Annotated in this window: 122 protein-coding genes and 1 tRNA gene (1 of these 123 cut by a window edge); 71 read left to right on the forward strand and 52 right to left on the reverse strand. The window is 34.8% G+C overall.

The window, feature by feature from the left end; all coding sequences use genetic code 11:
• On the reverse strand, positions 1-251 hold the 5' portion of the coding sequence (locus C6990_RS05505; RefSeq protein WP_182129253.1) for a helix-turn-helix domain-containing protein. The gene continues 94 nt to the left of window position 1, outside the view; 251 of the gene's 345 nt are visible here — the first part of the coding sequence; it begins with the start codon at positions 249-251; its stop codon lies beyond the left edge, outside the window.
• 1 nt (position 252) lies between these two features.
• Entirely contained in the window at positions 253-393 is a 141-nt protein-coding gene (locus C6990_RS05510) for a hypothetical protein (protein ID WP_182129255.1), read from the reverse strand.
• Positions 394-604: 211 nt separating this feature from the next.
• Here C6990_RS05510 and C6990_RS05515 point away from each other — a divergent pair, with 211 nt between their 5' ends.
• From C6990_RS05515 to C6990_RS05535, 5 genes are read left to right on the forward strand one after another with little or no spacing between them, the layout of a single operon-like run.
• The gene (locus tag C6990_RS05515; RefSeq protein ID WP_182129257.1) at positions 605-1,231 is read left to right on the forward strand and encodes a hypothetical protein; all 627 of its coding nucleotides are present in this window, start codon (positions 605-607) and stop codon (positions 1,229-1,231) included.
• Between the two features lie 52 nt (positions 1,232-1,283).
• The gene (locus C6990_RS05520; protein ID WP_182129259.1) at positions 1,284-1,472 is read left to right on the forward strand and encodes a hypothetical protein; all 189 of its coding nucleotides are present in this window, start codon (positions 1,284-1,286) and stop codon (positions 1,470-1,472) included.
• A gap of 45 nt (positions 1,473-1,517) precedes the next feature.
• Positions 1,518-1,931, forward strand: coding sequence for a hypothetical protein (locus C6990_RS05525; RefSeq protein WP_182129262.1), 414 nt, complete (start codon positions 1,518-1,520; stop codon positions 1,929-1,931).
• Positions 1,932-1,976: 45 nt separating this feature from the next.
• Positions 1,977-2,828 carry an HAD family hydrolase gene (locus C6990_RS05530; RefSeq protein WP_182129264.1) on the forward strand — a complete coding sequence of 284 codons (852 nt, stop codon included), beginning with the start codon at positions 1,977-1,979 and terminating at the stop codon, positions 2,826-2,828.
• The gene (locus C6990_RS05535) at positions 2,825-3,112 is read left to right on the forward strand and encodes a hypothetical protein (protein ID WP_182129266.1); all 288 of its coding nucleotides are present in this window, start codon (positions 2,825-2,827) and stop codon (positions 3,110-3,112) included. Before C6990_RS05530 ends, C6990_RS05535 begins: the two co-directional genes overlap by 4 nt.
• A gap of 2 nt (positions 3,113-3,114) precedes the next feature.
• Here C6990_RS05535 and C6990_RS05540 read toward each other — a convergent pair whose 3' ends face one another.
• Genes C6990_RS05540 through C6990_RS05550 form a run of 3 tightly spaced genes read right to left on the reverse strand, consistent with a single transcriptional unit; the run spans position 3,115 to position 8,072 of the window.
• A complete protein-coding gene (locus C6990_RS05540; protein WP_182129268.1) occupies positions 3,115-4,491 on the reverse strand; it encodes an ATP-binding protein in 1,377 nt (458 codons plus the stop codon).
• Between the two features lie 39 nt (positions 4,492-4,530).
• Positions 4,531-6,957 (reverse strand): AAA family ATPase, encoded by a 2,427-nt coding sequence (locus tag C6990_RS05545; protein WP_182129270.1) that lies wholly within the window; start codon positions 6,955-6,957, stop codon positions 4,531-4,533.
• The gene (locus C6990_RS05550) at positions 6,954-8,072 is read right to left on the reverse strand and encodes a metallophosphoesterase family protein (RefSeq protein ID WP_182129272.1); all 1,119 of its coding nucleotides are present in this window, start codon (positions 8,070-8,072) and stop codon (positions 6,954-6,956) included. Before C6990_RS05550 ends, C6990_RS05545 begins: the two co-directional genes overlap by 4 nt.
• 94 nt (positions 8,073-8,166) lie before the next feature.
• Between C6990_RS05550 and C6990_RS05555 the strand changes: the two genes are divergently transcribed.
• The 3 genes from C6990_RS05555 (at position 8,167) to C6990_RS05565 (ending at position 15,620) form a co-directional block, all read left to right on the forward strand.
• Positions 8,167-11,244, forward strand: coding sequence for an ATP-dependent helicase (locus C6990_RS05555; protein ID WP_182129274.1), 3,078 nt, complete (start codon positions 8,167-8,169; stop codon positions 11,242-11,244).
• Between the two features lie 73 nt (positions 11,245-11,317).
• A complete protein-coding gene (locus C6990_RS05560; protein WP_182129276.1) occupies positions 11,318-14,662 on the forward strand; it encodes an Eco57I restriction-modification methylase domain-containing protein in 3,345 nt (1,114 codons plus the stop codon).
• Positions 14,663-14,813: 151 nt separating this feature from the next.
• Positions 14,814-15,620, forward strand: coding sequence for a hypothetical protein (locus tag C6990_RS05565; RefSeq protein ID WP_182129278.1), 807 nt, complete (start codon positions 14,814-14,816; stop codon positions 15,618-15,620).
• Here C6990_RS05565 and C6990_RS05570 read toward each other — a convergent pair.
• The gene (locus C6990_RS05570; protein WP_182129280.1) at positions 15,617-16,534 is read right to left on the reverse strand and encodes a hypothetical protein; all 918 of its coding nucleotides are present in this window, start codon (positions 16,532-16,534) and stop codon (positions 15,617-15,619) included. The genes C6990_RS05565 and C6990_RS05570 overlap by 4 nt on opposite strands.
• 78 nt (positions 16,535-16,612) lie before the next feature.
• Between C6990_RS05570 and C6990_RS05575 the strand changes: the two genes are divergently transcribed.
• Both C6990_RS05575 and C6990_RS05580 read left to right on the forward strand, forming a co-directional pair.
• Positions 16,613-16,810 (forward strand): type II toxin-antitoxin system HicB family antitoxin, encoded by a 198-nt coding sequence (locus tag C6990_RS05575; protein ID WP_182129282.1) that lies wholly within the window; start codon positions 16,613-16,615, stop codon positions 16,808-16,810.
• Positions 16,807-17,022: a type II toxin-antitoxin system HicA family toxin gene (locus C6990_RS05580; RefSeq protein ID WP_182129284.1), complete on the forward strand. Its 216-nt coding sequence runs from the start codon at positions 16,807-16,809 to the stop codon at positions 17,020-17,022. The genes C6990_RS05575 and C6990_RS05580 overlap by 4 nt, the downstream gene beginning before the upstream one ends.
• A gap of 23 nt (positions 17,023-17,045) precedes the next feature.
• Here C6990_RS05580 and C6990_RS05585 read toward each other — a convergent pair whose 3' ends face one another.
• From C6990_RS05585 to C6990_RS05615, 8 genes are all read right to left on the reverse strand, one after another.
• On the reverse strand, positions 17,046-20,459 hold the full coding sequence (locus C6990_RS05585; RefSeq protein WP_182129286.1) for a hypothetical protein: 3,414 nt from the start codon (positions 20,457-20,459) through the stop codon (positions 17,046-17,048).
• 42 nt (positions 20,460-20,501) lie between these two features.
• Positions 20,502-20,741, reverse strand: a complete 240-nt coding sequence (locus C6990_RS05590; protein ID WP_182129288.1) for a hypothetical protein — start codon at positions 20,739-20,741, stop codon at positions 20,502-20,504.
• An 88-nt stretch (positions 20,742-20,829) separates the two neighbouring features.
• Positions 20,830-21,033: a hypothetical protein gene (locus C6990_RS05595; protein WP_182129290.1), complete on the reverse strand. Its 204-nt coding sequence runs from the start codon at positions 21,031-21,033 to the stop codon at positions 20,830-20,832.
• Between the two features lie 102 nt (positions 21,034-21,135).
• Positions 21,136-21,579, reverse strand: a complete 444-nt coding sequence (locus C6990_RS05600; RefSeq protein WP_182129292.1) for a hypothetical protein — start codon at positions 21,577-21,579, stop codon at positions 21,136-21,138.
• A gap of 69 nt (positions 21,580-21,648) precedes the next feature.
• Positions 21,649-22,080 (reverse strand): hypothetical protein, encoded by a 432-nt coding sequence (locus C6990_RS05605; protein ID WP_182129294.1) that lies wholly within the window; start codon positions 22,078-22,080, stop codon positions 21,649-21,651.
• A gap of 60 nt (positions 22,081-22,140) precedes the next feature.
• The gene (locus C6990_RS05610) at positions 22,141-23,994 is read right to left on the reverse strand and encodes an ATP-binding protein (RefSeq protein ID WP_182129296.1); all 1,854 of its coding nucleotides are present in this window, start codon (positions 23,992-23,994) and stop codon (positions 22,141-22,143) included.
• Between the two features lie 281 nt (positions 23,995-24,275).
• Positions 24,276-24,401: a hypothetical protein gene (locus C6990_RS11010; protein WP_255465254.1), complete on the reverse strand. Its 126-nt coding sequence runs from the start codon at positions 24,399-24,401 to the stop codon at positions 24,276-24,278.
• Positions 24,402-24,460: 59 nt separating this feature from the next.
• Positions 24,461-25,717 (reverse strand): site-specific integrase, encoded by a 1,257-nt coding sequence (locus tag C6990_RS05615; RefSeq protein ID WP_182129298.1) that lies wholly within the window; start codon positions 25,715-25,717, stop codon positions 24,461-24,463.
• 375 nt (positions 25,718-26,092) lie between these two features.
• Between C6990_RS05615 and C6990_RS05620 the strand changes: the two genes are divergently transcribed.
• From C6990_RS05620 to C6990_RS05630, 3 genes are all read left to right on the forward strand, one after another.
• On the forward strand, positions 26,093-27,073 hold the full coding sequence (locus C6990_RS05620; RefSeq protein ID WP_182129300.1) for a Cdc6/Cdc18 family protein: 981 nt from the start codon (positions 26,093-26,095) through the stop codon (positions 27,071-27,073).
• 42 nt (positions 27,074-27,115) lie between these two features.
• On the forward strand, positions 27,116-27,460 hold the full coding sequence (locus C6990_RS05625) for a hypothetical protein (RefSeq protein ID WP_182129302.1): 345 nt from the start codon (positions 27,116-27,118) through the stop codon (positions 27,458-27,460).
• A gap of 193 nt (positions 27,461-27,653) precedes the next feature.
• The gene (locus tag C6990_RS05630; protein WP_182129304.1) at positions 27,654-28,217 is read left to right on the forward strand and encodes a class I SAM-dependent methyltransferase; all 564 of its coding nucleotides are present in this window, start codon (positions 27,654-27,656) and stop codon (positions 28,215-28,217) included.
• Between the two features lie 23 nt (positions 28,218-28,240).
• Here C6990_RS05630 and C6990_RS05635 read toward each other — a convergent pair whose 3' ends face one another.
• Entirely contained in the window at positions 28,241-28,660 is a 420-nt protein-coding gene (locus C6990_RS05635) for a DUF1801 domain-containing protein (protein ID WP_182129306.1), read from the reverse strand.
• 136 nt (positions 28,661-28,796) lie between these two features.
• Here C6990_RS05635 and C6990_RS05640 point away from each other — a divergent pair, with 136 nt between their 5' ends.
• Positions 28,797-29,030, forward strand: coding sequence for a hypothetical protein (locus C6990_RS05640; protein ID WP_182129308.1), 234 nt, complete (start codon positions 28,797-28,799; stop codon positions 29,028-29,030).
• A 1-nt stretch (position 29,031) separates the two neighbouring features.
• Entirely contained in the window at positions 29,032-29,286 is a 255-nt protein-coding gene (locus C6990_RS05645) for a type II toxin-antitoxin system RelE family toxin (protein ID WP_182129310.1), read from the forward strand.
• Between the two features lie 140 nt (positions 29,287-29,426).
• Here the strand turns inward: C6990_RS05645 and C6990_RS05650 are convergent, their stop codons facing one another.
• Positions 29,427-30,398: a hypothetical protein gene (locus C6990_RS05650; RefSeq protein ID WP_182129312.1), complete on the reverse strand. Its 972-nt coding sequence runs from the start codon at positions 30,396-30,398 to the stop codon at positions 29,427-29,429.
• A gap of 176 nt (positions 30,399-30,574) precedes the next feature.
• On the opposite strand from C6990_RS05650, the gene C6990_RS05655 reads away from it, so the two are divergent.
• Positions 30,575-30,961, forward strand: coding sequence for a response regulator (locus C6990_RS05655; RefSeq protein ID WP_182129314.1), 387 nt, complete (start codon positions 30,575-30,577; stop codon positions 30,959-30,961).
• A 33-nt stretch (positions 30,962-30,994) separates the two neighbouring features.
• Here C6990_RS05655 and C6990_RS05660 read toward each other — a convergent pair whose 3' ends face one another.
• Positions 30,995-31,300 carry a hypothetical protein gene (locus C6990_RS05660; protein WP_182129316.1) on the reverse strand — a complete coding sequence of 102 codons (306 nt, stop codon included), beginning with the start codon at positions 31,298-31,300 and terminating at the stop codon, positions 30,995-30,997.
• A 242-nt stretch (positions 31,301-31,542) separates the two neighbouring features.
• On the opposite strand from C6990_RS05660, the gene C6990_RS11015 reads away from it, so the two are divergent.
• Together C6990_RS11015 and C6990_RS05665 are read left to right on the forward strand one after the other, a co-directional pair.
• Positions 31,543-31,674 (forward strand): hypothetical protein, encoded by a 132-nt coding sequence (locus C6990_RS11015; protein ID WP_255465256.1) that lies wholly within the window; start codon positions 31,543-31,545, stop codon positions 31,672-31,674.
• Positions 31,675-31,731: 57 nt separating this feature from the next.
• A complete protein-coding gene (locus C6990_RS05665) occupies positions 31,732-32,154 on the forward strand; it encodes a hypothetical protein (protein WP_182129318.1) in 423 nt (140 codons plus the stop codon).
• 2 nt (positions 32,155-32,156) lie between these two features.
• On the opposite strand, the gene C6990_RS05670 is transcribed toward C6990_RS05665, so the two are convergent.
• Positions 32,157-32,726 carry an NADPH-dependent FMN reductase gene (locus tag C6990_RS05670; protein ID WP_220463374.1) on the reverse strand — a complete coding sequence of 190 codons (570 nt, stop codon included), beginning with the start codon at positions 32,724-32,726 and terminating at the stop codon, positions 32,157-32,159.
• A 102-nt stretch (positions 32,727-32,828) separates the two neighbouring features.
• Here C6990_RS05670 and C6990_RS05675 point away from each other — a divergent pair, with 102 nt between their 5' ends.
• On the forward strand, positions 32,829-33,368 hold the full coding sequence (locus C6990_RS05675; protein ID WP_182129320.1) for an inorganic diphosphatase: 540 nt from the start codon (positions 32,829-32,831) through the stop codon (positions 33,366-33,368).
• Position 33,369: 1 nt separating this feature from the next.
• Entirely contained in the window at positions 33,370-33,624 is a 255-nt protein-coding gene (locus tag C6990_RS05680) for a UBP-type zinc finger domain-containing protein (protein WP_182129322.1), read from the forward strand.
• Between the two features lie 13 nt (positions 33,625-33,637).
• Here C6990_RS05680 and C6990_RS05685 read toward each other — a convergent pair whose 3' ends face one another.
• Entirely contained in the window at positions 33,638-33,835 is a 198-nt protein-coding gene (locus C6990_RS05685; RefSeq protein WP_182129324.1) for a hypothetical protein, read from the reverse strand.
• Positions 33,836-33,912: 77 nt separating this feature from the next.
• Here C6990_RS05685 and C6990_RS05690 point away from each other — a divergent pair, with 77 nt between their 5' ends.
• The gene (locus C6990_RS05690) at positions 33,913-35,685 is read left to right on the forward strand and encodes a M3 family oligoendopeptidase (RefSeq protein WP_182129326.1); all 1,773 of its coding nucleotides are present in this window, start codon (positions 33,913-33,915) and stop codon (positions 35,683-35,685) included.
• Between the two features lie 115 nt (positions 35,686-35,800).
• On the opposite strand, the gene C6990_RS05695 is transcribed toward C6990_RS05690, so the two are convergent.
• Positions 35,801-36,370 carry a hypothetical protein gene (locus tag C6990_RS05695; RefSeq protein WP_182129328.1) on the reverse strand — a complete coding sequence of 190 codons (570 nt, stop codon included), beginning with the start codon at positions 36,368-36,370 and terminating at the stop codon, positions 35,801-35,803.
• A 131-nt stretch (positions 36,371-36,501) separates the two neighbouring features.
• On the opposite strand from C6990_RS05695, the gene C6990_RS05700 reads away from it, so the two are divergent.
• On the forward strand, positions 36,502-37,659 hold the full coding sequence (locus C6990_RS05700; RefSeq protein WP_182129330.1) for a hypothetical protein: 1,158 nt from the start codon (positions 36,502-36,504) through the stop codon (positions 37,657-37,659).
• Here C6990_RS05700 and C6990_RS05705 read toward each other — a convergent pair whose 3' ends face one another.
• Positions 37,660-38,211, reverse strand: coding sequence for a pyruvoyl-dependent arginine decarboxylase (locus C6990_RS05705; protein ID WP_182129332.1), 552 nt, complete (start codon positions 38,209-38,211; stop codon positions 37,660-37,662). It lies immediately after the preceding gene.
• Between the two features lie 90 nt (positions 38,212-38,301).
• Positions 38,302-38,529 (reverse strand): hypothetical protein, encoded by a 228-nt coding sequence (locus tag C6990_RS05710; RefSeq protein ID WP_255465257.1) that lies wholly within the window; start codon positions 38,527-38,529, stop codon positions 38,302-38,304.
• A gap of 122 nt (positions 38,530-38,651) precedes the next feature.
• Here C6990_RS05710 and C6990_RS05715 point away from each other — a divergent pair.
• From C6990_RS05715 to C6990_RS05745, 7 genes are all read left to right on the forward strand, one after another.
• Positions 38,652-38,726 (forward strand) — tRNA-Thr (locus tag C6990_RS05715).
• Positions 38,727-38,794: 68 nt separating this feature from the next.
• Positions 38,795-39,601 carry a DsbA family protein gene (locus C6990_RS05720; RefSeq protein WP_182129334.1) on the forward strand — a complete coding sequence of 269 codons (807 nt, stop codon included), beginning with the start codon at positions 38,795-38,797 and terminating at the stop codon, positions 39,599-39,601.
• Between the two features lie 102 nt (positions 39,602-39,703).
• Positions 39,704-41,017, forward strand: a complete 1,314-nt coding sequence (locus C6990_RS05725) for a DEAD/DEAH box helicase (RefSeq protein ID WP_182129336.1) — start codon at positions 39,704-39,706, stop codon at positions 41,015-41,017.
• Between the two features lie 52 nt (positions 41,018-41,069).
• Positions 41,070-41,303, forward strand: a complete 234-nt coding sequence (locus tag C6990_RS05730) for an Lrp/AsnC ligand binding domain-containing protein (protein ID WP_182129338.1) — start codon at positions 41,070-41,072, stop codon at positions 41,301-41,303.
• Between the two features lie 33 nt (positions 41,304-41,336).
• A complete protein-coding gene (locus C6990_RS05735; protein WP_182129340.1) occupies positions 41,337-41,627 on the forward strand; it encodes a hypothetical protein in 291 nt (96 codons plus the stop codon).
• Entirely contained in the window at positions 41,624-42,313 is a 690-nt protein-coding gene (locus tag C6990_RS05740; protein ID WP_182129342.1) for a hypothetical protein, read from the forward strand. Before C6990_RS05735 ends, C6990_RS05740 begins: the two co-directional genes overlap by 4 nt.
• Positions 42,314-42,414: 101 nt before the next feature.
• Positions 42,415-42,762 carry a hypothetical protein gene (locus tag C6990_RS05745; protein ID WP_182129344.1) on the forward strand — a complete coding sequence of 116 codons (348 nt, stop codon included), beginning with the start codon at positions 42,415-42,417 and terminating at the stop codon, positions 42,760-42,762.
• Between the two features lie 95 nt (positions 42,763-42,857).
• Here C6990_RS05745 and C6990_RS05750 read toward each other — a convergent pair whose 3' ends face one another.
• Positions 42,858-43,115, reverse strand: a complete 258-nt coding sequence (locus C6990_RS05750; protein WP_182129346.1) for a hypothetical protein — start codon at positions 43,113-43,115, stop codon at positions 42,858-42,860.
• Between the two features lie 169 nt (positions 43,116-43,284).
• On the opposite strand from C6990_RS05750, the gene C6990_RS05755 reads away from it, so the two are divergent.
• Entirely contained in the window at positions 43,285-44,046 is a 762-nt protein-coding gene (locus C6990_RS05755) for an FxLYD domain-containing protein (RefSeq protein ID WP_182129348.1), read from the forward strand.
• On the opposite strand, the gene C6990_RS05760 is transcribed toward C6990_RS05755, so the two are convergent.
• The gene (locus tag C6990_RS05760; RefSeq protein ID WP_182129350.1) at positions 44,006-44,464 is read right to left on the reverse strand and encodes a hypothetical protein; all 459 of its coding nucleotides are present in this window, start codon (positions 44,462-44,464) and stop codon (positions 44,006-44,008) included. The two genes, C6990_RS05755 and C6990_RS05760, sit on opposite strands and share 41 nt — an antisense overlap.
• Before the next feature lie 298 nt (positions 44,465-44,762).
• On the opposite strand from C6990_RS05760, the gene C6990_RS05765 reads away from it, so the two are divergent.
• Both C6990_RS05765 and C6990_RS05770 read left to right on the forward strand, forming a co-directional pair.
• A complete protein-coding gene (locus C6990_RS05765; protein ID WP_182129352.1) occupies positions 44,763-45,101 on the forward strand; it encodes a hypothetical protein in 339 nt (112 codons plus the stop codon).
• Positions 45,102-45,440: 339 nt separating this feature from the next.
• Positions 45,441-45,761, forward strand: a complete 321-nt coding sequence (locus tag C6990_RS05770) for a hypothetical protein (protein ID WP_182129354.1) — start codon at positions 45,441-45,443, stop codon at positions 45,759-45,761.
• Here the strand turns inward: C6990_RS05770 and C6990_RS05775 are convergent.
• The gene (locus C6990_RS05775; RefSeq protein ID WP_182129356.1) at positions 45,758-47,785 is read right to left on the reverse strand and encodes a thioredoxin domain-containing protein; all 2,028 of its coding nucleotides are present in this window, start codon (positions 47,783-47,785) and stop codon (positions 45,758-45,760) included. The two genes, C6990_RS05770 and C6990_RS05775, sit on opposite strands and share 4 nt — an antisense overlap.
• Positions 47,786-47,829: 44 nt before the next feature.
• Positions 47,830-48,063, reverse strand: a complete 234-nt coding sequence (locus C6990_RS05780; RefSeq protein ID WP_182129358.1) for a hypothetical protein — start codon at positions 48,061-48,063, stop codon at positions 47,830-47,832.
• Positions 48,064-48,136: 73 nt separating this feature from the next.
• On the opposite strand from C6990_RS05780, the gene C6990_RS05785 reads away from it, so the two are divergent.
• Genes C6990_RS05785 through C6990_RS05795 form a run of 3 tightly spaced genes read left to right on the forward strand, consistent with a single transcriptional unit; the run spans position 48,137 to position 49,627 of the window.
• Positions 48,137-49,171: an alcohol dehydrogenase catalytic domain-containing protein gene (locus C6990_RS05785; protein WP_182129360.1), complete on the forward strand. Its 1,035-nt coding sequence runs from the start codon at positions 48,137-48,139 to the stop codon at positions 49,169-49,171.
• 36 nt (positions 49,172-49,207) lie between these two features.
• A complete protein-coding gene (locus tag C6990_RS05790; RefSeq protein ID WP_182129362.1) occupies positions 49,208-49,360 on the forward strand; it encodes a hypothetical protein in 153 nt (50 codons plus the stop codon).
• A gap of 33 nt (positions 49,361-49,393) precedes the next feature.
• Positions 49,394-49,627 carry a hypothetical protein gene (locus tag C6990_RS05795; RefSeq protein WP_182129364.1) on the forward strand — a complete coding sequence of 78 codons (234 nt, stop codon included), beginning with the start codon at positions 49,394-49,396 and terminating at the stop codon, positions 49,625-49,627.
• On the opposite strand, the gene C6990_RS05800 is transcribed toward C6990_RS05795, so the two are convergent.
• On the reverse strand, positions 49,617-50,117 hold the full coding sequence (locus tag C6990_RS05800; protein WP_182129366.1) for a hypothetical protein: 501 nt from the start codon (positions 50,115-50,117) through the stop codon (positions 49,617-49,619). The two genes, C6990_RS05795 and C6990_RS05800, sit on opposite strands and share 11 nt — an antisense overlap.
• 120 nt (positions 50,118-50,237) lie before the next feature.
• On the opposite strand from C6990_RS05800, the gene C6990_RS05805 reads away from it, so the two are divergent.
• Positions 50,238-50,492: a hypothetical protein gene (locus tag C6990_RS05805; protein WP_182129368.1), complete on the forward strand. Its 255-nt coding sequence runs from the start codon at positions 50,238-50,240 to the stop codon at positions 50,490-50,492.
• Between the two features lies 1 nt (position 50,493).
• Here the strand turns inward: C6990_RS05805 and C6990_RS05810 are convergent, their stop codons facing one another.
• Complete coding sequence (locus C6990_RS05810) at positions 50,494-51,024, reverse strand: hypothetical protein (RefSeq protein WP_255465260.1); 531 nt, start codon at positions 51,022-51,024, stop codon at positions 50,494-50,496.
• 259 nt (positions 51,025-51,283) lie between these two features.
• Between C6990_RS05810 and C6990_RS05815 the strand changes: the two genes are divergently transcribed.
• On the forward strand, positions 51,284-51,493 hold the full coding sequence (locus C6990_RS05815; RefSeq protein WP_182129372.1) for a hypothetical protein: 210 nt from the start codon (positions 51,284-51,286) through the stop codon (positions 51,491-51,493).
• Here the strand turns inward: C6990_RS05815 and C6990_RS05820 are convergent.
• From C6990_RS05820 to pth2, 4 genes are all read right to left on the reverse strand, one after another.
• Positions 51,490-51,720, reverse strand: a complete 231-nt coding sequence (locus tag C6990_RS05820) for an Lrp/AsnC ligand binding domain-containing protein (protein ID WP_182129374.1) — start codon at positions 51,718-51,720, stop codon at positions 51,490-51,492. The genes C6990_RS05815 and C6990_RS05820 overlap by 4 nt on opposite strands.
• A gap of 67 nt (positions 51,721-51,787) precedes the next feature.
• Positions 51,788-52,984, reverse strand: coding sequence for a tRNA pseudouridine(13) synthase TruD (truD, locus tag C6990_RS05825; protein ID WP_182129376.1), 1,197 nt, complete (start codon positions 52,982-52,984; stop codon positions 51,788-51,790).
• Positions 52,981-54,582, reverse strand: a complete 1,602-nt coding sequence (locus tag C6990_RS05830; protein WP_182129379.1) for a Vgb family protein — start codon at positions 54,580-54,582, stop codon at positions 52,981-52,983. Before C6990_RS05830 ends, truD begins: the two co-directional genes overlap by 4 nt.
• A 44-nt stretch (positions 54,583-54,626) precedes the next feature.
• A complete protein-coding gene (pth2, locus tag C6990_RS05835) occupies positions 54,627-54,980 on the reverse strand; it encodes a peptidyl-tRNA hydrolase Pth2 (RefSeq protein WP_182129381.1) in 354 nt (117 codons plus the stop codon).
• 66 nt (positions 54,981-55,046) lie between these two features.
• Here pth2 and C6990_RS05840 point away from each other — a divergent pair, with 66 nt between their 5' ends.
• From C6990_RS05840 to C6990_RS05860, 5 genes are read left to right on the forward strand one after another with little or no spacing between them, the layout of a single operon-like run.
• Positions 55,047-56,183: an NAD(P)/FAD-dependent oxidoreductase gene (locus tag C6990_RS05840; protein WP_182129383.1), complete on the forward strand. Its 1,137-nt coding sequence runs from the start codon at positions 55,047-55,049 to the stop codon at positions 56,181-56,183.
• A gap of 55 nt (positions 56,184-56,238) precedes the next feature.
• Positions 56,239-56,418, forward strand: coding sequence for a zinc finger domain-containing protein (locus tag C6990_RS05845; RefSeq protein WP_182129385.1), 180 nt, complete (start codon positions 56,239-56,241; stop codon positions 56,416-56,418).
• A 3-nt stretch (positions 56,419-56,421) separates the two neighbouring features.
• Positions 56,422-56,703, forward strand: a complete 282-nt coding sequence (locus C6990_RS05850; protein WP_182129387.1) for an elongation factor 1-beta — start codon at positions 56,422-56,424, stop codon at positions 56,701-56,703.
• 8 nt (positions 56,704-56,711) lie between these two features.
• Complete coding sequence (locus tag C6990_RS05855; RefSeq protein ID WP_182129389.1) at positions 56,712-58,880, forward strand: CDC48 family AAA ATPase; 2,169 nt, start codon at positions 56,712-56,714, stop codon at positions 58,878-58,880.
• Between the two features lie 2 nt (positions 58,881-58,882).
• The gene (locus C6990_RS05860) at positions 58,883-59,179 is read left to right on the forward strand and encodes a hypothetical protein (RefSeq protein ID WP_182129391.1); all 297 of its coding nucleotides are present in this window, start codon (positions 58,883-58,885) and stop codon (positions 59,177-59,179) included.
• Positions 59,180-59,182: 3 nt separating this feature from the next.
• On the opposite strand, the gene C6990_RS05865 is transcribed toward C6990_RS05860, so the two are convergent.
• Positions 59,183-60,070 carry a heme o synthase gene (locus tag C6990_RS05865; protein WP_182129393.1) on the reverse strand — a complete coding sequence of 296 codons (888 nt, stop codon included), beginning with the start codon at positions 60,068-60,070 and terminating at the stop codon, positions 59,183-59,185.
• A gap of 97 nt (positions 60,071-60,167) precedes the next feature.
• Here C6990_RS05865 and C6990_RS05870 point away from each other — a divergent pair, with 97 nt between their 5' ends.
• Together C6990_RS05870 and C6990_RS05875 are read left to right on the forward strand one after the other, a co-directional pair.
• Positions 60,168-61,259, forward strand: a complete 1,092-nt coding sequence (locus tag C6990_RS05870) for a cupredoxin domain-containing protein (RefSeq protein WP_182129395.1) — start codon at positions 60,168-60,170, stop codon at positions 61,257-61,259.
• A gap of 2 nt (positions 61,260-61,261) precedes the next feature.
• Entirely contained in the window at positions 61,262-61,648 is a 387-nt protein-coding gene (locus tag C6990_RS05875; RefSeq protein WP_182129397.1) for a M67 family metallopeptidase, read from the forward strand.
• Positions 61,649-61,650: 2 nt separating this feature from the next.
• Here C6990_RS05875 and C6990_RS05880 read toward each other — a convergent pair whose 3' ends face one another.
• On the reverse strand, positions 61,651-62,037 hold the full coding sequence (locus tag C6990_RS05880) for a cyclophilin-like fold protein (RefSeq protein WP_182129399.1): 387 nt from the start codon (positions 62,035-62,037) through the stop codon (positions 61,651-61,653).
• Positions 62,038-62,085: 48 nt separating this feature from the next.
• Between C6990_RS05880 and C6990_RS05885 the strand changes: the two genes are divergently transcribed.
• Together C6990_RS05885 and C6990_RS05890 are read left to right on the forward strand one after the other, a co-directional pair.
• Positions 62,086-62,343, forward strand: a complete 258-nt coding sequence (locus C6990_RS05885; RefSeq protein ID WP_109876710.1) for a DUF2024 family protein — start codon at positions 62,086-62,088, stop codon at positions 62,341-62,343.
• A 55-nt stretch (positions 62,344-62,398) separates the two neighbouring features.
• The gene (locus tag C6990_RS05890; RefSeq protein ID WP_182129401.1) at positions 62,399-62,581 is read left to right on the forward strand and encodes a hypothetical protein; all 183 of its coding nucleotides are present in this window, start codon (positions 62,399-62,401) and stop codon (positions 62,579-62,581) included.
• Here C6990_RS05890 and C6990_RS05895 read toward each other — a convergent pair.
• From C6990_RS05895 to C6990_RS05910, 4 genes are all read right to left on the reverse strand, one after another.
• The gene (locus C6990_RS05895) at positions 62,578-64,617 is read right to left on the reverse strand and encodes a sodium-translocating pyrophosphatase (protein ID WP_182129403.1); all 2,040 of its coding nucleotides are present in this window, start codon (positions 64,615-64,617) and stop codon (positions 62,578-62,580) included. The genes C6990_RS05890 and C6990_RS05895 overlap by 4 nt on opposite strands.
• Positions 64,618-64,653: 36 nt before the next feature.
• A complete protein-coding gene (locus C6990_RS05900; protein ID WP_182129405.1) occupies positions 64,654-65,031 on the reverse strand; it encodes a hypothetical protein in 378 nt (125 codons plus the stop codon).
• 153 nt (positions 65,032-65,184) lie between these two features.
• Positions 65,185-65,649: a GTP-dependent dephospho-CoA kinase family protein gene (locus C6990_RS05905; RefSeq protein ID WP_220463375.1), complete on the reverse strand. Its 465-nt coding sequence runs from the start codon at positions 65,647-65,649 to the stop codon at positions 65,185-65,187.
• Between the two features lie 41 nt (positions 65,650-65,690).
• Positions 65,691-66,803 carry an Mrp/NBP35 family ATP-binding protein gene (locus tag C6990_RS05910; protein WP_182129409.1) on the reverse strand — a complete coding sequence of 371 codons (1,113 nt, stop codon included), beginning with the start codon at positions 66,801-66,803 and terminating at the stop codon, positions 65,691-65,693.
• 122 nt (positions 66,804-66,925) lie between these two features.
• Between C6990_RS05910 and C6990_RS05915 the strand changes: the two genes are divergently transcribed.
• From C6990_RS05915 to nadC, 3 genes are read left to right on the forward strand one after another with little or no spacing between them, the layout of a single operon-like run.
• Positions 66,926-67,546, forward strand: coding sequence for a DNA-directed RNA polymerase (locus C6990_RS05915; RefSeq protein WP_255465265.1), 621 nt, complete (start codon positions 66,926-66,928; stop codon positions 67,544-67,546).
• 1 nt (position 67,547) lies between these two features.
• Positions 67,548-67,736 carry a transcription elongation factor subunit Spt4 gene (spt4, locus tag C6990_RS05920; protein WP_109876714.1) on the forward strand — a complete coding sequence of 63 codons (189 nt, stop codon included), beginning with the start codon at positions 67,548-67,550 and terminating at the stop codon, positions 67,734-67,736.
• 43 nt (positions 67,737-67,779) lie between these two features.
• Positions 67,780-68,598 carry a carboxylating nicotinate-nucleotide diphosphorylase gene (gene nadC, locus C6990_RS05925; protein WP_220463376.1) on the forward strand — a complete coding sequence of 273 codons (819 nt, stop codon included), beginning with the start codon at positions 67,780-67,782 and terminating at the stop codon, positions 68,596-68,598.
• On the opposite strand, the gene C6990_RS05930 is transcribed toward nadC, so the two are convergent.
• From C6990_RS05930 to C6990_RS05945, 4 genes are all read right to left on the reverse strand, one after another.
• Complete coding sequence (locus C6990_RS05930; protein ID WP_182129411.1) at positions 68,595-68,996, reverse strand: tetratricopeptide repeat protein; 402 nt, start codon at positions 68,994-68,996, stop codon at positions 68,595-68,597. The genes nadC and C6990_RS05930 overlap by 4 nt on opposite strands.
• 5 nt (positions 68,997-69,001) lie before the next feature.
• The gene (gene nadA, locus C6990_RS05935) at positions 69,002-69,958 is read right to left on the reverse strand and encodes a quinolinate synthase NadA (RefSeq protein ID WP_182129413.1); all 957 of its coding nucleotides are present in this window, start codon (positions 69,956-69,958) and stop codon (positions 69,002-69,004) included.
• 93 nt (positions 69,959-70,051) lie between these two features.
• Positions 70,052-70,870, reverse strand: a complete 819-nt coding sequence (locus C6990_RS05940) for an aspartate dehydrogenase (RefSeq protein ID WP_182129415.1) — start codon at positions 70,868-70,870, stop codon at positions 70,052-70,054.
• Positions 70,871-70,893: 23 nt separating this feature from the next.
• Positions 70,894-71,475, reverse strand: coding sequence for a PEFG-CTERM sorting domain-containing protein (locus tag C6990_RS05945; protein WP_255465268.1), 582 nt, complete (start codon positions 71,473-71,475; stop codon positions 70,894-70,896).
• A 122-nt stretch (positions 71,476-71,597) separates the two neighbouring features.
• On the opposite strand from C6990_RS05945, the gene C6990_RS05950 reads away from it, so the two are divergent.
• The 8 genes from C6990_RS05950 to C6990_RS05980 all read left to right on the forward strand — a co-directional run bounded on the left by C6990_RS05950 (position 71,598) and on the right by C6990_RS05980 (position 81,502).
• Positions 71,598-72,572, forward strand: a complete 975-nt coding sequence (locus C6990_RS05950; protein WP_182129417.1) for a hypothetical protein — start codon at positions 71,598-71,600, stop codon at positions 72,570-72,572.
• A gap of 202 nt (positions 72,573-72,774) precedes the next feature.
• A complete protein-coding gene (locus C6990_RS05955; RefSeq protein ID WP_182129419.1) occupies positions 72,775-73,218 on the forward strand; it encodes a helix-turn-helix domain-containing protein in 444 nt (147 codons plus the stop codon).
• Positions 73,215-74,354 carry a hypothetical protein gene (locus C6990_RS11020; protein WP_255465269.1) on the forward strand — a complete coding sequence of 380 codons (1,140 nt, stop codon included), beginning with the start codon at positions 73,215-73,217 and terminating at the stop codon, positions 74,352-74,354. The genes C6990_RS05955 and C6990_RS11020 overlap by 4 nt, the downstream gene beginning before the upstream one ends.
• A gap of 123 nt (positions 74,355-74,477) precedes the next feature.
• Entirely contained in the window at positions 74,478-74,990 is a 513-nt protein-coding gene (locus tag C6990_RS11025; RefSeq protein WP_255465270.1) for a hypothetical protein, read from the forward strand.
• A gap of 169 nt (positions 74,991-75,159) precedes the next feature.
• Positions 75,160-76,257: a DNA double-strand break repair nuclease NurA gene (locus C6990_RS05965; RefSeq protein WP_182129421.1), complete on the forward strand. Its 1,098-nt coding sequence runs from the start codon at positions 75,160-75,162 to the stop codon at positions 76,255-76,257.
• Positions 76,257-77,834: an ATP-binding protein gene (locus tag C6990_RS05970; RefSeq protein WP_182129423.1), complete on the forward strand. Its 1,578-nt coding sequence runs from the start codon at positions 76,257-76,259 to the stop codon at positions 77,832-77,834. Before C6990_RS05965 ends, C6990_RS05970 begins: the two co-directional genes overlap by 1 nt.
• A 1-nt stretch (position 77,835) precedes the next feature.
• Positions 77,836-79,092, forward strand: coding sequence for a metallophosphoesterase family protein (locus tag C6990_RS05975; RefSeq protein WP_182129425.1), 1,257 nt, complete (start codon positions 77,836-77,838; stop codon positions 79,090-79,092).
• The gene (locus C6990_RS05980) at positions 79,082-81,502 is read left to right on the forward strand and encodes an AAA family ATPase (protein ID WP_182129427.1); all 2,421 of its coding nucleotides are present in this window, start codon (positions 79,082-79,084) and stop codon (positions 81,500-81,502) included. The genes C6990_RS05975 and C6990_RS05980 overlap by 11 nt, the downstream gene beginning before the upstream one ends.
• Positions 81,503-82,084: 582 nt before the next feature.
• Here C6990_RS05980 and C6990_RS05990 read toward each other — a convergent pair.
• Positions 82,085-82,831: an HFX_2341 family transcriptional regulator domain-containing protein gene (locus tag C6990_RS05990; protein ID WP_182129429.1), complete on the reverse strand. Its 747-nt coding sequence runs from the start codon at positions 82,829-82,831 to the stop codon at positions 82,085-82,087.
• A gap of 63 nt (positions 82,832-82,894) precedes the next feature.
• Here C6990_RS05990 and C6990_RS11030 point away from each other — a divergent pair, with 63 nt between their 5' ends.
• The 8 genes from C6990_RS11030 (at position 82,895) to C6990_RS06025 (ending at position 86,230) form a co-directional block, all read left to right on the forward strand.
• Complete coding sequence (locus C6990_RS11030; RefSeq protein WP_255465271.1) at positions 82,895-83,017, forward strand: hypothetical protein; 123 nt, start codon at positions 82,895-82,897, stop codon at positions 83,015-83,017.
• 2 nt (positions 83,018-83,019) lie between these two features.
• A complete protein-coding gene (locus C6990_RS05995) occupies positions 83,020-83,184 on the forward strand; it encodes a hypothetical protein (protein WP_182129431.1) in 165 nt (54 codons plus the stop codon).
• Positions 83,181-83,393, forward strand: a complete 213-nt coding sequence (locus tag C6990_RS06000; protein WP_182129433.1) for a hypothetical protein — start codon at positions 83,181-83,183, stop codon at positions 83,391-83,393. The genes C6990_RS05995 and C6990_RS06000 overlap by 4 nt, the downstream gene beginning before the upstream one ends.
• Positions 83,390-83,785 carry a hypothetical protein gene (locus tag C6990_RS06005; protein ID WP_182129435.1) on the forward strand — a complete coding sequence of 132 codons (396 nt, stop codon included), beginning with the start codon at positions 83,390-83,392 and terminating at the stop codon, positions 83,783-83,785. The genes C6990_RS06000 and C6990_RS06005 overlap by 4 nt, the downstream gene beginning before the upstream one ends.
• Positions 83,785-84,078: a DUF7220 family protein gene (locus C6990_RS06010; protein WP_182129437.1), complete on the forward strand. Its 294-nt coding sequence runs from the start codon at positions 83,785-83,787 to the stop codon at positions 84,076-84,078. Before C6990_RS06005 ends, C6990_RS06010 begins: the two co-directional genes overlap by 1 nt.
• Complete coding sequence (locus C6990_RS06015; RefSeq protein ID WP_182129439.1) at positions 84,075-84,284, forward strand: hypothetical protein; 210 nt, start codon at positions 84,075-84,077, stop codon at positions 84,282-84,284. The genes C6990_RS06010 and C6990_RS06015 overlap by 4 nt, the downstream gene beginning before the upstream one ends.
• A gap of 321 nt (positions 84,285-84,605) precedes the next feature.
• Positions 84,606-85,562: a hypothetical protein gene (locus C6990_RS06020; RefSeq protein WP_182129441.1), complete on the forward strand. Its 957-nt coding sequence runs from the start codon at positions 84,606-84,608 to the stop codon at positions 85,560-85,562.
• An 80-nt stretch (positions 85,563-85,642) separates the two neighbouring features.
• Positions 85,643-86,230: a hypothetical protein gene (locus C6990_RS06025; RefSeq protein ID WP_182129443.1), complete on the forward strand. Its 588-nt coding sequence runs from the start codon at positions 85,643-85,645 to the stop codon at positions 86,228-86,230.
• Between the two features lie 182 nt (positions 86,231-86,412).
• Here C6990_RS06025 and C6990_RS06030 read toward each other — a convergent pair whose 3' ends face one another.
• From C6990_RS06030 to C6990_RS06040, 3 genes are read right to left on the reverse strand one after another with little or no spacing between them, the layout of a single operon-like run.
• Entirely contained in the window at positions 86,413-87,453 is a 1,041-nt protein-coding gene (locus tag C6990_RS06030; protein WP_182129445.1) for a plastocyanin/azurin family copper-binding protein, read from the reverse strand.
• A gap of 1 nt (position 87,454) precedes the next feature.
• Complete coding sequence (locus C6990_RS06035; RefSeq protein ID WP_182129448.1) at positions 87,455-87,943, reverse strand: HEAT repeat domain-containing protein; 489 nt, start codon at positions 87,941-87,943, stop codon at positions 87,455-87,457.
• Positions 87,944-87,991: 48 nt separating this feature from the next.
• A complete protein-coding gene (locus C6990_RS06040) occupies positions 87,992-88,447 on the reverse strand; it encodes a response regulator transcription factor (RefSeq protein ID WP_182129450.1) in 456 nt (151 codons plus the stop codon).
• Positions 88,448-88,627: 180 nt separating this feature from the next.
• Here C6990_RS06040 and C6990_RS06045 point away from each other — a divergent pair, with 180 nt between their 5' ends.
• The gene (locus C6990_RS06045) at positions 88,628-89,293 is read left to right on the forward strand and encodes a peroxiredoxin family protein (protein ID WP_182129452.1); all 666 of its coding nucleotides are present in this window, start codon (positions 88,628-88,630) and stop codon (positions 89,291-89,293) included.
• 88 nt (positions 89,294-89,381) lie between these two features.
• Here C6990_RS06045 and C6990_RS06050 read toward each other — a convergent pair whose 3' ends face one another.
• Genes C6990_RS06050 through C6990_RS06060 form a run of 3 tightly spaced genes read right to left on the reverse strand, consistent with a single transcriptional unit; the run spans position 89,382 to position 90,809 of the window.
• Positions 89,382-89,747, reverse strand: coding sequence for a DUF6659 family protein (locus tag C6990_RS06050; protein ID WP_182129454.1), 366 nt, complete (start codon positions 89,745-89,747; stop codon positions 89,382-89,384).
• Positions 89,748-89,800: 53 nt separating this feature from the next.
• A complete protein-coding gene (locus tag C6990_RS06055; protein WP_182129456.1) occupies positions 89,801-90,352 on the reverse strand; it encodes a hypothetical protein in 552 nt (183 codons plus the stop codon).
• A 1-nt stretch (position 90,353) separates the two neighbouring features.
• Entirely contained in the window at positions 90,354-90,809 is a 456-nt protein-coding gene (locus C6990_RS06060; RefSeq protein WP_048118902.1) for a 50S ribosomal protein L15e, read from the reverse strand.
• Between the two features lie 214 nt (positions 90,810-91,023).
• Between C6990_RS06060 and C6990_RS06065 the strand changes: the two genes are divergently transcribed.
• Entirely contained in the window at positions 91,024-91,683 is a 660-nt protein-coding gene (locus C6990_RS06065) for a hypothetical protein (protein WP_182129458.1), read from the forward strand.
• Positions 91,680-92,195 carry a thr operon leader peptide gene (locus C6990_RS06070; protein WP_182129460.1) on the forward strand — a complete coding sequence of 172 codons (516 nt, stop codon included), beginning with the start codon at positions 91,680-91,682 and terminating at the stop codon, positions 92,193-92,195. The genes C6990_RS06065 and C6990_RS06070 overlap by 4 nt, the downstream gene beginning before the upstream one ends.
• Here the strand turns inward: C6990_RS06070 and C6990_RS06075 are convergent.
• The 3 genes from C6990_RS06075 to C6990_RS06085 all read right to left on the reverse strand — a co-directional run bounded on the left by C6990_RS06075 (position 92,192) and on the right by C6990_RS06085 (position 95,567).
• Positions 92,192-93,043 carry a hypothetical protein gene (locus C6990_RS06075; protein ID WP_255465272.1) on the reverse strand — a complete coding sequence of 284 codons (852 nt, stop codon included), beginning with the start codon at positions 93,041-93,043 and terminating at the stop codon, positions 92,192-92,194. The two genes, C6990_RS06070 and C6990_RS06075, sit on opposite strands and share 4 nt — an antisense overlap.
• A gap of 128 nt (positions 93,044-93,171) precedes the next feature.
• Complete coding sequence (locus C6990_RS06080) at positions 93,172-94,104, reverse strand: D-2-hydroxyacid dehydrogenase (RefSeq protein ID WP_182129464.1); 933 nt, start codon at positions 94,102-94,104, stop codon at positions 93,172-93,174.
• Between the two features lie 68 nt (positions 94,105-94,172).
• Entirely contained in the window at positions 94,173-95,567 is a 1,395-nt protein-coding gene (locus C6990_RS06085) for a multicopper oxidase domain-containing protein (protein WP_182129491.1), read from the reverse strand.
• 128 nt (positions 95,568-95,695) lie between these two features.
• Here C6990_RS06085 and C6990_RS06090 point away from each other — a divergent pair, with 128 nt between their 5' ends.
• The 3 genes from C6990_RS06090 (at position 95,696) to C6990_RS06100 (ending at position 99,346) form a co-directional block, all read left to right on the forward strand.
• Positions 95,696-97,057, forward strand: a complete 1,362-nt coding sequence (locus tag C6990_RS06090; protein WP_182129466.1) for an aspartate ammonia-lyase — start codon at positions 95,696-95,698, stop codon at positions 97,055-97,057.
• Between the two features lie 3 nt (positions 97,058-97,060).
• Positions 97,061-98,329: a tRNA (N(6)-L-threonylcarbamoyladenosine(37)-C(2))-methylthiotransferase gene (locus tag C6990_RS06095; RefSeq protein ID WP_182129468.1), complete on the forward strand. Its 1,269-nt coding sequence runs from the start codon at positions 97,061-97,063 to the stop codon at positions 98,327-98,329.
• Positions 98,330-98,401: 72 nt separating this feature from the next.
• Positions 98,402-99,346, forward strand: coding sequence for an FtsZ/tubulin family protein (locus tag C6990_RS06100; RefSeq protein ID WP_182129470.1), 945 nt, complete (start codon positions 98,402-98,404; stop codon positions 99,344-99,346).
• The last annotated feature ends 158 nt before the right edge of the window (positions 99,347-99,504 follow it).

The following is a 99,504-nucleotide window of genomic DNA, read 5'->3' on the forward strand; positions in this document are numbered from 1 at the left end:
GTCAGATACTCGTTTGCAAATCTCAGGAAAGACTTTGCTCTGACTTCTCTTGGATTTCTCTGCGTCTGCTCTACGAGTCCTTTCATCTCCAAGGCGTCAAGCAGATAGTATATCTTGCTCTGAGGAACTCCTGCTTCTTTCCAGAGCATTCCTGCCTTGGTCTTGCCGTTGACCTGTAGCGTGAAATACACTCTAGACTCGTAGTCCCCCAGTCCGAATGTCTTGAGTTTCTTCAGTATCTCTTCTCTCATCTCACTCGCCTCCCGTTTGGGAGAGAGGATTTTCATCCTCTTTCGTTTCCCAGAGGGCTATCCTTCCGATAATCTTCCTCTTCTTAGGGTCTTTTTCTGAGGACTGTATCAGTCCAGTGTAGATTGGCTTGTTGCCGTTCATCTCAAATCACCTCGAGAGTTAACCTCGGGCCTGAGCCATGCCCTTTTCAGCGACGTTTTGACTTCCAGACTTCAGGAGCGGTTCAAGGAACGAAAAGGACAATGAGCGAAGGCGATAGAAAAATTGAAAAAGAAATCAAAAAATGGATAAACGAATCTGTTAAAGAATTACAGTAGTAACAATGACCGCAAACCAAAATGATGTAAACCGAATGGAACAGTTAGCCGCATGGTTAGAAGATAACAAGAACAAAATACCAAATTCAGAAATATTGATCCACAAGTTAAGAAAGGATCAGCAATTGGGGCATTTGGTTAACGCCGAATTTGTGAAACGGTTTCACGATAATGGAACTTACAAAGTAACCGATGTTGAATTGAGCACAGGGAATCACGACATAGACATCGAGTTGGACAACAAGATTAACGTACAGACATGGCACGGAGCAAGTGTTGCATCTCACAACATCAAAAGAGGAAAAGTGGGAAGGTTGGGCGGAGTTCCCGACGATTGGGACAAAAATGAATCAGTGCTAAAAAAGAAACTTGGTCAACTACCAAACGATAAACTAGGAGTATTACTTCTACTCCAGTCTCATACAGGGTTTACATTTCTTCCTGAATGGCACAGGGACATAATTCCAAAAAATAAATGCGTGATTTCGCTGCATGCAGAAAGTTGGGAGCCTTTTATAGCAGGTACGTTTCCCATAGCTGAGATTCACATCAACAAAGATTTTCAAAACATGAATGAGGCAAAGAAGATCATTTCCGCAATAGGGTACAATTACAAGGCAACATTTACTTTTGACAATGGACTCCAATGGACAACTAAATGATCATCCGTTGTTTCTTTAAATTTCTTAAATAGAAGTAGTTTTCATTTTTTTCATGGAAAAATGTAATCCCTGGTTTACTCTTACAAATATTGGAATCACGGCATTTACGGCTGCAGTAGAATACAAAACTGCCCCTACAATAGAAGAAGGAATACGGAAGATTGGTAAAAGAATAGAAGAAAACAAAACTATTGAGGCTATTGTAGAGTGCGCAGTTAACGATACAGAATGTGATTGTTAAATTGACTTTCTAAAAGTTAATCTTCTTGATCTCTTTTACATTATTATGACACAACCGCTTCTTTCAATATCTCTAAAATGCTATGAACCCAAAACTTACGGGAATAATGATTTAGAGCGGAAAAAAGAGCTTCGTGATTTAATTCTAAATAAAATTGAAAACATTTCCGATGTTCAACAGAAATGTCGTGGAAAAAAACTGTCATTTGAAGTATGCTTCAATTTGTATTCTGATTCAAGTGTAGAAGGGAGAAAAACAAAAGACCTCGATAACATGTTGAAAATATTTTGTGATGTGTTTCCTGAATTTATTGACAGAAACAAAACTGTGAAAGGATTAGGGTTGTTAGAAGATGACAGAGATGATTTGATTTTTGAAATAAATTGTGAAAAGAGGCTTGTTGGTTTTGAGTCTGAGGAAGGAATCGATTTTAGCATTTATGAATATCCAAAACTTTAGACTGTGAATCACTTAATATGATGTTAAACAATTATTATTTCTAGTATGCAAAATACAATTGCAATTATTTGTGATTGCGATGAAACTCTAGCTCCAGATACAACAAATTTCCTTTTAGAGCAAAACGGAGTAAAAGTCAAACCATTCTGGACGAAAATAACGAAGATGGTCTCACAAGGATGGGATCCTCCACAAGCATGGATGATTGAGATACTAAAGATGATCCAGTCCGGTCAGATAGAACAAGATACAAATGAGAAACTTACAAAGCTTGGAAAGAAAATAACTCCTTATGAAGGAGTGCCGGAGTTTATTCCTCAAATAAAGTCAATGGTCAAGAAGAACAAGGACTTTGACGAAGCAGGAGTCAATATTGAATTTTACATCATTTCATCAGGATTTGAAGATCTGATTAAGGGAAGTATACTGTCAAAACACTTTACAGATATTTTTGCTGGAACATTTAACGAAGATAGAAAAACAAAAAAAATTGACAGCATAAAATCAAGTGTAACTTTTACTGAGAAAACAAAGTTCCTTTATGCAATTAACAAGGGCATAACAGGAAAAGAATTGAGACGTTGTCCTTTTAGTGTGAATGATGCAATAAAACCAGAAGATAGACGTATTCCGTTTGAATACATGGTATATCTTGGAGATAGTCCTGGTGACATTCCATGCTTTTCTGCTGTGAAAGGATATGGTGGAGATTGTATTGGAATTACTGGAAAACATTCTGTCAACAAAGGATACCAGCTTGCACGTGGAAAACGAACCACAGTGGGTCCTTATTCTAGAAATTATAAAAAAGGAAGTGATTTGAGAAATGTTCTGGACACCATAGTTAAGAAAATTGGTTATGAAATTGTAGATAGAAAGAAAAGGCATCTTCCATGAACGCAACTTACAAAAAAGAAACATTACCTGATCCTGCATCTGAAGGAAACACATATGATAATTACACATTACAACGTGATGTAGAGTTTTGTTGTGATCCTCTCAAAGGATATTACAAAAAATCAAGCGGATGGAACTATGAACAAGGAAAATTTGTCATAGTTGATCAAATATCCTATGAGGGACAAACTGTCATTCCAATTGATTTTTGTCCTTTCTGTGGGCAAAAAATAGAGTATGAAGACATTGACAAACCCAAGAAAACACGAAAACGAAAAAAATAATTTTACACGGATTCAGCAGAAATTTTTCCAATGATGTTTGTCAATTCCGATTCAAATTCTCTTGAAACATCTCCTGCACCACTAATTGCATGGCTTGTTTCGTGAAGAAGAGTCCCTGCATAATCTTTCATTTTCTTTAGTTGTTCTCGTTTAATGACTATTCTTTTCTTGTCTGGTTCCCATAATCCAGATGCTTCCATGCCCGATTCTTCTCTTCTCATAGTCTCAGAAATTACAATTTCTTTGATCATCTTTGGTTGTCCTCCGATTAAACCGAAAATATCTTTAGTTTTATCAAAAATTTCTTTCTCTGAGGAATTCAGTTCTGAGGGTTTTACAAACTTGAATTCAAAACTCTCATTCCATTCTATATTGTATTGTCCTAAATCTCTCATGGTATTTCCTGACATGTCTTGTTCGCCTCGTATCTTTTGGCTAATTGTTTCAGGAACTACTACCACGGACAACCCATCATGTCTAGCATTGTCTATGGCCATTGTATCGTATTGCAATTGTTGAGGAGTAACAAAGACTACTGATGAGGTAGTGTTAAGAATTTTGCATGCGTGTACTGCAACATCAACATACTTCATCTCGTCATGTTCAGTTCCTTTTTGATATCCCTCAAGATCTTCCACAAGCAGTTTAGCGATTTTTTCATCATTGCTGGATAACAAGATAGACTTTACACGTTCTGTGTATGCGGTTCTTCCGACATGTGTTCTCTCACGATTAAGTGCTTTTCTCATTGCTCCGGTCAATGAAGTGATGTTATATGAGAACAGAAAATTTTCTTCTTCAGCAACTTTGATTCCATTAATGTAAATTCTTGATGTTGATTCTTTGTTCAAAATTTCTCCATACTGTGTTTTTTCTAGAACTTTTTCACCTGAAAATTTCAAGAAAAGGCTCTTTGCTTTTTCAATGTCATCTTTTGTGCATCCTTCTAAAATTACTTTGGTACCAATCATTTCTGGTTCTGACGGTGATGAAATAACTGCATGAAGCGTAACAACATCTTCAAAATCATGCTTTGATGATTTGTCAATTGTTATGTCTCCGTGTTTGGATTTGATGATAATGTTTACTTTGTGTCTATCAAAAGTTGCAAGTGCATCTTTTAATCCAACTCCAAACTTTCCAATTACTAGTTCTGGATGTGAAATCTTTTCTTCATTTTCATTCTGAGTTAGATGCTCGTATTTTATTCCACGACCATAATCCCTAATGACAAAACTGTTTTTTTCTTTTTTAATTTCAATTTCTTTTGTGTCAGTTAGAATTTGCTCGTCAATAGCATTTGCAATAATTTCTCTTATTGCATGATATACTTCCCAATCTTCAAGTACTTCTTCTATGTTTAAGTCAAATTTTCTCATAGCTGTAATTTCACTTTGAAGTTTTTATGCATTAAAAAATTATGTTGCTAATGGTGCAATTCCTTCCGTTTCAACTTTAACAGAGTTTTCAGAGTTTTCCTTAATTGTTAGAACGTATGGAAGCATTTCCTTTACATCTTCTACATGGGTAATGACTAAAATCTGTTTGAACTGGTTTGAGAGCTCAGATAGGGCTCTGAGGATGTTATTCTTTCGCTCTTCATCCTGACTGCCAAATACCTCATCAAGTGCTATGAAATTAGATTGCATGCCGCCAGATCTTTCTGCTAATTCTTGTGAAATTGCAATACGTAGGCATAGATTTGCAAGATCTTCTTCACCTCCTGAAAATCTGTCGGTAGTAAAGCTGTTTCCTTCATCCTCTATCTTTATGTCATAATCGTCGTCAAGTTCCATTGAAGGATACTTTCCTTTTGTTATTTCTCTAAAGAGTTCAGACGATCTTTGTGACAGAATAGGCCTTATTCTAGAAATCAAATCTAATCTGAAATCATTCATTATTTTTTCTAATTTGCTTCTCGAACCGATTTGTTTGTTTTCCTCATCTATTGTCTTTCTCTTTTCTTTTTCTTCGGATATCTCTTGTGTGATTTGCTTGAGTTGAAGATCCAAATTTGTTATTTCTCCTTTCAAGGTTATCCATTCTTCTCGTGTGTTTGTGTGATTTTGTTTTACATCATCTAGAGCCTGTTTAGACTTTTGGTATTCTGTTTCATCATAGTCTATGGAGTTTAGTTTTTTGGTTTGCTCTTTTTCTTTATGTTCAAGTTTGGAAATGGTATCATCTGAAGCCTTATGTCTTTTTGACAACATAGGAATTCTTTTTATGTCTGAAGATAGTTTTATGGCCTCTTCATTAAACTTTGAAAGTTTTGTGTGTTGTTTGTTTATTGATGTATGATGTTTTCGGTTATATTTCAAATCAGAGTACTTTTTCAACTTCTTTTCCAAATTTGTCTTTTCTTTGATTATTGTAGACAATGTTCTTTTTCCTTCACGTAGTTTGGTTTGTAGAGAAGTTCTTTCTGTTCTTTTATCTTCTGTGTCTTTAATTTCCTTCAACAGTTCTGAGATTTCCTTGGTAGTTGATTTGAGTTCTAACTCTAGTTTATTCTTCTTTTCTGAATCTGCATTAATTTTTTCATCAAGTTTCGATATTTCATCTGTAAAGTACTTGGACACGTGAGGAAAATGATCTTTTAATGGTCGTTTACATGTTGGGCATTCACTATTTTCTCCAAGATCTTGAATTTTGGAAAATTCTTCGTTCAATTCATTTTTTCGTACCTGATTTTCGTTGATTTTTGCCGATGTTCCGCTTATTGATTTGGTTAAAACCTCTTTTTCTTCTTCAAGTTTTGATTTTGCTTTCTCTTGTTTTTTGATGTCTTTGTCTATTCCTTTTAGTGATGCAAGGTTGTTCTCGATTTTCTTGTTAAGAGATTCTTGTTTTTTGATTTTAGATTCTGTTGCCAAATGTTGTTCTTGAAATGCCTCTTTTTCTTTGAATTTTCCATATATGGAATCAAGATTTGCCTTTTCTTTTTTCACAGATTCAAATTCCTTTACTTTAGGAGCTATTGTTCTAGTTCTTTTCTCAGAAAGTTTTGCATTTTTGAGATCCAGTTCTATTGTATCTTTTTCTTTAATCTTGGAATATTTTTTAGTTGTTATTTTTGCAAGTTCTTTGCTTACTTTGTTATAGTCACGGTATTTCTTTTCATGTGTAGAAAACTCTATCTTCTTTTTCTTGACTTCAGAAAATAATCTTTTGATTTCCTCTGCACGTTCTTTGATGGTCTCAGTTGTTTTTACTTTTTCTTCTTCAAGCTGTTGAGATTTATTTTCTAATTCATCAACATCTTTTAGATTCCCTTGGAGATAGTTTATCTTGTCTCTACTTCCTCGAATGTCGTTTCTTATCAGACCGATAGCATCATCAATTCTGTTGATTCGGAGCAGTCTCATTATTGTCTTCTTTCTATCTCCGGGTTGCATATTGGAAAGCGAGTCAAGTTCTTTTTGTTTTGCAAAAACAGAAGTGAAAAATGCTACATGATCCATGCCCGTTCTTTTTGCAACAAACTCTGAAACTTCGTTCATTCCTCTTACATGCGCCTCGTCATTTCCATTAACAAACACACTTGCATGGCCTGACGAATTTTTTCCTCGTAGTTCTCGAATAATTTGTACAGAATCTGGACCCATCATCATTTCAAGCGTGACGCTACAATCCTCACTTTCAGGAATTCCTGTTGTTTTTATCTGATCTTTTTTAGTTCTAGATGCACTGTTCCCGTATAGGCACCATCCTATAGCCTCAATCAAAGTCGATTTGCCTGAGCCATTCCTACCCACTATCCCAGTAAGCCCGGTAGGAAACTCAATGTCTTCGTCTCGGTATCTGCGGTAGTTTTTGAGGTGTATTCGTTTTAATAACATCATGCTTCCTCCTCTATCACATTGTTGAGGTATTCGTTACCGAGGGATTTGATTTCTTCAAGTTCTTTCTTCTCAAGTTCTATGTTTTTGAGATAGTTTTCAAACTCTTCGTTTATCGAACCAATTTGTGACGATACCATGTTGCTGCTATCATCAAACTTCCAGTTGTATACGGGCTCATAATGCAATGCATTGGACATAATTTGTCGAATCTTTTGCAAGTCCAAGGATGAATGAACATGTCTTGGAATGTTGTTGAAAAATACCTTGACTATCTTATCATTAATTTTTCCAGATACCATCTTTTCAAGTTCTGTTACAATTTCAGTTGCGCTGAGTTTTTCGCATTCTATTGGTTTGAAGATCAACATGTCACGTGCAGTGGTAGGAACATGTTTTACTGAAAAATCATCAAGAGTGACTTCTAAGAATCCTTTCTTGTCGTTGACTTCGTTGAAACTAATTCTTTCAGGAGAACCGCAATAGTATGCATTGTCTTTTATTTTCAAAAATCGATGGTAGTGTCCTAGTGCAATATAATCAAAGTCGCTTTTTAGTGCAGAAACGGGAATTGTTTGTTCTTTGAACTCTCCCCATGACGCTTCTTCCACACCTCGTATGGCAGCATGTGCCACCATGATGTTGTATTTGGAGGATTTGTCTGGTTTCAGTTTTTTGATTCCTTCTTGCAGGTCTTCGTCAGAATATGAGTGAGGAATCGCATGGATTGAACAGTCTCCGATCTTTAGTTTTTCGTACTTCCCTCCAAATACAGGATATATGTCTGGAAAGTATTGCAAAATTTTGAAGATGGTGTCTGTTGATTTTTGCCTTGGTGTAGAATGATTTCCTGCAATGATGACAGTAGGAATCTTTTCCTTTGATAGTCGCGATAGTTGTTCTAGTGCAATGGAGATTGCTCTGTTAGAAGGACGTATGCTGTCAAACAGGTCACCTGCATGGATTGCCAAATCCGGTTTTGCTTTGATGATATGATCAACAATTTCCTTGAAAACTTGGTAGACATCGTTTTCTCGCTTGTTTATGCCTGATTCAGAGTCAAATTTCCCATAGTCTGAATGTCCTAAGTGCGTGTCTGAAAAGTGTACTATCTTCATACCCTGCGATATTTTCTTTGGATTGGATGTAGATAAATGACAGGGTGTTGAGGGTGACTTTAAGAACTTCATCTTTCAAGAATTAAAGAGGCAAATGTCCCTAGAACTGAATTTTGAGCAAAAACAGGCAGTTCAGCACTCAGGAAGTCCACTCTTGGTCATTGCAGGGCCGGGCAGTGGAAAGACCAGGGTCATCATAGAGAGAGTAATGCATTTGGTTAGATCTGGAATAAAACCTTCAGACATCCTATGTCTGACATTCTCAGAAAAAGCAGCAGATGAGATGAAACACCGTCTTGAGAAACTGATTGACGTAACTGAGATGGAAATCAGTACGTTCCACTCTTTTGCTAAAGATGTCCTAGAAGACAATGTCTTAGATTCTGGAATAGGAATGTCATCGGGCATAATCAAAAGATCTGCTCAGCTGGTCTGGGGTCTGAAAAATATTGACAATTTCAAACTAGAGCACTTGGAGATTGGAAACAATGCAGTAGAAATTATAGAATCGGTCATTGATGGAATCAGTACTTTCAAAGACGAATTAATTTCACCTGAAGAACTACAAAAATACATTGACGCTAAATTGAAAAAAGATCTTGACGATGAAGAACGAGATTTTCTGTTGAAGTTATCTGACCTTTGTAAAATTTATTTCAAATATCAAGAGTTTCAGAGAAGCAAGACAGTAATTGATTTTGATGACATGGTGGTTCAGACAATAGAATTATTCAAGAGAAAAGCAAATGTCCTTTCAAAATATCAAAAAAAGTTCAAACATGTTCTAGTAGATGAATTCCAAGACAATAACTTTGCACAATTGGAACTGGTAAAACAGATTGCAAAGGATGGAAATGTCACAGTAGTAGGCGATGATGATCAAAGCATCTATAGATTTCAAGGAGCATATCTTACAAACTTCAAAGACTTTCAATCGTATTTTCCAGACACCACCGTTGTCGTACTCAACAGAAATTATCGCAGCCCCCAAAACATAGTCAACCTTGCAAGCCAGTCCCTCGATGGAGTTCCAGAAAGACATGCAAAGAAACTCAAATCAGAACACGAAGAAGGCCAGAAAGTAACTGTTGCTCAGTGCTCAAACGAATCATCAGAGGTAGAATTTGTTGTAAAAACCATAAAGGATCTCTTGGACAAACCCGTTGAAAGAAGAGACGGCACGTCTGATCCTCTTACCTATCGAGATTTCGTGGTGTTATCTAGGAGAAAAGCTGAAGGTAAAAAGTTTGCAAAGGCGCTCAAGGCTCACGGAATTCCGACTACTTTCATAGGCGAATCCAATATCTTCTCATCCCCAGTAGTAAGAGACCTGATGGCATTCTTAGTAATTGCCAACAAGCCTACCGTTTCAGGCATAGAAATCAATAGGCTCATGAAGAATCATGGAATCAACGAGATAAACATGGCAAGGATAAACCATGTTGCACGAAAGAAAGCCAGAGCAGACCCTACTGACATCGACTTTGTGTTTGACACCATCAAAGACTGCGATGAAGTTGATATTTCTCAAAAAGAAGAAGTCAAAGAACTTGCAGAACAGATCCAAAAAATAATCGAACTCGAGTCAGAAAAGACAATCAGCGAGATGGTCTACGATATCATCATGTCTGTTTCTGATCTTTACAAAAGATCAATCCAGTCGGACACCCCAGAGAATCGCAGAAACCAACTGATACTAAAGGAATTCTACAACATTGCAAACGAATACGAATCTCTTAATCCTCATGGAACGTTGGATGACTTCATCAACTATCTCAATTTGATGGGACAGTTTGACGTGGAACTAAAGGAAGGTTCAGGGTTTGACAACTCTGTTCAAGTAACCACAATTCATCAGAGCAAAGGACGAGAGTTTCCTGTTGTGTTTGTTGCAGACGTTGCACAAAACAAACTACCGCTAAGATATCAAGCAAAGAAGTTCTACGTTCCAAATGAATTATCAAAAGGAATGACACAGTCCGATGATGAGAAAGAACTGTACATCCAAGAGGAAAGAAGACTGTTCTATGTCGCAATGACCAGGGCCCAGAATTTACTGTATATCACATATGCAAAAAGATACGGGCAGAACGTCAGAGAAACAAAGCCATCTAGATTTCTTGACGAGTTAAAGTTTGAAGACAATCCTTTGATAAATCTTGTAAAGTATGACGGACAGAATGGAGAAGTATTACTTGAAGAAGAAAGGAGAGTTGAAAAGATAAAACAAGGCCTGCAAAGCAAAGCAGTCAGTTCACTCAATCAGATGCATCTAAAAAGTGCAGTTCAAAGAATCGTTGAACTTGCAAAAGTAAAACACTATGAAAAGAACGGAAGTTTTGAAGGATTCAGACCAGAAGATGTTCTAAGTTTTGATGGCGGTGAAGACAATCTAAAAGCAGATTTGGAAGGAAAGAAGATTTCATTGCTTGAAAAAGACAAATTCCGGCTAAGCGCATCAAAGATTAAGACATACAAAGACTGTCCTCTAAAGTTCAAATTCTCATATGTCATGGAGGCTCCAACCAAGGCAAGACCATACTTTGACTTGGGAACAGCAGTTCATGCAGTTGCAGAACATTTGACCAAACTACAGATGGAAGGAACAGAACCTACTGAAGAATTGGCATTTGAAATTTTGTCAAAGGAATGGAATGCCAGTTCGTTCCAGTCAGAAACTCAGGAAAACCAAGCAAAAGAAAAGGCAAAGACAATGATCAAGACATATCTGAAGTGGATTTCAGAAAACAAGAACACACCCATTGCAGTGGAGCAACCATTTAGAATCGAGATTGAAGGAGTTCCATTCAACGGGTTTATCGACAGAGTTGAAAAGACTCCCGATGGCAAGTTTGCAGTAATTGATTTCAAAACAGGAGGAGTCTATGAAAATAGCAGATCAATCAAGGCAGATCTTCAGATGAATGTCTATGCGTTGGGAGTTGAAAAGCAGTACGGAGAACTTCCTGTGAATACGTCGTTATTTTACCTGAAGCACGACAAGATAGTAGACAATCCAATAGAAGAACCTCAGGTAAGAGCAGTCCAGGAAGAAATTGGCAACACTGTCAAATCAATTTTGAACGAAGATTTTGAAGCGACCCCAAGCTACCAAGTATGCAGAAACTGTGAGTATTGGAGCATCTGCGACAAGAAGGAGAATGAGGAGTAATTATTTTCACTTGTTACTTTGGATTTTGTAAGAATCGTCACCTATATCTTCACACAAAAAGAGTTATGATAATATGACAACCGCAAACGATCTTTTCAACCCAAAGACGATCAGGCGTTTGTGTTCAGATGTAAAAATTTCTACCAAACAAAAAAAGGCTGCAAGTGAATGGCTGAAGCTGTTAGAAAGCGGACAGTTAGAAAAAGAAAAGCAGAATTATTTCAAATTCGGACTGATTGTTCTAAAAGATCTCCTTGGATATCCTGTCAAAGAAGATATGGGGTATGAGGAAGGCAATGTAGAATTTACGTTTTCAAATAATGAAGGCAAAAAGATAGTTTGTTTCGAAGCCAAGGGAACAAAAACAAAGGATCTGTTTGCGCCACAGTATAGAGACAAGAAGGAACACTCCACTCCTGTGAAACAGACATGGGATTACATGGGTATACTCAATCTTGATTACGGAATAGCCACAAACTACGAACAGTTTGTGCTTATAGACAAAGGCAAAGGAACATCAAAGTTTCATTCATTCCACTTCAAAGACATCAAGAAGGATGAAGAGAAATTAAGAGAATTCATTGCAATCTTTTCTAAAAGCAGTATCATAGACAACAAATTCGTCACCACTCTTTATGATCAGTCAGTTATAGAAGAAAAAGAGTTCACCAAACAGTTCTACAGATTATTCCATGAGACTCGCCTTATGTTGATTAAAGAATTTCAAAGTAATGGAGAGATTCAGAGAGACGAAGCAATCCATTATGCACAGTTGTTTTTGAATCGAATGGTGTTCATCTTCTTTGCAGAAGACACCGGAAAAGTTCCACAGAGACTAATTCGGGATCAGATATTGAAAGTACTAGACGCAGTTCCAGTGTCAGAGCATTCAAAATATGCATACGACACGATTTTTTCACTTTTTGAAAGTCTTGACAAGGGGTCGAACACGCCAGTACAAATTTTTGGTTTTAACGGAGGTCTGTTCCAAGACAAAATCCCTCCAAGATTTTATGTTAAAGATTTAACACCTTCTGGATTTTTCAAGAAAGAATATCAGAATTCGGAGTTAAAGAAGAAAGTAAAGTTAGACGAATTTGCGGAGAAGGTTATAAAAAAATATCAAAACAGAATCAATCCCATAATCACTAATTTACTTTACATGTCTTCATTTGATTTCAATACGGAGTTAAACGTAAACATCCTTGGGCATATTTTTGAACAGTCACTAACAGATCTTGAAGAATTACAGGAGACAAAAATCTCAAAACGAAAGATTGAGGGAATTTTTTATACTCCCGAATATGTCACAGACTTCATTTGCAGGAATGCAATTATTCGTCATTTGTCAAAGAATAATGCTTCCAACATAGAAGATTTGATAAAAGAGTATTCAGAAGATATCGGACAACTAGAAGAGAAATTCAAGGGAATCAAAATTCTTGATCCAGCATGTGGCTCTGGTGCATTCTTGTTAAAGGCCGTTGATATATTGTTAGAAATTCACAAACAAATTCAGACGTACAAAGAATTCAAAGGACAGTACAGTATTTCCATGAAAGGTAAGAAAGACAAGAAGATATCAGAGCAGTTTACACTTTCAAAATGGAATGAAGAAAGTGAGGCAAAAAAGATTATTGAAAGTAATATTTTTGGAGTAGATGTCAATCAAGAATCGACAGAGATCACTAAACTGAGTTTGTTCTTGAAAATAGCCACAGGTAACCGTAAATTAATTGATTTATCAAAAAACATTCGAGTCGGAAATAGCCTAATCGACGATAAAAAAGTAGATTCCAAGGCATTCGATTGGAAAAAAGAATTCAAGGAGATTTTTGATAAGGGTGGATTCGATATTGTGATTGGAAATCCTCCATATCTAAGAATACAGGGATTGCATGAAGGCCACGAACATACCACAAAATTTATCGAAAAAAACTTCCATTCCGCTACAGGGAGATATGATTTCTATGTTTTGTTCATAGAGAAAGGTTCAACATTATTGAAGAAAGATGGTTATCTAGGGTTCATTGTTCCTCATAAATTTACTGCAGCGCAGTTTGGTTCAGGAATTCGAGACTTCTTGAAAAAAAATAAGTTAATCGACACTTTCATCAGTTTTGGACACAATTTTGTTTTTGAAGATGTGACAACTTACACAGGCATACTAATCTTGAAGAATTCCATACATGACAAATTTTTCTTTAAAGAAATTGGCAAGTTATCATCAGGTTCGATTGAAAGTGAATTATCCCTAATTCATAGAAATGATTTTTCACAAATATCGTTTGATTCATTGTCTGAGAAACCTTGGAGTTTGCAATCCGATTCACATCAAGGCATTACCAAAAAAATCAATGAAGCAGGACCTCCGATTACAGAACATTTTGACAAAGTTCTTCAGGGAGTAATTACAGGAGATGATGAAATCTATTTCCTGTCTTTAACCAAAGACAAGGGAAAAACGGCAATGTTTCATTCTTTGAAAGCAAATTCAGAAGTAGAATTAGAAAAGGAATTGTTAAGACCAGTATTGGGAGGAGAGGACGTAAAACGATTCAAGGAGATAAAACCAAAGCAGTATGTAATTTATCCATATGTAGTAGAGTCTGGAAAGCAGAGGGTTTTGGAAGAATCAGAGTTGAAGAAGAAATATCCTTTGGTTTATGATTATTTGTTAAAATTTAAACCATATTTGATTGACCTGAGAAAGCGTTTCAAAACAAATCCCAAATTCTGGTACGGTTTACACAGATCACGTCAGTTAAGTTGGTTTGAACAAGAGAAAGTAATGACGCCTGAAATATCCCTTGGATGCAATATGACGCTAGATAACGAAGGACATGTACACAATACCCAAGTATACAGTTTCATACGCAATACAGAAAACAAAATCGATAACAAGTACTTTTTAGCGATTCTAAATTCAAAGATATCTTGGTTCTATTTGAAAGGCAGTGGAAATGTTTTACGTGGAGGATATCTTAGATTCAAATCAAAGTATCTCGAGCCATTCTGCATACCAGTTCCAGACAAAAAAGTAGAGAAAAAACTAGTTGATAAAATGACAGACAGGTTAGACAGACAGAAAAAGTTTGATGATAAATATTCTAAATTCATAAACTTAGTAAAAATTAATTTCAAGCTTGACAAGATTCCATCGTCGATTAACAAATTCTATCAAGACAGTTTTGAAGCCATGCTTACTTCGTTAGAAAGTGAAACAAGGGTAAAGATTGGCATAAAAGACAAGTCAGAACTGATGGATATTTTCGAGTCAGCTTCAAAAGATTTGTTAAAAATAAAATCAGAGATTTTTGAAATAGATGACGAAGTAAATGGGATTGTTTACAAACTTTACAATTTGGATGAAAGTGAAATCATGGAAGTAGAAAAAAACTATCCTGAAGTTAATTGAAATACATAATGTTCAGATATTTGAGAAAATGGGAAAGAATTTGAAGAAGCAATCCTAACTGAAATATACCATGTCAATGCAGTATTTTCAACTATCGCAGTCTCTAGACCTTATTTTACAGAAAGTCAACAACATCCACGGACTCCGTTTCTTGTATAATATAGCGAAAAAGGGAGCAAACAAGGATGAACAAGATGACCTTGAATTAATAGAGTCGGTCACAAAACCTTTCTTTGATCCTTATACTGAAAGCAGACAGTTGTTTACACAGTGGATGATTGACAGTGATATCTACATATCAGCCACCAATTTTGACAAGGATAACTTTCTCAAACGATTTGTAAAACAAAGAGACAAGGTTCAAACAGAATTTGATAAAATCAAACCGAATTCCAACAAACTGGCTGAAAAAGTAGGAGAATTAAAAATTCACTTAGATGCATTGGAAAGACACGGTACACGAAAAGCCGTCATCTCAAGCATTAAGCAAAAAAGTACCCCCCAACTAGAAGATACAATAATTCTTGAGAAAGGCAAAACAGTGGATATCCTAAAGCAAGTATCTGAAATTTTCAATGGATCCGCAAGATTTCTCAAAGTCATGGACAAGTGGGCAGGCGTAAAAATGCTAGATTATTTCGTGTCAGTTCCAGAAATTCCCATAAAAATCCTGACATCTAATCTTGAAAAGAAAAGTGAAATTGAATTTCAAGTGATGCTAAACAGAATAAACGAAACCCGTTCCAATAAAATCGAAGTGCGTGTATGTGATCCTAAAGAATTTCATGACAGATACATCATTAATGAAAAAGACTTGTGGATGATTGGTTCTTCGTTGAAAGATGTTGGATATAAGAACTGGACTACCATCACTAGGACAAATGACAATGAAAAGAGAGGAGACATCAACAACATATTCGATGATTTGTGGAAAAAATCATCGGTCTTTTCGTTTTAAGAATTCTTTCTAGGATCAATACCTATCTCAAGCATTCTTTGTATGATTTCATATGAAAATTTTTCAGCAGTTGTTTTTTCCAATAAGATATTCTTGTATGGATCACTGTCAAAACTCCAATTATTCACACATGACAAATGCTTGAAAAAACCCAAAAACAAAGCAGGGATTTTTAACTCGAAGTCCATAATATTTTCTAAATTGAGCAGTATTTTGTGATTTACAAAATCATATTCAACAATCATATCGCCATTTATTTCTGTGTCAATTTTTGCAGGAAAAATCCCATAGTATTCTGAAAGGAGGATGTTTGCATCATCATAATTTTCAAGCAACATCTCTGTAACATATTTTCTGATTATGTCATCAGAGGGAATCTTGTATCCTGTGTATTTGTTTGTCCTAGTACCATATGCTGCAAGTATAGGATTGTCTTGGTTGTCAAAATTTATTTTTCCTTTATAGATGGCAAGTTCTTGATCATGTCTTGAACCAGGTTTTATAATATCTTCAGATTTTTCTTTTATGATTTTGTATGCATCTTGGACAAATTCCTCCCATGTATCATAATCTTCAGGCAAAATCATTTCATCCCAAGCAAGAATAAGACAGTTGTTGTTATCTGCTATTTTTTGTCTAATTTTTTGGTGCCATGAGGAACCATTGAACTTTCCTTCATCTATAAAATCTTCCAGATCATCACGCACATACTTTGCAATGGCCTGTGCATTTTTCCTGTCAATCTTTTTTCTATCTCTTCTCCAAATTAGAATATAACAAGAGTGCGGTAGAGTAAACTTGAAGTCAATATATTCCCAAGTACCGCCGGAATTCAACTCGTCGGTTATGTGCATGTCATGAATGGTCCCATATTCATCCGCAAATGCTAAAACATATGCATCGTCCGTGTACATGTTTTATCAAATGGTCTCAGAATCAAATATTTTGCGAATAATGTCTAATCTTATATAGAAAATACAGTAACTTTCAGTATGGCAACAAAGTATAGTATTCATGTTAAAAAAGACGGCAAATTCTATGTCGGGTATTGTATTGAGATTCCACAGGCAAGAGGACAAGGCAATACCAGAGCAGAAGCAATTGCGGACACAAAAGAAGCCATAAAAATTTGCAAGTCATATTTATCGTCTAAAAGAAAATCCACCAAAGCTGTTACCGTAACGATTTGAGTCTTCCTGTTTTGGGGTGGCGCGAAGTTTTGGGTGCGCTGAAGAAAAAAGGATTTTATCCATCACGCCAAAGAGGCAGCCACATCATAGTTGAAAATGGTCAAGGTTTATGGTCCTCAGTCCCACGTAAAGATGAGCTTGGGAAAGGACTGCTCTTGGCAATAATAAATGATTGTGGTCTTACCAAAGAAGAGTTTTTGGAATTGCTATAGATACAATTTGATGTTTTGTTTTCCTAGTCTGACGAGCTTGAATACAATATGTTTGCAATGTCTATCATGCTGTCAAATACTGACTTACAAAATATGTTGATCTCTTTTTCAGAAATAGTAATTTTATTTTTGTTCAAGATAGAACTCACAATATCGATTAATTCTACTAGCGTTCCTTGGTCGTTGCTTTGATGTTTCATGTAGATGGTTTTTGCAAGTTCGGTATTCTCTGAAACATTGTAATGTCTTTTTAATTCTCTATCAAAGCCCCCATTATTTGAAATATTTTGAAATGCCTTTTCAGAAGAAATGATACTGATAACGGAATCTCCTACCAACGATACAATGTTTGTGTTTTTGTTAAACAGCATTGTAATGATGTCTTGTAATGCAACAGTAGGAGTCTTGTCTTCTTTTGACGATGCTGCAATCTTGATTCTATCTAATACTCCTAGTTGGGTCTTGACAAGTTCAGAAATTGTTTTAACAGGGTTTTCTCTACTTTCAGCACCACCTAACTCTAGATGTTTGAATGTTAAATCTGACGGAATTACACGAATCAAGTTGTATGTGAATTGCAAGTTTGTTTCACTAGGATTATCTTTTTCAAACTTTTTTTCTGCGTGTTTAAAGGCATTATGGAATAAAGTAGTAAAGTTCCCAAAATCTTTGATATTCATAGGGATGATGCCAATTCGAGTGGATGCTCCTGAGGTTTTATCTAGAATTAACATGTTCTTGTATCTATCATCATTATTGATTCTTGCTAGCTCTTCGCATGAATCTTTCATATAATCATCAATGATCGGCATTACTCTTCCGTCACTACGAGTAATCATGTAAGCAGAAATCATCTGAGATGTTAATGCATGCTCAATAAAGTCTACGCTGATTTGAGTAGTCATCACATTGGCCAAAGCCATCTGAGTCTTTTCAAGTAACTTACGGTACTTGTCATCTGTAGACATACTCTCAAGTTTTGAATCAATTTTGTCAAATCTAACTCCGGCTAGCTCTTTTGTGCTTCCAAAAAGCACACCCTTTTGCAATTCTGCAGTAAAGTCCACTAATCCGTTGAACTTGGTAATATCTCCCGAAAATACTTGCATACAAATTTTGCCAAGAGTTATTTTTTCATGTCCAAATTGTTTTTCAAATCCATGCCTTTCCATCCATGCATAGAGAGTCTTTACAGTCAACTCATGAACTGACGCTGCTTTACATGATTCTTCTCTTGCAACATCAAAGTACTGGGTAAAGAATAATACAAGTGATGAGAAAACAAGTGCATCCATTTCATTTTCAGTCATTGTTTTCCACTGTTGATTTGCTATGATGTGCTTTGATAACAAAAGCATTGACAAAAATCTTGATTTGTTGTTTTCATTTTGAAAAACTTCTATGATTTTCTCAACAGATACGTTTCCGGTGTTTTTTATTTCCTGTTCGTTTAGAAAGTCAACAAAGTTGTTCATGTCGGCTATGAGTCTTTTGTGAAATTCAAATGATGTCGATAGATCATCTAATAAGAAGTCATTTTTTGAATGCATCAGTTTGACAAGAAGGATTTTCTGATTTTCTGTAATGTTGTTAAAGACGGATAAAGGATCTTCTATCAAAATCTCTGCCAATCCCAAAGTTAAGTTATTATCAATGATTTTCTTGTACAGCGTCTTTCTCTCTGTTCTCAGTTGAATGTAATCATAGTAGAAAAGAAGAATGATTTCTTTTTTGATGCCGATTTTACTTGCAAGTCCTTCAGAAATATCTTCTTCTAAATTATCCCCACTAAACAGAATTTTATCAAAGTAATCCAGTCTGATTTTTTCTGGTATTGGATTATTTCGTGCCTCCAATGCAAACGCAATCAGATTTTTGATTCTGACATTTGATTGAATTTGTTCAACGATCTTGGATTCCATTGAAGATAAATTGAACTCTGACTGTTTTGAGATCACTTTACGACAGATATTTTTGAGATTTTCTGTGTCTTGATTTTCTAGATGAATTATTCTGTTGTCTACAAACATATCTGCAACAGAGGAAATCATGCTGTCTTGGGTTCTAGAGGTGCTCCAAATCCTGTTTGATGCCTGAGTTTCACCGATATAGTCAAGGTACACAAGCATAAGCAGCATCGGATTATCTATGGACAGTACCTCTGAAACCTTGTTGATCAGTTGTTTGCTCCAGTTATCATAAATTGCAGTGGATGGAAGGAATTGCATAATTTCGTCCTTCTTTTGATTGTTTATGCTAAATTTTACATCACGAAGAATCTGCAACACTAATTTTTTCTCCTTTTCCAAGTCAGTGTAAAATGCCTCATACAGTTTCAGGAATTCTTTAAGCGAGAATGGAGACATTCCAGAAACCATCTCTACAAACGCTCCTTTGTTTTCGTTTTTTGGTTCTATGTTGAACTTGTGCATCAGAATAAAAACTAGTTCATCGACCTTTTGATCTTGTTTCAGAAGGCTCCAAATGTCTTTCAAATTCGTTTCATTATTTGTATAATCATAATAGCATATTTTCAAAACAAGTTGAGAAACTTGCAAATGCTTGGAAAGTTTTGACGTTATGCCATCCAACCATTCAGATTCTGTCTGGCTTAAACTACTAAATTTCATCAGTCTCCTTTCAGATTCTTTGTCCAGTAAGCGGTACTCAGATAAGGCATTGCATAATGACAGAGCAAAGTATTCTTGATTGTGTTTGATGGATTTTCCCGAATAGTATTCCTTTAGTCCCGGGACATAGTCTTGTATCACTGCAATATTTTTTGCAAGTCTTTCTTTGATGTCTTGGAAATTTCTTTTGTTTGTAGACAGGTTTGATTCTATTTTGACATCGGATTCTGGAATTTCGCCTGTCTTTTCATGGAGTCGATTTAGATTGTCATTTTCGTTGTCCCTTGTTCTTATCAAATTCGAGTTAATCGAACTGTTAGTCTTTATGATCAGTATCAGCAGTCCTATGAAAGTAGCTATTCCAGGTATGAGTAATGGATCTATGGGGATTTTTTCGAGTTCAGGATTTATCTGTAGAACATCTAAAGAAATTACCGCATACAAGGCAAAGAACAATATTCCAAAAATTATCAAAATTGTGATTAATTTCCATTTGATTGATGAAGCGATTTTGTCTAATGCGTTGATTGTATCCTTAGTAGTTTTGACTGAAGAACGTATGAAATCGGATGCAGATTGTTTGAACAAATCAAATCGGTGATTGATTTTGTTTACGGATTCATTAATTTTGGATTCATTTTTTTCTACATCTTCAAAAAATTTCTCGCTATCTCTCTTGAACTGATCTTCGTTGTTACGGATTTTTTCTTCAGACTCGTCAAGTTCCTTTTCGCGTTTTCTTAGATCTTCTCCACGAACGTCACGTAATTCGTCTAATTTGTCGCTATTTTCTCTCTCGTTGACCATACTGCATTTAGAAATTAACGATTTAAATCACTATTCATACTATCATAGTTTTTTGTATCTTGTTCTACAAAATGCCTCAAAATCATCATATTTCTTGCATGCGTAGTTGTCCCATCTCTCCGAGAGTTCTGCGATGTTGTGTCTTTTCCAGTTCTCATATTCTGTCTTTTCAAGCTGCTTGAGCAGAGATTTGTCGTTTGCAATGTCTACTTTTGACATGACTATCCAGTTATCAGCGATATATCCGGCAAGAAATCCAAACGTGTCAATCTCGTAGAACATCACTTCCCCAAGCCTTGAATACGGATCGTAGTTTCGGGCCTCGCCAATTATCATTCCTTTCTCGTTTACCACATAGCCCTGAATTTTCTCATTTTTGATAAAAATCCCTCTTGTACTGTTTGATCATCTTTTGTGCATCAGAAAACGAGACAGGCTTCCAGTTTCTATCTTTGATTGCACCATTGTCAATTAGTTCCTCAACGCTGATGTATCCCCACTCTGCCATCTGGTCGTCATTTAGATTTGCATAGCCAAACGCAAGATTCTGCTTTACATCAAGTTCTGCAATCAACCAATAGAATCCTATTCTATCAATTGACCACTTTTCGTAAATCTTCTTTTTCTCAAATTCTATTCCATCAGTTTCATACAGTGCAGGAATTTTTTCTGAGATTCAATCACCTTGAGGAGTCTTTACTGATTCTCTTTTGGAATCAAAGTAAAATGCAGTCTGAAGGTATTCTACGCATTCTGAAAACATGCTAGTCAGAAATTCGTTTAGTTCGCCCTTGTGTTTTGATACATAATAGCCTCTGCAAAACTGGTCAAAATCAAGCAAATTACGTCTAATTCTTTCGTAATCGCTCTGAAGCATGCCACGGTTCTGATATCGCCAATTTTGATATTTGGCCTCAGCAAGAGACTTTCTAAGGGGATCCTCTTTTTCTATACGCTGCGCTTCAATTATTTTGCAGTCATCATCTAGAATCAAATCTCTGAATTCATCTCCATCTCCCAGATGATAGAGTTTCAAAAATCCTTTCCTTGAATGAGAGTCGTAGTTCTTTGCTTCTCCTATCACTTTGTTTTCAGAGTTTATGATATAGTTTTTTTCCATATCTATCTGAAAACTGGTTAGATTCAGGCACAAAATGCGTTATGGATGGATGATTTTCCGAAAAAACCATCAAGCAGTTATTGGATAGTATGTGATAACAAATGGAAGTACAAAACACACTATTGAAGCAATAAGCAGAACAACCTGCATCCAGTTCCAACCCATTCCTACGATATAATGCCACATGAAAAAGAACATCGCAGTTAGTCCAGATGCTAGTATCAGGAATTTGTATTCAAGAGAATCCACAAAGTCAATCAGTGTTTCAGAAAACATAATCCCTACTGCAGGAATCACAAAAACAGTTAGGAAGAACAGCAGTGTGGCAATCTTCCATGTAGCGACAAGAGGTCTGAGGTTTTTGTGTCCTTTCACTCTTTTGAATCGAAAGTGCCATCCGGCATTGTCACGGTATATCGACAACAGTATTGCAATCTCTTCAAGAAAGAACAGAAATGCACCTACAAGTGCTACGTTATAGATTGTTGATAGTTCCACCATGTTTTCTCAATAATTGTTTAAAGTGTTAGTTCTTAATTGCTTCCATTATCACTAATTGCATCAATTCATTCTGGTCTTTATTTTTTCAAAGAAGTCAGGAACGTTTTGTATTAGGAGAAACAAAACGTTAGAATACTTGTTTTCTTGTTTAAGAGATTCTAAGAGTTTCTTATCGTCTGAAGTTACAACAACTGCATCATATTTGGTTACATTTCGTGAAATGTTGTAATGTATGTCTGAAGTTCCAAGTTCAACTTCAACCACTGAATTAAATTTAGAAATCATAATGTCAGGACCGTCTTTGACGTTGTTTCTTATCTCCAGTCCAATGCCATCAATCTTCTTTGAAATCCAGTCGACATAGAACTGATGTCTTACACTTGGAATCTGTTTCGGTTTTTGATAGAGAATAATTGGTGCTCCTCTTCCAAGCTTTGCCTTTTGGATCTCAATCTTCTTTTTCTTCAACAGAGATTTGACCACTGAGGCATACTTCTTGTCGTCCCATCCAAGAGATTTTCTCCTTTGACGGACTGGCAAGAAAGGCTGTTTTTCCAGAAATTCCAAAAACTCATTCTCTTCGGGTCTAGGCAAATCGATTTTTTCAGGCACAAAATTCTCTGTTTCAGGCTCATGTGCACGTATTGGAAAGTCGTCAGAGATTATCAGAAATGGTTCGTGCCCGATTGTGCTTACTATGGCGTTCTTGTTTGGAAGTCTTACGAATTTGTCTGAAAGATATTCTGCCTCTATTGGGTCAACAAACCCGACAGACTCTGCAATAATTTTAATGTCTTCTTGATGCTGCAGTCGGAATGAAATCTTTGTTCCGGTATTTTTGAAGATGTCTCTTTCAATATTGCTTGGCGACTGCGTGATCAGAACTATTCCACATCCTCTCTTTCGCAATCTTGTTGCAAACTCTGTTGCAGGCCACGACTCTGTGACAATCATCTTGTGAAGAATTCTTGGAACTAACAGTTGTGCTTCGTCTGCAACAAATATGTTTGTCAGTTGTTCGGTTTGCTCTCTCTTCAACATTTTTCGCAGAAAGTAAATCGTGAATATGTTGTAAATCAGTCTTAGTTCAGAGTTGTATGCTACTAAAGAATCAAGTTCATGAAGGTCTATGACAACATTTTTCTGATCAATAGTTGTAAAGTCAGGATTTGATTTTGTGCATAGAAAGATTTCTTTTAGCGGGCTTCTAAGAAAAGGATCTAATCTTACCAGAAGTGCAGTCTTTGTCTTTTGCAGTGCAGTTAGCTTCTGTCTGTCATATGATTTGATGTTGTGAATTAGTTCTTCAATGCTGTTGCTTTCTTTGATTGTTTCCTGAAGGACAAAGTTCATCTGAGCTGAAAGGTCTGTGTATTCTTTTTCAATTCCTTTGAAGACAGTTTCTCGAAACAATTCTCTTATCAGTCCTGGGTCTTTCAGATCAAAAGGATTGATTCTCAGGTTTTTGCCAACTGCACAATACGTTGTTTCTTTTCTTAGATTTGGAATGATGTTTTTCCATTCTCCTTCCACATCTATGATCAAAGCCTTTGGTCCTGACTTTTCCACTTTCGATACAAGATTCATTGCAAACCTTGTCTTTCCAGAACCTGTCTGTCCGGATATCATCGTGTGCTTTGTCAGAATGTCGCTTGGAAGATTGAAGGGTAGTCCTTCAGAGGTTCTGCCCAGTTTCATGCCCCAATAGTCCAAAATAGGGCTGTTTTCGAGCCTGAATCTCACGATTTGGCACCTTGGACAGTATCTTTTTCCTCTCACAAAGTTTCCGCAAATACATTGCCAGTTCACTGCCACACCTCCCGACATATTTGACAGAGTTTGTAGAGATTCGGCTTTTGCTGTCTCATCACTACTTTTGTCTCGATGTGAAACATGCAGAATATCTGCTGGCATCTTTCACATACTCTTTTACAGTTGATGCAGGTCAAAGAAAGACATGTGTAGCACTCGCCGTTGATTTCGTTTCTTTTTGACAGAGATTTGCATATGCTGCATCTAACCAGATTTTCCATTGTTGATCACTACAAAACATTTTGGACAGACCAGAACATCATCAATCAACTGCAAACACATCTCGCAGCATTTGTTGTTGCATTTGTGACACACACCAAGAGTTTTGTAAGAATTAATCGAGTGTCCACATTTCAAAATTATTGATTCGAATTCTTCGTACATCACTCTTCCTCCATGTCGACAAACGCATTGCACAGATCACAAAGTGGAAAGTTCTCCCAAAAATGTATGCCGTATTTTTCATCGTCTCCACGATATTCTTTGCATCGAGTACAGAACCCTTTCATCTCTTTGTATTGCACATGAAGTAAAAACTAGATTGCGTCTGCAAAACTTTCCGAATATGTTAGACGTCTTCTATTTTTTGTAAAAGAAGATCAAACTGTTTCTGAGAATCTTTTTTGTTTGAGGCTGTCTTCGGATTACAAATCTCTGTTAGTGCGTTCTTCAACTTCTCCATTTTTTCGGAATCGGATGCGATTCCATACAACAGTTGGTCGAGTTTCTGCTTTTTTTGATCAAGAGCAACAGAATTTTTGACGTTAAGAAAAGCACCGCATCTATAGCAGAATTTAGAGACAGGAGAGTTTTGTATGCTGCACCTGAAACATTCGATTGATGTTATCTGTTGGATGTTCTCTTCTGGTTCTTTGACTCCGTTGAGTGTCCTGACTGCCTTGTCAATATGCCTTCCATATCTCTTCATGTATGTTCTTGGCATCTTTGAGCCGAACTGCCATCCCATAACCAAACACTGTTGAGGTTCATTGAGTTTGTCCAGAATCTCGTCGGCTTTTGTGTGTCTGAAGAGATACTTGAATACCCTCTTCTTGATTCCGGCCCTTGCTGCAATCTTCTTGATTAGTCGATATGACGCGTTGTAGTCTATCTGCTTGTTACGGTTGGAACGTCCAAAGCCTACCCATAATGGAGCGTCTGTTTCGTCTGACCTAGGATGGATGTTAAGCCAGGTGGTCAACGCAGGGACAGATGTGATAATTCTTACAAAATCTTCTCCTTTCTTTCCATGAACCCATAGTTTTGCCCCTGTTGAGTCAAATTCGATATCTCCAATGTGTAACGTCAGGACTTCTTCAGGCCTTCTTCCAGATTCAAAGAAAATCTCCAAAAGTGCCCTGTCTCGAGGATTTTGAGTGGCGTTAAGAAGTGCAATCTTTTCGTCATATGTCAGCAGGTTTTTTGGAAGTATAGGATGCTTGCTCTGCAGATTTTTCTTGTCTTTTATCCATCTAACTTCTGGAGGATATCCGTAATCGTCCCAGTCTTTGAAGGACTTCCAGAACTTCTTTATGATGATCTTGAAATCTCTTTTTGTCCAGTCCGACCAGTCCTTTCTTTCAAGGTCGGCGACAAACTTTATCAAGTCATCTTTTGTCACGTCTTCAAATGGTTTTCCTATATCTGTAGAAACTTGTCGCAATGTGTTAAGACATTTGCAGATTCTTGATTTTGAAACACCTTCTGCAACTCTGACATAGTAGTACTTGCGGAGAGTTTCCGAATTGTACTTGTCGTCTTTTATCTTTCTAAGTTCTGAATCTATCCTCTTGTCCAGTTGGTACAATTCTTCTGCTCTGCTCATTACATCAACCTGTTTTCTGTTTAATTGTAGATTGCATGTAGACAATCTTCCGAATTAAAACGCAGAGAAAATGCACGGTGCAGCCCTTGACCCGTTACAAAAGGCTGGGGAAGTGCCTATATTATCAGGTCAGTTGCTGAACTGATTGTTTCTCTGCATTTTTAATGATTTTCGGAAAGAGGATTGGATCCGTTACACCTGCACAACGTGCACCCCTACAACGAATACAATTCTCATTCAGAAAATCTCATGACAAAGACTTCTTTTCTAATAAAAAATAATTTTCTATGTTCCAACAGCTATTTTGCAAAAGCTGTTTTTTCGGAAAATGGTCCCATCACAATATTTAAGCTTGATAAAATTCGTTTAGCAAAAATGAAAAAGCAGATATTATTGGACAGGAGCGTATTTGAAGATACCTTCATCCCAGAGACGTTCGTTTCAAGAGAAAATCACATTAGAGAGATCATTCGGCATCTACAGCCTGTAAAGAATGGCGATTTTTCACAGTATCTGTATATTCACGGGCCACCAGGCGGAGGAAAAACTGCAATAATCAGGTCGATTCTCAAAGAAAACTTTCCAAAACAGCATGTCTATGTGAATTGTTTCAGAGACAGAACTGCCAACAAGATAATGGAGGAAGTGTTACTTCATTCCGGAATTATGTTCAGCGGAAGAGAATCAACAAGAGATATGATCAAGAAGTTTGAGAAATCTAAGAAGAGAATGTTGATTTGCCTTGATGAGGCAGATTATATCAAAGACACAGACATACTAGGGGTTTTTGTAAGAAATCTCTGTGGACTAATACTGATTTCTAACAATCATTCTTTTTCAAAAATAGATTCCAGATTAAGAAGTAGAATATTCTTTAATGAAGTAGAGTTCAACCCATATGAACCTGCAGACATCAATCAGATTCTGACTCATCGTATTTCCTATGGTTTACGTGACGGATGTATCAATGACAATCTTCTATCGGTACTATCAAAGTTCTCCAACGGAGATGCAAGAATTGGACTGCAGACTCTAAAGATAGCAGCAAATGAGGCTGAATCCAACAACTCGGAAACCATCACCATGGATGAAATAAAGTTGTCTGCCAAGAGAACCAGAAAATACAGACTGTCACTTGTTTTAGGTGAGCTCAACGAACACCAGTTGAAAATTCTAGACATCCTCAAAGAACACAACAATCTGAGATCGGGCGAGTTGATGAGGATCTACAGGCAGAGGACACAACACGACATTAACGACAGGACATATCGCAACTACATGATGCAACTTGTCGATTTTGCACTTGTAAAAGAAGGAGGCACCACAAAGGCAAGGACCTATGAGATTTTGTTGTAAGGACTAATGCATCTTTTTATCTAATCACATGTATAAGCAACCGTGGATTTTGACGGATTTCAGTTATTGATTGAAAGAGACTACAAGGAGTTTGCAGAGTTTGAAGAAAATTCAAAGAATATGTCATTAGAAGAACTGAAAGAAAATCACAATAATTGGCGCAATAAGATGAAAGACATTACTGAAAAATACGGATTTTCAAATGAAAGTGAAAAAGATCCTGACATTTCTCTGTTCATGGTCAAACTGACATATTTTTACTATCTTGCAATGTTCTGTTGGAAGTCTTTGCGGGCATATACTGAAAGACTTGCAGAAGAGCATCAAAAATTGAAGAAATCTAAGAGAAAAACAACTGCAAAGAAAAAAGCCAAGAAAAAAGAGTAGAGATATTGTAAGCGTCTCAATCGCTTCTGCCGTTATCTAAATTGTCAAAAAGGTATCCGACCCCACAGTGGTTGCGGATTCCATCCGGTCCATCCCCACTGTGGGTTCAGACCCCTTTTTGAAAAATAAGTAGAGATATTGTAAGCGTCCTAATTTTTTTACTAAATATAAAGAACAAACACCATTTATCAACATGGGATTTTTTGATACTGAGAAAGGGGTTAATGAATACATCAAGATGGCAGAAGGTTTTGATGGAACAGAACTGATCAAGATTTTACAAAAGTTTCTTCCTTTAAAATCTACAGTGCTAGAGCTTGGTATGGGGCCTGGGAAAGACTTGGATATTCTAAACGAATCTTACCTAGTTACGGGTTCCGATTATTCCCAGATTTTCATAGACAAATACAGAAGACAAAAACCCGATGCAGATTTGCTAAAACTTGATGCGATAACTATTCCAACAGATAGAACTTTTGACTGCATATATTCTAACAAGGTATTACATCACTTAACAAGAGAAGACTTGAAAAAATCCTTTCAGAGACAGAAAAAAGTCTTGAATCCAAATGGTATTGGATTTCATTCTTTTTGGAGAGGGGATGAAGATGAAAATTATGACGGATTATTATTTACAAAATATCAGATTGAAGAATTAAAGAAAGTGGCAGAGAATGATTTTGAGATTTTAGCCATAGAAATTTACACAGAAATGGAAAAAGATGATTCAATATATTTAATGGTAAAAAATAAATGATAGAAATACTGTAAGCGTTCCAATCATTTATTGAGATTATAAGTCAGTGCCAACAAAATACAGTGTTTTATTTTGTTTACAGGAATTTTCTCTTTTTCATTAAACACGATCGCTCTGTTTCCCTGATAGGTTAATTCTGGGTATATTTTTCTGAAAGTCTCTACCAAGTTGGTCTGACAGTGAAAGTACATTGCAAATTCTCCTTTGAATTTATGCTTGTTTATACGAATCATAGTGCCACTTTTTGATTCAGTTGTAAGATAACTTGGCTCGCCCCATCTTAGGGTCTCTTCTAGTTTACCAACTTCTTTTGTTTTTGATGCTACTTCAAAAATGAGTTCTCGAAGAGACAATAATTTGATTCTTATTTTTGATGGATAACTAGCAAACTTCTCAGTTATCTCTGGATTTGAAAATGTTTTCTGTATTTTCTTCTGACTCATGTTCTTGAATTACAATTGGTTTTTTGAATATTAGTAATTTACCATGATGACAAAAAATAAAGTTGGTAGGAGTTTGTAAGTACTCCAATAGCTTTGTTTTTATATTAGAATATACCATAGTATACTAGAGTATACCATGGAACAAAGCACAATCAAACTTTCTAAAAAGATAAAAAACGATCTCAAAAAACAGATGACCCATCCAGGCGAAACCTATGAAATGGTAATTGCAAGACTGCTAAAAAACTCACAGGAAGACGATGTGTTAAGCCCTGCAATCATCAAAAATATTGAAGAAGGAGTGGCAGACATCAAGGCAGGACGTGTGTATACATCTGAACAAGTCAAAAAGAGACTAGGCCTAAAATGATATGACATGGCAAGTCATATGGTCTGAAAAGTCTGTAAAGCAGCTAGAAAAACTAGACAAGAAAAATGCACAAAGGGTTTATGATGCAGTGTTAGATTGTACACAAGATCCGTTCAAAAGTGTGGCAAGACTTTCAAATTCGCCATTTTACAGACTTAGAGTAGGAAATTACAGAGTTATTTTGGATCTGCAGCAAAGTAAAATGATTATCTTTGTTATCGAAACAGATCACAGGGGAAGAATTTACAAAAAATAATGGTAGGAGTTTGTATACTCCAATAACTTTCTGCCGTCACTTCATTTTGTAAAATTGCCAAAAAGGTATCCGACCCCACTGTGGGCGCGGAGACCATCAGGTCCACTACATCACTCTATCAAATCATAGAAAATTTAAAATTACTTGACTTGAATTATTCCTTTTTCCACTAGATATTGAATGGAATTAACTAATTCAGTATCAGATGTAAGATCATTTGACCACCATCCAATATTTTGACGAACCCAATCTGGAACAGTATTCTCAGAATTACCAGAATTTCCAGACAAAATTGGAATCTCAATTATTTCCTCAGTAATCAAATATTCAATGCCATCAATAAATTCAAAATCTTCAATCAATCCATCAGACCACCATGATGCGACATTTTTGAAATATGACGGAATCTGAATTTTATTTAATTGAAAATCCACTTTGCCAAAATTTTCTTCATCATAAGATGCAATTATACTAAAACTCCCAGATTCCCAATTATCTGCAATTCTGATGTGAGCAGTAAAATCGCCGTTAGATTTTCCAGTGATTTTTACATCAGATGTTAAACCACTAGGATGAAGAATCTTTAATGTGATCAGTTCCCCTCTTTGATAATTTTTGATATTACCATTTACCTCAACTGTGGATTTCTCATTACCTGTAACGGTAATTTCCTCTTCATCAATCTCCAAACTTCCAATGCTGGACATGACTGGTATATTTTGCACAGAAACAGAAGTGATAGAAAAGGAGGCAGAACCAATTTCATTATTGAGATAAGTTGCTAATAGTGGATAATTTCCTACATCCCAATTAGAATCAAGCAGTATAGGAGTAGAAAAATTGCCTTCCTTATCTGCTTGAGTTTTTAGAATTATTGAAGTGTTATCAGGTTTTTTGATTTCAATGAGTATCACCTGACCTGAATTATAATCAACTACATTTCCAGAGATATTAAGAATTGTGGGAGCAGTTTCAGAGATAGAGATGGAATCTTGGTCAATATTTAGCGAACCAAACTCAGTTGAACTACCGGAAATGGCAGAAACTGATACAAAATTTGAACTGACAATAATCATTACTAGAATTGATGTAATAACTATGCCATAATTCAAGATCATGTCTCATAAGAAATATCATTCAATAATTAAAGAATTTCATGGGTAGGAAATCATTAGAGGTTGAAAACAGATTAAAGAAAAGTATTTTGATTATCAAAAATTTTATGCATGCGTAATTTGTCCATAATATTCAAACATGATCACATATTCTTGAAATCAATCATAATAGTATGAACATTCGTGTAATACTAATTGATGATTACCATGATGTAACTGGAGTAATTTCAGAATTTCTTGGTTTCAACTCAATTGATGTAATTGCTATTGGAAGGAATGGAAAAGAAGCAGCAGAATTATACAAAAAGCATTTACCAGATGTTGTCGTAATGGATTATTTGATGCCAAAGTTTAGTGGAATATATGGTCTAGAGAGGATCCGCAAGATAAATCCCCATGCCAAAGTTATCATGTTGACAGGAAGTACAGATGACAAATTAGATGAGAAATTAAAAAAAGCGGGAGCTTCTGAAATATTACCCAAACCATCTAGTATGAATATAATTATGGAAACAATAAAAAAAGTTTCAATGAAGAATTCTATTACAGTAAATAATTAAGGGGGAAATGAAAAAACTCTAAAATTAATTTATTTATCTTTCCAACCTAGAAATAAAATCAGATATGCTATTTTGATTTACTGATGTGCCAAAAATACTCTTTATTTTATTGAGAACTAAATCGTATGAATCCCCATAGATACTGATCAAAACAGACTTTAGGCTTTCAGGATGATCAAATATTTCATTTGTAGAAATGCTATATTCTTCTTTCAATTTTTTATTAATTATCTCAAGTGAGTCAATTTCAATTCCAAGCAAAACATGCTCAATTACAGTTGCTACTAATTCTCTATAGGTTTCATCCGCATTTAGATTTTTGACTTTATATTCATCCAAAAAAATCATTTCCAAAATTAAAGTCTAAATTAGAAAAAGGCACACTCATTTTTTAGCACATACATAATAAGTAATAAAAAAGACATCATCATGACATAATGCATTTTTTTGTTTTTAATAGAAATGCTGTGCATTTTAAGCACATGAAGTATAAATAAAAATTTGTAAATTTTTTGTAAAATTTACAGAAATCAAGGGATTCAAAGAGACTAGTTAAAATGGAACAGAATTAAATCGCCCCTATGAAAGCCAAGTTTAATGGTAAATGTGTAGAATGTGGTGAATCAATTAAGGTTGGAAAGGAAATACTGAAAAATTCAGATGACAAATGGGTTCACAAAGCATGCTCAGATTTAGAAGAAGAATTACCATAATTTACTAGAATAAATCAGTAAAAAATTTTTTAAATAGCTTTGAAAAAACATGATCAGATGAATTTAAAATTTAACGTATTTTTGATGGCATCAATTATTGCAGTTTTGTCTATCGGAGTCATTCCGACAGAGATTTCAGCACAACCCAATGAAGTTACGATCACTCCAATTAACGAGGAGATTAGTTTGGAGAAAACAGTAGCCACCATGTATGTACCAGAAGACAATACATTGCCTTGGGGGTTTGTAAAAGGTGCACCATCAGAATACGTTGAAAGATTTCCTGTAATAATTCAGTTTTACAGCGGCGAGGATCCTGTACATTTCGCTCAAGTAGATGTAAAAGGAGACGGTTCCTATGAATACAAATTCAGAGTTAGAAACTTGGATTCGACTACAGGAGAATTTGTAAATATTTTTGAAGGAGAATACACTGTAAAGATTTTCAAAGTAATTCCAAATTCCAACGACATAGTTTAAAATCAATAAGGTGTTCCAGTTTCTCTTTGTTTTGCAAAAGCTGAAACATACCACTCAAATTCATCTAAAAATTTAGTAATCCTTCTATCATAATTTTCATCCAATAATTTTCCATCATCATTAAACACTTCCTGCACTTTAGAGATTGGTAATTGTGAAGGAATCGCAGGCATTCCCATCTCTGCCAATATTTGCCGTAAATGATTTCCAGCCAAAACTCCTCCAAATGGACCTGCTGAATATGAAATAATAGCTGAAGGCTTGAAAAAATATTCTTCTAAAAAATAATCCAATGTATTTTTTAACGCAGATGACACGCTATGATTATATTCAGGAGTTATTGGAACATACCCTTCTGCATCCTGAATTATTTTTTGTAGTTTTTGCAATTTTACAGAGGGTGATTTCATCTCTTTGTACATTTTATCAAGTAATGGAAGTTCCAATTCCACAGGGTCAACCATAGAAACCTGATGGCCGCGATTTTGCAGTTTTTCAACTATCCATTGTGCAACTTTGATTCCTTGTCTTTCAGATCTAACAGAACCAACAATAACTACAATTTTTGCCAATAGGCACAAAATAAAAAAATACAATAAAAGATTTTTTCTAAATCCCACCTAGAATTAATTCACAGAATTCATATATTGATTGGATAGTTGAAGAGCTAGAAAATGAGCAAGAACTTTTGGCATGATATTGAATCAGGAAATGATATTCCTGAAATCATTAACGTGATTGTAGAGATCCCAAAGGGTTCAATGAACAAATATGAATATGACAAAAAACACAACATGATAAAATTAGACAGGGTACTATTCTCACCATTTCACTATCCAGGAGATTATGGACTGGTTCCTCAAACTTTATCTGATGATGGGGATCCACTTGATGCGCTCGTACTAGTTACAAACTCAACATATCCAGGAATTCTAATTGAGGCAAGGCCAATTGGATTACTGCAAATGAAAGATGATGGTAAATTAGATGACAAAATAATTTGTGTTGCAACAAATGATCCCAGATATTTACACACTACAGATATTGCCGATATCGAAGATCATTACCGTTCAGAAATTGCTCACTTTTTTCAAGTGTATAAAGACCTAGAAGGAAAAAAAGTAGAGATCTTAGGTTGGAAGTCTGCAAAAGAAGCAAAAATTGTAATTGTGGAATCAATAAAAAGATACAAAGACACTTTGAAAAAATATTAGAATGTCAAAAAAATGTGAACATTTCTCTGAAGAGAAACAAGTTTCTCCAAATACAAAAAGTTGTCAAGAGTGTGAAAAAGAACACCTACCAGTTGTTGCAATTAGAATGTGCTTGACATGTGGTCATGTTGGATGTTGTGATTCATCTATTGGAAAGCATGCAACCAAGCACTTTGAGGAAACAGGGCACCCAGTTATGAAAGCAATCCCCAATGACATATGGAAGTGGTGTTATATTCACAAAGAGTATTACTGATATTCTTTAGTATCTACTTCATTGTTCGTAGTTGCTTTTCAGTGTCACGAATAAAATCTTCATATTTCATAATTTGAGTTGTAATTCGAAATGCATTCATTTGATCCTCATTGGCTTTTGAGCCTAAGAGAGGTTTTCGTAGTGCCATAAGTCGCTGCTGTTCCTCAGTTGCTTTAAGAATATCATTTCTAAGATCATCCCTTGTTGCCATATATTGTATACGTGAATTTGAGATTTAAGAATTTCAATACATATTGATTTTTTAATAGTTAGAAAATGATATTTTTAATGACAGAATATCAGCTTGGAAAATGGGATCTGTCAGAATTAGCAAAAGATCCAAAAAGTCCAGCATTTCAAAAACAGATTCAGGAATTAGAAAAACAGTCTGAAAAATTTGAAAAAATTAAATCCAAACTAGATCCCAAAATGTCATCTGAAAAATTTATGAATATTTTACATCAGGTAGAAGAGATCTCAGAAAAAATGAGCAAGATTGGAGGATATGCATCTTTGTCATATTCTTCAGACACACAGTCTGATGAGGCAACATCACTAATGACCAAAATGTCAAAATTAGGTTCTGAGGTTTCAAACAAGATTCTATTTTTTGATTTATGGTGGAAAACTCAAGTCGATGATAAAAATGCAAAGAGACTAATGAAAAATGCAGGAGAAGTAACAGAGTACCTAGCCCATAAAAGATTATTTGCAAAATATGCACTTAGTGAACCTGAAGAGAAAATAATCAACACACTAGACGTTACTGGAATCTCTGCACTAGTAAAATTGTATGACAAAATAACAAATGCCTACGAGTACAAAATGAAGATAGGCAATAAAACAAAAAAGATGACAAGAGAGGAACTCACAAATTATGTTCGAAGTACTAATTCCAAAGTTCGTGAAACTGCTTACAAAACAATTCTTTCAAAATATTCCGAAAACAAGGGAGTAATTGGGGAAATATATCAAAACATTGTTCTTAATTGGAGAGATGAAGGAATTGAGATTAGAGGCTACAAATCCCCAATCTCAATGAGAAATATTGGAAATGATGTTGATGACAAAACTATAGAATCACTTCTTTTAGTATGTAGGAAAAATTCCTCAGTTTTTCAGAAATTCTTTGCTCAAAAAGCAAAGATGTTGAAAATGAAAAAATTGAGGAGGTATGATTTGTACGCACCAGCAGCAGCAAAAATCAAAGAAAAAAACTATTCATACAACGATTCAGTTAAACTAGTTTTTGAATCTCTAGGAAAATTCAGTTATACATTAGAAGAATTTGCAAGAAAGGTATTCAATGAAAATCATATTGATTCATCAGTAAGACAAGGAAAGAGAGACGGGGCATTTTGCAGCACATTAACTCCAAAAATTACACCCTATGTTCTAGTAAATTTTACAGGAAAATCAAGAGATGTGTTTACTTTAGCTCATGAATTAGGCCATGCTGTTCACAGTCAAGCTGCACAAGACAGATCAATTCTTGTTCAAGATGCACCATTGCCATTAGCAGAAACTGCATCAACATTTTCAGAATTGTTGCTGTATGATAATATATCCGATAAAATTTCAGACAACGAAAAAAAGATCATGTTATCTGAAAAAATAGATGATCTATATGCAACGATTCTTAGACAATCATTTTTTACGATTTTTGAAGTAGATGCCCACGAACAAATTGGGAAAGGAACTACAGTTGATGAAATTTCAAAGACATATCTTAAAAATCTCAGGGAGCAGTTTGGAAACTCAGTAAATCTTTCAGAAGACTTTGCAATAGAGTGGAGTTGCATTCCACATTTTTACCACACACCATTTTACTGCTATGCATATTCATTTGGAAATTTACTTGCATTATCACTATTTCAAAGATACAAGAAGGAAGGAAAAGACTTTGTCCCATCATATATCGAAATTCTTGCCGCAGGTGGCTCAAAGAAACCAGAAAAACTGCTATTAGAGCACGGATTCGACATAGGTTCTCCAAAGTTTTGGCAAGAGGGATTTGATTATGTCAGTAATCAAGTTAAAACATTATCATCATTGAATTAGATTTTTAAATTAATGGGGCTGACAGTCCAACGCATGGACTGTCAGCTTGTTCCCCGAACGGTTTGAATTCGATGTCATCCTACAAAAAATGGCAATCTGATTTAAACGTTTGAAATTATAGACCCAATTTTTTTGGCTTTATTTTCCTAATTGTACCAACAAGAATTCCAATGGTGAATCCCAACTGATACAGAAAGTACAAAAGAACTTCAAACGTACTCGGAGTAAGATCTGTGAGTCTGCTCAAACCTGTAAGTAAAAGTAAAAGAATACTGGAAAACAAGACAAATATTTTTGCTGCGCCGCCAAGATTTGTGAATTTTAAAAGAACAAAGGTCATCACAGTTACTGAGATTGCCAAGATAGTAAGAAAACCAGTATTCATCCCAAAAATCAAAAATAATGATGATGCAATCTCTCCAGTATTTCCTGCAGATAAATTAAAGAGATCAATTTTTTCAGGTGATGCAAATCTAGGAACACTCAAAATAGCATTTGCTAGAAATAAAAAAAACAATGTTACAGAAACTGTCTTTAGATGATTTTGGAGACGTGGGAATCTTACAAGAATAGACCGTCCCAAAATTATTCCTTGAATAAGACCAATTCCAAAAACTATCAGAACAGCAATTAGTTGTATTATGGGTTCATTGAAAGTATCAACAAGAAACGGAATAAGTGCCATTACCAGTAGATTATTCAAATGTAGAGAATATTATCTAATTGGTATGGATTTTTGTCAATATCACCCAATCACTTGATTAGAGTATTCCAAGTAGGAGTAAATTTTATAATTTCCTCAATGTTGGGAACACCATGCAAAAGTTAGTTTTTTTGTTTTTTTTAAGTGCAGTAATTGGTGTTTCGGTAAATTATTCATATTCACAAGAAATGAGTCTTGCAACCTTTCAAGAAACTGCTCAAGTAATTATTGACAAGAGCATATCACAAAATGTCACTGCCTCAATTACACTCCAAAGTACAAGCATTCAAGAGATCAAAATTCCAGCAGAATTAGAACAACGAATTAGAGAGAATGGAAATATTTCTGCAGTCACAGTAACCAACCAGAATCAGTGTGTATTAGGCGTAAGTGACGAGTCATGCATTTTGATTAATGTAAAGAGAAATCCAGAGGATAAGAATTTTCTTCAAATTCAAAATAGAACCATCCAGATTGCAGGACAGTTCATAGATGAGATAAATGAAGTGTTTGACACTAACGCCGAACTTCATTCTACCTTTATCCACAGTTCAGATGAAGCAAGTGTTGCCATGGAAACCTCAGGAGTAATTTCAGGCAGAGGAACTATTTCTGCAGTATACACAATGCCTATGGAAGATACAGATTCAATGTATGAAAAAATCTCTGCAATATTAATTCCTAAAATAATTAGGGATTCAGGAGGATTTTATGATGTTGCAAGAAATCTTTCACATCAAGAAAATTCAAAAATGACAGTCTCAATAATCCCAACTGAAAATAGATCACTGCTGCAATTAAGATTATCAGTGAATTATCCTCAAACAGCATCAGAAATCAATCAAGTTAGTCCACTAGAATTTTTGAAAACTAACGAGTTAAAAAGATCAGATTATTTTTCATCAGGGTTTTATCCTCTGAATTCAATAATTCAGATAGTGGTATTAGATTCTGAAGATACGAAAGTTTCAGATGTAAAAGGAAACATTACACCTTCACAAATCATAGGAGATGAAAGAATTCCAACTGATATTTCAGAAAAAGGATGGATATTCGATCCCCAGGAAGGACAAAGAATTCAAGGAAAATATATTTTCGGCAAGGATACAACAATTAGCAAACAAGAACTAGAATTTTCACTTGGTGGAGAGCAATTACAAAACAAACAAGCTGAAAAAATAGAATTTGATGAATCAATCGTAGTTGTAATTATCATAACTGTTGTTGCAATTGCGGCTGCAGTGTTTTATCTTAAAGGATATAAAAAATAATCATAGTAAAAGAACTGCTGCAGCAAATACAGTTGTCCATTTTCCATCTTTATCACCTTTTGTTGATTGAGTGATGTTTTTTGTATTGTATATTTTTCCTGAAATTGACCACTGTTGTCTTTTTTCATCCCAGTTTTTATCAACATCAAATGGAATTCCCAATGAAGAAGCTAGCATTTGTGCTGCAATGTCTTCAGCATAATCACCAGCTTGAGTCTCATTTTGTCCAAAAGATTCGTATTCTGAAAGGTAACCGTATCTACTATTGTCCTTGGGGATTGCAATACCTACAGAAGCTGCACACATCCTATGGGGCTCTCTAGTCTGATTTTTTGAATAAATTGTAAATAGTATTTGTCCAGGGCTAATTTGTTTGAGTCCTTCTTTTCTTGAAATCAATTTTGCTTTAGGTGGGAATATGCTTGATATCAATACAAGATTAGTTCCTGCAATTCCTGCATCCCTTAACGCATATTCAAAGCTGGTCAATCTATCTTCGTGTACACCTTTTCCTTTTGTAAGAAATAATTTTTTAGCAACTAAATCAAGCATTTCTGAATTCATCAAAGATAGTTATTATTTATACTTTAATTGAAAAAGAGAAATTCTAAAATCAAATCTGTAAAAACCAAAACTCTTTACCTAATCTCTTTTTTTCTTCTTCTTTCTTTTGTCAGGAGATTTTTGAACTTGTGTCAGAAAGATGAATGTAAAGAATGCCCCTAAACCTACATTGATGACACCCATAAAAGTAATCATCATAGTCATGGATGGAGGTGCAATACTTAATCCAATAATAATTCCCAAGACTCCTGTAGTAAAAAACATCATCATCAGAACCTTGACCCTTGTTGGCTCAATGTATCTCATATGTCGTATCAAAATACGACATTATTATAAACTGACGGTCAGGCAATGAGATCAAGATACAGTATGCTCTGGGAATTAATCTTGGTAACATTTTAAACCTGAAAAATTTCATTTTTCTATGTGCCAATGTAGCTCAGCCTGGTTAGAGCAGCTGATTTGTAATCAGCAGGTCGTGGGTTCGGATCCCGTCATTGGCTTTTTTAATATTCTACATTTCCAAATTTGGCAATACGAATAAGTATGCTAAATTTCGCCTTTAATCAAAATGAGTTCTGATGATTCTGAAGTTATTGGAAATGATAAAGAAAATAAAGTTATAAAAAAATCAACATTTAATGGATTGATAATTAGTTTAATTGTAATAGTTGGAATTGCAGCATTTTTTGCTGGATCTTATTCATCTGTATTCAACTCCAATCAAATTACAGAAGAAGATCTTGATGATGCAATTGCTAAATTAGAACTTAAAATACTGCAAAATCAATTACCCACAAAACAACCAACTCCCACAGTAAAAATTTCAGCAGATAATGATCCGATAATTGGAAATCCGGATGCACCAATTACTATAATTGAATTTTCAGATTTTCAGTGTCCATTTTGTGCCAGATTTCACATTCAAACACTACCATTAATTCTTGAAGAGTATATTGAACAAGGAAAAGTGAAATTAGTTTTCAGAGATTTTCCTATTCAAAGTATTCATCCCAATGCATTACCTGCATCAGTTGCAGCTGAATGTGCAAATGAACAAGGAAAATTCAGAGAAATGCACGATATGTTGTTTGATAATCAAAATCAATGGAATAAACTAGAAACTAATGATGTGCTTTCTTTGTTTAGTAATTATGCATCAAATATTCAATTAGATCAAGAAATCTTTGATTCATGTCTTACTAGTGGAAAGTATATCGAAGAAATTAGAAAAGATCTTGATGATGGTAGAGATTATGGAGTGTCAGGTACGCCTGGATTTTTTGTAGGTAATGAAAAGATAGGATTTGTAGAGCTTAAAGGAGCACAACCATTTGAAAGTTTTAAAAAAATTATTGATTCGCAGTTAGAGGCGTAAAAAATAACAAGCGTTTATTACACGTTTAGAGTCATTTCAATTATCGGAATAATGACGTCAAAGCAATGAGCTTTTCGTCATTGCTTAAGAGAAGAAAATAAAATGACAAAATTTACAGAATTAGGATTAAAAGATGAGATACTAAAGGGAATTGCTGATCTACATTTTGAAGAAGCATTTCCAATTCAAGAAGCTGTAATTCCCGTACTACTTTCAGGAAGAGATGTTGTTGGTCAGGCACATACAGGTTCTGGAAAAACTGCAGCATTTGCATTATCAATGCTACAAGAAATACAGCCAAAAAATGGCATTCAAGGGTTAATCATGGCACCTACAAGAGAACTTGCAATGCAGATTAGTGATGAAATTAAAAAATTTGGAAAATACACTGGAATCAAAGTAGCAACAGTATATGGAGGACAAGGTATGGGAATCCAATTAGATACTCTTCACAGAGGAGTAGAGATTGTTGTTGCAACTCCGGGCAGATTAATTGACCATCTTAAAAGAGGATCAATCGAACTCAGAGATGTTACCCATATTGTTCTTGATGAAGCTGATACAATGCTAGACATGGGATTTGTAGACGATATTTCATTTATTTTGGATTTAGCACCTGAGGATAGAGTTATGTCATTGTTTTCAGCAACAATGCCTACCGAAATTCTCAGATTATCTGAAGAATATCTTAACAATCCAAAACAATTCCTTTTAGATGCAGATGATCTCAGTGGAGAAGGAATTGATCAATCATATTTGGTAATTAAAGACAGAGACAAGTTCAAGTATCTAATTGATTTTATCAAAAAAACTAAAGGTCAATCAATTGTATTTTGCTCAACTAAATATAGAACTAGAGATGTTGCAAAATTCCTCCATCAAGAAAAATACAATGCAGTTGCAATTGAAGGAGATATGTCTCAGCATAGAAGAGAACAATCCATGGGTAAATTCAGAAGTGGAAAAGCAGATATTCTTGTTGCAACAGATGTGGCATCAAGAGGCATTGACGTTCCAAGAGTAGAACTAGTAGTAAATTATGATGTGCCAAATCAAGAAATGGCATATTTTCATAGAATTGGAAGAACTGCAAGAGCTGGAGCACTAGGTAAAGCAATCACATTTGTATCATATTCGTCAGTAGGAGATTGGAATCTCATTAAAAGACAAATCAAAGTTCCTCTCAGAGATCTGAATGAAGAAATGGGAATTCAAATATCTATTCCAGATCCTCTAAAAAGACAGACACCCTCAAGAAGGTATGGAGGCCAATCAAGATCTAATTATTCCAGAGGAGGTCGTTCCGGAGGTTATGGAAGGTCTGACAGGAGTAGAAACCCCAGAGATGACAGAGGCAAAAGAAAGAGGTACGGGGACGATAATAGAAATAGCTACGGCGGACGTAGTAGATGGTAATCACTGTAAAACTTAAAGACCTGAACTTCACTAATTATTACAAGGTATACTAATGCACAAAGGATTCATTTTACTGAATTGTGATCTGGGCGCTGAAGAATATATCGTAGATGAGTTAAAACACATGCAAGATGTCAATAATGCATATCTTACTTTTGGTGCATATGATGTAGTTGCAGAAGTGCAAACACAAAACCAAGATGAATTAGAAAAAGTGATTGCAGCAATTAGAAAATTATCAAGAGTTGTAAGCACTATGACGCTAAATGTTATTCAGCCCGAATAATAGTTATAGGAGTTATATCAGAATTGTTTCAAATTGCAAAAAATTGATTATGAAGCTCCAGTATGGGTTTTAAATTATAATAATCCAAAACCACTATTAGATCATGCCATCCATATGCTAGAAAGACATGGAGTTAAACGAGAAGATATGGAAATTACAGAAACTCCTAAAGCTAAAGTTGGTGCAATAGTAGTCGAGATTTGGCCATATGAATTAGTTATTGGAAGAGTAAGAACAACTAGAAATGATTCATTTATCAGTGGTACAGAATTTACGGTAGAATTAAAGTTAGATGACGATGGGAATTACATAGATTATCTTTGAAGAAAAAGAAAATACAGAATATCATAATTGGAATAATAGCAGTTCTAATAATTGGAGGTATTGCAGCATACAGTTATTCCATAGACCAAACCAAACAGAAAGGGCTCCAATTCGGAATAGAGCTTGAACAAATACAAGAAGATGTTAAAGAATTACAAACAAAATTTTATTCTGAAAAAACAAAATGGGAAGAAGGAGACATTACAAAAGAAGAATTGTTGGAATTTTATCAAAAACATTTGCAGGATTTTGAGGAAATAATTTCCAAATATGATGAATTGTCACCTCCAGAGATCTTCAAGGGTTCTGTGGATCTTTTGAAATTATCATCTCAGGCTCAACTAGTTAGTGATTCAGAGTTTATCAAATGGATTGAAACTGGTGATGAATCAGCTAAAATTCGTTCAGATACTCAAATTCAAGAATCATTAGAATATGAAATGTTGGGTTTGGTTGAATTTTATTCAGCTAAAACTGGGGTCAAAAACTATGATGAGCCAGAAAAGTTTGAAGCGCCACAAACGGGACTAACACAAAAAGTAATACAGATTTCTGAAAATATGAAAAATCAGTGTGATGAAGAATTTAGAAACGAGTTAGGGGAATTTGATTCAGAACAAACCGAAATTGAGTGGTTCAACTGTACAAATGAGGCAAAAAAATGGAAAATAGAGCATTTGCCGTAATAAAAAATAATTTCTACCACCCTACAATATTAAAATCATCGAAAAATTTCTTTTGAAAATATTTTAGTAAATTTTATCATCTAGAATGTTTTGGTAGTATTATGGAAATTGAAGTGGCTGTTGAAAAACTATTGAAGCTTAGTCCATCAGTTAGAGTAGTGACTGTATGCGATCTAAATGGAAAACTAGTTTATTCAGCACGTTCAAAGAAGGTAAGCATTTTGGTGTCAAAGAAACAAAGTTTGGCATCATTAAAGGCTGCAGCATATGATTGGAAGCAAAGAAAAAAACTTTTGAAGTCACTAGGGGCATGCAAATACGTTGTTGCAGAATATGACAAAGTAAAAAGAATAGTCATTCCTGCAGGAAAGAATCATATTTTGTATGTGACTACCACTGCTTCCTTAGATCATAACAAAGTTGTTCGAAAGGTACGCTCTTTCAAGTAACCTTTACAATTTTTATTTTTTCTATTTTTTAATTAGATATCAAATAATTTTCAAATTATTTACAGATGGTAAAAAATATTGATTGTGTTTTAGTGTCACTTTTTGAGTTGTCGTCTTCCGGTACCTCTTCCAGAACTAACCCACATACCTTTTGTGTCTGTAGATTTGGTATCTGCAATATCTCCAAATTTTATTTTTCCAGTACCTCTTCCAACAGTAACATACTTGTCTTTAGAGGCTTCTTTTCTTGCAGCTTGAATTTTTTTGAAATCTGAGCCGGACCATTTACTGGCATCGTCATCAACTTCAATAGTACCTGTTCCTCTACCAGATCGTACTTTAATTTTAGCCATATTTTCTAATTATTAGTACCCGATTCTCATTAATAAGATTTTTAAAAAGACCAATTTTTGAACAAAATTCTCTCCAAAGTTAATCCACCACAATTCTGAAAGCAAAAAAAGGAAAAAGCCAAACAAATCATAGATAAAACTTCTTTAAAGAATTCAAACAAACAAAGACATGAAACAAATTTTCATCATCATATTTCTATTTGTAGGAGTCATTCCATCAGTATTTGGAGAAGCATTTATTGAAAATGATCAGCAGTTTGTTGGAGATGATAAATCCCTCCACATTGTTGGGGAAATTACAAATAATCTAAAGGTCCCTCTTAGCCAAATCAACGTGATAATTACATTATTTGATGAAAATAAAAATCAAATTCTAGTAAAAGAGGTGAATTCTTTAGTAAATACAATCATGCCAGGGATGAAAGGACCATTTGAACTGGTATTGCCCAGTAATGAAGCAAAAGATACTGAATCATATTCATTGAATTTAGATTATGAATTAAGTCATCCAAAAAGTCAAGTGATAGACATTACTGAATCAGAATTATCAACAGATAACCACAATAACCTAATCATCACAGGTGTTGTCAAGAATAATGGCCACATTACAGCAAATACTGTGGCAATAATTGCAACTCTTTATGATATAGAAGGGAATGTAGCAGGAGTCTCAAGAATTCATCCAGAACCAGATTATTTAGGAGTAAACGACAATGCTTTCTTTTTGGTTACAATCCCAGATAAAATTCAAAATGAACAGATAAAAGAATACACATTGATTGCAGAATCAGAAGAGTATGCTGCAGTTCCAGAATTTCCCATAGGTACACTTGTTTTGCTTGCAGTTACACTGTCAGCATATATTGGTATTACAAGGTATTCAGGCAAAATCATAACAAATCTGATTTCTGCAGCAAATCTAAAGTTGTAAAGAGTTCGTCTAGTAACTGTTTTTTTTCAAGAGGAGTTGGTTTTGAGAATTTTACTTCAAAAGTTATTGTAAGCATGTCTTGATCTGTGTGGGAAATTCTAATGGAATGCTTTTCTCTATTAGTTTGAGATAAGAAATTCTTCCATTTTTGTAGATGCTCATTTACTCGTATCACATTTTGTTCTACTTTATAGATATCAGTATCCAAATCAGTATCAAATAGATTAAACTTTACTAAAGGAACCATCATGATACCACCCAAAATTTTATCATGGTTTTTTAGCATAGATGAAATAATTTCTTCTGAATTCTCTTTTGGGAAAATCTCTCCATAGTCGGGATCAAAATATCCTGCCACCATTTTTTTTGAATCACATATTCGAAAAAAGTCTTCATCAGATTCTAATTTCCACAACATCTAAAAAATAATTTATGAATAAATAAACGATTAATCAAAGGCAATAATTAGCACAAATTCTTAATTTTAGATATAGTATCTCAAGCCTTAAGTTCACAATCATTTCAGTAATATTATGAGTTTTAGAGCAAGTGTTTTTTCAAGAAAAGAATTAGCAATAATACTAGGAATATCTCTAATTATCTCATCAATTTTGTATATTGCTTATGTCACAGGCAGGTAATGAAAAGATAATTTTGGTAATAAGAAAAACCATTACCAAAGACAATTAAATAAACTAGAAAATAGAGAAAAAATCATGACAATTTCTAAAGAGAATAAAGAATTTATCGATAGTTTAATCGATTACTACATAAATGAATCAGAATCATACAGACAAATTGCTGAGAATTTTGTACCAGAAATAGGATCTGTCCCAGATACCGCATTTGGAATTATTACAGGATGTGTCTATTCAGGATTTTTACAGGCATATCAGAACCAACAACAATCACCAAGTTTGGAAGATATGAGGGAATTCAATCAAATTATTAAAGAGCGTGCACCACTAATCAAAAAATCTATTTTGGATCCTCATAGATTTGAAACCAATAAAAAAGATGTAGATGAAAATGAAGATTCTATATCAAAAGAATGATAATTTTAATGTGAAAGAGTGCCGGATTAGGCACTCTTTCATGACTCCTCTGTTAGAAAGGGTTGTTCCGCGTAGAGGGTATGGACACAGTTTTTTGGCTTATAATAACAAAAAATAGAATTTTTCTATTAAAACACTTACGTAGAAATCATCAGTGAAAAAATTAGAAAAAGGGAAATCAGTACAGTTTAATTCTGAATAAACAAAATAAAAATATGAATGTCGACGGTAGTAAAATCATTTTTGGGTTAGGTGTAAGTGCAGCTGTAGCAACTGCAGTGATTGCACTTTATTTCGCAATTCGGTAAAGATAAATCATCAAAAAAACTAAGCAAATCATTGTCAGCAACAAACGAATTCAAAATTACACAGATAGTAGATAATGGTCAGATGGTCCAATTGACACTGATAGAAAATGTTTCAACAGAGCCAGTATCACAAAAACAAATGATCATAGAAAATGTTTCAAAGAAGCTCGATGCTGAAACAAAAGAGCAAGTAATGCCATTACTTGAAGCTATCTTACAAGCACAGCCCACAGTGAATATAAAATCATATCAACAAACACAAATTACAATAGCTATGCCAAAATCAAGATATGACAACATGGGAAGACCTCAAGTTGGAAGCACAATTGATGTAAATTTAAAAAAAATCTAAAGATGTGATTTTATTTCATCCAGTGTACGCAATGGTAATGAGCAAGAAAAATCTTTGCAAACAAAAACAGTAGTTTTATCCTCAAAAGTTTTTCCAGCAAAAAATGGAAAATCAGATAAAAGTTTCAATTGAGTGGAATTTTGAATTGTTACAATAAACGAATTAGGCAGATAATCAGTTAGAATAGAATCACATAACTCTGAATTTTCTGTATTAACTATTGTTATTTCCAACGGTTTTTCCATATAATTAAAAATGGTATTGAGTAAATATCCAAATCCGAAAGGGTTTTCTGCGGCCAGCTGTGCCTGAGATTCCATTATTTTTGTAGAAATTTCAAGGAAATTCTGCTTTTGAGATAAATGGAATAATCTTAACATTACAAAAGCAGATACAGAATTGCCAGAAGGTAATGACAAATCATAATTACTCTTTGGTCGAATTATTAATTTTTCATGATCATCTGAAGTCATAAAGAAGCTGTTAGTGTTTGAATCCCAAAAATGAGCCACTAAATGATTACCCAATTTTAAAGCCAATTCAAGATATTTTTTTTCAGGCTCAATTTCAAATACACCCAATAATGCATTTACAAAATAGGAATAATCTTCTAGATATCCATCTATTTTGGCATCTCCATTTTTGTAAGTACGTAATAATTTACCATTTTCAAAAAGATTATTCTCTATAAAAGAAATACAAGTTTTTGCAGCATCAAGATATCTTATATCAGATGTAACACGATAGCCTTTAGCAAATGCGGTAATCATCAAAGAATTCCATGAAACCAAAATCTTATCATCTAAACCTGGAGGAATTCGTTTTGAGCGAACTTTTAATAATTTTTCAGAACATGAATCAATAATTTCTTGGGCCTTTTGTTCAGTAACTCCAAAATTAAATGCAACAGTTGAAAGATTAAGATTATTACACAGAATGTTATTGCCTTCCCAATTTCCACCATCAGTGACATCAAAGTACAGGCAAAATAGATCAGCATTGCTACCCAGAATTTCTTTTATTTCACTTTTCTTCCAAACATAATATTTTCCTTCAATACCTTCTGAATCTGCATCATATGCAGAATAAAATCCACCTTCAGGAGAAGTCATTTCACGTAATACAAAATCAAGTGTTTTTTTCATGACATCAAGATAAAAAGGATCTTTTGTAATTTGATATGCCTCAGCATAATTGACAGGAATCAGCGCATTATCGTAAAGCATTTTTTCAAAATGAGGGACAAGCCACTTTGCATCAGTAGAATACCTAGAAAAACCACCACCTATTTGATCAAAAATTCCACCATTTGCCATTTTCTTGAGGGTTTTAAGGGAAAATTCATTGAATTTGGACAGACCTGAAAGTTTTGCGTAGCGAAACAAGAATGAAATATTTGCTGCATTTGGAAACTTTGGTGCAGACCCAAATCCACCATATGTAGGATCACCAATTTGGAATAAATTCATTGCAGCTTCATCTAGAATTGGTCGTTCTAATTTTGTTGGAGCGGTAATGGTTTCTGTTTTTTGAAGCGCATCGAGGAACTTTTCAGTTGATTTTTCAATATCTTTTGGTTTTTCCTTCCATGCTTGAGCTAGTTGTCTGCAAATACTTCCAAAACCTTGCCGACCATAAGAATCCAAAACCGGAAAGTAAGTACCAACATAGAAGGGTTTTTGATCAGGAGTAAGAAAAATACTTAGAGGCCAACCGCCTTGACCAGTTGCAATCTGACAAACTTTTTGATAAATATCATCGATGTCAGGTCTTTCTTCTCTGTCAACCTTAATGTTTACAAAATTTTCATTCATGAATTGTGCAACATCTTCGTTTTCAAATGATTCATGTGCCATTACATGACACCAATGGCATGAGCTGTAACCAATGCTTAGAAAAATTGGTTTGTTTTCATCTTTTGCTTTTTTTAATGCAATTTCATTCCAACCATACCAATCAACAGGATTATTGGCATGTTGAAGTAAATACGGACTAGTCTCATGAATGAGATTATTTTCTACCACGTTTAATCAAAAGTCATTTCAATATTAGTACTTAATTAGAGGAATTATCCCCAGATGCCTTTGCCTTCAGTTAATTCGTAAATTCTAACATTGATTTTTCCTAGTAGTTTCACTTTTGATTTATGAGCCTTTTTATCATGACTATAATCTTTTTTTTCAACTAATTCTTGTAATCGCTGTAATTGTTCTAAGGATAATTTCTTGAATTCATTTTTTGATGCTGTGATTTGCTGCAATAATTTTACCCTTTCACGATCTTCATCACTAATTTCAGCCATGATTGAAGTAAATTTCGGTCCTTTATCTTTCTAATGAGCGAATCTTAAAATTTCGTGCTTTATGCTTTGAAATATGGAAAAAATGCGTGCCATGGTGCTATCTGAATGTGCCAAAATTGAAACTAATCCACTAAAATTAACTGAGATAGACAAGCATCAAATTCAAAGACCAAATGAGATTCTATTAAAAATTGAAGCATGTGGAGTTTGTCATTCTCAACTTCATGGGATCGAAGGAGATTGGAAAGATATCGGTATACCACCAAATCTTCCAACAGTTCCAGGTCATGAGCTAGTTGGCAAAGTAGTTCAAATCGGTGATTCAGTTTCTAAATTCAAAGTAGGAGACAGAGCAGGAATAACCCCACTTTTAGAGGCATGTAAAAAGTGTCAATATTGTAAAGAAGGTAAAGAGTATCTTTGCGAATCATCAGTAATCACTGGAGAATCATTCAAGGGAGGATATACAGAATTCATAACAGTTACAGAGGATTTTGCAACCAAAGTTCCAGAAAGTATGAAACCAGAATATGCTGCGCCATTGTTTTGTGCAGGTATTACAGCATACAAAGCAGTCAAAGCTGTTGAACCAAAATTGCACAAAAAAATTGGAATTTTTGGAATAGGAGGAGTGGGACATATGGCCATACAGTTTGCCAAAGTTGAAAATTGCGACGTTATTGCATTTTCTAGAACACAAAAACATTTGGATGTTGCAAAAAGATTGGGCGCAGTTGACGCAATGACATTTTCAGAAAATCAAGATGAATTTCTTGCCAAAATAAAAGAAAAACATGGGATGCTAGATGCTGCCATAGTTTTTGCGCCAGCAGACATAGTTACAGATACTGCAATAAAATCAGTAAAGAAAGGAGGACTAGTCGTAATTGCAACAGTTGGAGAAAATCCTTCCTTTATGGCATTTGAAGAAAAAACAATCAGAGGAACTTTGATTGGCTCTACAAAAGACATGGAGCAAGTCATCAATATATGCAATGAGAATAACATTGAGGTGATATCCCAGGTGTTCCCATTAGAAAGTGCAAACGAAGTCCTAAAAAAATTAAAAGATTCGGAAATTGAAGCACGAGCAGTCTTAATTCCTTAACTGGCAGATTAAATATTAGGAAATCTGATTTTGAGTATGAATTGTAATAGATGTCACCATACTGATGAAGCACATTCTCCAAATGAAAATAGTAATTCCATAATCAAAGCAGGCAAATGTCAAATTCCCACATGCACATGTCAGCAATACTTGGATCCAATTCAAGAAATTGATGAAGATTTATTGTAACAATTCATATAGTAAAATCAATTTACAATATTCATGGACAAACATAAGCCATCAGATGAAATGATTAAAGAATTAGACAACCTGTTATCAAAAATTAATGCAATGGAAATTGTTGCATCAGATGATTTTCAAAAAAATTCAATTAAAATAATGAGGGCATTAGTTGAAGGACAAATGCATTCCATTAATGAATTTCAACATTTGAAAAAAGCAATTGATTTGTTAACACTGCAATTGTTTGATGTACAAAACAAAGTTAAGAGTTAAGTTTTGTATCACTCAAGCCACAGCTGGTACATCGATAAACAGTAGATTTTTCAAGAATTTGCTCTGCTTTCATTTCAGACCCACAGCACAGACAAAGAATTTTTTGTGAATTCTCTTTTGGTTCTTCAGATGTTCTAACAGAATAAGTAGGCTCAGGTTTTGGATCATTTTCAGAATTACATGGGGGTTTGTATCTTGAAAGTATTTTATTGTAAACACTTAGCCTGTGATCTTTACTTGATTCAAACATAGGCAATATTGCAAGATAGAGTGATTTTTCAGAGCCTGATTTTTCTACCCAACATTTGAAATTTTCGTGCTGTACAAAAAATGACTTGTCATCAGTCATCTCACAGTCACCAATATAGAGAATATTGAATTTGTCTTGATCTTTTGAGAGGATAAGATATACCAGTTTTTCCATCGGCGGTCCCCACTCATCAAGTGGAATAGGACCTAGAAACTCATACTGGAGAATTTGAATGCTCAATGTAGAATGTTTTCAGTACTGTCTTTTCTTTTTTTCCTAAAAAACACACTAGTTCTAAGAATTTGATCGCAAAATCTTAACTTGAAAAGATTAAATTCAAGAGTTTTTGTTTTTTAGTAAATGAAAGACCCTCACAATTATGCCCAAGTTGGTTATGCAATGATTGCTGTTTCAGCAAGTCTTGCAGTGATAGGTCTTTTGGCATTATTTTTGGGAGCAGATGTACTTTTTTCAGATAACATCCAAAGGCACAACACACAGCATTTCAATGAATGTAAATTGAATGATTTTGTACCAGAGGATTGTGTAAAATATAGAGATAGAATTAACAATGAAATATCAGGAATTTATGTAGACCCAGAAAAGTGGGAGTAATTTAATAACCATTCGTGAAATCTTCCAACATATTTTGATTTTTTGTTAGTTTATTCATTGCATAAAATGCTCCACCAACTATTCCTGCTTGATAAAAGGTATACAAGAAAACTCCAGAGGAAGTTGGATCAGATTTTGTGAAACTCAAAACAAGTATCGTCATAAACACAAAAGTTCCAACAAAGGTCACCAGTCTATTCAAGAATCCAGAGTTCATTCCAACAATTCGTTTAGTTGCAGATGCCATCAATGTTATACTTGTAATAATTAGGAATGTCGCACCCCCGTTTGCAGTTACAAATTCATTAACCCAGGGCAAAAGTCCATCATCTAAAATTGAGACCTCAGGCATCACACTTCCACCATTTATTGCAAAGTTTACAGCACTAAACATGCCACCTATAACAAAAAAGAACAAGAATATTTTTACAACGGATCTTTTAAAGGCACTACGAATTTCGGAAGGACGTACAGCTCGTTCTGTAATTCTCACACCATAAAGAAATCCAATTGCCATGGCAGGAAGAAACATGATATTAATCAAAATTGGGGATTCCTTATTGAGAGATTCAATTTGCGGATGGAAAATTAAAAACAAGAGAATTGCCAGAGATGCGGAAGATACAAACAATATCAAACCCAGATATTTGTGGCTGTGTGACTCATAAGTCGCATCCCATTCGTACATTTTATCAAATCTTGGGAATGTAATTAAAGAACAAATCGAAAAATCATTTGGTCAAATTATCAATTCTCTTTACCCTTTTTAGGACTAAAAATTTAGATATTTTGTGAAAAAGGGAATTTTAGCCATTATAGTAGGAGTGATTATCGGAGTGCTTGGAATTATTTTTCACCTCCAAGGGCATTCAGTAGTAGGGCCTCAATCATCATTCATGTATTCAAATCCCGATTGGGTAACGTATGGTATTCAAATTGCGATTATCGGATTAATTGTAATAGGAGCAGGAATTATAGCAATTATATTCAAAAAAGACTAGTTTGTGACACGTAATGTAATTGTGCTTCTGATTTTTTGGAATTTTCTTATTTTGTTTGTAATTACCTCATTCATTTGTGCAGGAGTATCTGTGACAAATTCTGCTACAACATCATAGCTGCCATATGTGATTAGACAATTTTTTACCTCTGGAATTTGTTGTAGTTGATCGGAAAGGGATTGTTCTTCTCCGATTTCACAACTAATTAGCATGTATGCTTTTTCCATCTAAATCAAATTTTGTTAAAAAAACACCAACTTAAAGACATCTAAAAATATTAGTCTAAAAATGATCTCAGAAGCCTGCCACAATAGGATCCGTAGGTTTCATTATCTCCCTTAACAAAATTGTTGCAAACATACCTCTCGATAGAGAAAATTCTACAGTATTTTCTTGTGAAGCGCAATCAAAGCAATGAATTGCAGCCTGTCTAAAGCCTCCTTCACTACTTACTTCTTGCATCTCTTTGATGAAGAAATCTTTAGGTGTGATCTCTTCTAGCTTCAGTATTTTTGAAATTTGATAATCAAATCTTGTTTTTTTGTAATATGAATACCCAACAAAAGGTAGTGCCAATCGTTGATCCAAACCACGTACATATTTTCCAATTATGCCATTAAAATCAAAGCAAACATCACTTGATTGAGCCTCAAAAAGATTTTCACCATCCGCAAAAGCTGAACTTAGAGATTGATTAAAAATAAAAGACTGGTAAGCCTGAATATAAAATCGTCTCAATGATAAAGGAATAGCTCGTATCGCACGAATGTATTCGTTATGTTCAATCATTTCTTTTAGAACAATTCGCTCAATATCCATTTGAATTGGAACATGATCAAAATATTTTGCATAATTTTCTTTATCTGAAAGCTTTTCACGAATCTCAGAATTTTCTTTTGAATCATATACAGATGTAAAAGATAAGATAAGATCTACGGCTTTTTTAAAATCTCGCTGTAAAATAGCCTTGCCAATTAGATGAGTAACAGGTCTTTTTGATCCAAAGCGTTGATAACCATAAAAATTCAAGACTTTATCATATTCTTTAAAATCAGATAAATTATCAGAACATTCAGAAATTTGAATTTTAAAGTGATTGCCGATCATATCTTTTTTTGACAATGGTTTTTTTACATAACCAATATTTTCCAGAGAGTATTTTTCAGTTGAAAAATTTTCCAGGGCTTTTCCTTTATTTCCAGAGCAAACAAATTGTTCAGTGATTGCAGATGCATCCTTTAATCCAAGTGATTTTAATCTAATGCCTTTTTTTCTAAAAATACTTGATAATGCATGATTAGTATCAATTTTTTTCTTTTTTAGTTTGTATACAGCATATCCTTCTTGATGATTTAGGGAGTTTTGTATTTTCTCTGAGATTATTTCACTGACGTTAAAATCTTCAGGAGATAGTCTAATTTTTCCACCAATTCCAGGAAAAGTTGTACTATAAACAGAAATTCCTATTTGTGAATCTAGATTTGGTATCACTCTATTGTCACTGTAACAAATTTGCTTACTGCTACATCAGTAGATTGTGCACCAAGTAAAATTTTGTAAGTTCCAGGAACTGCATCTTCGGATGCACTAATAGAAGTATGAATTGGGCGTGGTGCATCAGAATCTAATTGGAATGTGTTAGGAGAGTTATTTTCAAGTTCAACATTTAGAAAATCATGAGTGGTAGACATTACTAATGAAACTCCCACCAAATCATTTTGAGACAAAGGGGATACAATAAAATTGAAATGCTTTGAATCACCAGGTGTTAATTTAATTGAATTAGATTCAAATTGAATTTCAAGAGGTAGTGGAACAGAAGTGTCAACTACGCCAATATTATTTTCAACCCACTCGGTAAACCAGATTTTTTCACCATCTATTGTAAAATCAAAGATTTGAGCCAAACCACAATCAGCTAACATCAAACCAGTTCCAGGATCACAGTCACCCCAATTTGGATTTTTAGACGGAACATGATATTCTACAAGAGTTTGGGATTTTGGATCCATTACAGAAATGTTGTTTGCAGTTTGTGCATTAAAGACAATTCTATTTTGTTCATCGGTCTCCATCCAATAGGGTCTGGATATGGGAGTTTTGACAATTCCTGTTTGGTTTCCATATGTACTAGGTAATGGATCAGCTGTAACATATTGTATAAATTCTTCAGTAACAGGATCAAAATTAAAAAAGTATGACGTAGTGGTATCTGCCAACCAGATGGTTCCATCATCAGTAACTACTGAGCCATTTGGAGTAAGTAGTTCTGGAGGTAATTGATATATTTCAATAAAATCAAGTAAGGGAAGATAGTTTTCACCAGAATTTGAAACAGAATTAAAATATGCATTTTGATCAAATTTTACTAAAACACCCCCTTGTTGAAACAACCAATTTGTAAACCAAACATTATCATCCGCATCAACTGCAAAATCAGCAGTTACAGAATCATCTACAGGAGAAGGAATACTTAGATAATTAACATCTTCTTCTGATTGATTTGGATCTAAGAATGTGATTTTATTTCCAGTAAAATCATTCACTATAATTTGAGAGCCATGAATTTGGAGTTTTTGAGGTAATGAATCTCCTTCAGATGGATATGATAGTCTACTATACTCTTCATCAATAGTTGAAAACTTCCAAACAGAATCATAAGTTTCATCAGTATACCAAACAGTTCCATCAGGTGCGTAATCAATTCCCCACATCATTGAGCGTCCACCTGGTGGCCATGAAGGGTTTTCATATTCAATAAATGTTTCAGTGATAGGATCAAATTTTGCCAAATTACCAGTATTAGTTTCAGTGAACCAAATATTTCCATCATAATCAGATACAATAGCTAAAGGATTAGTACACAATGTAGGAATAGAATATTCTTGAATGAAAGTAGTAGATTTTGCAGTACTTGAACCACAAAACTGAGCACGTTGATCATCAGGAAAGTTATCTGCAGGAGTACCAGTAACAGTCATTTCAGATTCATCACTAGGTGGCATAATTCCTGGAAGTGTAATCATGATAGTTGACGATAACAGAATAAATCCAAAAAACACTGTAACCATTACTGCTTTTTTCTTCATGTCTTTAAAAAAATCAAGCCTCGTTATATCTTATTCCAAGTATGTTAAAGTAATTTTAGATCAGCAGTAATTTTATCAATCAAATTTTCAGGAGCAGGTCCAATTGAAATACACGTAGTTGTCCCAGGTGCAATCTGAGTATGTCCAGCATCAGTTACTTCAGACCAAGGAAGATTCAAATCTATAGCATGTCTTTTTACTTCTTGTAGTTCTTTAATTCCAGATACTTTGACTACAACCTTTTCTTGACCTCCCCACCATTCTTGATACCATTCAGGATGAGATTTTCTCACATGCTCTGCACCAAGTACACAAGCATGTCCTACTTGTGCAGCAATCTTCCCTTTACCCATTTTGAGATCAGTTCTTACAACAATTACCTGTTTAATGTAACCCATAAACTAATCAAATACAGGCTTAATGAAAAACTTTTGAATTAAATAATTGACAAAGAAACGAATTATGTGTACTTTGATGTAGTTGTTGCTGGTGGAAGTGTTGCAGGATTATTATGTGCAAGAGAAATTGCTTCTAAAGGGTTTTCAGTTCTTGTTATTGAAGAAGATTATGAAATTGGCACTCCGGAACATTGTGGGGGCCTAGTCAGCATTGCAGGCTTGGAAGAACTAGGAATCATTCCATTTAGAAAAACATTTGAACATATGATAGATTCAGCTGAAATCACATCACCTAATGGGAATAGTTTCACAATTAATTCCAAAAATCAAAAGGTAGTTGAGATCAGTAGAAGAGAATTAGACAAGCAAGTTGCTTTTCAAGCTCAAAAGAATGGTGCAGTAATCAAAGTTAGGACAAGTTTTCAGGAAATTACAGACACAGGGATTAGAACAAATGAAGAAAAGATTGATTGTAAAATTTTAGTTGATGCAAGAGGAGTTTCATCTCTAATTCATAAAGATAGAACTGGCATTTTATCATCAGCCCAATACGAAATTTATTCAAATTGGATCAAGAAAGGAAAAGTCGAAGTATTTTTTGATCAAGAAAAATATCCTGGATTTTTTGGATGGGTGATTCCATCAGGAGAAGGTAAGGGAAAAGTTGGAGTTGCAGGAAGAGGAATCAATGTCGCTGAAGCATTGGATAAGATTCTAGAGGAGAGAAAAGAATTTTCAGTTATCAGGAAAATTTTTGCTCCAATTTGGATTAAGGGCCCAATTGAGAATTTTGTTGAAGGGAAAACAGTAATTGTAGGAGATGCAGCAGGTCAGGCAAAACCAACAACAGCTGGAGGTATTTTTACTAGTGGGATAGGAGGAGTTTATGCAGGTCAAGCTATTTCAAAATTTTTAGAAACAAATGACAAATCAGAACTATATGAATATCAAAAAAAATGGATGAATAGGTTTGGTAAAGAATTTGAAAAACAATCTATTGCAAGAAAAATTTTGGAGAGATTAGACAACAATACAATCAACAAATTATTTGAGTCAATTACACCTGAGATCACAAAAGAAATTTCAGAAAAAGATGATTTTGATTTTCATACTGGCTCAATTATAAAATTACTTGGAATAAAAGGTTCATTAAAAACTGCTCAAACCCTAATAGGCGGAGAAATTAAAAAATTATTGAGTTAAACCGTGCTCAATTTCTAAGCAAGGTATAAATGATGTTTACAGAAAAATTGGGAATATGTCGTCTACGATTTCATTACCAACATGTAGTTGTTGTAACAGACCGATTATGCCTAATGATAAATGTGTAAAATTTAATTGTCCTGATTGCGGTGCAGATTTAATTTGGAGATGTCAAAGTTGCAGAGAAGCAGCAAGAAACTATACTTGTTCTTCTTGTAACGTTCAAGGACCTTAGAAAATGACTCAATTACTATTAATCACAAAAATTCTTCCAGATGGAACAGAGATAGATCTTGACAAGTTAGCAGAAACCATCAAAAGTTCACTAAAAGAAGGAATTACTATGAAAAGACATGCAAAAGAGCCATTGGCTTTTGGGTTAGAATTTCTAAAAGCAGAATTTGTTTTAGAAGATCAAGAAGGACAAATGGATTCACTAGAAGACGCAATTAGATCTGTTGAAGGCGTTAGTGAATTTGAAGTGCTCAATATGAGTCGAATGTCAGTCGACATGAAATAGGAGATTTTTTGGCCCGCAAAGAAGAACCTTTGCAAATGAGAATCGGAGAAGCAAAACAAAGAGACGTAGGCAAAAAACGTGCTCGAATTGGTCCCGAAGCTATGGATTTTCTCAGAGTCACCCCAGGAGATATTATTGAAGTGATGGGTTCAAGAACAAGTTGTGCAGTTGTTTGGCCAGTAGATGAAGATGAAAAATTCCCAGACATCATAAGGATTGATGGTCAAACAAGAAAAAATGTTGGAGGTTCGCTAAATGATTTTGTAAAAATTAGAAAAGTGACATCAAAATTTGCAAAAGCAGTTTCACTTACACCAGTTAATGATTCAGTAACAGTAGACAAAGAATTTACTGATTTTGTAAAGAATAGATTAAAGGGATTGCCAATTACACATGGAGATGAAATCTCCGTTATGATTTTAGGAAATTCTATGGACTTTAAAATTACAAAGACCAGTCCAAAAGGTGTTGTAAAGATTGATCGTAGTACAAACCTATCCATTTCAACTGAATCTACAGTTGATAGAAAAGTACGGGTTACATATGAAGAAGTTGGCGGCCTAAGAAACGAAGTCAAAGCAATGAGAGAGATTGTAGAACTTCCATTAAAACATCCAGAATTATTTACAAGGTTAGGAATAGAGCCTCATAGTGGAATTTTGCTTTATGGACCACCAGGATGTGGAAAAACATTACTAGCAAAAGTAATGGCAAGTGAGTCAGAGGCCAATATGTTTTCAATTAATGGTCCAGAAATTATGAACAAGTATTATGGCGAAACAGAAGCAAAGTTAAGAGAGATTTTCAAAGAAGCAAAAGACAATTCACCTAGCATAATTTTCATAGACGAAATTGATGCAATTGCACCAAAAAGAGAAGAGGCATATGGTGATGTGGAGAAAAGAGTTGTTGCACAATTATTAGCATTAATGGATGGACTTACAGATAGAGGAAACGTCATTGTACTTGGTGCAACAAATAGACCAGATAGTGTAGACCCTGCACTTAGAAGACCAGGCAGATTCGATAGAGAATTTGAAATCTCAGTTCCAAACGAAGATGGAAGGTTTGAGATTCTGGAAATTCACACTAGAGGAATGCCAATAAGTAACGATATTGATTTGAAAGATTTGTCATCAGAATTGCATGGGTATACAGGTGCGGACATCAAATCATTATGTAGGGAGGCTGCCCTAAAATCAATCAGAAGGTATCTTCCAGAAATAGATCTTGAAACAGAAAAAATCCCATCTGAAGTATTACAATCTATGGAGATTAAACTAGTTGATTTTTACGATGCCATGCACGAAGTGGTCCCTACTGCAATGAGGGAATTTTATGTTGAGAGACCAAAAGTATGGTGGCATGATGTAGGAGGATTAGATGAAATCAAAAAAGCATTAACGGATAATCTAATCATTGCAATGAAAGAGCCAAGTAAATTTACAAAGATGGGAATTAGACCTCCAAAAGGAGCTTTGATTTATGGACCACCAGGATGTGGAAAAACATTGCTTGGAAGAGCACTTGCAACAGAAACTGGAGCAAACATGATTTTAGTAAGAGGTCCCGAGATTCTTTCAAAATGGATGGGTGAATCGGAAAAAGCAATTAGAGAAATTTTCAGAAAAGCAAAAGCATCATCACCATGTGTTGTAATTTTTGACGAGTTAGATTCATTGGCACGATTCAAATCAGGAGAAGGTGGAGTAGGTGAAACTATTCTTAGTCAACTACTAACAGAGATTGAAGAAGGTATTTCTTCAAGGGTGGTAGTAATTGGAATTACTAATAGACCAGATGTTTTAGATAATTCTTTGTTAAGAACAGGTAGATTAGATTTAGTCCTATATGTTGAGCCACCAGATGAAAAAGGACGATTAGAGATTATCAAAATATTAACAAAAAAGATGCCTTTGACAAATGATGTGAAGTTACAAGAGATTGCAGTTGCCACTCAAAACTATACTGGTGCAGATTTAGCTGCACTTTGTAGAGAAGCTGCAGTTCTTGCAATGAGAGAGAAATCAACAAAAATTTCCAGTCAACATTTTGCAAATAGTCTAAAACAGATTAGGCCATCAATTACAAAAGAAGTTGATCAGTGGTATAATACTGTGAAGGAAAGTATATCTAACGTAGTACCAAAGACAGGAGATAAATCATTTTACGGATAAAAATGGCAATTCCACTACGAAATACAATATACGACAAGGTAAAAGAAGTAGGATCCCTAACAGATGTTGAGCTTTATAGAAGCCTCACTAGCGATGGATTAATCATTCCAGAAGACAAATACAATAAACTACTTTTAGATTTAGAGATTCTGGGACTAATTTCTGTTTCATGGATAACAAAAGATGAACGCAGAATAGAAGCAATTGTAATTAAGGAAGAAATAGACAGTGTTGAGGAACAAAATAAAGAAATGATGGAAAAAGACTACGAAGCTAGTTTTCCGGGTTTTAAGAAATAATTATCAGAATAAAGGAATATGAAATGCTGCATCTAATGCAACTGCTACAAAGATAATCGTAAGATATGGTGCAGTTACTTTGTATGCCTTCCAAGCAAAGTCAGATGTAGGATTCTTTGTAAGTTTATAGTGATAGACAAGCATCAAACCGCCAGAAACAATTGCAATAATTGTGTAAACAAGCCCCATTCCATCAGGAATTATTGAAAGTATCAAAGAGTATGGAATTAAAATTAAAGTATTTCCTAAAATGAACTTTGATGTTTTTTGCATTCCAATTACAACAGGAAGCATAGGAACTTGAGCTTGTGCATATTCGTCTTTAATTTTCATGGCAAGACACCAAAAGTGAGATGGAGTCCAAACAAATACTAAAAAGCCAACTAAGAAGCCTAACAAATCCATGCTGCCAGTAGCAGCTGCCCATCCAGCCCAAGCTGCTGCACTACCTGCAATACCACCAATAACAATGTTAGATGTATTTCTACGTTTGAGCCAAACTGTATAGATTATCACATATGAAAATATTCCAACTGCAATAAAGAATGCAGATACTGCGTTTAATGCTAAATATCCATAGATTACAGAAATACAGCTTACAACAACCCCATAAATCAAAACATTGGATGCTTTCATTCGGCCTGAAGGAATTGGTCTAGTACTTGTTCGTGTCATTTTTGGATCAATATCTTTATCATAATAGTGATTTAGTGCACTAGAACCTGCTGATGCCAAAGCACCGGCAATAATTATGTGCAAATATGACCAATAACTAAGATCAGGAGCCCCTGGAACTAGTTTACTTGCAGCATACATGGATGTAACTGCAGTTATTACTAAAAGTACAACAATTCTGGGTTTTGATATCTCCAGTATTTCATTAAATCCCAATTGACTCTATCCTCTCTCAAAGCCATTTAATTTCTTCGTCTAGGTGATCTACATATTTCAAAAGGAATAAGTATCTCAGCTCTATCAGCTATCTTAAATGAGTAATTGGGACCTCATGATGCCTGGAATGGGACTAACAGCTATAGGATTAGCTGGTCTTACATTGTCTTATGCAGGTATTGCACATACTTTCATCGATGGAATGCACGCTTTGACAGGTCTTACCATGTTTGTAGGATTGATTTTCTTAGCTGCAGGTATCTTAGATGGAGGTGTTTCAACGAGTAATAGAGCCAAAGCAACGACTTTGGTAATTATATCCATTGCATTAGGATTTGGAATGTTTGCATTAACTATGAATTCTTCAGACTATGTAATCACTATTGCAGGAATCTTAATGGCAATAGCATTCCCAGCAATCATCATTGCTTATCTTGCAATGAAGCATCCAACAATTGTAAAACCAGTCGGTTCAATTGTTGGAATGGCAGCAGCTACTGGAATAATAATGTGGGTTGCATTTGGATTTGTCAGTCCTGATACATACATGATACCACAACAAGCTGGAGTGGAGGAACCAGTTGAAGAAGTTGCACCTACTGGACCAATATTTGCAATTGAAATTTTAGAAGGCTCAGCTGAAGAAGGAGCACCAGATTATGAACCAGATAGAGCAATAGTTCAACAAGGACACATAGTAGAATGGACTAACGTAGACTCTGTTGCACATACTGTAACTAGTTCAGTAGACTTTGGAGAAACATTTGATTCTAGTTTGATTAGTGCAGGTGAAGTCTATACATTAGATACAAGTGATTTAGAAATTGGTGAATATGAATACATGTGTATTGTACATCCATGGATGGTTGCAACATTAGTAATTGAAGCACCAAAAGAACCAACTAAAGTTATAATTCCAGAAGGAGCTGCAATACCAGAAGAAGGCCAGATATATTATGATCCGGAAGTAATCGACATCTCAGTTGGAACTACAGTAGTTTGGGAAAATGTAGATAATACAATGCATACTGCAACTTCAGGTAATCCTGAAACAGGTGCAGATGGAGTATTTGATTCAGACATATTATCCACGGGAGATTCGTATGAGTTTACATTTGTAGACGCAGGAAGTTACGACTATTATTGTATTTTACATCCATGGATGATTGGAACAGTCAACGTAGAATAGATTTGCAGAAAATTATTTTATCAGAAACTGATAAAAAAATTCTATCAGAATATTCAGAAAATCAGAAACCAAACGAATCATGTGCAATTTTATTTGGTAAAAATAATTTAGTTTCAGACGTCTTCCTAACAGAAAATATTGAAGAGTCTCCAGTGAATTTTACAATCTCAAATGATCAATTAATTGAAGGGTACAAGATTGCAGAGCAAAAAGGGCTTGAGGTAATCGGAATATTTCACTCACATCCAGATTCAGATGCATTTCCATCAAACACAGACAAAAAATTCATGGAAAGTAATCCAGTTGTATGGATAATTTATTCAGGTATCAATAAAAATTTTAGAGCGTTTGTACTTGAATCAGAAATATTAGAAATTCCAATCGAATAGGACTATTTCAAGCTAAATGTAGCCCGCTCAGTGTCAATATCATTTAGAATGGATTTATCAGGTGAAATGATTTTTCCAATCACATTTACGGGCGAAGCTGGTGTAATCTCTCCAGGCTTGCCTATAGGAGTAGGTCCATAAAACAAGCATATTGCTTTTCCAGTTGGCCAATAGGCAACATCATTTAGTTCTACAGGAGACTTTGCATTCTCTTCGGGTTGAGATATAGGAGATTTTGACGTATAGATTTCATCACCCCAAACATTAAGATCAACTGTAAATGGTAAATTTTTGATAAAATCATTGACAGTTTTTGGAGAATTTCTATCATCTAATTCTAAAAGTATGTTTGAAGAGTTTGGAATTGTAATTTCAACGGTATATTTCATGAATTCTGATGATCTTTGAATTAAATATCCCTTTTTTTAATTACAAATATGGAAATTCACGTATACGACACTTATGTCAAAGCAGCAGATGGTCATACCATGCATTTTGATGTAATTACTGGTGAAAAAGATCACGACAAAGCCATCACATATGGTAAAGAGTGGTTAGAATCAATCGGTGAAGGACAAGCAGAGATGACTACAAATGAATGTCAATTCTGCCATTCACAAGGTGCACCAGAACCTGTAGAGCAGGCAATTAAGGAAAAAGGCTACTTTATCCAAAAGATGGAAGGCTGTCCTTAAACATTTTTTTCATTTTTCTACAAGACTTTTTTAGATTAGTTGTTTAACAATCATCATGTCTGAACACAAATATTCAAAATGGACAGTAGAAGGAGACAAGAAAACAAAATGGATTTGCGGATGTTTCCAGACAGCTGACAACTATTTCAAATTCTGCGACACCCATAATTCAACATTACAAAAAGCAATTCAAGCTCAAATTGATGAGTTAGATATGACACTTATTGTAGAAGACTAGATTGCAAGAATTGCAACAAATGCAGATACAAAGACAATTGCAATTGTGTTTAATAATTTAATCACAGTGTTTAGTGCAGGTCCAGCAGTATCTTTGTATGGATCACCGATGATATCTCCAACTACTGCGACTTTGTGAACCTCAGAGCCTTTCTCACCGTTCATCTCAACTAGTTTCTTAGCATTATCCCATGCACCACCAGTGTTTGCCAAGTGGTATGCTAGTAAAATTCCAGTTACAACTGCACCCATTAGTAATCCGGCAACTGCAGTTGGGCCTAAGAGAATACCCAAAATTATTGGTGCTAGTATTGCAACAATTGCTGGTTTCCAAAGTTCTTTAATTGATGCAACAGTTGCAATGTCTACACATTTTGCATAATCAGGCTTTGATGTTCCTTTAAGGATTCCAGAATCTGCTTTGAATTGTCGTCTTACTTCATCTACCATTTTTCCTGCAGCCCTTGACACACCATTGATTAATTGGCCTGTAATGATAAATGGAATCAGTCCACCAATGAGCAATCCAACAATAATTGCTGGATTAGTTAAACTGTAATCTAATTCTAAAACACCTTCAAAGATGTGTGCTGCTTCAAATTGGAATGCTTGAATCATTGCCAAGGCAGCTAATGCAGCACTGGCAATAGCAAATCCCTTTGTAACTGCCTTTGTTGTATTTCCTACTGCATCAATTTCATCAGTTACCTTACGATTTTCTTCTCCCATTCCAGTCATTTCAACAATTCCACCTGCGTTATCTGCAATAGGACCAAATGCATCAATACTAAGGACAATTCCCGCAAGACTCAACATAGCCATTGCAGTTAGAGAAGTTCCAAAGATCCCATAAAGTATTGGGTCAGTTCCTTCAGGAGCTGCTGATGAAGCAATAGAATATGAAATTATAATTGCAACAACTAGGGCAATCATAAATGGTCCTGTTGATTGCATGCCTTTGATAATTCCCATTAATGTTAATGATGCATAACCCCACTTTGCAGAATCTGCAATTTCTTTTACTGGGCCTTTTTTATAACTAGTATAGTTGTCTGTGATTTTCTGAATTACTGGAACAAGTATTACTCCAATAACTGTAGTTCCAAACAAAGCATATCCTGCTGCAGATTGTTCAATGAATTGTGTGATAAATACATAGTTTAATCCAATTGCAATTGCAGCTGAAACATAAAATGAACGATTCAACGGCTTCATCACATCAGTTACTCCTTTTGAGCCAACAATTACAACACCAATGATTGATGCAATCATTCCAGATGAGCCAATAAGAATTGGATAAAGGAAGTAATTTGGAGCGCCAATTAATGCTGCAATAAGTAATGCTGCAAGTATTGTAACAATGTATGATTCATAAACATCAGAACCCATTCCTGCTGCATCACCAACATTGTCACCAACGTTGTCGGCAATAGTTGCAGGGTTTCTAGGATCATCTTCAGGAATATTAGCCTCCACTTTTCCTACCAAGTCTGCACCCATGTCTGCAGCTTTTGTGAAAATTCCACCGCCAATTCTAATGAATAATGCAATTAAACTGGCTCCAATTCCTACACCTGCAATTGTGATTGGATCTGGATAAATGACATAAAGACCAGTAATTGCAACCAAGGCCATCGCAGGAACTGCAAGACCTACTGTTGCACCTCCTCTAAAGGCCATAGCAAAGGTCTTTCCTAATCCACTGCTACTAAGATTTGCAGCTCTTACTGCTGCTTTTACTGTAATTTTTAATGAGATAATTCCTGCAACGGCAGACAATGCTGCACCAACTGCAAATGCCAATCCATTTGACGGAGTCAAAAATACTGCAATAATCAAGGATAATGCAATAGCTACTGGGACAATAATCATCATCTCTCTTTTTAGAAATGCAGCAGCCCCTTCTTTGACTGCATTTGAGATATCCATCATTTCTTTTGTCCCTGCAGGTTGCTTTGTAATCCAAGCAACCAATCCACCTGCAACTAAAAATGATGCAATACCTGCGATAAAAGGCAGAATTTCAGCAATTTCCATGTTATACTCAGCTTGCCTAAGTATTGGAAATATAAATCAAATAGCAGAGATCTTACTTCTTTTTCTGTATGGCAAAAATGTTTTTCCTCGAAGCCCTTGTCTTACCAATTTGTTGAATCTTTTTCCATGGGCAAGATATGGGAATCGCATATGGATTAATTCGTGGACTATAGTATTTTCAAGCGTTTTTTCATCTGGGATTTTTCTTACGTTGATGAATACTAGATTATGTTGAAGGTAAGATACCCCATAGTACTTGTATGCAGATGTGCGTCTGCCCTCAGTCATTTCTTTTGGAGCATCAAGCACCTCTTTTGTAGATAGTAAAATACGAGGTTCCGAAATTGAAAAACGATTAGAATAGATGCCAATTTTTTCTAATATTTGCAGTCTTAAATCAGGATCAAGTTTCACATCTCTTTCTCAAACAATCTGGGTTTATCTTGAAATGTCAATTCTTGTGAGAGATTTGGTGTATTTTCATTCTTTAAAAATATGAATTAATAGGGTCAGAAGGTTTAGTAGAGTAATCATCAATCATACAGCCACCGTCTCATCACACCCCAATTATTCCATTAAATCAAGTATTGACTGTGCTTTATTTCTAATTTCTGGAGTAATGCTTACAATTACTAGTCCTTCATTTGGTTGACCATACAAAACAATTGCATTATCAGGTGCATGAATACATACTGGAAGTACCAAAAGATCTTCTTCGCCTAAAACAAACAGTCTCACGGGAGGTTCCATAGTAAAGGCATTTTTAATCACATCAATACTTTGAGAAGTTATTTCTGCTGGAGGATTTTTAACAGTTAGTTCAGTGGCATTTGCAAGTTTTGGCGGATCTTTTTTTTCTCGTTTTTCCTTCCCGTCAATAATTTGCAAGGACGGAATAAGACCAAATTCAATCATCTTTTTTGTTGTTCGGTCACCAACAGTGATGATATAGGAATTTGGCAAAAGATGTTTTTGAATATTTTTTTTATCAGCTTGGCTTTCAGGTAAAAGCAACCCTAAAGGGATTTTCAATTGTTCTCTTAAAGAATCAGGTAACTTCACATTAATCGTGACTAACTAGTACTTGGTTCCGGAGCAGATTCTTCACTAGTACTTTCAGATGCCATTTCATCTTGCAGTTTTGATGCAAGAATACTGCATTGAGCTGCAATATTTTTTGCACTCTTTCTAAAAGCTTCTGCACTTGGAGAATCAGGATTTGTAATCATAATTGGTTTGCCCAAATCAGAACCTTCCATAATTCCAGAATTTAATGGAATTTCTCCCAAGAAAGGCATGTTAAACTGCTCACTAATTTTTTTTGCACCCCCCTCACCAAAGATGTAATGCTTGTCATCACAGTTTGGACAGATAAAGTGACTCATGTTTTCAACAACACCAATAATTGGAACATTAAGTTTTTCAAACATAGATACAGCTTTTACTGCTACATTACTAGCAACATCCTGTGGAGTTGTTACAACAAGGATTCCAGTAATAGGTATTGTTTGAGCAAGTGTAAGTGGAATATCACCTGTTCCAGGTGGAAGATCTACTATAAGATAATCTAAATCAGACCAATTAGTATCAACTAAGAACTGTTTTAAAATTCCAGAAATAATTGGTCCACGGTAAATTGCCGCTTGATTAGATTGATCTGCAAAGAAACCAAAGGACACAACTTTTAGTCCATTAAAATCTGCAGGTTGAAGTTTATTTTCTTCTACTTCCATGAAACCATCTTTCATTCCCAACATTAACGGAATGCTAGGACCATAGATATCAGCATCAAGTAAGCCAACTTTAGCTCCTGATTCAGATAATGCCAATGCTAAATTTAATGAGACAGTTGATTTTCCAACTCCGCCCTTACCACTTGCAACACCGATAATGTTTTTGACAGATGCCATTCCAGTATCAGCATCAAGTGAACGGCCCTCCATTACTTTTGCAGTTACTTTCAAATCAAAATTTTTTAATTCAGAAATTTCGCCAATTGCTTTTCTTACATCATCTTCAATTTCGACATTGAAAGGGCATGCAGGGGTTGTTAATTCTAAAGTAAATTTCAGATCACCGTCATTTAGTTCCAAGTCTTTGATCATGCCCATTGAAACAATGTCTTTTTTCAAATCAGGATCAATGACAGTACTCAGTTTTTCAAGAACTTGATCTATTCCAACCATTGCGTAAAAATCATGTCTACATTATTTAAACATAAGTCAGACATGAAAAAAAATTGTCATTTTTTTGAAAAATTAACAAAATCTTTAGAAAATTATGACTAAATCACCCAAAGATTCATAAATTGAAATTCAAGAAAAAAACTCAGTTGTTTTCTATATCTACCCTAGTTGATGTTGTCAGGATTCCTCCCAGCTTGTTTGGAACTACACTCAAAAAGGCAGCAGTAAACATTCTCAAGGAAAAGTACGAGAGTATGATTAATGCAGATTTAGGATATATCATCATGATTTTAGATGCAAAAGTTGACGAAATGGGAAAAATGATTGCAGGAGATGGCGGTACATTCCATAGAGTTCAGTTTGAAGCATTAACATTTTATCCAAAACTACAGGAAATTGTTCAAGGTGAAATTGTAGACATTACAGACTTTGGAGCATTTGTAAGAATTGGTCCAACTGATGCATTACTTCACCTGTCACAAGTTATGGATGATTATCTTAAGAGCGATGTAAAGTCTGGAATGATCTTAGCTAATCAAAGTGGAAGAACATTAAAAGTCGGATCTACACTTCGTGCAAGGATTACTGCAGTATCATTAGGAAAAGCTGCTGCAATGGGCAAGATTGGAATTACATGTAGACAACCATTCCTTGGAGCAGATGACTGGATTGCAGAAGAGATCAAAAAATCCACAGGGGATTCAGATAAACCTGCAAAAGAAGCTGAAGTAGAGGCAAGTTAAGATGGCACGAGAAATGGCATGCCGTAAATGTAAGTTTGTTACAACAGGTAAAGTTTGTCCAGGTTGCAAGTCATCAGATTTGACACCGGACTGGAGTGGAATTGTTCTAGTAGTTGATCCTACAAATTCAGAGATTTCAAAAACTCTAGGAATTACACAAAAAGGCAAGTATGCAATCAAAGTAACATAGAAAATTTCTAAATCTTTAAAATCACAGTAATATTTTAACAATAGTGTTGTCATTTAATTCTAAAAAACAATTATCACAATTTCTTGCTGAAGATATAGGTGCTGGAGACATTACTAGTGTCCTTTTGCCAAAGAAAAAAATTTCAGCTAAAATAATTTCAAGGGAAGATGCCATTGTTGCAGGAGCAAATTATGCAAAAGAGATTTTTAAATTAAAAGGATGTAATGCAAGAATTATTAGAAAAGATGGTTCCAGAGTCAAACCTAATCAGACTATAATGACAATTTCAGGCGATGCAGGAAAAATTCTCACATGTGAGAGAACTGCATTAAACATACTAACTAGAATGAGTGGAATTGCAACGCAAACTAATCAACTTGTAAAAAAAATCCCAACAAAAACAAAATTGTATGCAACCAGGAAGACTGCCCCAGGGTTAAGATATTTCGATAAAGAAGCAGTAGAGATTGGCGGAGGTAAAAAACATAGACTCAAACTAGACGAAATGGTCATGATAAAGGATAATCACATTGCAATTGAAGGCTCAATACTATCTCTAATTAAAAAAGCAAAGAAAAGACACAAAAAATTCGAAGTAGAGGTTGAAAAAACATCAGACGCAGTTCTTGCAGCAAAAGAAGGTGCATCAATAATAATGCTAGATAATTTCACACCAGCACAAATCAAGAAAACAATCCAAGTGCTCAGAAATGAGAAATTAAGAGCCAAAGTAAAACTTGAAGCATCAGGAGGTATTAATTCCAAAAACATTGCCAGTTTTGGTAAGACAGGAGTAGATATCATATCAGTTGGGAGCATTACAAATTCTGTTAAAGGAATCGATATGAGTTTAGAAATTTAAGAATTCAATTCTTCTAGTAATTTTAGAACAGATTTATTTTTTGGATCAATTTCTTGAATTTTTTCACAGCATTGAATTGCCCTTTTGTTTTCACCCAATTTTTGATGTGAATATGCTTTGAGTAGCAAAACTTCAACATCATATGAAGCAATTTCTAATGCTTTATCAAAGTAAGATATTGCAGTTTTGTACTTGTTTTGTAAATAGTAAATTCCACCCATAGTAAACAAAATATCATGATGATGTGGAACTTTGTGCAAAAAATCATTTCCAGATTTTAGAGCAGCAGCATATTTTTTTTCTTTAACTAGTTTTTTTATTTCTTTTAGTTTTTCAATATTTTTTTTCTTGTTGGGATCTTTTGGAGTTCTACTGAATAATCCAACCAAAGCAGTCACGTAGTTTAACTGATTTCAAGCATTCTATTTATTGCCAAACGGGCCTTATCAGCAATTTCTTTTGGGACAGTGATAACATTTTTTTCATTTATCAGTGCATCATACACTTTTTCAAGAGTAATCATCTTCATGTATTGGCATTCAGCTTTCTCTGATGCGGGGATGAATGTTTTTCCTGGATTTTGCTGTCGCATTTTATACAAGATTCCAGTCTCTGTTGCAACAACAAAGTTTTTTGCTTTTGATTGATGAACATGATTCAACATTCCCTCGGTAGAAAGAATTGAAACTTTTTTGTCATCATAGCTTCCATCAGCCACATCATACATCATAGGAGTTGTGCAGCTACATTCAGGATGAATTACAAATTCCGCATCTTTCATAGAGTTTAATTTTTCAGTTACATCTTCAGGAGTAATTCCAGCATGGACATGGCATTCTCCTGCCCAGATATGCATATTTTTCCTCCCAGTCATTTTTGCAACATAAGAGCCAAGGAACATATCGGGCAAAAATAATATTTCTTTTTCTTCAGGAATTGCTTTTACAACATTTACCGCATTAGATGAAGTACAACAATAATCTAGTTCCGCTTTAATTTCTGCTGTCGTATTTACATATCCTACAGCAATTGCACCAGGATGTTGTTTCTTCCAATTGCGTAATTCATCAACAGTTATAGAATCAGATAGAGAGCATCCTGCTTCCAAATCAGGAAGAAGTACTTTTTTGTCGGGACTAATAATTGCAGCAGTTTCTGCCATAAAATTTACACCGCAAAATAAAATCGTCTTTTGGTCTACAGTAGCGGCCTGCCTTGAAAGTCCCAAAGAATCACCAGTAAAATCTGCAACATCTTGCACATCAGGAATTTGATAATTATGTGCTAAAATTACCACATCTTTTTCTTTCTTGAGTCTCAGAATCTCTTCTTTAAGCTGAGATGATTGTTGAACCAACATAGGCTACAAAATTTTGAGTTTGTAGGGATTTAAAGAATGGGAAGTAGTCCAGAATTCTCTAAAAATATGGTTAATGTGGCAATTATTGCCAGATCAGGTACCTATCTGAATATCATCAGAGCAGTATTTTCGCAAAGTTTCGATTGCAGATAAAATTGCTAAACGGCTTGTTTTAGGATTGTTAGAATCTGGGAAATTTTCTATTGTAAAGTTCATCTTTCCAAATTTTCCTGCTGCCTCAATGTGGTGAGTGTTTTTATCAGTATTTGGATCAGCAATGATTTTGACAATTGTTTTTTCACTTCCGATTCCAGATAATGAAAGGAGTGCTGCAACATTGATGTTTGCAGGAAACAGTGAAACTGCTTCTTTTGCAGTTCCTTCAAAGATTGTAGTAGAATCACTAATAGCATTCAAATCGATTTGAGAAGTTTCAAAAAACTTTGCACCTTTCAGAGAACGTGGGTGTTTTGTTGTTGTGAGTGATACAGACTCTAACTCATCTTTAACAGATTTAATACCATCCAAACCGGCAATTGCACCAGAGGGCAGATAGATAGTTTTTTTGAAATGCTCACAGGCATCAGACAAAATATCATAAATTGATTCATCTAGTAACGCACCAACACTCATGATCATCAAATCACGTTTATTTTGCAAGACACTAAGGCCAACATCTTTTACGGCATCTTGAGATGCAGCTTCAACTACAATGTTTATACTATGAGAAGATAAGAGATGGGAGTTTTCAACTATTTCGGGTTTTGAGTTTAATTTTGAGACAAGTTCGATTGCAGTTTCCTTTGATGCATCATAAACATGTGTTAGAATCCCAGGGATTTTTCCTGAATCAATAGCAAGAGCAATTTGAGTTCCTATTGCTCCACATCCCAACAAACCTATTCGTTTCAAGTAATAACACTAGAAAGACTCACTTAATTAATTCTAGTCCAACCTTTTACTAGTGGATTCTTTTGTGCTGTGTAGATTATTGCCAGTATAGAAACTCCAAGAATCAAAATTGTCAATCCTTCAAATTCCGGGATAACTCTAGTTCCAATAATTTCAATATTTTCAGTACCTTCTGAAATTACCAAACCAACAACATAGTCATTTGGGTATTTCATCAAATCATATCCTGTATCTACTCCATCAACTAGTACTTTGAATTTTTCACCTTCAGCATAAAGGACATCTTCAGGAGTTCTTACCCAAAAATCAGTTTTTTCTGGAACATCCTCCATGACAATTTCTATTGATTTTCTTTCTTGGTTTATTTTCATCGATGATAGTACTGGGTATTGATGTTCAGTTCCCATTGAATCAAGACTACCCCGATATCCATAGTAAATATCATATAATTTTTCATCAAATTCAAAAGTAACTTTTTCGGATTCTATTTGAGAGATGTCAAGGTATTGAGCATACGCATCAGTTGCGAATATGTGTTCAGTAAAAGCGTAGCTTGATGTAGGTATTATCAAAACTAAAAGAAGAGCAAAAACATATCGAATCAAGTAGAAATAGTACGATTCCACCACATATAACAAAATAGTTAATTGTCAATTTTGGTTTTCTATTAGAAATAAACTATAATTTATCACTAAATTATTTATGTAAAGAAAATCAAAAATGTCTATTGAATGTTTTCCAAATAGCAATAATTTGTAGTATTTTTCTCATAGTTTTTCAACCAGTATTTGGAGACATTGATTCGCCTAGAAAACAGATGCAACGTGGAATCATGCCTCAGAATGTTATTTGTGAGACAGAATTAGAATTAGTAATCAGAACAAATGGCTTTGCTGCCTGTGTAAGACCTGAAACTGCAGAGAAAATGCAAAAACTAGGAATGCTATTCATTCCAATCAAATTCACAGATTTACAAAAAGAATTCAAAACAGTTTCAGCTTCAGAAAAAGAAATAGAAACTATTCCTGCATCAAGTATGTCAATTGTTAATTTCTACATAAAAGATCAAGACTTGAATGTAGCACATAATGCAGTTGAAGAGATTTCCACACAAGGATTGTTTGAATTTACAATCAATGGAATTGAGATTAGCGGTCCTCAAAAAATGATTGAGACAGGGCCAAATACTGGTGAATTTTATATCAGACTAGAATTACCATCTACAATCAATGGAAAGCCATTGAGTCAAGATGATGTGGTTATCATAAAATACCTAGATGAATCAGATGTTGCTGGAGATAAAAGAATACTTGTAAAATCATTTCCTTTGACTTCTACATTTGCCAAAGTTGAAACTTTGGGAGGGGGTTCTAGAATTGGACACGAGTTCACATTAAGAATTTACGAACCTGATGCAAATAGAGACTCGAAAGATGAAGACAAGATCCCATTAAGTTCATTTGAATTCAGAGGTGAAGGAGGAATTAGAACGACACTAGCAAATCCAAGATTTGATGCAAATTCCAGTTCTTTAATTGAGACAGGTCCCAATACAAGCACATTTGAAGTAAAGATAAAGATCCCAAGAGAGTTAGACGGCAAAGTAATTCACATCGGGGACAAATATGAAATCAGGTACATAGATAGAAGTACGCCTTCAGGAACTGATGAAAAAATTATCTATAAAGGGAGAATTGGATAAAAATCAATTTTAATTAAATTTTAAAAATACCATTTAATTTAAAAATTTCAGGCACAAATTAAATGGTAAAAAATGGATTTGAAAAAAATCACACCTAGTAATTTAATTTAATTTCAAAAAAGAACTTGAATAAATGTATTTAATTTTTCAAAAAGATTTTCAAGACTAATTAATCAAAAAACCAATCTTAGTTGGGAACAAAATGAAACGAGGTAGACCTACCAAAAATGATGAAGAAAAGATCAAACAGAGAATTTTGGAATACTATGAAAAAGATATTTCGGCAACTGTTGCTGCAAAAGAATTAGGGGTTAACCCCAAAACAATTTACAAACATTATAAAAATTGGGATGCTCAAAAATTAGGCATAGATGAAAAAGATTTTCTATCACGCATTAAAAATACAAAAGAAAGATCTATTCAATCTTTAGAGGAAGACATTATTTCATTATCCAAAGAAATTGACAGGATCGAATTTCTAATGGAAAAGTCATTACAAAATGGAAATATTTTAGAATATGAAAAATTAGCAAAATTGAAACTAAAGACTATGAATCAAAGAACAAAAACCATATCTGCAAAAATCAATCTTGTAGGAGCACCAACTGCAGATATTTTGATTAATAATGAGGGGATGTTAGCATGACGTATAATTTAGTACAATGGAAAAAATCACATGAAAAATTAGCAAGAGTGTATTTGAAGAAAATTAACAAACTAAATCCACTTCCAATAGACATTATGGATTGGATCAAAGTTGCAAGACCAAAAGTCGAAAATAAGGAGCGAGAATTTCTTACATGTCCATTTTGGATTCCAATTTACAACGATCCTCACAATTATCAGATGATAATTGGTGGGCGGCAAATATACAAATCAACTGCATGTACGGATTTTATCGCATGTGAGGCAACTTCGCATCCAGGAATTCAAGTATGCTATGTAACTCACGACCAAGGAAGTCTATCAGCATTTTCTAAACAAAAATTAAAGATTGGGACATTTTTAGTAAATCCAATTCTTTCAAAATATTTACGCAATCCTGGAAACATAGGAGAGATTTCACTAAAAAATAACAGTACAATCTATCTAGTAACTGACAACTATCAATATCGGCATTTAGAGGGAAAATCACCCTCATTATGCATTCTAGATGAAGCTCAATACCAAGATGTAGAATATTTTGGAAGAGTGCATCAAACAATGATGGCAACAAAAGGTAAAGTGAAGGTCTTTGGGATTGGAGGAGAAGCTGGAAGTCCTTATGAAAAATTATGGAATGAGACAAATCAAATGGAATGGTTTTATGACAATCCAGAATGGCGAGAAAATTTACAGTATGATCATAAAGGGTTGATTAAAGATCAGTATCTTGAAGAGTTGTTGAGGGGAAAATGGATTCCACAAAATAAATCTGCAGAATCATTTCATGGGTATCACATACCACAATCAATTTTTCCCACAATTCCATTGACAAAACAAGATGCAATTGAAAAATACAAGATTCATCCTAGATTTTCAATTGAATACCAAAAAGAGACATTGAAAGATTCAGAATTTAGATCACATGTAACTGGAACGTTTTACAAAAGTCCACATAGACCCATCACAAAAAAGATGATAGATGATTGTACAGAGTATTATAGATATTTACAACTGTTAAAAGAAGATGAAGTTAAAAAACTGAAAGAAACATTTGGTGATGAGATAACTATTGCAATGGGGGTTGATTTTGGTTCAGGCGCTTCCAGTTTTACAGCAATATCAATTATAATTTTATGACACAAATCAAATAGAATACAGATTGCATTTATAGAGAAAAGGCATCCAGAGAATCAATTAAAACAAGCACAATATATTGCAGATTTATTTGAAAGATTTTCTTGTGATATTGGAGTTGGTGATTTGGGTTATAGTGCAAATCAAGTAAAAATAATACAAGAGGGAGGATTTTCGGTAGACTCAGGAGAGGCATTCAAAGGTGTAACAAATAATAAATTTTTTGGGTGTCGTACTATTTCAGATAACACAAAACCCATTCAAATTTTTGATGAAACAACGGATGAGCACGGAGACCAAGTTGGTAGAATCCAGATAGATAAAACATCAAGCATAGAACTTTTGATTGAAAGTATGGAGAACATAGTATTTCATCCAGCATACCATAAGGATAAAAATAGAAGCAGGGCAAAGTTAATCATCCCATCAAAGTACGATTATGAAATAGATTTTCTCTTAACGGATCTTAATAACATAACTCGCAAAGACATTCAAGATATGGAGAAAATTATTTCAGATCCTCGTCAGCGTCCAAGAAAAGAATACAACCACCCACCAGATTCTGTAATGTCTTTGATTTATGGAATAGTAGCATTAAAGGTGAAAGATCAAACAAAATGGCACTGGGTGAGCGGATAAAAGAAATTGTTGAGCCTATAAAGTATCTATTGTATGCATACTATACTCATATTTCTTAATACGGGTTCCATTAGAGATTTTTCCATGAAACAAGCTAAAACTCTGATAACTAACAGTCAGATTATTACTCTAGGAAAATATCATACCACTCAGAGGGGAGAAATTACACATGAATGAAGATCCAGTAAAAAGTATGATTGCAGAATTGGGTGCTCATCTTTCACAAAAAGAGCATTCAGATATTGTTTTAAACAATGGGAATGGAAAGCAGTTTCTCATTGCACCTTCAGAGTTTGTTGAAATAAAATCTACAGATGCACCACGTAAGATTGCCTTTGTTGATGGGGGTGATGGTCCATTAGAAGAGTCACCAAACTTTTTAATCACAATTAATCGGGTGTACTTTTCATTGTTCCAGGGGAAAAATAGAATAAAACCTAAAGAGAATCCACGAGTTCAGTTCTTCTCTTCTGTGACGTCAAATATTCAAACCGAAAATGGTAAAAAAATAGTTAGTTATGATACAAAGTTATTTCCTCACACTACGGAGGATAAAAAATATCTCCCAGCAGAGTCTGATCTGACTTCAAACACAGAGAGTACTACAGTTTTGCAAGGCTCAAGATTGAATTCATTAGGAAGACGATTTGCTGAATGGCAATTGGCAATTCATGTTGTAGAGTCAGAACTTGAGAAAGGAGACATGATAGTTATGGATGGGTCTCTGCAGACTAATTTTAAAAATGAACTAAAATATGCAAATAGATTGTATGATTTGGCAATAAGTAAGGGAGTAATTGTGTGTGGTTTGGCAAAGACTAGTAGATTAATTACAGAGTCGGGTCACCCGTTACTTGCACGAGTTGCAGAGATTGCTGAAGACGTTCCATTTGGAAAATGGTATGTCAAAGTTGCAGAAGAGGTTTCAGGGGATGATAGAGGGTTTATGCTTGCAGTAAAGTTTCATGAAAAATCAAGATACGTATTTAGATTTGAGATTCTTCGTGAACAATTTTCTTCTATGAGTCCTGATGAGTTGAACTCAGTTCTTGCTAGTTTGGTTGAGAATTCCCAGGATGTAGCCATGATTGGCTATCCATATGGGGCAATTGATGCAGACAGATTTGCTCAAGTTAGGCGTGATGAGTTGGGAATGTATCAAGGGTTTATTCTATCAGAGAAACTCAGAGACCCTATTTGGAAGAGGCTGCAAAAATATTCTGCTAGTCTGTCAGCTCATGATACACTGAATGGAGTGACTAGTTGATGGATGAGATTTCAATTGTAGGTCAAGTAGTTGGCGGAAGTTTTGGAGACATTGTAATTCGTCAAAAAGCAGGAACCAATCTAGAGATTGGAGATTTGATGGTCTCCGAAGAGAACGGTTCGTTTTTGATTTTACAGGTATTTGCATTAGAGTATGGTAGTCAGATTCAAGATAAAATGCAGCAGATGATGTCAGGTGTTAATTTAGAGCAAGGAATAGTTGATGTGAACTTTTATGAACCAGAATTTGTAAACTATGTACTAGCTAGAATCAAACCTCTTGCTCGAGTGTATAGAGAAAATAATGATGTAAAGATTCCAAAATCATTACCATCATTTTTTAACAAATTACGATTAATTGACAAGGATGATTTGAAATTCCTGCAAAAGGAGAAAGAGTCTATCTTTGTAGGACACATTCGAAGTGGCAGTAAGATAATAAAAGAGGCAGAAGTTTGGCTGCCAGCTGAAGATGTGTTTTCACATCATGTTTTAATTCCAGCTACTACGGGTCGTGGAAAATCAAATTTGGTGAAAACTATTTTGTGGCATTTGCTTGATGCAAATAAAGTGGGTGCACTTGTTTTAGATGCACACGATGAATACTATGGACGTACAGGACCTGGACTAAAAGATCATAGTAAAGCAAAAGATAATCTTGTTTATTATACACCATCTCACCCACCAGTTGGCGCAAACAGACTAACAATCAATCTTGAATCAATAAGACCAGATCACTTTGAGGGAATAATTGAACTATCAGACCCGCAACTTGCTGCAATGCGAATGGCATTTAGAAAAAATCCTAGAGGATGGATTTCTGATTTGATGAAAACCAGTGCAGTTGATGCAGGAATGGAGCCAGGTGGACGTGCAGAATTTGCTGCGGCAACTTTGATGGTCGTTCAAAGGAAATTACGCCTAATTTTGAGCCTAGATGTGGATGAAGAGCAGGTAATTGTATCAAGACATGAGGTATTTGATAGTACAACTAGAGGTCTGAATACCGTTGATGACATAGTTCGAGATATAGAGCAGGGTAAGGTCGTTGTTTTAGATACATCTCGATTAGGTGATGAGGCAGAGTTGATTGTTGGAAATATTATTGCTTCAAAATTATTACAAAAATACAAAGACGCTAAAGCAACCGGTGAGCTTGATAGAAAACCAGTTGCCACCATAGTTATTGAAGAAGCACCACGTGTAATTGGAGAGGATGTTCTAAAATCTCGAAATGATAACATCTATGCCACCATAGCTAAAGAAGGACGTAAATTCAAAGTGGGTTTGACTGCAATTACTCAGTTGAGCAGTGTGATTCCAAAAACAATTCTTGCAAACATGAATACCAAAATTATTTTAGGAAACGAGATGAAGCAAGAAAGAGAGGCAATTATTGCATCAGCTTCTCAAGACTTGTCGGAAGATGACAAAAATATTGCAAGTTTGGATAAAGGCGAGGCAATTATTTCTAGTATCTTCGTTCCATTTGCAATGCCAATCAAAGTTCCTTTGTTTGAAGATATTGTAAAAAGTAAAGGATCGTCACCGCAACCTGGTAAGACAAAGGTGTTCTAGTTTGTTATTTGCGCATTTATCTGATATCCATCTAGGTTTTCAAAAGCACGAATCATTGCAGAGAATAGAGCAACAAGTATTTGAGAAATCGATGGATGAGTGTATTTCTCGCAAAGTAGATTTTGTTTTAATTCCAGGGGATTTGTTTCACGTAAATATTCCGGAGATGCGAGTTCAAAAGTTTGCATTTGCAAAGTTTCGTCAGGTCCATGATGCAGGAATTCCAATCTATGTGGTTTATGGTAGTCATGACTTTTCTCCAGTTTCAAACTCTGTAATTGATCTGCTAGCAGAAGTTGGGTACATCACCAAAGTAACTCGTGCAACAAGTAATGAGGATGATACGATATCTTTGGATTTCCTAGTAGATGAGAAAACAGGTGCAAAAATTGCAGGATTGTCCGGACTCAAAGTTGGAAAGGACAGAGAATGGTATGAGAAACTAGATAGGAATTCTTTAGAGGCAGAGCCAGGATTTAAGATATTCCTATTTCATGGAGGAGTCTCAGAAATGAAGGCTGATTCAGGCATGGATGGGGACCATATGCCACTTTCTTTGCTACCTAAAGGATTCGCATACTACGCAGGAGGACACATGCACAAATTCAATCATCAGTCATTTGATTCACATCCTAATGTAGTGTATCCTGGAACTCCATTTGCAGGATATCATGCAGATTTGGAAGATAATGCAAATGGGCAAAAACGCGGATTTGTTCTAGTAGAGTTTGATGATGTGGTAAAGTCAGTGGAATTTGTAGAGATTCCAAACACATCATATGAAATAATTGAAGTTAATGCAGATAACAGAAAATCGGATTCTATTAATCAAGAACTAGTTGAAAAAAGTAAAGACATTGATCCTGCAAATAAAGTGATAATAATTAAAGTCAAAGGAGAACTAACATCAGGCAAGACTGCAGATGTAGATATTTCTGGGATTAGAGAAGAGTTAAACTCTCGCAATGCGATGTTCATCAATGTTTCAAAGAACGGATTGACTTCAAAAGAGTATTCAATTACAGAGGCAAAGGGGGCAAACAAAGAAGAGATTGAAACAAATGTGTTTTCAGAAAACATTGGACAGTTACGATTTGATCATCCAGAATTGTTAGGAGATGAAGGAGTCAAACTTGCAAAAAAGTTGTTGCGAGAGTTAGGACAACCAGTACTAGTTAATGAGAAGAGAAACGAGTACACTCCAAGAGTTCGTGATAATGCTTTAGCAATTTTAGGATTAGACAAAGATGATTCTTAATAGCATCATTATTGATAACATTAGAAGTTATGAGCACGAAGAGGTAGAGTTTCCTCGAGGGATATCTTTGTTTGAAGGAGATATTGGTTCTGGAAAATCAACTGTACTCATGGCAATAGAGTTTGCACTGTTCGGTTTGGGTTCTCAAAAAGCTGAGAGTTTACTTGCAAAAAAGTCTGAAAATGGAAGTGTTATTTTGGATTTTTCAGTAGACGGTGAAAAATATGAAATTAAAAGAACGTTGCTGAGAAAAAAATCAGGAGTCAATCAAGATCCTAAAAATTCCTGGATAAAGATTGATGGCGAGAAAGAACCATTATCACCATCTGAACTAAAACAACGAGTGTTACAGATATTAAAATTCAACGAGCCAGCAGATCCTAAAGCTGAGAGTAAAATATTCAGATATGCTATATTTACGCCTCAGGAAGCCATGAAAGAGGTGCTTTTTGACTCTGCAAAGAGACTAGAGACTATTCGTAAAGCCTTTGGGATTGAAGATTACAGTATTGCACACTCTAATGCACGTGAAGTACTTACTGAGATCAAAGCAAAAGCAAGAGTGTTTCAAGAAAGATTCAGTAATATTTCAGAATTAGAGTCAGAGATTACAGAATCAAATAAAGGGATAACAGAGACAGAGAAAGTAATTTCTAAAACCAAAGAACAACTTAGTAGTTTAGAGAATAACGAAGTACAAAAAACCAATGAACTCAAAGAGTTGCAGGCAAAAAACAATGAAAAAATAAAACTAGAATCAAAAAAAGAAAACATTACAGATAAGATAGAATCTGCAAAACAAAATGTTGAAAAGATAGAGCAAGAGTTTGCAGAAATTGAATCAGAATTAAAAGAGAATAATGAAAGATTTGAAAAATTGATGAGTGTAGAAAAACCTCAAACAGAGAAAAGCATACCAGATATTATATCTGAAATAAAAAAACTTCAGGAGATTAATGACAAGAAAATAAGACTAGAGACAGAAAAAGAAACAATTACAGATGATCTTGTAGAACTAAAAGAGAGTTTAGGTGAGAAGGTAAATTCAGACAAGTCAGTTTTAGAGAAATCTCTGCAAGATTTAGAAGAAGAGAAAAAAGGTTTGGAGAAATTCTCTGATGAGATAAAGCAACAACAAGATAAAATCAAAGAAGAGCAAATCCAAAAAAATACGCAGAAAAAATCATTAGAACAAGATATTTTAGAATTTTCTAAACTTGGAAATGCATGTCCTACATGCAAACAAGAAATTACTAAAGAGCATCATCATGCCCTAGTTGATGAAAAACAAAAGCTAGTTAACAGTCTTGAAAAGGAAATAAAAACAGTTACAGATTCATTTTTTGAATCAAGTTCAAAATCAAAAGAGATTGAATCAAAGATAGATTCCTATGAAGAAGAAATCTCAAAGATAGAAAAAATCATTCCAGGAATAGAAGAATTTATTGAAAAATCCTCAAAATTAAAAGAAATTGAGGCTGATTTGCAAGAAATTACACCCCCAGACACTAAAGAGTATGGCGAGAATCCCATAGAGTTTCTATCTGAACTAAAAGACAGAGTTTCAGAGTATAGAAATGCACAAGAGCAGTTACAACAGATAGCACAAAGAAGACAGAAGATTCAAGAAAAAATAGAATCAGATCAGTCAAGTGCAAATACGTTGTTATCAGGTATTAAAGAAAATGAATCAAAATTAAAAGAAATTGAAAAACAGTTAGCCAAATTTGGAAGATTGGAAGAAAAAGTACAATCTAAAGAAGATGAACTAGGTGAAATCAGGAAAAAAATTGCTCAAGCATCAGGAATTATTGCTGCATCTCAAGAAAAATTAAACAATGAACAAGTCAAAATTTCTCAAAATGAACAAAAAATTTCTGAATCAAAACAATGGGAGGAAAAATACAAGAAATTTACTCAGTTCCAGGAATGGTTAGAATCATTTTTTATTCCAACCATATCACAGATTGAAAAACAAGTATTATTGTCAATATTGCAGAATTTCAATGAGACATATACCAGATGGTATTCTATTCTAATTGAAGATCCAACCAAAGAATCCAGAATTGATGAGAACTTTACACCAATTGTGAATCAAGACGGATATGATCAAGAGATTGGATTTTTGTCAGGAGGTGAAAAAACAAGTATTGCATTAGCATATAGATTAACATTAAACTCTCTAATGAGAAAAGAGACAGAATCAATGAAGTCTAATTTATTAATTTTAGATGAACCTACCGATGGATTCTCTAAGAATCAATTGGGAAAAATTAGAGAGTTACTTGATGAATTAAAATCAGAACAAATCGTACTTGTCTCTCATGAAAAAGAGCTTGAAACTTATGTAGATAATATTTTTCAAATTTCAAAAGAAAATGGGTTATCAAAAATTTTAAGAATTAATTAATAATTGATTATTTAAAACAGTGTTTACAATTTAACGAATTGGAAATTTATCATTTTCAAATATCTATAAACATGAATTTTGTTCCTACTGATCATTTCAAGTGGATATTAAATCAGATACAGGGGTATTTTTTTAATATGTAAAATTCCGAGTCTATTCCAGATAAATTTCCAAAAATAGAAAATTAAATAGTATTCAAAGTATGCATACTATTGTCATGTTTCATAATAATATCAAATTCAAACCTAAAATATGCAAAAACAAGCAATGTATCCAAGAATTATCAGAGAATTCGAAGAGGATAGAGATGAAGAGCCACTCTTTTATTCCTAAAATGAAGAGCATTTCACACCTTAGGAGAAAATGAATAGGGCAAGAAATCAATCTATCAAAAGAACAGCAAGAAATTATTGATTCAAAGAAAAACACATCGTAGTTTCAAATCCAGGAACTGGAAAGACCACCACATTATCTCTCAAAGAAATAAAATTACTAACAGACGGAGTAAATCCTGAAGATATTCTATGTATCACGTTTACTGAAAAAGCTAAAAAAGAAATGTTTAATGAGATTTATGATAATTCAAATTAAAAATTCGGCAGCATTTTTGCCCTCTTCAGTAATTTTTATCCAACGATTCCTACCAATCTTTTCAATCTCGATAAACTTCCAATCTTTTTCTAATGGTTCAATGATATTTTTATCTAAACTTGCAAATCTAGCTTGGGAGTGATTTGATTTTTCAGCATTAACTGTAATGATTCCTTTCTCTTCTGTAATTTCTGCCATCTCTTTTTTAGTTAGTTTTTGATTTTTATGTTCATGAACTATTTTTAATGCATCTAATAATTTTGGTTTTGGTGTTTGAATCTCATATGTTGGTAATGGAATTGTATCTTTGATTCCAAAGGATTGTTGTTTACCCTCAAATGCTGCATACTTTTCAGGTTCTGCATAAAATGGTTTTAGATTTTCACAGTGTTTGAGTACCATACATGCCATCATGCATGCGATTGCTTGGATTTTAGATCCTGATGCGACATTGACATAGATGTAGTTATTTTTTTCTTCCTCAATGATATCTTTGATTGATTTTATTGCTTTAAACAAACTCAATCTATCAGCATATGCAATCTTTACTTCTACACCGAGTTTTTTGCATTCTTTTTTTATTTTCTCCAAGTATGGTGCTGAAAGATCAGTAGTACGATTGTCATGTGATATCAACCACAATTTGTCAGCCTTTGTCTGCTTGAGAGGTATGATGATTCGGTCTACTTCAAAACCTAAAGGGGCAATGTGAACTCGAAATGTGGCTAGATTAGTCATTAGTATGTACAGTATGCATACTATTGTGATGCTATATAATAATTTCTATGCCTAAGAAACACCATGAATCAAACAAAAACAATTCAAAATGAAGGATTAAACTCTGGAAATCTTTTCTATCCCAGAATTATCCGAGAGTTCGATGAAAAAGACGAACCAATAATGTATGGAGGAAGATTTGATTAGAAATGAAAATTACTAGAATTCTTCCAAAGTTTCTTGCAAAAACATACCAGGAAGAAGATTTGAGACGTGCAGAAATCCAGCTACAATATCACAAAGGTATGATCAGAGTTTGGGAGAAAAGATGCAATGAAGGGCGACAAGAATTACAGAGGTTGAATCAAAAATGAAACTCGGTAAAATAATCCAAAACCTTAACATGAAAAATATCAATCAAGGAGTTGACATCTTCAATAAAGCTGTTCAGGATTTCGGAGATTCTATGGATTCACTGAATAAAGAAATGTCAGATGATATTGAAAAATCAAACAAGGAATCCAAAATTAGAGAGAAAAAGAACAAGGAAAATTTAGATAAAATTTGGGGGAAAAGGAAATGATCAAAACTGAATTTTTTGATGATAGTTATAACAAAGTTGAAGAAAGTACAGCAGAGATTATAGTTCAGTCAATTTTTGATAAAGATGGTAATTTACAAAAAAAGATAGAATGGACTCCAAAGAAAAAGACAGGTTATTCAAGAACTACTCAGGTAAATGATGATATTAGATACGAATTTCTTTCACAAGATGTAAAAAATCATTATTTAGATAATGTGCTAGGAATTCAAAGGGCAATTGATTTACTTTGGAGATATCACAGTCAAGAAGAAAGTATTTCTCAAAAAAGAAAAATTCTAAGTTCCATATTAAATGGATATAGTAAAATCAACTTTGCAATAATGAGTTTTGATCATGAATTAAAACGAGAAAAAGGAGGTAGTGGGTACTAGTGTCTGAAACTCTCAAAGATACCCACTCTAAGAGCCTATCAGAGGCATTTGTAAATTCTTTTGGAAGTTATCCAATTGGGTATGGATTAGGAATAGTTATTTTACCATTATCAGTAGGATGGATTCAAGAAGACCCGCTAACTGTAAATCTAATAATTACTGGGATTTATGCAACAGTTTCATTTGCCAGGACCTATTTTTATCGTAGAGTATTTGAAAAATTTGGAATTGATGATAATTTCATCAAACTAGGAATCAAAGGAGTAAAAAAACTCAGGAGATTCAAAAAATGACTGAATCAAAACCATCATGTCCTAACTGCAATAGTGAGAATGTTGCATTTATCCTATGGGGATATGTTGGAGACATGCATTCAATTGAAGAAGAGTTAGAAAAAGGAGAGATTGTTTTGGGAGGATGTATTGTATCTAGTAACGATCCTAAATGGAAATGCAATGATTGCCACCACAGATGGGGGGTTAGAGACGATGATGAATGAAGAAAGAAGATCCATTTTTGATTTCAACAATCCAATAGATACTTCATTACCGATTTCAGGCAAAATATACTGTGCATTCAAGGCAAGATTAAATGATTTTTTCGGATCCTGATGTTTTTCCTTTAAGAGAAAATTTTCCAGATGTTTTATCAAGAACCCATCATCTAAATTCCAAGCATTTGCAAAATAGGCAATATCTGAACATAGGCCATTATGGTACTTGATGGAATTCCCATAGTTTTTACGATCACATGATCGTAAGATACTACCTCAAAACAATATTATGATAATATTTATTTAGAAAGGAAAATTTTGTGTTGTATGTTTACATCTGCTTCTAAAACAGCATTTGTTTTTTCATTTATTGTTCTAATCAGTATGGGTATGTTGTTAGGGCATACGCATGCTCAAACAAATTTTGATTTTGGTGATGCTCCGGATGGCGGTCCTACGGGATATTCTACAGGTATTCTGTTAGGAGGTGCACAATTACCTCAAACTGGCAACTTCCCTTCATTGTTAGCAAATGACGGTGCTAGAACTATTACTCAATCTGCCACTTTGGGTTCTGCATCTACGTCTGAAAGTGATGCTAACATTACTGATGCAGACGCTGATGATGATGGTCTAATTCAATTTGGAATTCAGCTAATATCGATACCAGCAGTAGGTACGCTTAACGTAGAGGTCGATTCTGTATCTGGCGGAACTTATTATCTCAACGCAGTAGCTGATCTGAATCAAGATGGTGAATGGGGCGGATTTGGAATTAATGGTGAGTCTGAATGGATTGTCCAAAATGAAATTGTCCCAATTTCATCTGGTATTTTTACAAGCCAACCTTTTGCATATGGAAGTGGTAATCGAATCCCTGAAGATACATGGGTTAGAATAGCACTGACTAGTGAACCTGTCCCAAATAACTGGGATGGTACTGGTGTATTCAATGATGGTGAGATTGAAGATCATTTCATCCACGTTGATTTTGCAGGTAACTCTCCTCCTACTCCTCCTACTCCTCCTGCAATCATTATCATCGTTATCATAATTATCATAATTTTAATAATTATCATAATTCTGATAATCTTGATAATTATCTTTAAGATTACTTGGTTAATTTGGATTGTTTTGGCCTTACTGGTAGTTGTGGTGGTCTTAGTTGTGATCGTATATGTGATTACAATTGAAATTACAATCTGTGATTCCATGTGCTATGATGTACCTTCCAGTACTGTACCTCGTGAGAAGATTCCTTCTACAGAAATATTTGATGGCTAGTCCTGAACAATTAGAGGATTATTTTTCTGAGTTTAGTAAAAGCGTGTTACTTTTTAAGATGGCACATCACAATTTCAGTCATGGCAAACTGGAAGATTCTAGTCATTGCCGGTTTTGCAATAAACTTTCTAATCCCTTTAACATTATGGACAAGCGGCGACTATGAGGGAAAGATAATACAAATTCCCCAACATGTAGAGTCACAACCAGTAACACTTGCACCAAAGGATTCCATAGAATTAGTGTACTATCTTGATTCAGGGCAAATCCTTGGTTTTGGATTCATCGGTACTGCTGACAGAGTTACCCAACAAATGTTTGCAGCAGGAAGAGTTGATCTGCAAATAACAAACCACAACGGCCTTGACAATGGTCTGGAAAAAATCATGCCAACTGAATGCGAGTATCCAACAACGATTGGAACTGGACTTGGATGCTTTAGGACTACTGTTCCCTCAAACTATACGTTTACACTGACAAACAACAGTCCATTTGATCTTACCATCCCTGCAGTCCAGTTTGGCAAGCTTGATGGAGTGCTTGTAACTGAATTTGATGATACAATGGATGATGGAGACATTCTACCAATGTTTGCATATGAGATACTCGTTATAGTTTCAGCAGTACTGATCGTTACAGGTTTTCTTTTAAGATATTATAGAAAATAACTCAAAATTTAAGACAACCGTCATAAAATCACGCACCAAACGGGGGCGTTCTATTTTTACTGATTGTCGATAAACTAGTTAACGCTGATTTCTATTCTTGGAATCCTTTTTTCAAACCATTATAAGCACTCAGACGGTTGGGTTAGTTTTGATAATGGTCAGAATAATTAATTGTAAAAATTCTAACTTACGTTAACAATTCCAGTCATCCAAGGATGAACCATGCAGAAATAATCATATTTTCCTGCTTTCTCAAATGTATGCTCAAAGGTTGAACCTGACATAAATAATCCAGAGTCAAAGACCCCAGTCACTCCAGCATCAACAGTTCCACTAGTTACAGTATGTGCAGCTGAATCATCATTACTCCAAGTAACTGTTTGTCCAACAGATACAGTAATCTCGTAAGGCAAGTAACACTCGTTTGTTTCTTCACATCCCGGAATTGCAGCACCTGCAGGAATTGAGACAATAGACGTTGTTTCTGTTTCTACCATTGGTTCGGGTTCTGGCTCCATTACAGGTTCTGGTTCTGCCATTGGTTCAGGGTCTGGCTCTTCAATTACCATCATCTCTTCAATTTCATTAACAACAACTTTGCCAGTCATCCAAGGATGAACCATGCAGAAATAATCATATGTTCCTGATTCGTCAAAAGTAAATTCAAAAGTTGAACCTGACATAAATAAACTAGAATCAAATATTCCATCATGTCCATCAGAGATATTTCCACTAGTTACAGTATGAGCAGCACTGTCAGGATTATTCCAGATTACAGTGTCACCCACAGAAATTGAAATTGAATAAGGCAAGTAACACTCGTTTGTTTCTTCACATCCAGGTACTCCAGAACCTTCAGCAATGTTTACTGTATGAATTCCAGATGTCATTGGAGCAGACATAGTTGGTTCAGGGGTTGGCTCTACCATTGGTTCAGGCTCTGCAATTTCTTCAGGTTGAACTCTTGGTTTAACCTTAGGATCATCAACACTGCATTCGCCGTCATGGGCTAATTTTACATCAGCAGCGTTTAACATGCATAAATTACCATAAGTTTCTCCATCAACACCACATACAGGGGCATATTCCCTTGTACAAGCAGTTGGTTTTTCAACTGAAACTATTCTTGGTTGAATTACATCATCAGGGTTCATTGCAATGAATCCCATTGTGATTGCAGCTAAAACACCAACAATTGCTATTACTCCATATGCAAAATTCATCTCATCCACCTGTTAACTTTGCAAACTTTTCGTTCTTACTTAACTTTTCCATAAATTCAATATTTGATAGGGCCACAACTGCAGATTCTACGACTGGTGGTTCTGGATCGTTTAGTGCTTTTTGAAGTGCCTCTTTAGCTTCTTTATTTCCAACAACACCCAATGCTATTGCGGCCTCATGTCGAACAAACATACTTGGATCATGAAGAGTCGCATCAGTTAATGGCGGAATAGCACTAGAGTAACTCATCTGACCTAATGCAAATGCAGCCTCATGTCTAACCAATTCATTTTCATCATTTTTCAAAACTTTAGCAATATACTCTACTTTATCCTCTCCTCCAAAATCAACTAAAATACAAGCTACTCTAGTTCTTACAACATAATCAGGATGATCTAAAAGGGATACAAAATAATCAGTATCTTTCTGCTCGTACTTTTCTTCCATTTCAGCAAAAAGTGCTAATCTGTCATCAGTTACTACTTGCAATTTGTTTTGAAACTTTGTGTGTCCTATATTAGGTTACTTGAAAAAATTCTAATAATTTTGATTCAATACAAAAGAATTCGAAGTCCTTTTGTCCGGTGGAGACTTTTTCTTTGAATCAACCTTTTTTCCACTATTCAACACATCAACAATAGTTTTCATCAGTACCATTCGATTCATGGGTTTTGGAAGATAACTAAAGGCACCCATTTTCATTAGTTCATTGATGCTAGTTTGATCACCAACATATGCCGAAGTCACAACAACTCTTGTGTTCATGTTATCTTTAACAATGGCTTTCAATACTTTAAAACCATCAACATTAGGCATTTTCAAATCTAATAAAATCACATCTGGTTTGTGCTTTAGATACATTTGAAGACCTTCATATCCATCTTTGGCCTCCACTATACGAGCCCATTTTACAGTTCTTTTCAGAGTGTCCCTAAAGAATACACGAAAGGCATGAGAGTCATCAACTATCAGCACAATTGGGAATTTTCTCACATATACAGTTCATTTCTGAGAGATTTATCGAATTGTTTGTTTATTTTAACAATCAAAGATCCCTGATTTTTAATATGAATTAGCTTTCTTTTAAGATCTAGGTAGATTCAAGGTATAATTCAGTGTAAAAAAACTGCACTCAGCAGTTAGTATTTAATGGAAAAAATACAAGAATGCATCATGAGCGCAGTAATTGGTCAAAAAGCACCAAATTTCGGGGTTTCAGAATGGGTTCAAGGTGCACCAACAAACTTTGATCAGGAAAAAGACCACATTGTGGTATTAGAAGTATTTCAGGTCAATTGTCCAGGATGCTTTATGAATGCATTACCAGAGGCAATTAACATTTACAACAAATACAAAGATGACGGAGTTAGAGTACTGGGTCTTGCAACAGCATTTGAAGATTTTGACAAAAATACATTAGAAAATTTGAAGATGCTTGCAGAAACTGGAGAAGTTATTGGAGAAACTAAGAATGCGCTATCAATGTATGGACAATTAAAAGATGGAAACAAGCTAAGTTATAAAATTCCATTTCCATTAGGGATGGATAATTTAACAAAGACTTCAGGTGAGATTAGCCAAGAAAAAATTATGGAGTTCATCTATCCGCAAATTCCTGATTTTGACTCACAGCCCGATGATTATAAAAATCAGATCATCCAAAGAGTCAAAGACTATATGAAATCAAAAGAATACTCTGCTGAAACATTTGAAAAATTTGCATTACAAGGAACTCCATCAACAATAATAGTAGATAGAAAAGGAATTCTCAGAGATGTGTCATTTGGGCAAACAGGACACATAGAATCAATTATTGAGAAATTAATTGCTGAAGACTAAATCAACGTAAAAAGAGCAGTGCGATTGACAGAGCAACTACAGTAACAAACCCCCCAATCAAAGCAATTTTTGGATTATCCATGAATAATCATTTAGGTTGGTTTTCATAATAGAGTTTGATCACTTCATCAACTACAACATTAGTATCTGCATCTTTTTCAGCACTAACCAAAAGCAGATGCTCAGCACCAAGGTAAAATGAAAATCGCTTGACTTTATCATATTCGCCTAGAGTGTATTTTGTCATGCCCAACCATTTTGACATGTCTTTTCGTGCTTTCCAATCCATAATTGAAAGATTAACTAATTCATTTTCAGCATGGTTGGAAAGTAAATTTTCAACTCCCTCGCGCATCCCACCTGCAACACGTGAAGCCCATTCATCATATACAGTAGCAAATCTAATTTTAGGATCAGCAGCTAAAATATCTGAACAAAATTTTTCATAATCCATAAAATGTGTTCATATCTTAAATTATTAGAGTTTTTGTATCAATATTAGATGAATTACTTTCTTTTCTTTAGTTTCACTGCAATTAATGCTGCTGCAACAATCACAACCCCAACAAGCATAACCAAACCAAGAGAATCAGAAATTGTTTCTTCTTTTTGTATTGAAGGTATCTCATTTTGAGTTACTGTATCTTTCTCTTCCAATCCTTGAAGATAGGTTGTTCCAAAAATCTCCAATTTGTTTTCACCACTTCCAGTAAAATTCAATGTGATAAATGAGATTTTTTCATTGGAGTTAATTTTTGGAAAATATTGTTGCTCGTTGAGATAAAATGTGAAATTACCTCCCAAAAGGGTTTGAGGAATTAGCACTTCACCCAAATTATTTTCTAATCCACTGTTAATGAACAGAGACAGTCTTTTCTCATCAGGGTCAAAATCAAAATCAAGTATATTGAAATTAGAAATTGTTTCAATTTCAAATGTATGACCACCTGTTTGAATATCCAATCGATTTACTAACCCTGTTGCATCAGACAAAGCCTGACCGTATGCAGGTAAAATTACAAATAGTAAAACTAGAGGAACTGAAAATAATATCTTCAACTTATGCAGTTTGAGGAATTCGTCTGTTTAATTCTTTATCCTGAGCAATTCTTGGATGTTGGGGATCTGCCAAGATAACTTCAAACCAATAATGTTTTCCATCTTTATAGATAAAGTAAGAACCTAAAAGTTTCATATTTGGATATCTTTCAAGAACTCTTCTATTTGCAACAGTTTTCATGTTATCATCTGCTTTGATTCTTGTAACACCGAGATGTTTTGGTCTTCTACCACCAGTTGGTCTTTGTTTTCTCATACCACCAGTACCAACTCGCATTCTAACAACAATGATTCCTTGTTTTGCTTTGTAACCTAATCTTCTAGCCCTCTCCAATCTACTGGGTTTTTCAATTCTAGTGATTGCATTTTGCTTACGCCATCCAACTACACGTTCACGTAGTTCAGGAGCATTTTCCTTCCAAAGACTGATCCACATTTTGTCTTGATGACTAGGCATATCAGGCATAAAAAAATCCCCTTTAATAACTGTAAATCAAAAATTTATTCCAAGCAACGCTAAGTTGTAAAAATTGCTTTGAGTGAACGAATTTCACTCACTCAAAGATTTTGCTTCCGCAGAAAACTCGATAATAAAACTAGTCCCAAGTTATTAAAAAGGATTCCTCAGGAATTATTTGAGATTTTTATTGGACAGTATGAGAAAATGAGGGATGAGAACAAAATCTACTTTATTATCATTATTTGTGGCATTAAGCATCATTTCAGTTATTCCAAGTATTCACGCAGAGCCTTCAGTTGAGATAATATTGGAAAAAACTACCTACACCTATTGTGAAAAATTATTTTACATAATTGAGGTTTCTGAAATCACTGAAGAATCTGCAATTATTCACATAAGAGATGAATCAGGTAAAGGTAGCAGTGCAATACCAATTCAAATTACAGAATTACAGACTCCAGTTCCATCACTGATTCCATTTGAAAAAGAAATATTCCCATTAGGAAAATATTTCATAGATGTTCAATATTCAGGAGTCCAAGTTACTGCAGAATTTAATTTAATTGATTCAGATTCAATATGTATTCCAGAATTAATCAAACCCATAATGGCCAACTGGTTGTCTGAAAATATTTCAGATGGATTTCTAATGGATGCATTTGAAAAGTATGTAGATAGAAAGTTGGTAAACATACCAATTGAAATTAACGAGAATAATGTTTACGATGTAACAATTCCTGATTGGGTGAAAAATGTTGGATATTGGTGGATTGGAGAAGCAATATCGGATGAAGATTTGGGAAATAATCTAAACTATTTAATTGATAAAAAAATAATCTCTTTTTCATCAGAAATTAGTGAAGAGATATGAACAAACATTCAATCATTACAGGAATTGCAATAATAGTAATTGTGATTCCTTTTTTGGTTTCTGGATTAAACATTCTTGGAACACAGACATTAGAGTATAGATGGGGAGGTCCTGGTCAATTTAGTTTCTTTGCAATGTCCAATCATGGGGATATTGAATTCTGCAATACAATGCCGTTTTGGACCAGCTTTCAAAAATACGAGGTCGCATTATTTTATGATTCAAAGCACATAGGTTCATTTGTAGTAAATCCTTTGATAATCAATCCATTATCATCACAGGTACAATCAGGGATTTTTACATCAGAAGAGATTGCAGCTACACAGCATGTCTTTATGACTTTGGATTTTGAGTTTGATGGTGGAGATATCAGACTAGATCCAAACAAATTCATCACAGTTATTCAAATCGATACTCCAATTATAGGAATGATTCCATATTCAACTACAACGCAGATATCAGGATTTGATTTTGACAAAATAATGAATTCAGATAACTTGTCTTGTGATTAGTTTTTACTTTTACTTGCTTTAGAAATAAGTGCTAAAATCACTCCAACAGAACCTGCAACACCAAATGCTACAAGTAAGGAAATTACCATTTGTTTACCTACACCTTGTGGAGTTGTCACAGATGGTTTTGGAGTTGAGTCAAGTACACATGCTCCATCTTTTAGAATGGTTCCTGGTCCACATCTCTCATCAAGTACACATGCTCCATCTTTTAGAATGGTTCCTGGTCCACACTGAACTTTTGGTGTTGTTACAGTTGGTTTTTCCTCAACTTTAGGTGGCGTCACAATAGGTGTTTCTTCTGGGGTTTCTTCTGGGGTTTCTTCTGGGGTTTCTTCTGGGGTTTCTTCTGGGGTTTCTTCTGGGGTTTCTTCTGGGGTTTCTTCATCTGGAATTGTTGTTCCACCAAAGGTTGAACCAATAATTTCAATTTCTTCAGTACCTGCAGGTAAATCAATACTTAGAGTTCTACTTTGAGTAGTAGTTTCAGTTTCAGTAAAAGATGGTTCATCCCCATCAACTAAAATAATAAAATCATCATCTAAGCCATCAAAAGTTGAATCAAAGAAAGAACGCTCAAATGTAATATCTAACATCCCATCAGAATCTGGGACATCTACAGTTAGAATCAATGAAACAAAATCAAGATCAGCTTCAATGCCATCAAGAGTCATTCCAGTTGCAGTGTAATCAATATCATATGACGTACCTTCAATATCAACAGATATTGTTTCAGCATATACCAAAGCTGAAGCAATTATTGTAAATAGTACTAATCCAAGTGAGAGTTTCAACAAAGAATTAACATTAGGAAAATGCCTTAGTTTGTCAGATTGCATTTTATCCATATTCATATTTTGCATTACGATATTTTAACCTCTAGATAGACGTTAAAAATGAAGAGCCCAGAATAAATCACGTAAAAGTCAAGCTTTTTTGCTTATTTTTAAAGTTCAGGCAGGAATTATACTCTAGTCTAGATAACGCCACGGAGGATCTGAATAATTTTTTCTGCAATAACATTTGCAGCCAAAGATTGAGCCTCTTTTGTTTGAGCACCAATATGAGGAGTCAAGATCACGTTATCAAGTTCAGCCAATTTATTGCCAATTGCAGGTTCTTTTTCAAAAACATCTAATGCTGCACCACCTAGTGTTCCATTTTTCAGAGCATTGTAAAGTGCATCTTCATCAACAACTCCACCACGAGATGTATTGATAATTTTGGCAGTCTTTTTCATTGTTGACATTTTTTGTGCATCTAAGAGATGATGTGTAGAATCAAGTAGTGGGACATGTATTGAGATATAATCAGAGCTTTGCAATAGGGTATTCAAATCAGCTTTCATCAATCCAACTTCTTTTGAAAACTCTTCATCAATTGGAACCACATCATATCCAATGATATTCATATTTAACGCACGTGCAAGTCGTCCCAATCTTTTTCCAATATTTCCCAAACCAATTATTCCGAGATATTTTCCTCTAAGTTCAGTTCCTTTGAGTTCTTTTTTGAGCCACTCTCCATTTCGAATGGCCCTATCACCTCTTGCTGTTTGTCTTGCAAGAGAAAGCATCAAACCTAAAACTAATTCAGCTACGGCATTCATTGCACCTTCTACGGCATTAATTACACGGATGTTTTTTGCTTTAGCTGCTTCTTGATCTACATTGTCAAGTCCAACTCCAACACGTGCAATAATTTTACAATTCTCGGCTTTATCGATCATCTCTTTTGTAATAGTTGTTCTACTTCTAACAATCACAATATTGAAATTTGGAATTCTTTCTATTATTTGATCAGGAGTAATTTCAGGTTCATAAGATACTTTGAGACCATTATCTTCTAAAATTTTATTCAAAATGGGATCTACTTCATCACATATCAATACAGAGTCGTCAAATCCCATAACATCAGAGAATGAGCTACAGAATATAATTCATTAAGAAAATAAAAAGAAAAAAAGATGTTAAAAGATCAAGAAGTAAGGATTTCTGCTACTACAGGAATTACTTCCCATAATGCGACATAATCGCCACTTGCTTGCATTTCAGAAGCTACTTCATCAGTGTATAAACCGTGAATGTTTAGTGCAGGATGAGCAATACTGTTCATTCCCATTGGTGGGACAGCATCACTTGGATTGCCTAAAGCATATGCATAAGATGCTACTGGTGCTGGGATAACTCCTTTCTCAACTAGAACTGGGTTCAAGCCGAATGGGTCACCTGCTACAAATACTGTAGCTGCGCCAGTGTAAATTGCTGCATAATCATGGTTTACTGCTGCGTATGCACCTGGTTCATCAAAGACCAAGTCAACAATCATGTTCTGTGATCCACCGAGTAACCATGTTTCAGTTGCTGCGGATTGTACTCTGTTACCTTGAGTAACTCTGTCCAAGATTTCTCCAACAATGTGGAAGAATAGTGGTTCGTTACCATGGTTTTCGATAAAGAGTCTCACGTGTTGATTATTTTCAACAAACAAGAGTTGTGATTGGTATTGCTTGTGTTCAATTCCATTCCATGGTTGTGCTACAAAGATGTTCTTGTTTACATCGCCATTGACGAGTAAGTTGTGAGCCATGTTTGGTACATAACCGAATTGCATTCCATTAACAACTGTTGCAGTGTTATGATGCTTGAACATTGCTCCGGCATCATAGTTGCCTTCAGGTGTAAGGTACAATTGATTGTATTGGAGTTGGAACTCTAATGCATCTGCATTGTAGAACATTCTCTTCAATTCACCGCTTCCGCTGGTTTTCTCAACCATTAATTTCTTGTATCCATTAGCTGGATCAACTATTGCAATTCCGTACATGCCGGAAAGAACGTGTTGGTCCATGCCAATTAGTTTGACACCAGAACAATGGTATTTGAAGACACCAGCTGCTTCTGCGATGTAACAATACTGACTTGTTTCGCCAGGATTGACAGATTCAAATGCTCCAGCAGAAATTTGTGAGGCGTGCATGTCGTTACCGTGTCCAGTAACTTCATCTGCTGGAATTGTAAGTGTCATTTTTACAACATCACCTTGTGTAACTCTTAGTGTTGGTCCTGGGACTTGTCCACTAAAGGTCATGGCGTTGTAAGTTTTTCCTCCCATAATTGGAAGTTCAACACTTTCACCAGTCAAATTAAACTCTACGACTTTTCGTCCAGAGTTTGACAAAACACCACAATCAGTTTCTGCGAATGCTTGAGGCATTACAAGCTGTAAACCGCCCATTTGATGGATTTGTTCAATTACATCGACATCCATTTTGTTGATATCGAGTGATTGTCCAGCAATCTGGGTTTGTGTGTATGTGCTTCCGAATAAGGTTGCGCCCATTACAGCTACTGCTGCAATTGTAAAGAGCATACTAACACGCTTATTCATTAAGCACGATGACTAGCGATTCCTATATAATAATTCCCATTATGCTCATATGAAAATATGAAATCTCCAGAAAAAGAATGAATAATAAGTAAAAATGGAGTACAGTCAGCATGAAATTTAGATTAGATCAAGACTCGCTGGGAAAAGTCAAAATCCCATCTGACGCATATTATGGAGCATTTACAGGAAGAGCAATCAAACAATACCATGTTACAGGTAACAAAAGCCATGAGAATCTGATAAAGTCGTTTGTAATGATAAAACGCTCTGCAGCAGTTGCAAACATGAAGACCAAAGCCATAGATGCAAAACGAGGTAAAGCAATAGTTTCAGCATGTGACAAAATTTTGTCCGGAAAGCATGTAGACCAATTTGTAGTCGATATGATCAATTCCGGTGCAGGTACTGCATTTAACATGAATTCTAATGAAGTCATTGCAAATGTAGCATTAGAAGTATTACACAAGAAGAAAGGACAGTATGAGTTTCTCCATCCAAATGATCATGTAAACATGTCACAGTCCAGTAATGATACCTATCCTACTGCAATGCATGTTGCAATTTTGATGAATCTAAAAGAAACAATTCCAGCAATCGACATTTTAATTAAATCATTATCAAAGAAGGCAAAACAATTTTCATCATTTAAGAAAATTGGAAGAACACATCTGATGGATGCACTGCCAGTTACATTGGGAAGTGAATTTGGAGCATATGTAACATCAATCACAAAAGCAAGAAATGAAATTGCATCATCACAAAAAGAATTACAAAATGTTGCATTAGGTGGAACAGCCGTAGGTTCTGGTGCAAACACTCCTAAAGGATATAGAAAGATTGCAATATCGGAATTATCTAAGATTTCAAAACTTGCATTAAAACCTGAAAAAGATATGCAGCATGGTTTGCAAAGTAAATTTGCCGTTGCAAATGCATCAAGTGCTCTAAGAAACTTGGCTTTAGAAATTGGAAAACTTGCAAATGATATTAGATTAATGGCATCAGGTCCCATTGCAGGATTAGCAGAGATTGGAATTCCAGCTGTTCATGCAGGCTCATCAATTATGCCTGGTAAAGTAAATCCATCTTTAGCCGAATGCATGAACATGGTTTGCTTTAACATAATCGGAAATGATACTTCAGTATCTTATGCTGCACAAAGTGGGCAGTTTGAGCTAAACGTCATGCTACCTGGAATGCTAAAATGCATGCTAGAGTCAACAGATATGCTCAAAAATTTCCTACCAATGTTTTCTGCAAATCTAATTGACGGACTAACTGCAAATAAAGAAAAACTTCGTGCAGACATTGAGAATAGTCCAGTGATAGTTACACTGCTAACTCCAAAGATTGGGTATCTAAAATCTGCAGAACTTTTCAAAGAATCACTAAAAACTGGAAAAACTATCAGGGAGCTTGTTGTTTCAAAGAAATTAATGAGTAACAAAGAGATCGATTCTCTTTTCGGATAGAGTATGGCAAAAATTTTCGTAGAAGCTTACGGATGTTCTGCAAGCTTTGGTGACTCTGAAATGATTTCAGGGTTGATTCAAAATGGTGGTCATACATTAGTAGAAAATTCATCTGAATCAGATCTTAACATAGTAGTGACGTGTTCTGTAAAGGACTCTACAGCAAACAAAATGATGTATAGAATAAAATCATTAAAATCAAAACCACTAATTGTTGCAGGATGCCTTCCAAAAGCTGAACAATCCAGTGTAGAGAAATTTGCAGATCAAGCTAGTCTTTTAGGACCAAACTCACTTGGGAAAACGCTTCAGATAATCAATTCAACACTAAATGGAAGGAAGCAAATTGCTTTGGAAGACTCTGATTTATCAAAAGTTGGACTACCAAAAGTAAGACTAAATCCTTCCGTTGGGATTGTAGAAATTGCAAGTGGGTGTATGAGTGAGTGTACATTCTGTCAGACTAAATTATCAAAGGGAGATCTTTCAAGCTATAGACTTGGAGATATTGTAAGACAAGTCCAAACAGAAATCAAAGAGGGATGCAAAGAAGTGTGGCTGACATCAACAGACAATGGATGTTATGGATTTGATATTGGAACGGATTTGCCATCATTAGTAAATGCAGTTGTAGAGATTCCAGAGGATTTCATGATCAGAGTAGGAATGATGAATCCAATGTACATGCCAAGAATTAAGGATAGATTAATTGAATCATATGATAATGACAAAGTCTTCAAATTCCTTCACATTCCAGTTCAGAGTGGAAGTGACAAAGTTTTGCATGATATGAAACGAGGCCACACAGCAGGGACTTTTAGAGAAATGGTAAAAATGGCAAGAGAGCGATTTAATCAATTTACAATTTCAACTGACATCATAGTTGGATTCCCTTCAGAAACTGAAGAAGATTTTCAGAAAACAATTTCTCTGCTTGATGAGACAAAGCCAGATACCGTAAATTTATCTAGATACAGTGCTAGACCAGGTACAGATGCTGCTGAGTTGAAACAACTGGATGCAGCAGAAGCTAAACGAAGAACAAAGATAATTTTTGAGCAGATCAGTAAATTATCAATAGAATCCAACAGAAAGTGGATCGGTTGGAAGGGCAGAGTACTATTCGATGAAATGACAGATGAGGGAATTAAGGGAAGAAATTTTGCTTACAAGCCTGTATCAGTTGTTGACAAAGTGGCCATTGGTGAATCACACATAGTTGAAATCACAGATGCTACTGTGAAGAGACTCGTTGGAAAGATCGCAAGCTAAATTTTTTAGATCTAAAATTTGATTAAAAAAACGTAAGAAGGTTTTTTATGTAAATCAGAAAATAAGATCAGAATGAGTTTTCAAGTAAAAGAACCAATTTTAGTAATAGGCCTAGGAGGCGTAGGCTCAAAATTAGCAATCAAAGCAAAAGACTCACTCAGTGCAGATTGTCTACTAATTAGCAATGATCAAAAAGATTTCTCTTCAGGAGAACAATCTATTCATATCTCTACAGAGGGCGTAGTAAATCCATCTGTGCAATTAATCAGAGGCTCAACTTACAATACATCAGATGAAATAAAATCAAAGATTGAAGGATATTCTACAGTTATTCTAATGAGTAATTTAGCAGGCAAGGCAGGCTCAGCCATTGCTCCAGTAGTATCTGATATGTGTAAAAACCAAGGACTAGTTTCATTTGCAATTATGCCATTCAAATATGAAAAAGATAGAATTTTCAATTCTGGCGTATCCCTAAAAAGAATCAGAGAGAATTCAAAATGTACAGTTGTATTAGATAACGATTCATTACTAGAAAGCAATCCTGATTTGAGTCCTAAAACATGCTATGACATTGCAAATTCAGCAATTATGCATGTTGTAGAATCACTTGGATCTTCAGAAATATCCAATGAAACAAATATTCTTACAACAAGTAAAGAGGGACAACATATTGAAGACTCGTTAAGAGATTCACTAAAAATGCTATATGGTAATGCACCACCAAATTCAGTTAAACGCTCTATGTTGTATGTGGTTGGAGGTAGCAACATACCAGTAGGAGTAATAAATTCAATTACAAACATTACAAGCGGAATTCTAAACGATAGTAATTCACAGATAGACATGAGTTCAACTTCTGATGAATCAAAAGTTGTAATGTTATCGTCAATACAAGGAATGACAAAATTTGACAACTATGATCCTCTTGGAATGATTCCACAGGAAGATACACTTGATTGGTCAACCCCTGATTGCAGTATTGACTGTAAATTAGACTTGTATCAATTAGAATAAAATAATTTTTTTAAAATTATGATTTTTTAGAGGTTTTGTTTATTCTTTCTTTGGTGCTTCTTTACCTGGTTCTTCTTTCTTTGGTGCTTCTTTACCTGGTTCTTCTTTCTTTGGTGCTTCTTTAGCTGGTTCTTCTTTCTTTGGTGCTTCTTTAGCTG

It is taken from the genome of Nitrosopumilus sp. b3, assembly GCF_014078525.1.
Lineage (GTDB): Archaea > Thermoproteota > Nitrososphaeria > Nitrososphaerales > Nitrosopumilaceae > Nitrosopumilus.

Coding starts and splice junctions, on each gene's coding strand:
- C6990_RS05880 (WP_182129399.1), bottom strand. CDS start 62,037: ATGAAATATACCGTTGAAATTACAATTCCAAACTCTTCAAACATACTT.
- C6990_RS05545 (WP_182129270.1), bottom strand. CDS start 6,957: ATGATGTTATTAAAACGAATACACCTCAAAAACTACCGCAGATACCGA.
- C6990_RS05590 (WP_182129288.1), bottom strand. CDS start 20,741: ATGTTCTACGAGATTGACACGTTTGGATTTCTTGCCGGATATATCGCT.
- C6990_RS05510 (WP_182129255.1), bottom strand. CDS start 393: ATGAACGGCAACAAGCCAATCTACACTGGACTGATACAGTCCTCAGAA.
- C6990_RS05805 (WP_182129368.1), top strand. CDS start 50,238: ATGAAAGACCCTCACAATTATGCCCAAGTTGGTTATGCAATGATTGCT.
- C6990_RS05860 (WP_182129391.1), top strand. CDS start 58,883: ATGGCAATTCCACTACGAAATACAATATACGACAAGGTAAAAGAAGTA.
- C6990_RS05990 (WP_182129429.1), bottom strand. CDS start 82,831: ATGACTAATCTAGCCACATTTCGAGTTCACATTGCCCCTTTAGGTTTT.
- C6990_RS05540 (WP_182129268.1), bottom strand. CDS start 4,491: ATGAGAAAATTTGACTTAAACATAGAAGAAGTACTTGAAGATTGGGAA.
- C6990_RS05850 (WP_182129387.1), top strand. CDS start 56,422: ATGACTCAATTACTATTAATCACAAAAATTCTTCCAGATGGAACAGAG.
- C6990_RS05515 (WP_182129257.1), top strand. CDS start 605: ATGGAACAGTTAGCCGCATGGTTAGAAGATAACAAGAACAAAATACCA.
- C6990_RS05895 (WP_182129403.1), bottom strand. CDS start 64,617: ATGGAAATTGCTGAAATTCTGCCTTTTATCGCAGGTATTGCATCATTT.
- C6990_RS05910 (WP_182129409.1), bottom strand. CDS start 66,803: ATGGTTGGAATAGATCAAGTTCTTGAAAAACTGAGTACTGTCATTGAT.
- C6990_RS05760 (WP_182129350.1), bottom strand. CDS start 44,464: ATGTTGTGGAAATTAGAATCTGATGAAGACTTTTTTCGAATATGTGAT.
- C6990_RS05755 (WP_182129348.1), top strand. CDS start 43,285: ATGAAACAAATTTTCATCATCATATTTCTATTTGTAGGAGTCATTCCA.
- C6990_RS05725 (WP_182129336.1), top strand. CDS start 39,704: ATGACAAAATTTACAGAATTAGGATTAAAAGATGAGATACTAAAGGGA.
- C6990_RS05995 (WP_182129431.1), top strand. CDS start 83,020: ATGAAAATTACTAGAATTCTTCCAAAGTTTCTTGCAAAAACATACCAG.
- C6990_RS05655 (WP_182129314.1), top strand. CDS start 30,575: ATGAACATTCGTGTAATACTAATTGATGATTACCATGATGTAACTGGA.
- C6990_RS06075 (WP_255465272.1), bottom strand. CDS start 93,043: ATGGATAAAATGCAATCTGACAAACTAAGGCATTTTCCTAATGTTAAT.
- C6990_RS06060 (WP_048118902.1), bottom strand. CDS start 90,809: ATGCCTAGTCATCAAGACAAAATGTGGATCAGTCTTTGGAAGGAAAAT.
- C6990_RS05605 (WP_182129294.1), bottom strand. CDS start 22,080: ATGGTGGAACTATCAACAATCTATAACGTAGCACTTGTAGGTGCATTT.
- C6990_RS06100 (WP_182129470.1), top strand. CDS start 98,402: ATGAGTTTTCAAGTAAAAGAACCAATTTTAGTAATAGGCCTAGGAGGC.
- C6990_RS05820 (WP_182129374.1), bottom strand. CDS start 51,720: ATGGAAAAAGCATACATGCTAATTAGTTGTGAAATCGGAGAAGAACAA.
- C6990_RS05585 (WP_182129286.1), bottom strand. CDS start 20,459: ATGGTCAACGAGAGAGAAAATAGCGACAAATTAGACGAATTACGTGAC.
- C6990_RS06065 (WP_182129458.1), top strand. CDS start 91,024: ATGAGAACAAAATCTACTTTATTATCATTATTTGTGGCATTAAGCATC.
- C6990_RS05525 (WP_182129262.1), top strand. CDS start 1,518: ATGACACAACCGCTTCTTTCAATATCTCTAAAATGCTATGAACCCAAA.
- C6990_RS05780 (WP_182129358.1), bottom strand. CDS start 48,063: ATGGCTGAAATTAGTGATGAAGATCGTGAAAGGGTAAAATTATTGCAG.
- C6990_RS05560 (WP_182129276.1), top strand. CDS start 11,318: ATGACAACCGCAAACGATCTTTTCAACCCAAAGACGATCAGGCGTTTG.
- C6990_RS05610 (WP_182129296.1), bottom strand. CDS start 23,994: ATGCCAGCAGATATTCTGCATGTTTCACATCGAGACAAAAGTAGTGAT.
- C6990_RS06030 (WP_182129445.1), bottom strand. CDS start 87,453: ATGAATTTTGCATATGGAGTAATAGCAATTGTTGGTGTTTTAGCTGCA.
- C6990_RS06025 (WP_182129443.1), top strand. CDS start 85,643: ATGGCAAACTGGAAGATTCTAGTCATTGCCGGTTTTGCAATAAACTTT.
- C6990_RS05645 (WP_182129310.1), top strand. CDS start 29,032: ATGACATGGCAAGTCATATGGTCTGAAAAGTCTGTAAAGCAGCTAGAA.
- C6990_RS06015 (WP_182129439.1), top strand. CDS start 84,075: ATGACTGAATCAAAACCATCATGTCCTAACTGCAATAGTGAGAATGTT.
- C6990_RS05665 (WP_182129318.1), top strand. CDS start 31,732: ATGAATTTAAAATTTAACGTATTTTTGATGGCATCAATTATTGCAGTT.
- C6990_RS06095 (WP_182129468.1), top strand. CDS start 97,061: ATGGCAAAAATTTTCGTAGAAGCTTACGGATGTTCTGCAAGCTTTGGT.
- C6990_RS05790 (WP_182129362.1), top strand. CDS start 49,208: ATGAATTGTAATAGATGTCACCATACTGATGAAGCACATTCTCCAAAT.
- C6990_RS05765 (WP_182129352.1), top strand. CDS start 44,763: ATGACAATTTCTAAAGAGAATAAAGAATTTATCGATAGTTTAATCGAT.
- C6990_RS05745 (WP_182129344.1), top strand. CDS start 42,415: ATGGAAATTGAAGTGGCTGTTGAAAAACTATTGAAGCTTAGTCCATCA.
- pth2 (WP_182129381.1), bottom strand. CDS start 54,980: ATGGGTTACATTAAACAGGTAATTGTTGTAAGAACTGATCTCAAAATG.
- C6990_RS05530 (WP_182129264.1), top strand. CDS start 1,977: ATGCAAAATACAATTGCAATTATTTGTGATTGCGATGAAACTCTAGCT.
- nadA (WP_182129413.1), bottom strand. CDS start 69,958: ATGTTGGTTCAACAATCATCTCAGCTTAAAGAAGAGATTCTGAGACTC.
- C6990_RS05690 (WP_182129326.1), top strand. CDS start 33,913: ATGACAGAATATCAGCTTGGAAAATGGGATCTGTCAGAATTAGCAAAA.
- C6990_RS06005 (WP_182129435.1), top strand. CDS start 83,390: ATGATCAAAACTGAATTTTTTGATGATAGTTATAACAAAGTTGAAGAA.
- C6990_RS05965 (WP_182129421.1), top strand. CDS start 75,160: ATGAATGAAGATCCAGTAAAAAGTATGATTGCAGAATTGGGTGCTCAT.
- C6990_RS05555 (WP_182129274.1), top strand. CDS start 8,167: ATGTCCCTAGAACTGAATTTTGAGCAAAAACAGGCAGTTCAGCACTCA.
- C6990_RS06070 (WP_182129460.1), top strand. CDS start 91,680: ATGAACAAACATTCAATCATTACAGGAATTGCAATAATAGTAATTGTG.
- C6990_RS05520 (WP_182129259.1), top strand. CDS start 1,284: ATGGAAAAATGTAATCCCTGGTTTACTCTTACAAATATTGGAATCACG.
- C6990_RS05620 (WP_182129300.1), top strand. CDS start 26,093: ATGAAAAAGCAGATATTATTGGACAGGAGCGTATTTGAAGATACCTTC.
- C6990_RS05845 (WP_182129385.1), top strand. CDS start 56,239: ATGTCGTCTACGATTTCATTACCAACATGTAGTTGTTGTAACAGACCG.
- C6990_RS05870 (WP_182129395.1), top strand. CDS start 60,168: ATGAGTAATTGGGACCTCATGATGCCTGGAATGGGACTAACAGCTATA.
- C6990_RS05575 (WP_182129282.1), top strand. CDS start 16,613: ATGGCAACAAAGTATAGTATTCATGTTAAAAAAGACGGCAAATTCTAT.
- C6990_RS05785 (WP_182129360.1), top strand. CDS start 48,137: ATGGAAAAAATGCGTGCCATGGTGCTATCTGAATGTGCCAAAATTGAA.
- C6990_RS05700 (WP_182129330.1), top strand. CDS start 36,502: ATGCAAAAGTTAGTTTTTTTGTTTTTTTTAAGTGCAGTAATTGGTGTT.
- C6990_RS05600 (WP_182129292.1), bottom strand. CDS start 21,579: ATGGAAAAAAACTATATCATAAACTCTGAAAACAAAGTGATAGGAGAA.
- C6990_RS06090 (WP_182129466.1), top strand. CDS start 95,696: ATGAAATTTAGATTAGATCAAGACTCGCTGGGAAAAGTCAAAATCCCA.
- C6990_RS11010 (WP_255465254.1), bottom strand. CDS start 24,401: ATGAAAGGGTTCTGTACTCGATGCAAAGAATATCGTGGAGACGATGAA.
- C6990_RS05795 (WP_182129364.1), top strand. CDS start 49,394: ATGGACAAACATAAGCCATCAGATGAAATGATTAAAGAATTAGACAAC.
- C6990_RS06000 (WP_182129433.1), top strand. CDS start 83,181: ATGAAACTCGGTAAAATAATCCAAAACCTTAACATGAAAAATATCAAT.
- C6990_RS06080 (WP_182129464.1), bottom strand. CDS start 94,104: ATGGGATTTGACGACTCTGTATTGATATGTGATGAAGTAGATCCCATT.
- C6990_RS05635 (WP_182129306.1), bottom strand. CDS start 28,660: ATGAGTCAGAAGAAAATACAGAAAACATTTTCAAATCCAGAGATAACT.
- spt4 (WP_109876714.1), top strand. CDS start 67,548: ATGGCACGAGAAATGGCATGCCGTAAATGTAAGTTTGTTACAACAGGT.
- C6990_RS05730 (WP_182129338.1), top strand. CDS start 41,070: ATGCACAAAGGATTCATTTTACTGAATTGTGATCTGGGCGCTGAAGAA.
- C6990_RS11015 (WP_255465256.1), top strand. CDS start 31,543: ATGAAAGCCAAGTTTAATGGTAAATGTGTAGAATGTGGTGAATCAATT.
- C6990_RS06045 (WP_182129452.1), top strand. CDS start 88,628: ATGAGCGCAGTAATTGGTCAAAAAGCACCAAATTTCGGGGTTTCAGAA.
- C6990_RS05705 (WP_182129332.1), bottom strand. CDS start 38,211: ATGCTTGATTTAGTTGCTAAAAAATTATTTCTTACAAAAGGAAAAGGT.
- C6990_RS11030 (WP_255465271.1), top strand. CDS start 82,895: ATGAATCAAACAAAAACAATTCAAAATGAAGGATTAAACTCTGGAAAT.
- C6990_RS05980 (WP_182129427.1), top strand. CDS start 79,082: ATGATTCTTAATAGCATCATTATTGATAACATTAGAAGTTATGAGCAC.
- C6990_RS05675 (WP_182129320.1), top strand. CDS start 32,829: ATGAGCAAGAACTTTTGGCATGATATTGAATCAGGAAATGATATTCCT.
- C6990_RS05680 (WP_182129322.1), top strand. CDS start 33,370: ATGTCAAAAAAATGTGAACATTTCTCTGAAGAGAAACAAGTTTCTCCA.
- C6990_RS06050 (WP_182129454.1), bottom strand. CDS start 89,747: ATGGATTATGAAAAATTTTGTTCAGATATTTTAGCTGCTGATCCTAAA.
- C6990_RS05970 (WP_182129423.1), top strand. CDS start 76,257: ATGGATGAGATTTCAATTGTAGGTCAAGTAGTTGGCGGAAGTTTTGGA.
- C6990_RS05885 (WP_109876710.1), top strand. CDS start 62,086: ATGGAAATTCACGTATACGACACTTATGTCAAAGCAGCAGATGGTCAT.
- C6990_RS05615 (WP_182129298.1), bottom strand. CDS start 25,717: ATGAGCAGAGCAGAAGAATTGTACCAACTGGACAAGAGGATAGATTCA.
- C6990_RS05890 (WP_182129401.1), top strand. CDS start 62,399: ATGTCTGAACACAAATATTCAAAATGGACAGTAGAAGGAGACAAGAAA.
- C6990_RS05550 (WP_182129272.1), bottom strand. CDS start 8,072: ATGAAGATAGTACACTTTTCAGACACGCACTTAGGACATTCAGACTAT.
- C6990_RS05830 (WP_182129379.1), bottom strand. CDS start 54,582: ATGAAGAAAAAAGCAGTAATGGTTACAGTGTTTTTTGGATTTATTCTG.
- C6990_RS05810 (WP_255465260.1), bottom strand. CDS start 51,024: ATGTTTCTTCCTGCCATGGCAATTGGATTTCTTTATGGTGTGAGAATT.
- C6990_RS05535 (WP_182129266.1), top strand. CDS start 2,825: ATGAACGCAACTTACAAAAAAGAAACATTACCTGATCCTGCATCTGAA.
- C6990_RS11020 (WP_255465269.1), top strand. CDS start 73,215: ATGACGTATAATTTAGTACAATGGAAAAAATCACATGAAAAATTAGCA.
- C6990_RS05640 (WP_182129308.1), top strand. CDS start 28,797: ATGGAACAAAGCACAATCAAACTTTCTAAAAAGATAAAAAACGATCTC.
- C6990_RS05570 (WP_182129280.1), bottom strand. CDS start 16,534: ATGTACACGGACGATGCATATGTTTTAGCATTTGCGGATGAATATGGG.
- C6990_RS05750 (WP_182129346.1), bottom strand. CDS start 43,115: ATGGCTAAAATTAAAGTACGATCTGGTAGAGGAACAGGTACTATTGAA.
- C6990_RS05955 (WP_182129419.1), top strand. CDS start 72,775: ATGAAACGAGGTAGACCTACCAAAAATGATGAAGAAAAGATCAAACAG.
- C6990_RS05685 (WP_182129324.1), bottom strand. CDS start 33,835: ATGGCAACAAGGGATGATCTTAGAAATGATATTCTTAAAGCAACTGAG.
- C6990_RS05720 (WP_182129334.1), top strand. CDS start 38,795: ATGAGTTCTGATGATTCTGAAGTTATTGGAAATGATAAAGAAAATAAA.
- C6990_RS06020 (WP_182129441.1), top strand. CDS start 84,606: ATGTTTACATCTGCTTCTAAAACAGCATTTGTTTTTTCATTTATTGTT.
- C6990_RS05630 (WP_182129304.1), top strand. CDS start 27,654: ATGGGATTTTTTGATACTGAGAAAGGGGTTAATGAATACATCAAGATG.
- C6990_RS06085 (WP_182129491.1), bottom strand. CDS start 95,567: ATGCTCTTTACAATTGCAGCAGTAGCTGTAATGGGCGCAACCTTATTC.
- C6990_RS05695 (WP_182129328.1), bottom strand. CDS start 36,370: ATGGCACTTATTCCGTTTCTTGTTGATACTTTCAATGAACCCATAATA.
- C6990_RS05710 (WP_255465257.1), bottom strand. CDS start 38,529: ATGAGATACATTGAGCCAACAAGGGTCAAGGTTCTGATGATGATGTTT.